Annotated in this window: 109 protein-coding genes and 1 riboswitch (2 of these 110 cut by a window edge); of the genes, 49 read left to right on the top strand and 60 right to left on the bottom strand. The window is 65.7% G+C overall.

Translation table 11 applies throughout. The annotated features are described in order from the left end of the window. Both CTR55_RS21585 and CTR55_RS21580 read right to left on the bottom strand, forming a co-directional pair. Positions 1-438 carry the start of an FUSC family protein gene (locus CTR55_RS21585; protein WP_296289196.1) on the bottom strand. Its footprint begins 1,764 nt before the window's first position, so 438 of the gene's 2,202 nt are visible here — the first part of the coding sequence; it begins with the start codon at positions 436-438; the stop codon falls past the left edge of the window. Between the two features lies 1 nt (position 439). Then, the gene (locus CTR55_RS21580) at positions 440-1,933 is read right to left on the bottom strand and encodes an efflux transporter outer membrane subunit (RefSeq protein WP_296289379.1); all 1,494 of its coding nucleotides are present in this window, start codon (positions 1,931-1,933) and stop codon (positions 440-442) included. Between the two features lie 310 nt (positions 1,934-2,243). On the opposite strand from CTR55_RS21580, the gene CTR55_RS21575 reads away from it, so the two are divergent. From CTR55_RS21575 to CTR55_RS21565, 3 genes are all read left to right on the top strand, one after another. After that, entirely contained in the window at positions 2,244-3,179 is a 936-nt protein-coding gene (locus CTR55_RS21575) for a LysR family transcriptional regulator (protein ID WP_296289194.1), read from the top strand. Positions 3,180-3,475: 296 nt separating this feature from the next. Further along, positions 3,476-4,450 (top strand): D-glycerate dehydrogenase, encoded by a 975-nt coding sequence (locus CTR55_RS21570; protein WP_296289192.1) that lies wholly within the window; start codon positions 3,476-3,478, stop codon positions 4,448-4,450. Between the two features lie 96 nt (positions 4,451-4,546). After that, a complete protein-coding gene (locus CTR55_RS21565; RefSeq protein WP_296289191.1) occupies positions 4,547-5,236 on the top strand; it encodes an alpha/beta hydrolase in 690 nt (229 codons plus the stop codon). Positions 5,237-5,285: 49 nt separating this feature from the next. Here the strand turns inward: CTR55_RS21565 and CTR55_RS21560 are convergent, their stop codons facing one another. Next, positions 5,286-6,185 (bottom strand): DMT family transporter, encoded by a 900-nt coding sequence (locus CTR55_RS21560; protein ID WP_296289189.1) that lies wholly within the window; start codon positions 6,183-6,185, stop codon positions 5,286-5,288. A gap of 136 nt (positions 6,186-6,321) precedes the next feature. Between CTR55_RS21560 and CTR55_RS21555 the strand changes: the two genes are divergently transcribed. Further along, on the top strand, positions 6,322-7,197 hold the full coding sequence (locus CTR55_RS21555) for an AraC family transcriptional regulator (RefSeq protein ID WP_296289187.1): 876 nt from the start codon (positions 6,322-6,324) through the stop codon (positions 7,195-7,197). A 290-nt stretch (positions 7,198-7,487) separates the two neighbouring features. Here the strand turns inward: CTR55_RS21555 and CTR55_RS21550 are convergent, their stop codons facing one another. The 5 genes from CTR55_RS21550 to CTR55_RS21530 all read right to left on the bottom strand — a co-directional run bounded on the left by CTR55_RS21550 (position 7,488) and on the right by CTR55_RS21530 (position 12,031). Continuing rightward, on the bottom strand, positions 7,488-7,811 hold the full coding sequence (locus CTR55_RS21550) for a DUF3325 domain-containing protein (RefSeq protein WP_296289186.1): 324 nt from the start codon (positions 7,809-7,811) through the stop codon (positions 7,488-7,490). Then, positions 7,811-9,334, bottom strand: a complete 1,524-nt coding sequence (locus CTR55_RS21545; RefSeq protein ID WP_296289184.1) for a PepSY-associated TM helix domain-containing protein — start codon at positions 9,332-9,334, stop codon at positions 7,811-7,813. The genes CTR55_RS21550 and CTR55_RS21545 overlap by 1 nt, the downstream gene beginning before the upstream one ends. Then, positions 9,331-9,618 (bottom strand): DUF3649 domain-containing protein, encoded by a 288-nt coding sequence (locus CTR55_RS21540; protein ID WP_296289182.1) that lies wholly within the window; start codon positions 9,616-9,618, stop codon positions 9,331-9,333. Before CTR55_RS21540 ends, CTR55_RS21545 begins: the two co-directional genes overlap by 4 nt. A 131-nt stretch (positions 9,619-9,749) precedes the next feature. Then, positions 9,750-10,337: a hypothetical protein gene (locus CTR55_RS21535; RefSeq protein ID WP_296289180.1), complete on the bottom strand. Its 588-nt coding sequence runs from the start codon at positions 10,335-10,337 to the stop codon at positions 9,750-9,752. Between the two features lie 296 nt (positions 10,338-10,633). Further along, complete coding sequence (locus tag CTR55_RS21530; RefSeq protein ID WP_296289178.1) at positions 10,634-12,031, bottom strand: PLP-dependent aminotransferase family protein; 1,398 nt, start codon at positions 12,029-12,031, stop codon at positions 10,634-10,636. Positions 12,032-12,169: 138 nt separating this feature from the next. On the opposite strand from CTR55_RS21530, the gene CTR55_RS21525 reads away from it, so the two are divergent. Further along, complete coding sequence (locus CTR55_RS21525; RefSeq protein ID WP_296289176.1) at positions 12,170-13,057, top strand: DMT family transporter; 888 nt, start codon at positions 12,170-12,172, stop codon at positions 13,055-13,057. Positions 13,058-13,498: 441 nt separating this feature from the next. Then, complete coding sequence (locus CTR55_RS21520; protein WP_296289377.1) at positions 13,499-15,529, top strand: DEAD/DEAH box helicase; 2,031 nt, start codon at positions 13,499-13,501, stop codon at positions 15,527-15,529. A gap of 439 nt (positions 15,530-15,968) precedes the next feature. Here CTR55_RS21520 and CTR55_RS21515 read toward each other — a convergent pair whose 3' ends face one another. The 5 genes from CTR55_RS21515 to CTR55_RS21495 all read right to left on the bottom strand — a co-directional run bounded on the left by CTR55_RS21515 (position 15,969) and on the right by CTR55_RS21495 (position 20,198). Beyond that, entirely contained in the window at positions 15,969-16,337 is a 369-nt protein-coding gene (locus CTR55_RS21515; protein WP_296289174.1) for a YceK/YidQ family lipoprotein, read from the bottom strand. Between the two features lie 27 nt (positions 16,338-16,364). Next, complete coding sequence (locus CTR55_RS21510) at positions 16,365-17,498, bottom strand: ABC transporter permease (protein WP_296289172.1); 1,134 nt, start codon at positions 17,496-17,498, stop codon at positions 16,365-16,367. Positions 17,499-17,507: 9 nt separating this feature from the next. Continuing rightward, a complete protein-coding gene (locus CTR55_RS21505; RefSeq protein ID WP_296289170.1) occupies positions 17,508-18,680 on the bottom strand; it encodes an ABC transporter permease in 1,173 nt (390 codons plus the stop codon). Further along, positions 18,662-19,633 carry an efflux RND transporter periplasmic adaptor subunit gene (locus CTR55_RS21500; RefSeq protein ID WP_296289168.1) on the bottom strand — a complete coding sequence of 324 codons (972 nt, stop codon included), beginning with the start codon at positions 19,631-19,633 and terminating at the stop codon, positions 18,662-18,664. Before CTR55_RS21500 ends, CTR55_RS21505 begins: the two co-directional genes overlap by 19 nt. Positions 19,634-19,718: 85 nt before the next feature. Next, positions 19,719-20,198, bottom strand: coding sequence for a phosphate-starvation-inducible protein PsiE (locus CTR55_RS21495; protein ID WP_296289166.1), 480 nt, complete (start codon positions 20,196-20,198; stop codon positions 19,719-19,721). 168 nt (positions 20,199-20,366) lie between these two features. On the opposite strand from CTR55_RS21495, the gene CTR55_RS21490 reads away from it, so the two are divergent. After that, the gene (locus CTR55_RS21490) at positions 20,367-20,648 is read left to right on the top strand and encodes a DUF3509 domain-containing protein (protein WP_296289165.1); all 282 of its coding nucleotides are present in this window, start codon (positions 20,367-20,369) and stop codon (positions 20,646-20,648) included. A 268-nt stretch (positions 20,649-20,916) separates the two neighbouring features. Then, complete coding sequence (locus CTR55_RS21485; RefSeq protein WP_296289163.1) at positions 20,917-21,183, top strand: YebG family protein; 267 nt, start codon at positions 20,917-20,919, stop codon at positions 21,181-21,183. Between the two features lie 238 nt (positions 21,184-21,421). Here the strand turns inward: CTR55_RS21485 and CTR55_RS21480 are convergent, their stop codons facing one another. Then, on the bottom strand, positions 21,422-22,456 hold the full coding sequence (locus CTR55_RS21480; RefSeq protein ID WP_296289162.1) for a Glu/Leu/Phe/Val dehydrogenase dimerization domain-containing protein: 1,035 nt from the start codon (positions 22,454-22,456) through the stop codon (positions 21,422-21,424). Positions 22,457-22,610: 154 nt separating this feature from the next. Between CTR55_RS21480 and CTR55_RS21475 the strand changes: the two genes are divergently transcribed. Then, entirely contained in the window at positions 22,611-23,420 is an 810-nt protein-coding gene (locus CTR55_RS21475) for a transglutaminase family protein (protein ID WP_296289160.1), read from the top strand. A gap of 15 nt (positions 23,421-23,435) precedes the next feature. On the opposite strand, the gene CTR55_RS21470 is transcribed toward CTR55_RS21475, so the two are convergent. The 3 genes from CTR55_RS21470 to CTR55_RS21460 all read right to left on the bottom strand — a co-directional run bounded on the left by CTR55_RS21470 (position 23,436) and on the right by CTR55_RS21460 (position 29,378). Further along, entirely contained in the window at positions 23,436-25,979 is a 2,544-nt protein-coding gene (locus tag CTR55_RS21470; RefSeq protein WP_296289158.1) for a LuxR C-terminal-related transcriptional regulator, read from the bottom strand. A gap of 194 nt (positions 25,980-26,173) precedes the next feature. Next, the gene (locus CTR55_RS21465) at positions 26,174-27,544 is read right to left on the bottom strand and encodes a DUF1329 domain-containing protein (RefSeq protein ID WP_296289156.1); all 1,371 of its coding nucleotides are present in this window, start codon (positions 27,542-27,544) and stop codon (positions 26,174-26,176) included. 22 nt (positions 27,545-27,566) lie between these two features. Further along, complete coding sequence (locus CTR55_RS21460) at positions 27,567-29,378, bottom strand: DUF1302 domain-containing protein (protein WP_296289154.1); 1,812 nt, start codon at positions 29,376-29,378, stop codon at positions 27,567-27,569. A 240-nt stretch (positions 29,379-29,618) separates the two neighbouring features. Here CTR55_RS21460 and CTR55_RS21455 point away from each other — a divergent pair, with 240 nt between their 5' ends. The 3 genes from CTR55_RS21455 to CTR55_RS21445 all read left to right on the top strand — a co-directional run bounded on the left by CTR55_RS21455 (position 29,619) and on the right by CTR55_RS21445 (position 32,390). Further along, on the top strand, positions 29,619-30,434 hold the full coding sequence (locus tag CTR55_RS21455) for a nuclear transport factor 2 family protein (RefSeq protein WP_296289152.1): 816 nt from the start codon (positions 29,619-29,621) through the stop codon (positions 30,432-30,434). Positions 30,435-30,547: 113 nt separating this feature from the next. Next, positions 30,548-31,969, top strand: coding sequence for an FAD-binding oxidoreductase (locus CTR55_RS21450; RefSeq protein ID WP_296289149.1), 1,422 nt, complete (start codon positions 30,548-30,550; stop codon positions 31,967-31,969). 73 nt (positions 31,970-32,042) lie between these two features. After that, positions 32,043-32,390: a cupin domain-containing protein gene (locus CTR55_RS21445; RefSeq protein ID WP_296289148.1), complete on the top strand. Its 348-nt coding sequence runs from the start codon at positions 32,043-32,045 to the stop codon at positions 32,388-32,390. A gap of 214 nt (positions 32,391-32,604) precedes the next feature. On the opposite strand, the gene CTR55_RS21440 is transcribed toward CTR55_RS21445, so the two are convergent. From CTR55_RS21440 to CTR55_RS21420, 5 genes are all read right to left on the bottom strand, one after another. Further along, a complete protein-coding gene (locus tag CTR55_RS21440) occupies positions 32,605-33,372 on the bottom strand; it encodes a crotonase/enoyl-CoA hydratase family protein (protein WP_296289146.1) in 768 nt (255 codons plus the stop codon). A gap of 124 nt (positions 33,373-33,496) precedes the next feature. Continuing rightward, on the bottom strand, positions 33,497-34,408 hold the full coding sequence (locus CTR55_RS21435) for an SDR family oxidoreductase (protein WP_296289144.1): 912 nt from the start codon (positions 34,406-34,408) through the stop codon (positions 33,497-33,499). Between the two features lie 112 nt (positions 34,409-34,520). Continuing rightward, positions 34,521-34,814: a hypothetical protein gene (locus CTR55_RS21430; RefSeq protein WP_296289142.1), complete on the bottom strand. Its 294-nt coding sequence runs from the start codon at positions 34,812-34,814 to the stop codon at positions 34,521-34,523. A gap of 99 nt (positions 34,815-34,913) precedes the next feature. Beyond that, on the bottom strand, positions 34,914-35,792 hold the full coding sequence (locus tag CTR55_RS21425) for an alpha/beta hydrolase (protein WP_296289141.1): 879 nt from the start codon (positions 35,790-35,792) through the stop codon (positions 34,914-34,916). Further along, on the bottom strand, positions 35,792-36,574 hold the full coding sequence (locus CTR55_RS21420) for a class II aldolase/adducin family protein (protein WP_296289139.1): 783 nt from the start codon (positions 36,572-36,574) through the stop codon (positions 35,792-35,794). The genes CTR55_RS21425 and CTR55_RS21420 overlap by 1 nt, the downstream gene beginning before the upstream one ends. Positions 36,575-37,014: 440 nt before the next feature. Between CTR55_RS21420 and CTR55_RS21415 the strand changes: the two genes are divergently transcribed. Beyond that, positions 37,015-37,710, top strand: coding sequence for a WbqC family protein (locus CTR55_RS21415; RefSeq protein ID WP_296289138.1), 696 nt, complete (start codon positions 37,015-37,017; stop codon positions 37,708-37,710). Between the two features lie 6 nt (positions 37,711-37,716). Here CTR55_RS21415 and CTR55_RS21410 read toward each other — a convergent pair whose 3' ends face one another. Both CTR55_RS21410 and CTR55_RS21405 read right to left on the bottom strand, forming a co-directional pair. Continuing rightward, a complete protein-coding gene (locus tag CTR55_RS21410) occupies positions 37,717-38,403 on the bottom strand; it encodes an LrgB family protein (protein ID WP_064979867.1) in 687 nt (228 codons plus the stop codon). Then, entirely contained in the window at positions 38,390-38,767 is a 378-nt protein-coding gene (locus tag CTR55_RS21405) for a CidA/LrgA family protein (protein WP_296289135.1), read from the bottom strand. The genes CTR55_RS21410 and CTR55_RS21405 overlap by 14 nt, the downstream gene beginning before the upstream one ends. Before the next feature lie 113 nt (positions 38,768-38,880). Between CTR55_RS21405 and CTR55_RS21400 the strand changes: the two genes are divergently transcribed. Continuing rightward, positions 38,881-39,768: a LysR family transcriptional regulator gene (locus CTR55_RS21400; protein WP_296289133.1), complete on the top strand. Its 888-nt coding sequence runs from the start codon at positions 38,881-38,883 to the stop codon at positions 39,766-39,768. 178 nt (positions 39,769-39,946) lie between these two features. On the opposite strand, the gene CTR55_RS21395 is transcribed toward CTR55_RS21400, so the two are convergent. Further along, positions 39,947-40,417, bottom strand: a complete 471-nt coding sequence (locus tag CTR55_RS21395; RefSeq protein WP_296289131.1) for a cupin domain-containing protein — start codon at positions 40,415-40,417, stop codon at positions 39,947-39,949. Continuing rightward, a complete protein-coding gene (locus CTR55_RS21390) occupies positions 40,417-40,872 on the bottom strand; it encodes a flavodoxin (RefSeq protein ID WP_296289129.1) in 456 nt (151 codons plus the stop codon). Before CTR55_RS21390 ends, CTR55_RS21395 begins: the two co-directional genes overlap by 1 nt. A gap of 145 nt (positions 40,873-41,017) precedes the next feature. Between CTR55_RS21390 and folM the strand changes: the two genes are divergently transcribed. The 5 genes from folM to CTR55_RS21365 all read left to right on the top strand — a co-directional run bounded on the left by folM (position 41,018) and on the right by CTR55_RS21365 (position 43,498). Further along, positions 41,018-41,743 carry a dihydromonapterin reductase gene (folM, locus tag CTR55_RS21385; RefSeq protein WP_296289128.1) on the top strand — a complete coding sequence of 242 codons (726 nt, stop codon included), beginning with the start codon at positions 41,018-41,020 and terminating at the stop codon, positions 41,741-41,743. A 32-nt stretch (positions 41,744-41,775) separates the two neighbouring features. Continuing rightward, positions 41,776-42,336 carry a GTP cyclohydrolase I FolE gene (gene folE / locus CTR55_RS21380; RefSeq protein ID WP_296289127.1) on the top strand — a complete coding sequence of 187 codons (561 nt, stop codon included), beginning with the start codon at positions 41,776-41,778 and terminating at the stop codon, positions 42,334-42,336. 1 nt (position 42,337) lies between these two features. Beyond that, the gene (gene folX, locus CTR55_RS21375; RefSeq protein WP_296289125.1) at positions 42,338-42,709 is read left to right on the top strand and encodes a dihydroneopterin triphosphate 2'-epimerase; all 372 of its coding nucleotides are present in this window, start codon (positions 42,338-42,340) and stop codon (positions 42,707-42,709) included. Positions 42,710-42,835: 126 nt separating this feature from the next. Then, the gene (locus CTR55_RS21370; protein WP_296289123.1) at positions 42,836-43,147 is read left to right on the top strand and encodes a DUF1244 domain-containing protein; all 312 of its coding nucleotides are present in this window, start codon (positions 42,836-42,838) and stop codon (positions 43,145-43,147) included. A 12-nt stretch (positions 43,148-43,159) separates the two neighbouring features. Beyond that, the gene (locus CTR55_RS21365) at positions 43,160-43,498 is read left to right on the top strand and encodes a HopJ type III effector protein (protein ID WP_296289121.1); all 339 of its coding nucleotides are present in this window, start codon (positions 43,160-43,162) and stop codon (positions 43,496-43,498) included. Positions 43,499-43,658: 160 nt separating this feature from the next. On the opposite strand, the gene CTR55_RS21360 is transcribed toward CTR55_RS21365, so the two are convergent. Together CTR55_RS21360 and trxB are read right to left on the bottom strand one after the other, a co-directional pair. Further along, positions 43,659-44,123: a Bro-N domain-containing protein gene (locus CTR55_RS21360; protein ID WP_296289120.1), complete on the bottom strand. Its 465-nt coding sequence runs from the start codon at positions 44,121-44,123 to the stop codon at positions 43,659-43,661. Positions 44,124-44,865: 742 nt separating this feature from the next. Further along, positions 44,866-45,810: a thioredoxin-disulfide reductase gene (trxB, locus tag CTR55_RS21355; RefSeq protein WP_296289119.1), complete on the bottom strand. Its 945-nt coding sequence runs from the start codon at positions 45,808-45,810 to the stop codon at positions 44,866-44,868. A 420-nt stretch (positions 45,811-46,230) separates the two neighbouring features. Here trxB and CTR55_RS21350 point away from each other — a divergent pair, with 420 nt between their 5' ends. From CTR55_RS21350 to CTR55_RS21335, 4 genes are all read left to right on the top strand, one after another. After that, complete coding sequence (locus CTR55_RS21350; RefSeq protein WP_296289117.1) at positions 46,231-48,162, top strand: diguanylate cyclase; 1,932 nt, start codon at positions 46,231-46,233, stop codon at positions 48,160-48,162. Between the two features lie 99 nt (positions 48,163-48,261). Beyond that, positions 48,262-49,002, top strand: coding sequence for a sulfate transporter CysZ (cysZ, locus tag CTR55_RS21345; protein WP_296289115.1), 741 nt, complete (start codon positions 48,262-48,264; stop codon positions 49,000-49,002). A 98-nt stretch (positions 49,003-49,100) separates the two neighbouring features. Then, positions 49,101-49,400, top strand: a complete 300-nt coding sequence (locus tag CTR55_RS21340) for a hypothetical protein (protein ID WP_296289114.1) — start codon at positions 49,101-49,103, stop codon at positions 49,398-49,400. A gap of 66 nt (positions 49,401-49,466) precedes the next feature. Continuing rightward, positions 49,467-50,663, top strand: coding sequence for a glycosyltransferase family 1 protein (locus CTR55_RS21335; RefSeq protein ID WP_296289113.1), 1,197 nt, complete (start codon positions 49,467-49,469; stop codon positions 50,661-50,663). 3 nt (positions 50,664-50,666) lie between these two features. Here the strand turns inward: CTR55_RS21335 and CTR55_RS21330 are convergent, their stop codons facing one another. The 4 genes from CTR55_RS21330 to CTR55_RS21315 all read right to left on the bottom strand — a co-directional run bounded on the left by CTR55_RS21330 (position 50,667) and on the right by CTR55_RS21315 (position 55,008). After that, positions 50,667-51,626 (bottom strand): DegV family protein, encoded by a 960-nt coding sequence (locus tag CTR55_RS21330; RefSeq protein ID WP_296289112.1) that lies wholly within the window; start codon positions 51,624-51,626, stop codon positions 50,667-50,669. A gap of 642 nt (positions 51,627-52,268) precedes the next feature. Next, positions 52,269-53,381 (bottom strand): NADH:flavin oxidoreductase, encoded by a 1,113-nt coding sequence (locus tag CTR55_RS21325; protein WP_296289110.1) that lies wholly within the window; start codon positions 53,379-53,381, stop codon positions 52,269-52,271. Between the two features lie 71 nt (positions 53,382-53,452). Beyond that, positions 53,453-54,043 (bottom strand): TetR/AcrR family transcriptional regulator, encoded by a 591-nt coding sequence (locus CTR55_RS21320; RefSeq protein ID WP_296289109.1) that lies wholly within the window; start codon positions 54,041-54,043, stop codon positions 53,453-53,455. Positions 54,044-54,117: 74 nt separating this feature from the next. Beyond that, positions 54,118-55,008 (bottom strand): LysR substrate-binding domain-containing protein, encoded by an 891-nt coding sequence (locus CTR55_RS21315; RefSeq protein WP_296289107.1) that lies wholly within the window; start codon positions 55,006-55,008, stop codon positions 54,118-54,120. 107 nt (positions 55,009-55,115) lie between these two features. Here CTR55_RS21315 and CTR55_RS21310 point away from each other — a divergent pair, with 107 nt between their 5' ends. Both CTR55_RS21310 and CTR55_RS21305 read left to right on the top strand, forming a co-directional pair. Then, positions 55,116-55,421, top strand: coding sequence for a carboxymuconolactone decarboxylase family protein (locus CTR55_RS21310; RefSeq protein ID WP_296289105.1), 306 nt, complete (start codon positions 55,116-55,118; stop codon positions 55,419-55,421). 4 nt (positions 55,422-55,425) lie between these two features. Further along, on the top strand, positions 55,426-55,833 hold the full coding sequence (locus tag CTR55_RS21305) for a tautomerase family protein (protein ID WP_296289104.1): 408 nt from the start codon (positions 55,426-55,428) through the stop codon (positions 55,831-55,833). On the opposite strand, the gene CTR55_RS21300 is transcribed toward CTR55_RS21305, so the two are convergent. The 3 genes from CTR55_RS21300 to CTR55_RS21290 form a co-directional block, all read right to left on the bottom strand. Further along, complete coding sequence (locus tag CTR55_RS21300) at positions 55,820-56,560, bottom strand: nitroreductase family protein (protein WP_296289103.1); 741 nt, start codon at positions 56,558-56,560, stop codon at positions 55,820-55,822. The genes CTR55_RS21305 and CTR55_RS21300 overlap by 14 nt on opposite strands. A gap of 112 nt (positions 56,561-56,672) precedes the next feature. Continuing rightward, positions 56,673-57,158: a glutathione peroxidase gene (locus CTR55_RS21295; protein ID WP_296289102.1), complete on the bottom strand. Its 486-nt coding sequence runs from the start codon at positions 57,156-57,158 to the stop codon at positions 56,673-56,675. A 217-nt stretch (positions 57,159-57,375) separates the two neighbouring features. After that, positions 57,376-57,861, bottom strand: coding sequence for a peptidylprolyl isomerase (locus CTR55_RS21290; protein ID WP_017519102.1), 486 nt, complete (start codon positions 57,859-57,861; stop codon positions 57,376-57,378). Here CTR55_RS21290 and CTR55_RS21285 point away from each other — a divergent pair. From CTR55_RS21285 to CTR55_RS21270, 4 genes are all read left to right on the top strand, one after another. Beyond that, positions 57,830-58,162 carry a DUF3565 domain-containing protein gene (locus CTR55_RS21285; RefSeq protein ID WP_296289100.1) on the top strand — a complete coding sequence of 111 codons (333 nt, stop codon included), beginning with the start codon at positions 57,830-57,832 and terminating at the stop codon, positions 58,160-58,162. The genes CTR55_RS21290 and CTR55_RS21285 overlap by 32 nt on opposite strands. Positions 58,163-58,164: 2 nt before the next feature. Beyond that, positions 58,165-59,355 (top strand): acetate kinase, encoded by a 1,191-nt coding sequence (locus tag CTR55_RS21280; protein WP_296289098.1) that lies wholly within the window; start codon positions 58,165-58,167, stop codon positions 59,353-59,355. 61 nt (positions 59,356-59,416) lie between these two features. Continuing rightward, positions 59,417-61,543 (top strand): phosphate acetyltransferase, encoded by a 2,127-nt coding sequence (pta, locus tag CTR55_RS21275; protein WP_296289097.1) that lies wholly within the window; start codon positions 59,417-59,419, stop codon positions 61,541-61,543. 82 nt (positions 61,544-61,625) lie between these two features. Continuing rightward, complete coding sequence (locus tag CTR55_RS21270; protein WP_296289096.1) at positions 61,626-62,537, top strand: acyltransferase; 912 nt, start codon at positions 61,626-61,628, stop codon at positions 62,535-62,537. A gap of 152 nt (positions 62,538-62,689) precedes the next feature. Here the strand turns inward: CTR55_RS21270 and CTR55_RS21265 are convergent, their stop codons facing one another. The 3 genes from CTR55_RS21265 to CTR55_RS21255 form a co-directional block, all read right to left on the bottom strand. After that, a complete protein-coding gene (locus CTR55_RS21265; protein ID WP_296289094.1) occupies positions 62,690-63,403 on the bottom strand; it encodes an OmpA family protein in 714 nt (237 codons plus the stop codon). Between the two features lie 85 nt (positions 63,404-63,488). Beyond that, entirely contained in the window at positions 63,489-64,130 is a 642-nt protein-coding gene (locus tag CTR55_RS21260; RefSeq protein ID WP_296289093.1) for an MBL fold metallo-hydrolase, read from the bottom strand. A gap of 72 nt (positions 64,131-64,202) precedes the next feature. Then, a complete protein-coding gene (locus CTR55_RS21255) occupies positions 64,203-65,222 on the bottom strand; it encodes an AraC family transcriptional regulator (protein ID WP_296289091.1) in 1,020 nt (339 codons plus the stop codon). Positions 65,223-65,343: 121 nt separating this feature from the next. Here CTR55_RS21255 and CTR55_RS21250 point away from each other — a divergent pair, with 121 nt between their 5' ends. Beyond that, on the top strand, positions 65,344-66,183 hold the full coding sequence (locus CTR55_RS21250; protein WP_296289376.1) for a metal-dependent hydrolase: 840 nt from the start codon (positions 65,344-65,346) through the stop codon (positions 66,181-66,183). A gap of 216 nt (positions 66,184-66,399) precedes the next feature. On the opposite strand, the gene CTR55_RS21245 is transcribed toward CTR55_RS21250, so the two are convergent. After that, positions 66,400-67,338: an alpha/beta hydrolase gene (locus CTR55_RS21245; protein WP_296289089.1), complete on the bottom strand. Its 939-nt coding sequence runs from the start codon at positions 67,336-67,338 to the stop codon at positions 66,400-66,402. A gap of 163 nt (positions 67,339-67,501) precedes the next feature. Between CTR55_RS21245 and CTR55_RS21240 the strand changes: the two genes are divergently transcribed. Further along, complete coding sequence (locus CTR55_RS21240) at positions 67,502-68,374, top strand: hypothetical protein (protein WP_296289088.1); 873 nt, start codon at positions 67,502-67,504, stop codon at positions 68,372-68,374. 208 nt (positions 68,375-68,582) lie between these two features. On the opposite strand, the gene CTR55_RS21235 is transcribed toward CTR55_RS21240, so the two are convergent. The 4 genes from CTR55_RS21235 to CTR55_RS21220 form a co-directional block, all read right to left on the bottom strand. Next, on the bottom strand, positions 68,583-71,306 hold the full coding sequence (locus tag CTR55_RS21235) for a LuxR C-terminal-related transcriptional regulator (protein WP_296289087.1): 2,724 nt from the start codon (positions 71,304-71,306) through the stop codon (positions 68,583-68,585). Positions 71,307-71,540: 234 nt separating this feature from the next. Then, positions 71,541-72,908: a DUF1329 domain-containing protein gene (locus CTR55_RS21230; protein WP_296289085.1), complete on the bottom strand. Its 1,368-nt coding sequence runs from the start codon at positions 72,906-72,908 to the stop codon at positions 71,541-71,543. Between the two features lie 168 nt (positions 72,909-73,076). Further along, positions 73,077-74,999, bottom strand: coding sequence for a DUF1302 domain-containing protein (locus CTR55_RS21225; protein ID WP_296289083.1), 1,923 nt, complete (start codon positions 74,997-74,999; stop codon positions 73,077-73,079). Between the two features lie 207 nt (positions 75,000-75,206). Then, a complete protein-coding gene (locus tag CTR55_RS21220) occupies positions 75,207-76,889 on the bottom strand; it encodes a fatty acid--CoA ligase (RefSeq protein WP_296289081.1) in 1,683 nt (560 codons plus the stop codon). Between the two features lie 210 nt (positions 76,890-77,099). On the opposite strand from CTR55_RS21220, the gene CTR55_RS21215 reads away from it, so the two are divergent. From CTR55_RS21215 to CTR55_RS21200, 4 genes are all read left to right on the top strand, one after another. Next, on the top strand, positions 77,100-78,275 hold the full coding sequence (locus tag CTR55_RS21215; RefSeq protein ID WP_296289079.1) for an acetyl-CoA C-acyltransferase: 1,176 nt from the start codon (positions 77,100-77,102) through the stop codon (positions 78,273-78,275). 180 nt (positions 78,276-78,455) lie between these two features. Then, positions 78,456-79,208, top strand: a complete 753-nt coding sequence (locus tag CTR55_RS21210) for a gluconate 2-dehydrogenase subunit 3 family protein (protein WP_296289078.1) — start codon at positions 78,456-78,458, stop codon at positions 79,206-79,208. 4 nt (positions 79,209-79,212) lie between these two features. Continuing rightward, positions 79,213-80,991, top strand: coding sequence for a GMC family oxidoreductase (locus CTR55_RS21205; protein WP_296289076.1), 1,779 nt, complete (start codon positions 79,213-79,215; stop codon positions 80,989-80,991). Between the two features lie 11 nt (positions 80,992-81,002). Further along, positions 81,003-82,253 (top strand): cytochrome c, encoded by a 1,251-nt coding sequence (locus CTR55_RS21200; RefSeq protein WP_296289074.1) that lies wholly within the window; start codon positions 81,003-81,005, stop codon positions 82,251-82,253. 39 nt (positions 82,254-82,292) lie between these two features. Here the strand turns inward: CTR55_RS21200 and CTR55_RS21195 are convergent, their stop codons facing one another. Both CTR55_RS21195 and CTR55_RS21190 read right to left on the bottom strand, forming a co-directional pair. Continuing rightward, complete coding sequence (locus tag CTR55_RS21195) at positions 82,293-82,922, bottom strand: LysE family transporter (RefSeq protein ID WP_296289073.1); 630 nt, start codon at positions 82,920-82,922, stop codon at positions 82,293-82,295. Positions 82,923-82,951: 29 nt separating this feature from the next. Then, on the bottom strand, positions 82,952-84,448 hold the full coding sequence (locus CTR55_RS21190; RefSeq protein WP_296289071.1) for a DUF1266 domain-containing protein: 1,497 nt from the start codon (positions 84,446-84,448) through the stop codon (positions 82,952-82,954). Positions 84,449-84,668: 220 nt separating this feature from the next. Here CTR55_RS21190 and CTR55_RS21185 point away from each other — a divergent pair, with 220 nt between their 5' ends. The 6 genes from CTR55_RS21185 (at position 84,669) to CTR55_RS21160 (ending at position 90,406) form a co-directional block, all read left to right on the top strand. Then, positions 84,669-85,634, top strand: coding sequence for a 2-hydroxyacid dehydrogenase (locus CTR55_RS21185; RefSeq protein ID WP_296289070.1), 966 nt, complete (start codon positions 84,669-84,671; stop codon positions 85,632-85,634). Then, positions 85,631-86,395, top strand: a complete 765-nt coding sequence (locus CTR55_RS21180; protein WP_296289069.1) for a DUF1835 domain-containing protein — start codon at positions 85,631-85,633, stop codon at positions 86,393-86,395. Before CTR55_RS21185 ends, CTR55_RS21180 begins: the two co-directional genes overlap by 4 nt. Positions 86,396-86,448: 53 nt before the next feature. Beyond that, positions 86,449-87,450: a class I SAM-dependent methyltransferase gene (locus CTR55_RS21175; protein ID WP_296289068.1), complete on the top strand. Its 1,002-nt coding sequence runs from the start codon at positions 86,449-86,451 to the stop codon at positions 87,448-87,450. A 119-nt stretch (positions 87,451-87,569) separates the two neighbouring features. Next, positions 87,570-89,027, top strand: a complete 1,458-nt coding sequence (locus CTR55_RS21170; protein WP_296289375.1) for an amino acid permease — start codon at positions 87,570-87,572, stop codon at positions 89,025-89,027. Between the two features lie 44 nt (positions 89,028-89,071). After that, a riboswitch (yybP-ykoY riboswitch) is annotated at positions 89,072-89,277 on the top strand. Positions 89,278-89,280: 3 nt separating this feature from the next. Further along, positions 89,281-89,862: a TMEM165/GDT1 family protein gene (locus CTR55_RS21165; RefSeq protein WP_296289066.1), complete on the top strand. Its 582-nt coding sequence runs from the start codon at positions 89,281-89,283 to the stop codon at positions 89,860-89,862. 100 nt (positions 89,863-89,962) lie between these two features. Continuing rightward, a complete protein-coding gene (locus CTR55_RS21160) occupies positions 89,963-90,406 on the top strand; it encodes a ketosteroid isomerase-related protein (protein ID WP_296289064.1) in 444 nt (147 codons plus the stop codon). A gap of 170 nt (positions 90,407-90,576) precedes the next feature. On the opposite strand, the gene CTR55_RS21155 is transcribed toward CTR55_RS21160, so the two are convergent. Beyond that, complete coding sequence (locus CTR55_RS21155; RefSeq protein WP_296289062.1) at positions 90,577-91,560, bottom strand: NAD-dependent epimerase/dehydratase family protein; 984 nt, start codon at positions 91,558-91,560, stop codon at positions 90,577-90,579. A gap of 78 nt (positions 91,561-91,638) precedes the next feature. After that, entirely contained in the window at positions 91,639-92,460 is an 822-nt protein-coding gene (locus CTR55_RS21150; protein WP_296289061.1) for a M48 family metallopeptidase, read from the bottom strand. A gap of 429 nt (positions 92,461-92,889) precedes the next feature. Between CTR55_RS21150 and CTR55_RS21145 the strand changes: the two genes are divergently transcribed. Continuing rightward, positions 92,890-95,022 (top strand): methyl-accepting chemotaxis protein, encoded by a 2,133-nt coding sequence (locus CTR55_RS21145; RefSeq protein WP_296289059.1) that lies wholly within the window; start codon positions 92,890-92,892, stop codon positions 95,020-95,022. 245 nt (positions 95,023-95,267) lie between these two features. On the opposite strand, the gene CTR55_RS21140 is transcribed toward CTR55_RS21145, so the two are convergent. Genes CTR55_RS21140 through CTR55_RS21130 form a run of 3 tightly spaced genes read right to left on the bottom strand, consistent with a single transcriptional unit; the run spans position 95,268 to position 96,359 of the window. After that, positions 95,268-95,879: an SOS response-associated peptidase gene (locus CTR55_RS21140; protein WP_296289057.1), complete on the bottom strand. Its 612-nt coding sequence runs from the start codon at positions 95,877-95,879 to the stop codon at positions 95,268-95,270. Between the two features lie 31 nt (positions 95,880-95,910). Beyond that, positions 95,911-96,177: a DUF2007 domain-containing protein gene (locus tag CTR55_RS21135; protein ID WP_296289055.1), complete on the bottom strand. Its 267-nt coding sequence runs from the start codon at positions 96,175-96,177 to the stop codon at positions 95,911-95,913. Further along, complete coding sequence (locus CTR55_RS21130) at positions 96,177-96,359, bottom strand: CPXCG motif-containing cysteine-rich protein (RefSeq protein WP_296289054.1); 183 nt, start codon at positions 96,357-96,359, stop codon at positions 96,177-96,179. Before CTR55_RS21130 ends, CTR55_RS21135 begins: the two co-directional genes overlap by 1 nt. A gap of 138 nt (positions 96,360-96,497) precedes the next feature. Between CTR55_RS21130 and CTR55_RS21125 the strand changes: the two genes are divergently transcribed. Next, entirely contained in the window at positions 96,498-97,658 is a 1,161-nt protein-coding gene (locus CTR55_RS21125; RefSeq protein WP_296289052.1) for a 1-acyl-sn-glycerol-3-phosphate acyltransferase, read from the top strand. A gap of 42 nt (positions 97,659-97,700) precedes the next feature. On the opposite strand, the gene CTR55_RS21120 is transcribed toward CTR55_RS21125, so the two are convergent. Continuing rightward, entirely contained in the window at positions 97,701-97,979 is a 279-nt protein-coding gene (locus tag CTR55_RS21120; protein ID WP_296289050.1) for a hypothetical protein, read from the bottom strand. Between the two features lie 262 nt (positions 97,980-98,241). Between CTR55_RS21120 and CTR55_RS21115 the strand changes: the two genes are divergently transcribed. Next, the gene (locus CTR55_RS21115) at positions 98,242-98,448 is read left to right on the top strand and encodes a hypothetical protein (protein ID WP_296289049.1); all 207 of its coding nucleotides are present in this window, start codon (positions 98,242-98,244) and stop codon (positions 98,446-98,448) included. 66 nt (positions 98,449-98,514) lie between these two features. On the opposite strand, the gene CTR55_RS21110 is transcribed toward CTR55_RS21115, so the two are convergent. After that, complete coding sequence (locus tag CTR55_RS21110; protein ID WP_017519726.1) at positions 98,515-99,102, bottom strand: YajG family lipoprotein; 588 nt, start codon at positions 99,100-99,102, stop codon at positions 98,515-98,517. A 799-nt stretch (positions 99,103-99,901) separates the two neighbouring features. Here CTR55_RS21110 and mqo point away from each other — a divergent pair. Then, positions 99,902-101,395, top strand: a complete 1,494-nt coding sequence (gene mqo / locus CTR55_RS21105; protein ID WP_296289046.1) for a malate dehydrogenase (quinone) — start codon at positions 99,902-99,904, stop codon at positions 101,393-101,395. 78 nt (positions 101,396-101,473) lie between these two features. Here the strand turns inward: mqo and CTR55_RS21100 are convergent, their stop codons facing one another. From CTR55_RS21100 to CTR55_RS21090, 3 genes are all read right to left on the bottom strand, one after another. Further along, positions 101,474-101,875, bottom strand: a complete 402-nt coding sequence (locus tag CTR55_RS21100; RefSeq protein WP_138216031.1) for a glyoxalase/bleomycin resistance/extradiol dioxygenase family protein — start codon at positions 101,873-101,875, stop codon at positions 101,474-101,476. Positions 101,876-102,108: 233 nt separating this feature from the next. Beyond that, positions 102,109-102,396 carry a PA4642 family protein gene (locus tag CTR55_RS21095; RefSeq protein ID WP_296289042.1) on the bottom strand — a complete coding sequence of 96 codons (288 nt, stop codon included), beginning with the start codon at positions 102,394-102,396 and terminating at the stop codon, positions 102,109-102,111. A 98-nt stretch (positions 102,397-102,494) separates the two neighbouring features. Further along, positions 102,495-102,989, bottom strand: a complete 495-nt coding sequence (locus tag CTR55_RS21090; protein WP_296289040.1) for a hypothetical protein — start codon at positions 102,987-102,989, stop codon at positions 102,495-102,497. 142 nt (positions 102,990-103,131) lie between these two features. Here CTR55_RS21090 and CTR55_RS21085 point away from each other — a divergent pair, with 142 nt between their 5' ends. After that, positions 103,132-104,049 carry a LysR family transcriptional regulator gene (locus CTR55_RS21085; RefSeq protein ID WP_296289039.1) on the top strand — a complete coding sequence of 306 codons (918 nt, stop codon included), beginning with the start codon at positions 103,132-103,134 and terminating at the stop codon, positions 104,047-104,049. Here the strand turns inward: CTR55_RS21085 and CTR55_RS21080 are convergent. The 3 genes from CTR55_RS21080 to CTR55_RS21070 all read right to left on the bottom strand — a co-directional run bounded on the left by CTR55_RS21080 (position 104,033) and on the right by CTR55_RS21070 (position 106,709). Next, a complete protein-coding gene (locus tag CTR55_RS21080) occupies positions 104,033-105,457 on the bottom strand; it encodes an aldehyde dehydrogenase family protein (protein WP_296289037.1) in 1,425 nt (474 codons plus the stop codon). The two genes, CTR55_RS21085 and CTR55_RS21080, sit on opposite strands and share 17 nt — an antisense overlap. Before the next feature lie 215 nt (positions 105,458-105,672). Next, positions 105,673-106,149, bottom strand: coding sequence for a WbuC family cupin fold metalloprotein (locus tag CTR55_RS21075; protein WP_296289034.1), 477 nt, complete (start codon positions 106,147-106,149; stop codon positions 105,673-105,675). Positions 106,150-106,151: 2 nt separating this feature from the next. Next, a complete protein-coding gene (locus tag CTR55_RS21070; RefSeq protein WP_296289033.1) occupies positions 106,152-106,709 on the bottom strand; it encodes a hypoxanthine-guanine phosphoribosyltransferase in 558 nt (185 codons plus the stop codon). A 155-nt stretch (positions 106,710-106,864) separates the two neighbouring features. Between CTR55_RS21070 and upp the strand changes: the two genes are divergently transcribed. The 3 genes from upp to CTR55_RS21055 all read left to right on the top strand — a co-directional run bounded on the left by upp (position 106,865) and on the right by CTR55_RS21055 (position 109,967). After that, positions 106,865-107,503, top strand: a complete 639-nt coding sequence (upp, locus tag CTR55_RS21065) for a uracil phosphoribosyltransferase (protein WP_296289031.1) — start codon at positions 106,865-106,867, stop codon at positions 107,501-107,503. Positions 107,504-107,506: 3 nt separating this feature from the next. Beyond that, on the top strand, positions 107,507-108,808 hold the full coding sequence (locus CTR55_RS21060) for a uracil-xanthine permease family protein (RefSeq protein WP_296289030.1): 1,302 nt from the start codon (positions 107,507-107,509) through the stop codon (positions 108,806-108,808). Positions 108,809-108,968: 160 nt separating this feature from the next. Then, on the top strand, positions 108,969-109,967 hold the full coding sequence (locus CTR55_RS21055) for a lysylphosphatidylglycerol synthase transmembrane domain-containing protein (RefSeq protein WP_296289028.1): 999 nt from the start codon (positions 108,969-108,971) through the stop codon (positions 109,965-109,967). A 3-nt stretch (positions 109,968-109,970) separates the two neighbouring features. On the opposite strand, the gene CTR55_RS21050 is transcribed toward CTR55_RS21055, so the two are convergent. Continuing rightward, complete coding sequence (locus CTR55_RS21050) at positions 109,971-110,156, bottom strand: hypothetical protein (RefSeq protein WP_296289027.1); 186 nt, start codon at positions 110,154-110,156, stop codon at positions 109,971-109,973. Positions 110,157-110,242: 86 nt separating this feature from the next. Continuing rightward, positions 110,243-110,964, bottom strand: the 3' portion of a protein-coding gene (gene purU / locus CTR55_RS21045) for a formyltetrahydrofolate deformylase (protein ID WP_296289026.1). It continues 130 nt past the right edge of the window; only the last 722 of its 852 coding nucleotides appear in the window; its start codon lies off the right edge, out of view — the gene reads right to left on this strand; it ends in the stop codon at positions 110,243-110,245.

Here is a 110,964-nt window from a genome sequence, read left to right as displayed (position 1 = left end):
CAGCGTGGCGGTGTAGCCGGCGAGCACGCAGGCATACGAACGGAAGTCGCGGTAGCGCGCGGCACCCACGGTGCACAGGCCGATCCACAGTGCCGAGACCAGCAGGAACAGCTCGCGCTGCTGGGCGAAAATGGCGATCAGCGCGACCATCACGGTCAGCCCGACCACGCTGCCGAGAATCCGGTAGAAGCTCTTGGCGAACACCTGGCCGCTCTGCGGCTGCATGACGATGAACACGGTGATGGTCGCCGTGCTCGGCTGCGGCAGTTCCAGGCGCATCGCCAGCCACAGGGTCAGCAGCGCGGCGAGCAGCACCTTGGCGATATAGATCCAGGTGACGCCGTCACTGCGACCCCATTCCAGCAGCGCGCGACGCAGGGCGTCCAGCGGCGCCAGCTGGCGGGTGGCGGTGCTGCCGTTGAAGGAATCGCCCGCCATCTCAGCGCCCGCTGGCCGCGCGGACGTCGACGGTCTCGGGGACCATCTTCGCCTCTTTCGGGCCTTCCTGCTTGTCCATCAGCCCGCCGCCCAGGGCGACGACGAGGCCGGCATGGGTGGCCAGGCGTGCGGCGCGAACCTGCTGCTCCACCAGCTGCTGCTGGAACAGGCGGGTCTGCGCGTTGAGCACGTTGAGGTAGTCGGTCAGGCCGCCACGGTAAGCCTTGGCGGCGATGTCGTAGGTGCGCTGGGCCGAGGCCACGGACTTGGCGGCGAAGCCTTCCTGCAACTGCATGGAATGCATGCGGATCAACTGGTCGGAGATGCCTTTGAGGGCGTTGATCAGCGTCTGGTTGTACTGCGCCACGGCGGCGTCGTAGCCGGCGGACTCCTGGCTCAGCTGCGAGCGGCGGCGACCGCCGTCGAAGATCGGCAGGGAGATGGCCGGGCCGACGCCGTAGGTGAATTTCTCCGCGTTGAGGAATTCCAGCACGCCGCCACCAACGGCGCTGTAGCCGATGCTCGCGACCAGGTCGACGTTGGGGTAGAACTCGGCGCGGGCGACGTCCACGCCCTTGGCCTGGGCGGCGACCTTCCAGCGGCTGGCGACGACGTCCGGGCGGTGGCCGAGCAGTTCCATCGGCAGTTTGCTCGGCAGGCCCGGGCCTGCGGCAAGCTTCAGGCTCGGGCGCTGGATCGAGGTGCCGGCGCCGGGGCCTTTACCGGCCAGGGCGGCGATCTGGTTGCGGGTGAGCTGGATTTCCTCGTCCACCGCTTCGATCTTGCGTTCGGTTTCCGGCAGCGGGACCTCCGCCTGGCTGACTTCGAAATGCGTGCCGATGCCGCCGTCGAGGCGACGCTGGGCCAGGGCCAGGATGCCCTGCTGCTGCGCCAGCATGGCCTTGCCGATGTCCAGCTTGGCGTACTGCAGCGACAGCTGGATGTAGGCACGGACGATGTTGCTCTCCAGCTCCAGCTGGGCCATGCGCGCCTCGGCGGCGGTCATCTTGGCGATGTTGACGTAGCGCTCGGTGTTGCTGCGCTCGCGGCCCCAGAGGTCCAGCGAGTAGCTGAACCCCAGCGCGGCGTTGTTGTTGAAGGTGGTGCTGTCGGCCAGGTCGCCCGGCCCATAGAAGTAGTCGGTCGGCCAGCGGTGGCGGGTCAGCGAGGCGTCCACGCCGATCTGCGGCGACTCGGCGGACTCGGCAATGCCGGCCATGGCCATGGCCATGCGCACTCGCGCCTCGGCCTGGGCCAGGGTCGGGCTGCCCTCCAGCGCGGTCTGCACCCAGGCATTCAACTGCGGATCACCATAGGCGCGCCACCACTGCTCGGCCGGCCAGCCCGCTTCCTGGTTGGCGTGCGCGATGGCGGCGTCGGTGGCCAGCTCGGTGTCGCCCACCCGCTGTTCCTGCGGGGCGATGCCATGGGTGCTGATACATCCGGCGATTGTTGAAAAAATGACAAAGGAGCCGACGAACGTCAGTCCTTTCACGAGGTGACGCGACACGGTGGAGGTCCTGGAAGTGGTCTAGCTTTTCAGCGTGGGGCTTTTAAGCGTGGAGGTGCCGGCAAAGCCACTGGCGGCGATTGAATTCTAGGGATGGGGAAGGGAACGGATAAGCCGGCTGATTTGTGATTGTTTATTACCGATAATGAAACAATGTGTGTCTTCATCCATGTGACAATAGGCCGCCCCCGCTCTGCTCCGCGCATTGCCCCCCATCAAGGACATGCCGCCGGCGACGACTTATCGCTTCATTGGCGTCGCCACCCGGGACAGACGCCCCACTGACGAGGCCTCAATGGACACACTGCAGACCATGCGTGCGTTCGCCTGTGTCGCGGAAACCGGCAGTTTCACCGCCGCCGCGCAACAGTTGAACACCACCACCGCCTACGTATCCCGCGCGGTCGCCAATCTCGAATCGCACCTGCGCACCCGCCTGCTCAACCGCACCACCCGGCGCATCGCCCTCACCGAGGCCGGTCAGCGCTACCTGCTGCGCTGCGAACAGATCCTCGCCTACGTCGAGGAAGCCGAAGCCGAGGCCAGCGACGCCCACGCCCGCCCCGCCGGCCGCCTGCGCGTGCACTCGATGACCGGCATCGGCCAGCACTACGTGATCCGCGCCATCGCCAACTACCGCCAACTGCACCCGGAGGTCACTTTCGAGCTGACCATGGCCAACCGCGTGCCGGACCTGCTCGACGAAGGTTTCGACGTGGCCATCGTGGTCGCCTCGGAACTACCCGACTCGGGCCTGGTGTCCCAGCGCATCGGCGAGACCTACAGCATCCTTTGCGCCTCGCCCGACTACCTGGCCCGGCGCGGCACGCCGAAAACGCCGACGGAGCTGCTGGAGCACGACTGCCTGCGCCTGATCAGCCCAGTGTTGCCACTGGACAAGTGGCTGTTCGACGGCCCCAACGGCCAGGAAATGATCACCCTCGGGCCTTCGCCCTTCCAGGTGAACGTCGGCGACGCCATGACCGAAGCCATCGGTTCGGGCATGGGCATCAGCGCCCTGCCCGTGTATTCGGCCATCGACGGCCTGCGCGATGGTTCGCTGGTCCGCGTGCTGCCGCACTACAAGTTGCAGATCCTCAACGTCTACGCGCTGTACCCTTCGCGCCAGTACCTGGATGCGAAGATCAAGACCTGGGTCGCGTACCTGCGCGAAAACCTCCCCGGCGTGCTCCAGGCCGATGGCGCCGGCCTCGCCGATGTGGGACCCTGACGGACCTTTTCGCCGTGTTTCGCGGGCAAGCTCACTGTGTAACTCCCTACCCCGGTGTTCAGTGAGCTTGCCCGTGAACCCACCCTCCTCCCCCCGAAATCCCCCGAACCTGTAGGAGCGAGCTTGCTCGCGAACAGGCTCCCCGGCGACTTCGGCGCCAAGCGGTTCGCGAGCAAGCTCGCTCCTACAAGCACCACAGCGGTCGATAATCGCCCGGCGCGCACGCCAGCCTTGCGCCGCTCTAGCTCGGCAGTGATAGGGTTAAGCCCCCTCCGCCTCCCTGCCGTCCGAGAGCCATGAAAAAGAACGTCTTCGTCTTCAGCCGCCTTGCCCCGGAACACCTCGACCGCCTGCGCAGCCAGTTCAACGTCACCGTGCTCGACCCCAAGCTGGGCGATGTCGACGCGCAATTGGCCGCCGCTCTGCCGACCACCCACGGCATGATCGGCGTCGGCCGCCCGCTGGGCGAGAAGCAACTGGCCCAGGCCGCACAACTGGAGGTCATTTCCAGCGTCTCGGTGGGCTACGACAACTACGACCTGAACTACCTGAACCAGCGCGGCATCCCGCTGACCAACACCCCCGACGTGCTCACCGAGACCACCGCCGACCTCGGCTTCGCCCTGATCATGGCCGCCGCCCGGCGCACCGCCGAGCTGGACGCCTGGACCAAGGCCGGGCAATGGAAGCGCACCGTGGATGCCCAGCACTTCGGCGTCGACGTGCATGGCAAGAAGCTCGGCATCCTCGGCCTCGGCCGCATCGGCGCGGCCATCGCCCGCCGAGGTCGTTTCGGCTTCAACATGGACATCCTCTACCACGGCAACAGCCGCAAGCCCGAGCTGGAGCAGGAACTCGGCGCGCGCTTCTGCGGCTTCGAGGAGTTGCTCGGCGAGGCGGATTTCGTCTGCGTGGTGGTGCCGCTGGCGGAGAAGACCCGAAAGCTGATCGGCAAGCGCGAGCTGGAGCTGATGAAACCCACCGGCATTCTGGTCAACATCGCCCGTGGTCAGGTGATCGATGAGGCCGCACTGGTAGAAGCACTGCAGGAGAAACGCATTCTCGCTGCCGGCCTGGACGTCTACGAGAAGGAACCGCTGGCCGAATCGCCGCTGTTCGCCCTGCCCAACGCCGTGACCCTGCCGCACATCGGCTCGGCCACCCATGAAACCCGCCAGGCCATGGCCGAGTGCGCGCTGGACAACTTCGAAGCCGCCCTGCGTGGCGAGCGGCCGAAGAACCTGGTCAATCCGCCGGTGTGGAAGGGCTGATCCCCACCACTCATCCGGCTGCCGCGTCGCGCCGCACAGCGCACCTATCCTTATTACGCCTGCCCGGCCGGGCAGGCGTCCCTTGAGGAGCAGCCTATGAGCGAATTGCCCACCATCGTCCTGGTCCACGGCTTCTGGGGTGGCGCCGCGCACTGGAGCAAGGTCATCGTCGAGCTGACGCGGCTGGGCCACACCGGCCTGCACGCAGTGGAGCTGCCACTGACCTCGCTGGCCAACGACGTCGAACGCACGACGAAAATGATCGCGCAGCAGAAGGGCCCCGTCCTGCTGGTCGGCCATTCCTACGGCGGCGCGGTGATCAGCCAGGCCGGCAGCCATCCACAGGTCGCCGGGCTGGTCTATATCGCGGCCTTCGCCCCGGATGCCGGGGAAAGCCCCGGCGACATCACTCAGGAGCACCTGCCCGAAGCCGCGCCCAATCTGGAACCCGACAGCGACGGTTACCTGTGGATAAAGGCCGACAAGTTCCACGAAAGCTTCTGCCAGGACCTGAGCGCCGACGAGGCACTGGTGATGACGGTGACCCAGAAGGCGCCGCTGGCCAGCACCTTCGGCGACACGGTCAGCAGCCCGGCGTGGAAGAACAGACCGTCGTGGTACCAACTGTCCAGCGCGGACCGGATGATCGCGCCCGCCAACCAGCAGCGCATGGCCGCGCGGATGAACCCGCGGAAGGTGGTGACGCTGGATTGCAGCCATGCCTCGCTGGCATCGCGGGCCGGTGAAGTGTCTGCACTGATCGACGAGGCCGCCCGATCGCTCTGATCGGGCCTCAAACGCAAAAGGCTGGAGACTCTCCAGCCGTTCGCGCTGCTCACGCCCGTGCCGGTTGCGGCGTCATCTTCGACTTCGGCTTGCGGAACACCAGTACGTTGCCCGCCATCACCAGCGCCAGGCCGGCCAGCGCCGGCAGCGTCCATTGATAGCCCTCGGCATAGGCCGAGACGTTAAGCGCCACCACCGGGAACAGCACGGTGCAGTAGGCCGCGCGCTCCGGCCCCATGCGCCCGACCAGCGTCAGGTAGGCGGTGAAACCGATCACCGAGCCGGGAATCGCCAGGTACAGCAGCGACCAGACGTACTGCGCACTGCTGTCGAAGGTCAGCGGCACGCCCCGCACCAGGCAGATCACCAGCAGGATCAGCGATCCGTAAAGCATGCCCCAGGCGTTGGTCGACAGCGGCCGCAGCCCAGCTTTCTGTTGCAGGCTGGAGAGCAGGTTGCCCGCCGAGAAACACAGCGTGCCCAGCAGCGCCAATCCCAGCCCGTAGAAGGTTTCCGGCGTCGCCTGGTGCCCGGACAGCTCCGGCCAGAACAGCAAAGCCAGCCCCGCCAGACCGAACGCCCCGCCGCCCAGCACATTGGGAGCGATGCGCTGGCCGAAGAAAACTCGCGAGTTCAGCGCGTTCCACAGCGTCGCGGTGGAGAACACCACGGCGACCAGTCCGCTGGGGATCCATTGGCTGGCGGTGTAGAAGCACAGGAAGTTCACGCAGAACAGGCACAAACCCTGGGCAAAGCAGATCGCCTGGCCGCGCCGGCCCAGCGGCTGCAAACGCCGCGAAACCAGCAGCAATGCGAACAGCACCAGCGCCGCCAGGCTGAAGCGGTAGGCGATGGACAGCGGAATGGCGACCACGCCGACCTGCAGCTTGATGGCGATCCAGGTGGTGCCCCAGATGAGCACAGTGAGCAGGTAGAGCGAGAGGTTCATGGCGATCTCCGGATTACACGCCAATCAGTCTCCTGCCCTGCCCCGCCGGCGGCTTGCAGATTCTTGCGCTTATTGCGACAACCGGGCTGGCAAGGCGCGCCCGCGCGGGTAGAGTGGAGGCAATTGAGGAACACCCATGTCAGCCATTTCGCAGCTCGAAGTCTTCCAGTCGATGAATGCCTCGCCCAATGCCCGCCTGGAGCGTTGCGCGGAGCTGGGCGACGGGCTGTCCGCGGCGATCTGGCGCAACAGCCACGACGCCCGCGACTACCACGCCCCCAGCCACCACACGCTGTCCTGCTACCTGAACGATGGCACCGGCACCTTCCGCCGTGGCGCGCCCGGCACCACCGGCGCGCCGGACAAGCTCTGCGTGATGCCGGCAGGCTCCGAATCGGCCTGGATCGTCAACGGCGACATCCGCCTGGCGCACCTCTACATCGACCAGGAACAGTTCGCCCTGGGCTGCATCCGCCTGCTGGACCGCGAGCCACGGGAATTGCAGCTGCACGAACGGACCTTCCTCGACGACCCGCAACAGGCCGCACGCTTCCGCCAGCTGGTGAAGCTGGACTGGCACGAGCCGGGCGAGCGCATCCGCACCAGCACGCTGGCCCATGACCTGATCGATCATCTGCTGCTGAACCAGGTGGGCCTGCGCGAAGGGCTCCGCCTGAAAGGTGGTTTGGCTCCGGCAATGCGTCGACGAGTGGCCGACTACATCGAGCAGCGCCTGGACCAGCCCCTATCACTGGGCGAGTTGGCGATGCAGACGGCGCTGTCGGAATACCACTTCGCGCGGATGTTCCGCGAAAGCTTCGGCATGCCGCCGCACCAGTACGTACTGGCCCGCCGCGTGGCCCTGGCGCAACGCCTATTGCGTGACACCCGCCAGCCGCTCAGTCAGGTTGCGCTGGCCTGCGGCTTCTCCAGCGCCAGCCACTTCGCCAACCGTTTCCGTTCGGTGGTCGGCGGCACGCCGGGGGAATATCGGCAGGCGTTCGAGGAATAGGGATTGAACCGCGTACCTGCCGGTACACGGTTCGCGAGCATGGCCCACTCCTGAAGTTTTCCCGCGGAAATTCCGCGCACGCAGAAGCAACTCAGAAACACCCAGGCCAGCTACATCGATGGCAAGCCCCGCACCAAAACAACGACGAAGCACGAACGTAGGATGGCGTGGAGCGCAGCGATACCCATCGATTCCAGCGCACACACAGCATGGGTATCGCAAACTCCACCCATCCTACAAAGCAGTTTTCCTTTAGCCGCAGCAGACTGCGGTTCGCTCCTACAAGGGTGTCAGCCGAGTACGGCGAGCACGCCGCCGATCACCGGCATCGCCGCCGCCGTCGGCAACGCCCAGCGCGGCCGCCAGGCCAGCAGCAGGACCAGCACGGCACCGCCGATCATCAGCAGGCACGCCCAATAGACGATGCCCAGTTCGATGCCCACGCGGTGGATCGAATAGGCCAGCGCCAGCGCACCATCGACCAGCGCCACGAGCCGCAACAGTCGCACACGGGACTCGGACGGCGCGTTGCCGAACAGGTCGCGGTGATGACGCGAAAGCGACAGGCAGACCGCCGCCAGCGCCAGCAGGTTGAGGCCGAATACCAGCAGCATCAGGCGTACTCCTCGTTACGGACCCGACGTGCGCGAGCGGGCTCGGCACGTTTCTGCCCCAGACGCCAGCCGAGGAAGGCGCAGAGCCCGCCGATCAGCAGCAGGCCCAGGTCGATGCCGACCATCAGCCAGTCGCCATTGGCGAGGTGAGTCGTCACGCGGCCCGGCTCGGGGCCGAACAGGCTCAGCACCGGCAGCAGCAACGCCAGCGCCGCCAGAGCGGCGAACTGCTCGCGGGCCATGGCGCGGCTGCCGCGACGCCACAAGGCGTGAGCCAGAGCCAGCAACCAGATCACCACGAAGGCGGTGGCTTCCCAACGGGTTCGTTGGAGCAACTCGGCGGGCAGCAGGCGCGAAGCCGCCAGCAGGCCGAGCGAGGCAATCGGCAAACCGCCACAGACCGCGCCATTGAGTGTGCGCACCAGCGCCACACCACGATGGCCGCGTGCTTCACGTTTGCTGACCCAGACCTGCAGGCCGCCGAACACCATTACGCAGCCCACCAGGCCGAGAACGAAATACATCACCCGCAGCAGGTCGTTGCCGAACTGCGCCATGTGCAGGCCAGTCAGCCAGGCGTAGGTCTTGTAGCCGGGTTTGTAGGGCTTCTGCACATGCAGCAGCGCGCCGGTGCCGGAGTCGAAGGACACGGTGCGCTGGTCGTTGACCATGCTCTTGTCCACCGCCCGGCGCACCTGCACCATCGCCGCCGCATCGTTGGGATGCTCGATGTTGATCCAGCCCACCTGGCCCTCGCCACCCCAGGCCTCGCGGGCCTTGAGAATCATGTTGTCGATGGACTTCGGCGCCTTGGCCGGCTTCCCCAGCTCCTCGCGATCGAAGGCGCCCTGCACGTCATGGAAGAAGTGCTCCATGTCGTTCTGGTAGGCGACCTTGATGCCGGCGGTCATATAGAAGGTGATGAAAATCGCCAGGCCCGTGTAGGCCATCAGCAGGTGGAACGGCAGCCCGAGCACACCCAGCACGTTGTGTGCATCCAGCCAGGCGCGTTGCTTGGCCGCCTTCGGGCGCAGGGTGAAGAAGTCCTTGAAGATGCGCCGATGGACGATCACCCCACTGACCAGCGCCACCAGCATGAACACCCCGGCCACACCGACCACATAGAGGCCGAGCATGCCGCCGTGCAGTTCGTAGTGCAGCTCCAGGAAGAAGTTGCCACCGACGGTCCTGGGCAGCACCTCGCCACTCTGGGCATCCACCAGGAAGGACTGGAACTCGCTGAAGTCTGCCGGCTCCCAACCCGCCGTCCAGTAAGGCATGCGCTCGGTGGGCGGGTGCATCCAGTAGCCGTGGGCCTTGGGCGCGCGCTCGACGATCAGCTCGCGCACCTGGTCGGCACTCACGTTCACCTGCTCCAGCTTGTGCAACTGCGGAGTCATCCAGCGGGTGAGCTCCCTGTCGAACACCGCAACAGTGCCGGAGAACAGCACGACAAAGAGAATCCAGCTGACCAGCAGCCCGCTCCAGGTGTGCAGGCCGGACATCGATTGACGCAGGCTCATGGGCGCACTCCGTAAGTGGCCGGCAGGAAGGCCGCCACACCCAGCACAACACTCAGTGCTACCGGCAACCAGACGGCGCGCCACGGGCTCTTCGCGCCGAAGGCATAAATGATCGCCGCGACCCAGACGATGAAGCAGGCAAGGCTCGACAGCGAGACGCGGTCCGGCCGCGACATCGGCAGGTAGACGCTGAGGAAAGCGGTGGCGGTGTAGGCCAGGGCATAGCCCCCCACCACAGCACTGAGAATACGGGCGGTGACGGCACCGGCTTGGGCTGTGCTCATGCGTCGGCTCTCGGATGGAGCGGTCGCGGGGAAACGCACATCGGACAGAATCCTGCGAGGCGGCCCAGGCGATGCCCAGGCGCGCGATTGAAAAGCGTAATTATATGATATTGGTTCTCAATTAAAAGAACTCAGCAGCGCCGTTTGTGAGTATCTGTGTCGGAAATCCGCTGTACGGCATAGGTCGCGGACACGTCCATCGCACGCAGCAGGCTGTTCATCATCATGTCAGCCTCGGCCGTGAGACGCGGTGGCGGCTGCTCCTGGAGGATGCGAGAGGCGCCGGGGGCCAGTTCGACAGCGGCCACCACCGAGCCCTTGCCGAACAGGTAGTCGTAGATCAGCAGGTAGTCCGTCCCCGGCAAGTCCTTGTGCTCCGCGACCCGCCGCAGCACGTTGATCGCACCGACTATCCAGTCCCGGCTTTCGGTGAACTCCAGCACGCCCAGGCTCCAGGTCTGAGTGCTGTCGTCGTAATGATTCCAGGCCGGCGAGCGCTGGTGCCGGCTCCAACCCGCTACCCAGCCCGCCGCAGTCGTGCCCTGCCCCAGCTCGCAAAGTTCGCTCCACGTCAGACCACCGCGTCGCAGGGGATTACTGTCCAGCCACTTTTCCAGATCCACGAAACACGCGGCGGAACTGGCTTCCTGATAGAGGAACGCTTCAAGCCTCGGGCGGCTGATGGTGACCTTCAGGTACAACTGGCACGGCTCGGCCATAGGATTTCCCCCTTATGCTGGTCCAACGATTCACCTCGGATCGCGCGCCGCGACCCGAGTTGCTGAATCGATAATCCTAGAGGTTCGCCCTGTTAGCGGTTCGCCCTACCTTTTCGACCGTGAGGTGGTATTTCTCGGATTGCGTTGTACAACCGTTCAACTTTCCGCAGGCTTTTCGGCCGCTTCAAGGCTTATTGCTCACCCCGCCCTCACCTTCTGCCAGTGCCAGGAGAGGGAAGTACACAGAATTCGCGTGAAGAAAAAGAACGCTCGACCGGCTCTGAGCGCTATTTCTGTCAGCGCCCGCGTGCTTGCCCCATGGCCCGCTCCAGCCCTTGGAACACGCGCGGCGACAGGCACTGGGCGACGTTGAAGCGCAGGTAGCCGGTGGCGCTCTGGCTCAAGCTGAACACGTTGCCCGGCGCCAGCACCAGGTTGTCCGCCAACGCCGCGCGGGACACCTCGGCGGCGTCCAGCCCGCCCGGCAGCTTGGCCCAGACGAAGAGGCCGCCACGCGGCTCCAGCCAGGGCTGGATATCCAGCGCACGCAGGCGCAGCAGCGTCTCGCCCATGGCGTCGGCGAGTCGCCCGCGCAGGCTGTCCAGGTGACGACGGTAGCTGCCCTTGCGCAGCAGTTCGTAGAGCATCTCGGCGCTGAACGGGCTGTTGCCGAAACTGGTGGCCAGCTTCAGGTCCACCAACCGTTCGCACCATTGCGGCTGGGTGGCGATGTAGCCGCAGCGCACCGAGGCCGACAGAGTCTTGGAGAAGCTGCCGACCTGGATCACCCGCTCCAGCCCGTCGAAGGCCGACAGTCGCGGTGCGCTCTCGTGCTCGAAGTCGCCAAAAATGTCGTCTTCGACGATCAGCAGGTCATGGGCCTCGGCCAGCTTCAACAGGCGGTGGGCAACCAGCGGCGAGAGCACCGCGCCGGTGGGGTTATGGAAGGCCGAGTTGGTGATGTACAGGCGCGGTCGGTGCTGCTCCAGCAGACTCGCCATGGCCACGATGTCCGGCCCGGTAGGCGTGTAGGGCACGCCGACGACCTGCACGCGGTGCGCACGCAGCAGCGCCTGGAAGTTGAAGTAACCGGGGTCGTCCACCAGCACGCAGTCGCCCGGTTCCAGCAGGAAGCGGCAGACCAGGTCGATGGCCTGGGTGCCATTGTCGGTGAGCACCACCTGCTGCGGGCCGACTGGCACGCCGTAGTCCGCCAGCCGCCGCGCCAGCTGTTCACGCAACCCGGAATGACCGTACGGGCGGCCATACTCCAGCAGCCCCGACTGCGGTTCGCGGGCGATCTGCCGCAAGGCACGGCGCAGTTCATCCTCTGGCAGCCAGGACGGCGGTAGCCAGCCGCAGCCCGGCTTGAGCGAAGTGTCCGCGGCTTCCAGCGACTGCCGGGATATCCACAGCGGATCGATGCTGCGGTCCAGCGCTGGGCCGACGTCCGCCAGCGACAGCGGCGGCGCATGGCCGGCGACGTAGAAACCGGAGCCCCGGCGGGCGGCGATCACGCCATCGGCAGCCAGCCGGTCATAGGCTTCCACGACAGTGGTCTTGGACACCTCCAGCTGTTCGGCCAACTGGCGAATCGATGGCAGCCGTTCACCCGGCACCAGCGCCCGCGCGGCCAGGCGCTCGCGTACGTGGTGCATGACCGAATCGACCCGCGTGCTCTTTGGCCTGCCCATATTGCCCTCGACTGCTCCGGGATAATTTGTACCGGGATAATTTACGGACAGTTTGTGCAAATTGTACCTTTCTGTCACTGGCCGCCCGGCAGCTCCGCGCGCATCCTCGAAGCTCGCTCCCCTGCTGGATGCCCCACCATGAACAACACCCACACTCTCGCCACGAACAGCAACGTCGGCGGCTGGCTCAGCGGCTTCCTCGGCGTCGTCATCTTCAGCGGTTCACTGCCAGCGACACGGGTGGCGGTGGCCGACTTCGACCCGACGTTCCTCACCCTCGCCCGCGCCAGCATCGCCGGCCTGCTGGCAGCGGCGATCCTCCTGCTGCTGCGGCAGAAGCTGCCGGCGCGCCAGGACCTGATCCCGCTGCTGGTGGTCGCCGGCGGTGTGGTGGTGGGCTTCCCGCTGCTCACCGCGCTGGCGCTCCAGCACGTCAACTCCGCCCACGCCATCGTTTTCGTCGGCCTGCTGCCACTGGCCACTGCGCTGTTCGGCGTGGTCCGTGCCGGCGAACAGCCGCGCCCGGCATTCTGGATCTGTTCAGGCCTGGGCAGCGCCGTGGTGGCCGGCTTCGCCCTGTCGCAAAGCGGCGCAGGCAATTTCACCGGCGACCTGCTGATGCTCGCGGCCGTCACCGTCTGCGGCCTGGGCTACGCCGAGGGCGGCCGCATCGCACGCCACCTGGGCAGTTGGCAGGTGATCTGCTGGGTGCTGGTGCTGTCCCTGCCGCTGATGCTGCCGCTGGCCTGGTATACCCAGCCGGAGACCTTCAGTGGCGCCAGTTGGCCGGCCTGGCTGAGCCTGGGCTACGTGTCGCTGTTCAGCATGCTGATCGGCTTCTTCTTCTGGTACCACGGCCTGGCCACCGGCGGCATCGCCGCGGTCGGCCAGTTGCAACTGCTGCAGCCGTTCTTCGGCCTGGCGCTGGCCGGCCTGCTGCTGCACGAGCAGATCAGCCCGTTGATGGCCGGCGCCACCGTCGCTGTGGTTTTGTGCGTCGCCGGGGCAAAACGCTTCGCCCGCTGACCGCCGGCTTCCTTCCGCGTCCCGCCCGAAAAGAATCGCGGTATCATCGGGCGTTTGCGTACTCGGCTGGACTGCCGGAAGGACACTCGGATGAAGCCACCCACCGAATCTCCACTGCCTGCCGTGGAGCGCGACGAACTCGCGCCACGGCCACGGCTGACCCTGGGCAGCCATGTGCACAGCGGCTTCGACCTGCGCAGCGGGCGCATGCAGAACATTTCCCGGCACCGCGCCGCCCTGGCGTTCCTGTATGGCGAGATGCCGGTCTCGGGCAGCGTCACCCCGCGCGCGGGCCGCGAGATCCGGGTGTTCCGCGATGACCAGATCGTCCGTGTCAGCCGCGAACTGGAACAGGAGCACGGCTGGCGCCTGGATCTGCGCGAGCTCGGCTTCAAGCCGGCAATGCGGCGCAGCGATGCGCTGGAGGACAGCGCCGGGGAAATGTTCGAGCTACCCGACGACAGCGCCTGGCAGGACTTCATGCGCGAGGGCCTGCCCCGGCTGCGCGAGCAAGGCTGGGAAATCGACATCCGCCCCGAATTCGTCTTCGACCTCACGCCGGTGGAAAACTGGTACGCCGAGATCGAGGAAACCGACGACCGCCAGTGGTTCGACCTGGAGCTGGGCATCGAGGTGGAAGGCCGGCGCATCAGCCTGCTGCCGGCGCTGATCGAGCTGATCCGGCGCATGCCGGCGCTGCTCGACCCGGTCGCCCTCGCCCGCCACCCCGACGACGAACAACTGGTGCTGCGCCTGGATGCCGGGCGCAACCCGATCCACACCTGGCAGACCGCCTCGGACCGACCGCTGCGCGTGTCGCTGCCATTCGGCAAGCTCAAGCCGCTGCTGGGCACGCTCTCCGAGTTCTACATCGGCGAGCAGTTGCCGGTGCGCCGCTTGCGCATGGGCGCGCCGGACGCCGCGCGCCTGACTGAGCTGGAAGAGCTGCCGCTGACCTGGCAGGGCGGCGAACAGTTGCGCGAGATCGCCCACCGCCTGCGCGACTACCGCGCCCAGCCGGCGCAGATTCCCACTGGGCTCAACGCCGAGCTGCGCGCCTATCAGCATGAAGGCCTGAGCTGGATGCAGACCCTGCGCGAAGTCGGTGCCAGCGGCATCCTCGCCGACGACATGGGCCTGGGCAAGACGCTGCAATCCCTTGCCCATGTGCTGCTGGAAAAACAGGCCGGTCGCCTGACCAGTCCGGCGCTGGTGATCATGCCCACCAGCCTGATCCCCAACTGGCTGGACGAAGCCGAACGCTTCACCCCCGAGCTGCGCGTGCTCGCACTCCATGGCACGGGCCGGCGCAAGGCGTTCGCGAAGATCACCGAGCACGACCTGATCCTCACCACCTACGCCCTGCTGCCGCGCGATGCCGAGAAGCTCGGCCAGCACGAGTATCACCTGCTGATCCTCGACGAGGCGCAGAACATCAAGAACGCCACCACCAAGGCGGCCCAGGCCGCGCGGCATCTGCGCGCGCGCCATCGGCTGTGCCTGACCGGCACGCCACTGGAGAATCACCTGGGTGAGCTGTGGTCGCTGTTCCACTTCCTGCTGCCGGGTTGGCTGGGCGATGCACGGCAGTTTGCCGTGGATTACCGCACGCCCATCGAACGCCACGGCGACCAGGGCCGGCTGGCGCACCTGGCCGCGCGCATCCGCCCGTTTCTGCTACGTCGCACCAAGGAGCAGGTGGCCTCGGAGTTGCCGCCCAAGAGCGAGTTCATCCAGCACATCGAACTCAGCGAAGCGCAGCGCGACCTCTACGAAACCGTGCGCCTGGCGCTGGACCGCAAGGTGCGCGACGAGATCGCCCGTCGTGGCCTGGCCCGTAGCCGCATCATCATCCTCGAGGCGCTGCTCAAGCTGCGCCAGGTCTGCTGCGACATCCGCCTGGTGAACAAGGAAGCGCCGCCGCCCACCGGCAAATCGGCGCGCGCGGTCACCTCGGGCAAGCTGGTCTATCTGCTGGACATGCTCGAAGAACTGCTCGCCGAAGGTCGTCGCGTGCTGGTGTTCTCGCAGTTCACCTCGATGCTCGCGCTGATCGGCGAGGCCCTGGCCGAGCGCAACCTGGAGTATGCCCTGCTGACCGGCGACACTCGCGACCGCCGCGCGCCGGTGAAGGATTTCCAGGAAGGCCGCGTGCCGCTGTTCCTGATCAGCCTGAAGGCCGGCGGTGTAGGGCTCAACCTGACCGCCGCCGACACCGTGATCCATTACGACCCCTGGTGGAACCCGGCCGCCGAGAACCAGGCCAGCGACCGCGCCTACCGCATCGGCCAGGACAAGCCGGTGTTCGTCTACAAGCTGATCGCCCGTGGCACGGTGGAGGAAAAGATCCAGCTGCTGCAGCGAGACAAGGCCGCCCTGGCCGCCGGCATCCTCGAAGGCTCCGCCACCGACTGGCAGTTGGACGACGCGGATATCGATGCGCTGTTCGCGCCGTTGCCCAAGGCGGTCTGAACCTCCGCGTTCCCCTGTAGGAGCAAGCCTGCTCGCGATCGCCCGTATGGCGCGCTCCTACAGTGAAGAATCTCCTGACAGCACGAAGGGGAAGTCCACTACATCACTGTTCCCCGATCTATAGGAATCTACTCCCACGCCGCCGCAACGAGCCCGGCCCCGGCAGAGGCAGACGCCCCGGGTGAACCAGAGCTCTTGCCGGCGTATGCAAGTCGACCCAATGACCCCGCTCGTCCCCTTACGAGTCGGGGTCATTGTCTTTGCGTCGATGCCTCAGCGCATTCCCCAGCCATGGCGCAGCGCGGAACGGGTGGTGAGAGGTGAGCGCGCCGGGTCTGCCTGCCAATGCCGCTGACCGCAGCGGTGACCAGCGCGACCTTGCCTTGCACTGCATTCATCAGGAGCTCCCGGAGAAGTTGCAGCTCTCACGTTGGCCGGCTCAATCGTGGGTCAACTCGATACTGCCGTCGCGTTGCTGCCGATAGATCGTATAAGGCAGCGCTAGCGTATCGGTGACGCCGGAAAGTGCCATGTCCAGTACAGCCAGAATCGGCATCCCGAATTTATTGTTGGATGGCGTGGGCGGTGGCTTGTAGCCGGCTTCATCGGAGCTTGCGGGAGGCTCTCCGTAGAATTGACAGATGTCCCAGACCACGCCGCCATAGACACGAGGAATGGCCTGGCAATAAGTCCCTTTCAGCCTCAAGTCGCTGGCATCTGCGACGTTGCCACTACGCAAGGTGTGGTAGGTGCCGCAACCACTGAGCAGGCCCGCCAAAAGCAGCGGCCAGACCTTGTGAATCTTCATGTCGAAATTCCCTCTCAACCATCCTGTTTACCAGCCCTTGAGCTGATCCCAGCGCCAGTTGCGGTACTGGTAGATCAGTGTACCCAGCAATCCATAGGCCGCCGCCATGGCGAAAAGGATAAGAATCCGGTCAGCCACGGCGGAAAGTGGCAGGTTCATCTGGTTCATCTCCACCACCGCGCGGATCGCCCAGGTGGACGGTATCGCGTCGGCCAGCAGTTGCACCCACTGCGGCATGGCCTGGGGTGGCCAGGTGAAACCGGCCATGTAGAACAGCGGCAGGGTGATGAAGGTCATGGTCAGGTAGACCGCTTCCTCCGACGGTAGCAGCTCGGCGATGAATTCGCTCATGGCGATCACCGCCAGCAGGAAGGGCAGCACCAGCCCCATCAGCATGAAGAACGAGGCCGTCTGCCGGTAGCCCATGATCCACGGCCAGATCACGTAGAACAGCATCGCCAGCACCGTCCAGATCAGCAGTTGCGCGGCGTAACGGCCGAAGCGCGTGGAGGTTGGCTGGCGCAGAGAGCGCGGGGTGCCGCCACGCAGGTTGAGGTTCACCCGTGTGCAGGACAGCAAAAGACTGTGCTGCAGGATCAGTGTCACCAGCCCCGGCAGGACGATGGCGGCGAAGCTGGTGCCGGGGTTGAACAGGTCGGTGAGCTGCCCCACGGCCGGTTGCAGCAGCACGTTCGCCTGCACCTCGGAGAAGCCGCCGCGCATCAGTCGCTCGCGGTTGTAGCGCAGAGACAGCTCGCTGTAGGTGGCACCGATGTCCTGCTGGATCTGCCCGTTGGCCATGCGGTTGGTGGCGTCGCCGAAGATCGGCACGGTCACCGGCTCGCCACGCAGCACGCGCTTCTCGAAGTCCAGCGGGATCACCACGATGGCGAACAGCTTGCGCCAGGCCAGGTCATGCTGCGCCTCGGGCAACTGGTCGTAGCCGAGTGTGGCGATCTTCGGCGTCGCATCCAGTTGGCGTATCAGCTCGCGGGATACCGAACTGTGGTCCATGTCGATCACGGCCACCGGCAGGTCGTCCATGGTGCGGTGGGCGTAGGGCAAGGTGGTGAGCGCCACGGACAGCACCATCAGCAGCCACAGCGGCTTGCCGAGCATGTTGCCCAGGGATTCACGGAAGACCGTCCAGAAATTCTCCACGGCAGCTCCTTACGCCGGGCTCAGGTCGAGGCGCCGGCGCAGGCGCATCTTGGCGATCATGTAGGCAATCAGCGGGTAGAGCAGCAGCTTGCAGCAGGTGTAGAGCCCGGACTCGGCCGGCGCCTTGCGCAGGAACTGGTCGAACAGGCCGTGCAGCGTATGGGTCAGCGGCTCGGCTTCGGCGATGATCCGGGCGATCTGCGGCATCGCCAGTTCCGGCAGCAGCACGCCGGAATAGGTCTGCGCTACGCCGATCAGCAGGCCGATCAGCGAATAGGCGCTGAAGCGGTCGGCGGTAAAGATGAACAGCATCAGCCCGACGCTCTGCGCCGCCGCCACGTAGCACACGGTGATCGCCAGCATCCACCAGGTGTTGCCGTTGATGCGCGCACCATTGAGCTCCACCAGCAGGAACAGCTCGACCATCAGCAGGGTGCTGAACAGCAGCGTGTAAGGCGCCAGCTTGCCGAGAAGACGCACACCCAGGGCCTGGGCGCGCAGGATGTGCGGTGAGGAGGCGCGTAGCTCCGGCGCCTCGCGGGCGAGTACATGCACGGTGGCAACGATGACGAACAATTGCAGCAGATGGACGATGGCGGCGAACTGCTGGAAGTAGATGTAGTTGCCGCTGGCGTTGAACAGGCTCTCATAGGCCACGCTGATGCTCGCCAGCGCTGGCACGGCGCGGTCCATGCCAGTGGCCAGGCGCGGGCGCAGCTCGGCGTTGACCGAACTCATCAGGCCGCTGAAATCCTGGGTCGAGTAGAAGCCGGCGGAATAGAACAGCGAGTTGTAGTACAGCTCGGCGACGGGTTGGCGGCCGGACAACGCGTCCGCCTCGAAGTCCCGCGGGATGTAGAGCAGCGCGTAGTCATCGGCCATGCGCAGGCGGCGCAGGCCTTCCTGCAAGCCATCACCGAGCACTTCGACCTTGGCGTGAGAGCCGGCGTCCAGTTCACGGACGATGCGCCTCGACAGGCTGCTGTGGTCGGCATCGACCACCGCCACCGGCATGTCCAGCAGCGTTCCCGCCCGGTACACACCGCTGATCACCACGAACAGCAGCAGCGGCCAGAGCCAGCCGAGCCAGTGGATGGTCCAGCTGCGCAGCGCGACCCGCGTTTCGCTGCCGAAGGCCTGGGCGAAACGCAGCAGGTTGCGTCTTACTGCTGCCACTGCCACAGCGCGCTCATGCCGGGACGCAGGCCCTGCACCGGCTGGTCCGGATACAGGCGCACCTCGAAGGTCTTCAGGTCAAAGTCGCCGGTAGCACGGGTGGCGCGTTTGGTGGCGAAATCGCCCAGCGGCGCGATGTAGCTGACCCTGGCCTTCACCTCCGCCCCCTTGAGGGCCGGCACCTGGATGGCCACTTCGTCCCCCTTCTTCACGTCGGCAAGAATGTCTTCACGCAGGTTGAACACGAAGTAACTGTCGGACAGCCGCACCAGCGTCAGTAGCGGGCTGTAGGCATTCACCAGTTCGCCCTGCTCCGCCGGGATCGGCCCGACTTCGCCATCCACCGGCGCCACCACGTTCAGCTCATCGGTCTGCGCCTGCAATTCGAGGATCTGCGCATCCGCCCGGCGTACTGCCGCTTCCAGCGCGCGGCGGCGTTCTTCGCGGTCGCCCTGGTTGCCCTGGTCGAGATTGGCCTGGGCCTCGGCGACGCGGTTGCGCGCCACATCGCGGCCGCGCCGCGAAAGGTCCAGCTGCGCCTGAGAAACGAAGCCGCGACCGGCCAGTTCCTCGTTGCGCTGGTACTCCAGGTCCGCGTTGCGCAGCTCCGCCTGGGCCTGAGACAGGCTGGCCTGCAGGGCACGCAGGGTTTCCTCGCGGGTGCCATGGAGAGATTCGTCGAGGTTGGCCTGCACCTGGTTGCGCGCGGCGCGCAGGGAGTCGAGCTGGGCCTGCAGCTCGGGGCTGCTGAGGGAGATCAGCACCTGGCCCTGCTTCACGTCGTCGCCGCGGCGCACATGCAGCACTTCGACCCGGCCCTTGGCCTTGGAGGCGACGATGACGTTGGTGGCATCCACCTCACCCTGCAGCAACAGCGGCTGGGTGTGCAGGCGCAGGTACAGGGTGACGGCGATGATCACCAGAATCAGCAGGGGGGCGAACAGCTTCCATCCCTTCATGGGGTCGTCTTCTCAGGCGGCGGATGCACCGATGGTAGTGCATCCGCCAGCCAAGCGGCGGCCCTGGATCGAAGCTGTGGAGCGGTCAGCGTTCGTCGTCGCTGATCAGATCACGCTCGCCGCCGCGCTGTGGCGAACTCGGCGAGGGGAAGCGCGAAGAGGCATAACGCACCACCAGGATCGCCAGAGCCAGCAGCAACAGCGCCACCGAGACCAGGATGATGCCGTCGTCGGGCACATGGTTGTGCTGGATATCGGCGATCATCAGGCGGGTCAGCGCGGTCATCGCCACGTAGATCAGGAAGCGCACCGGCATGTGGTTGGTCTTGAAGTAGATACCGACCATGGCGCCCAGTTCGAGGTAGATGAACAACAGCAGGATGTCGTCGATGCTCGCGTGGCCCTTGCCGACCATCTCGCCGAAGGCCACTGCCGCCGACCAGAACACCGTGCCGCCGATGGCGAACAGCGCCAGGTAATGGAAACCCTCCACCAGCAGGTTGCCCAGGGATTCGGCACAGTTGTGCATCCGCTCGCTCAGGCGCTCGGCCCAGTTCTGTTTCATTCGTCGGTTCTCCGCAATACAAGGCTTGGTTGGCGTGAAGCCTGCAAGTGCTACGCCATTGATCTTGGGCAGTCATGACACAAACGGGCTGCGCGAATATGACTGCGAACTTTTTCGGCAGGCCCCGAGTCCATTCAGGGCACGCCACAAAACAGGCAGGAACGAGTGATGGAAAGTCCCTTTCAGAAGCTGACCGACGCCTTCCAGGAACAGTACCGCGTCAACTTCAGCCTTGAACGGCCCGACGGCAGCATCGTCCTTACCCTCTCCACCGAGGCAGGCGTGGCCGCGCGCCGGCTGATCCGCAGCGCCCAGCTGCAGGACCCGGAACAGCTGCAACGCTTCATCCAGAGCATCCGCTTCGGTATCGCCATCGAGCAAGGCGGCACGGCGCCGCAGCTACTGGCTGCCATGACGCGCGGCGAAAACGGCCTGCCGATCGCGTCCTGACACTTCAATCCGCAAGAGTTTCTTCCTACCGAGCCATCTGACTGACGATTCCTTGCGCCAGTCACGCGGCCTCGCGCGCGCGCCAACAGGGCGCGCGCACCGCTTTGGGCCGACACCGATAATGGCCCGAGACAGGCACGCCCTTCCCTCGCGTCTACGCTGCTGGCAAGGATTCGCACAGCAGCAGTAGCATTGCGCAATCACTTTACTGTATAAATACACAGTGATTTCGAACTCCCCAATCAAAGAGAAGGCTCAGAGGTGATGAATGGCCGTCGAAGTGGTGTACCGCAGCAGCCGCGATCCGGAGCGCCTGTTCATGGATAAGGCAGAAGCCGACCGGCACGACAAGATGCTGGAGCTGGCGGAGTCGCTGGCTGACGTGCTGCAGAAGGCGGTGCCTTCGCTCAAGGAGGATCAACTCGAGGAGATCGGCATCTTCATGGCCAAGAACCGCGACGCCTTCGCCCGCGCCTTCAAGAACCAGCCCGATGCGCTGAACGAGATCTTCAGCGAGGCGGCGGCTGAGGAATAAGCCATCACGCGCGGGGCTGCATTGCAGGAGCAACGGTGTGCTTCTGGATAGTCCGAGCGATTGCATCCCCTCACCCCAACCCTCTCCCTCAGGAGCGGGGCGCGCAGTCAGGGTTGGGGGGAGTGCAGACTCTGGCGCGAAACTTCAGGTAGGAACGCACTTTGCCTACGATTGGCCATGTGCCGGGCGGTTCGCGAGCAAGAACCAGGCGTCCCCTTCGCTCCTGCAGCACCGCCTCTCAGTGCCCCGAATATTCCCCATAGAGAATCCTTTCCGCCAGCTTGTCAGCAACCCGCGCCGGAGACAGGTGATCGGCCTGGGCGTGGGCGTAAACCTCGGTCAGGCGCTCGGCGATGCGCGACAGGTGCGCGGTGATGGTCGGCAGCGACTCCCCCTGATGCTGCAAGGCGACGTAGACCAGTCCGCCGGAATTGATCACATAGTCCGGCGCATAGAGGATGCCCCGCCCTTCCAGTTCGTCCGCAACCTCCGGATGGGCCAGCTGGTTATTGGCCGCTCCCGCCACGGCGGCGCAGCGCAGGTGGCCGACTACCTGTGACGTCAACACACCGCCCAACCCGCAGGGCGCGAGGATGTCGCATGGCGTGGTGAGCAGCGCCTCGTTGGGCACCGGTCGGGCGCCCAATTGCTCGACAGCCAGTTGCACCTTGCCCGCATCGATATCGCTGACCAGCAACTCCGCACCCGCTGCCGACAGATGCTCGGCCAGTGCATAGCCTACGTTGCCCAACCCCTGGATCGCCACGCGCAGGCCATCGAGATCGTCGCTGCCCAGGCGCGCCTGGGCGCTGGCGCGGATACCGGCAAAAACGCCCAGCGCGGTATGCGGCGAAGGATCGCCGCCGCTGGTGGTGCTGGTGACATGCCGGGTGAATTGGGCGATGCAGTCCATGTCGGCACTGGAGGTGCCGCTATCCACCGCCGTGATGTAGGCCCCGCCGAGGGAATCGATCACACGACCAAAGGCTTCGAAGAGCTCGCCGCGATTGCTGACATGTGCCGGGCGCAGGATCACCGCCTTGCCGCCGCCCTGGCGCAGGCCGGCCAGCGCGGCCTTGTAGCTCATGCCCTGGGCCAGCCGCGCGGCATCGCGCAGCGCGGCGTCGTGGCTGGGGTACGGCAGGTAGCGGCAACCACCCAACGCCGGCCCCAGCCGCGAATTGTGGATGGCGATGATGGCCTTGAGTCCCGTGGCCGGGTCCTGAGCGAGATGCAGCGACTCGAGCCGGGTGGCTTCCATCATGTCGAACATGGCGGCGCTCCCTTGCTATGGGGGGACGGCTGTCCGAAAGCGGACCCTTTCAGTATAGGCAGTGCCTGTCACCTCACCTTCACGGGCGACGACCGAGCCACTGGACGAGAGACCGACGCTCCGGGTAAAACCGCAGGGTCAGCCGGAGAACACCATGGACCCGCGTCAAGCCTGCCTTGCCTGTCTTGCCCAGGACCCTCCCGCCCTGTTCGAGGCGGCCCTGTGGATCGCCGCCGAGCACGAACCGCAGCTGCCGCCGGAACAGGCGCAGCGGTTGTTCGACTCACTCGCGCACCAGGTCGCGGTGGCGTTGCCGCTGGGCATCGGCGATGCCGAACGTGCGCAGTTCCTGCTGCGCCGGTTGAGCGAGCTGGGCTTCGCCGAGGACGACGAGTACCCGCTGCACCCGCGCGCGGCCTTGCTTTCGCAGGTATTGCAACGTCGCCATGGCCAACCGCTGTCGCTGGCACTGATCGCCCTGGAGATGGCGCGGCGCAATGACATTACCCTGGTCGGCGTGAACTTCCCCGGACGCTTCCTGCTGCGCGTGCCCGGCGCCGACCATCTGCTCGACCCCGCCACCGGCCGTCGCCTGTATACCCGCGACTGCCGTGACCTGCTGGCGCGCCAAATGGGCACGAACATCGAGCTGTCGGCCGAACACCTGCGCACAGCCAGCGCCGCCGAGATGCTCCAGCGCCTGTCGCGCAACCTGCGCCAATTGCACCTGACCACCGGGGAGCCGCTGGCCGCCCTGAAGGATGCCCAGCGCGTACTGGAATTAGGCCCGCCCAGCGCCAGCGACCACCTCGCTCGCGCCGACCTCTATCACACGCTGGATTGCCCGCAGGCGGAGCGCTACGACCTGGAACGGGCCATGCTGCTCAGCGATGACGCCGCCGAACAGATGCGCCTGGCCCAGCGGCTGAGCGAGATCAGCGTGCCGCCCAAGGCGCTGCACTAAGGCTGCAGTCGAGCCTCAGACCTTCAGCAGGCCCAGTTCCTTCGCCCGCGCCACGGCCTGGGTGCGCCGTTCCACGCCGAGCTTGCCGTTGATCCGGCGGGCGTGGGTTTTCACCGTGTGCAGGGAGATGTACAGCCGCTCACCGATTTCCAGGTTCGAGCAGCCCCGGGCTATCAGCTCCAGCACCGAGAGTTCGCGCAGGCTCAGCAGGTTGTGCGGGGCCATCTCGCCGGCGCTGGGGCGCAGGCCGAACAGGCCGGGCTGCCGACGCTGGGTATCGCGCAGGGTGGAAAGCAGGCCGAATCGCTGGGCCAGGGCGACGCCTTCGTCCAGCGCGCTGCGTGCTTCGTCCAGGCTGCCGGCGATGAAATGCGCTTCCGCCAGCGCCAGCCAGACATCGCAGGCCAGGGTGTTGCGGCCCTGGCGCAGCAAGTCCGGGAGCATCGCCAGCAGACGCCGCAGAGCGGCGTCGACATCGCCGTCGTAGAGTTCGGCCAGCGCCAGGTGGTGCTCGACCCGCAGAATCTGGTCCGGCGCCGCTGCCGGCGGGCTGAGGTGGTCGGCGCGGTAGCGCGAGGCGACCCGCTGCAGGACTTCCCGCGCCGGCCCCGCCCGGTTCTGCCGCAGGTTCAACGCGCCGCTGGCCAGCAGCAGCGGGCCGCGATAGATAGGTTCCGGAACATGCTGCAGCTGCATCAATCGCTCGACTTCCAGCAGGCGACTGAAAGCGCCGTCGGTGTCGCCATCCAGCGCGTCCAGCCAGGCCATGCCGGTGAAGCCGTAGATCGAGCTGGGATCGTGGCTGCGGCGGGTTTCGTTGAGGCCGGCGATGAACAGCTCGCGGGCTTCCTCATCACGCCCCTGGCGCAGGCACAGCCAGCCACGGCGCAGGGCGACGCGTCCGGCCATGGCGTTGCAGGTGATGCTCATCTCGTCGAGGTATTCCTGCACCCGTGCCAGCAACGCATCGGCGCGTTGCAGTTCGCCGCGCTGTTCCAGCCACTGCGCGCGGTCCAGTTCCAGCAGCGCTTCGAAGGTGGTGCTGCCTTGCAGCCGAGCGCGCCGCAGCGCTTCACGGTTGATCAGCCGGGCCTCGGCCAGGCGCCCTTCGGCCTGGGCCTGCTGGGTCAGGGCGGAGAGGCAAATCAGGGTCTGTGACCAGGCCTCCTCCGGCAGGTGCTGTAAGGCTTCGCGCAACTGCTCGCGTGAGCCGGGCAGCCCGCGCGCATGGATAAGCATGCCGTTGAGCCCCTGCCACTGGGCGACCAGCGCGCGCTGGCGGTGTTCGCCAGGCATCGGCAGGAAGCGGTCGAAGCCGGTCAGCAAGGCCTCCACGTCGTCCAGGCGGCCGACAAAGAGCAGGGTCCAGGCGTTGAGGATGAGCAGGCGCGGAGTGCTGCACAGCAGCTCCTCAGGCAGAGATTCGCGCAGTTGCAGCACACGTTCGACGTTGCGGCCGTGCAGCAGCTGCTCCTCGGTCAGACGCTGCAGCAGGCTGGCGGAAACATCCGGCTGCTCGGCATACAGGGAGTGCTCGAAGGCCGAATGGATTTCCCCGCACTGGGTGAACCACTGGCAGGCGCGCCGGTGCAGGGTCGCCGCCGGCCAGCGCGACAGGCTGGCCAACGCCCGGGCAATCATGGGCGCCACCTGGAACCAGTGCAGGGTATTGTCCACCGGTTCGATCAGCGCGCCCCAGGCCTGCAGGCCGTCCAGCCCGAGGCCGGGCTCGTCGAACAGGTAGTCGCACAGTTCGCGGTTGAAGCGGGCGATCTGCGCCAGGCCGCAAAGGGTTTCCGCCAGCTCCGCCGGCAGGCTCGCGAGGACTTCGCGTTGCAGGTAGTCCTGCAGCAGGCCGTTGCCGGTCTCGGCCATCTGCGTGGCGCAGGGCGCAAGGGAGTCGTTGCCCAGGCTGAGCAGGCGCAGGCGGACGCCGGCAAACCAGCCCTGAGTGGCATCCTGCAATGCCTGGCGCTGGGCCTGGGGCCATTCCAGGCCGGCGGTCTGCAAGTAGGCGTCCAGCTCGCACTGGGTCAGCGCCAGCGTACTGGCGCCCAGCTCGAGCAATTCACCTTCGAGCAGCAGGCGGGTGAGGTTGCAGGCCGGGCGACGGCGGCTGGCCAGCCACCAGCCGATCTGCGGCGAGGCCACGGCGAGCAGGCGGTCGAAACAGTCATCCAGAGCGGGATCGGGCGCGCGTGGATAGTCGTCGAGCATCAGCCAGACCGGCTCGCTGGCGTTTTCCAGCCAGGCCGCCAGGGCCGTCTCACCGGACCAGGGCACACCGAGCGCCTCGCCCAGGCGTTCGCAGAACTGCTCGGGCGCAAGCGCCCGGCCACCCAGGCCCAGCCAGACCACCCGAGTACCCATCGGTGCGAGGCGTGCACACTCGCTCATCAGCACCGTCTTGCCACAACCAGGCGGCGCCACCAGCAGACGCAGGCGGCATTCGGTGGCGCTCAGGCTGGCATGCAGCCGTTCGCGAGGCAGGTGTTGGCGGGGCAGGCGAGGCAGCGCCGCACCGTGCTCTGTAAGACTGGGCAGGGCGATTGTCGACATGGGCTTCTTCCGGCCATTTGCAGGCCAGACTATGCCGCTGGGCGGAGCGGGCAAAGGACCATCAACCAGATTCATGGTGCGGTATAGCGCAGGTCGCCTCCAGGCCCGGAGTAGAGGCTGCGCACCGTGCCGACGGCGAAAAAAAGAAACCCGGCATCCACATGGGATGCCGGGGCCAAGGAGCGGGGTATTACTTAGCGGACGCCGGTGTTGCGCAGCGCTGCCGGGGTGAAGTCGGCCATGCTGGCCTTCTGGCCGAACTGGTAGCCGCGCTTCTCTTCGTTGTTCAGGCCGAAGGTCACGTAGCGGCCGGCGAGGATGTCATACAGCGATTCGGCGGCGTAGCCGGTGGCGAGCTCGGTGTAGAAGGTCATCTCGTGGCCTTCGCCGACGCGCCACAGCTGGCCGCGACCGTCATACAGCTCGGACACGGCGATCTGCCAGCTGTCCTCGTCGAGATAGAAGTGGCGCTGGCCATAGATATTGCGCTCGCCGGACTTCAGGGTGCCCACCACTTCCCACACGCGGTGCAGTTCGTAACGGGTCAGGTCCTGGTTGATGTGGCCCGGCTTGACGATGTCGTCGTACTTGAGGGTCGGCGAGTTCAGGCGGTAGCTGTTGTACGGGATGTACATCTCGCGCTTGCCCGCCAGTTTCCAGTCGTAACGGTCCGGTGCTCCGGAGAACATGTCGTAGTTGTCCGAGGTGCGCAGGCCGTCCGAGGCGGTGCCCGGACCGTCGTACGCCACCTGCGGAGCACGGCGCACGCGGCGCTGGCCGGCGTTGTAGATCCACGCCAGGCGCGGCTCCTTCACCTGGTCCAGGGTCTCGTGCACCAGCAGGACGTTACCGGCCAGGCGCGCCGGGGCCGTTACCTGCTGCTTGAAGTAGGTGAGGATGTTGCCGGTCTTGCCGACATCCTGGTCCCCCATGTTCTGCGGCACCGCGATCGATTCCTCGAAGCGGATCGGCGTGTAGCTGCCGTTGGTCTGCGGCACGACCTGCACCACCGAGCGGGAGATGTTGCCGCCGTGGTAACGGGTCAGGTGGTTCCACAGCGCCTGCACACCGTTCTGGGGCAGCGGGAAGGCGTAGTAGCGGCTCTTCTCGAAGTTCTCCAGGCCGTTGCCGTCGTTGATCGGCTGGACGAACTCGGCGCTGCGCTTGATGGCGGCGTAGATGTCGTCGGGCAGCGCGAAGGTGCGGTGGGTCTTGTACACCGGGATCTTGTAGGTATCCGGGTAACGCTTGAACATCGCCAACTGGCCGGCGGAGAGCTTGTCCTTGTACTGGTCGGCATTCTGCGCGGTGATGGTGAACAGCGGTTTCTCGTCAGCGAACGGGTCGGAGAGGAAGCCCTTGGCGTCCAGCTTGCCGGCGGTGCGGGAGATGCCGCCGGTCCAGGCCGGGATGCTGCCGTCGGCGTTGCCTTCCTTCTGCGAGCCCATGGGCGTCAGGCTGCTGCCCAGCTTGGCCACTTCGTCGGCGGACACCGCCGCCATCACGCCGCAGGACAGCAGGCTCAGGGCCAGCGCGCCGCATTGGAGGATTCTTGTCGTTCTCATGTCGATTCCTTGAGCAGGCAGGTCAGAAGTTCACGCCGAAGCTGAGTGCAACGAAGTCACGGTCGACGATGGTGTTGTAATCGCCGCCAAAGAAGTTCGTGTAGTTCAGGCTCGCGGTGTAGGTGTTCTGGTAGTCCGCATCGATGCCGACGCTGGCGGCCTTGCTGCCTTCGTTGAAGACCGGGCCGTAGCCGTGCACGTCCTGGGACCAGGCCAGGTTCGGCTTGAGGTTCACCCCGGCGAAGACGTTGTTGTAGTCCCAGATGGCGCGGGCGCGGTAACCCCAGGAGGACGAGGTGTAGAAGCCGCCACTGCCGTATTCGTTGCGGGCCGTGGCGTTCTCCGGCACCCCGTAGACCGAGTCGCGGCCATAGCGCTCGCCGACTTCGTCGGTCATGCCGCCGACGTAGGTCATGCCGATTTCGCCCACCAGGGTCAGGCGGTCTGCGCCCATGGTCTGGTCGAAGAAGTGGGTGAAGGTGGTCTGTGCCTGGGTCACTTCCTTGCGCACGTAGCCGTGGCTGATCTGGTTGGCCTGGGCCAGCGCACCGGCTGCGCCGCCGCTGGTGAATCCGCCAACCACGGTGGTGGCCAGCAGCGGAGTCATGTCGGTGGTGTTGAGCTGCAGCGGCATGTTCGGCCGGTAGCTGATCTCGCCGTTCCATGCGGTGCCGGTGGGCAGGGTGGTGGCGAAGCTCAGGCCGTACAGGCGGATGTCTTCCGGGTACTCCAGGAAGTAACTGCCACGCCCCAGCAGCAGCGGTTGGGCAAGCGCCGCACCACCGGGAACAGTGAGTGCACGCAGGACGTTGCCGATGTCGGCGGTACCGGCGTTCTTCATGCTCACGATGGGTGTGCGGCTGTGGTAGTTCATGGCGTACAGCCCGTACTCCACATCCGAACCCAGCCAGCGCAGGGCCAGGCCCCACTGGCCGGAGTCGCGGGCATCGCGGTCGGCGGCACGCGGCACCATCAGGCCCTCGGGGGTAACGGTCACGCCCAGGGAGTTGAGCAGCGCCTTGGTCGCCGGCGCATTCAGCGAATTGACCGTGGCCGGATCGAGGATGTTGTAGTTGGTATTGCAGCCGTCGGCGGCGACGTCGGTGGTGGAGAAGAAGGTGCCGCAGTTGTCCAGCACCGTCTGGTCCCATTCGAGCTGGTAGAAGCCTTCCACGGACAGCGCGTCGGTGACGCTCTGCGACAGGTAGAGCATGTTTACCGGGATCAGGCCTTCCTTGATTTCCGAACCGGGACGGCGGAAGGCGGAGACGTCGATGGGGTTGACGGTATTGATGCTGTTGCCGATGAAGGTGCTTTCACCCCAGCTCACCACCTGCTTGCCCAGGCGCACGGTGCCTGGCATGTCGGCGACGGAATAGTTGTAGTAGCCGAAAGCGTCCAGCAGCTGCGCCCCGGAAGACTTGGCGCCTTCCTTGCGGCCGCTGTCGGACAGCTCCTTGAAGGCCACGCTCTCGTCCTTCAGGCGGAAGTCATACCAGTACTTGCCACGGGTGAAGACGCCGAAGTCCCCGTACTTCAGCTCCAGGTCGTGGATGCCCTTGAAGATCTTCGAGAAGGTGTGGCCCTTGCGGAAGTTCTGCCGGCCATCGTCGTTGGTCTGGGTCATGCCGTGGCCACCGTTGGCGGCCCCGATCAGATCCTCTTTCGGACTCTGGGTACTCCAGCTGGCCCCCACGGACAGGCTGGAATCGAACTGTCCTTCGATCTCCCCGATGTTGAAATTGATTGCCTGTGCCTGGGTGGCGCATCCCAGGGCGACAGCAGCGGCGAGAAGTTGCGGTTGGAAGAATCCGCGCCTTGTTTTTGTTGTCATGCGGCTCTCCTGACGGTGTCTAGGTGGCACCACCCTACTGAGCGACCTGACGGGGAGTAAGCGCTCCAAGGTGGTATTTGGCGTGTCGCCCGAAAGAGTGAATCCCCCCTCTGGCACGGGCCATTGCGCGCGACATTGGCGTAGGCGATGACGGATCATCGAAATGGTGGATGGTGCACAGTGCCTGTAAGTGCTTTGCCACTACCCGAGAGGCTCGCTCTGGGGCATTCTTAGCCCCCTATGCAAGCCATCGACCAACACCCCACCGACAGCCACCTCACCGAGCAGACCCGCGAGGTGGTGCTGCGCTACCACCAGTGCTGGAAGCACCGCGACCTCGAAGCGGTGCTCGCGCTGTATCACCCGCAGGTGCAGTACAACGACTTCTTCCAGAACCGCACCCTGGGCTACACCGACCTGCGCGACTACGTGCAGAGCACCATGCCCAGCCGCCCGGAAGAGTTCCTCGACCACATCGACCGCATCCGCGTGGACGGCGACACCGCGTTCATCCAGTACCGCATCGCGGTGACCCTGAGCGGCCGGCTGGCGACCTTCCACTCCAGCGAAGCCATCACCGTGCGCGACGGCCTGATCTGGCGCATCAACGAATACGCCTCGGTGGTGCGCGAAGGCGGCGAAAGCCGCCCACAGGCCACGGACCCGCGCCCGGCCACCAGCCGCCTGGGCCTTTCGCCACGCCAGCTCAGCCAGTTGGCCAGCGACCTGGAGGACTACTTCAGCAGGAGCCAGCCGTACCTGGCAGCGGACCTGGACCTGACCCAGGTAGCCACCGCCACCGGCTACACGCGCAACCAGATTTCCTACCTGCTCAACCAGGTGATGGGGCTGAGCTTCTACCAGTACGTCAACCAGACGCGCCTGAGCCACCTGCTCAGCCAGCTGCATCCGCCGCTGCCTTCGCGCATCGATGAGCTGGCCTTCTCCGCCGGCTTCAACTCGCTCTCGGCCTTCTACCGCTGCTTCCGCCAGCAGACCGGCCAGTCCCCCCGCGAGTACCTGAAGCGCCTGCGCGAGGAGCAGGAAGAGGCCTGACCCGCCCTTGCCGGCGGGTACGCGAGCAATCCTCGCGTACCCGCGCGCACGACAGAAACCCGCGCCAAATCTAGGCTTGCCGACATTCCCCCTTCTTCCTTTTGGAGTCGTCTATGTCGGCATGGCGTCATATCAGTCTGTGGATGAACCAGCTGGACGATGATCTCGTCCCGCGGCCGTCCCTGCAGGGCACCCTGGACGTCGATGTGGCCATCGCCGGCGCCGGTTACACCGGCCTGTGGACCGCCTATTACCTGAAGCTGCGCGCACCGCAGCTGAAGATCGCCATCGTCGAGGCCGAGACTGCCGGCTTCGGCGCCTCGGGCCGCAATGGCGGCTGGCTGATGGGCAATATGCTCGGCGAAGACCGCCTGCTCGCCGGCCTGTCGCCCGAGCAACGCCGCGCCTCCTATGACCTGCTGCACGACATCCCCGACGAAGTGGCCCGCGTGCTCGACCGCGAAGGCATCGATTGCGACTACCGCAAGGCCGGCGTGCTCTACACCGCCGCGCGCTACCCGGAGCAGGAAACCCGCCTGCGCGAGTACCTCGCCCACCTGCACGCCGAAGGCCTGACCGAAGACGACTACCGCTGGCTGAGCAAGAGCGAGCTGGCCGAACAACTGCGCATTCCCAGCGCGCTGGGCGCCATCCACACCCCACACTGCGCCACCATCGACCCGGCCAAGCTGGTGCGTGGCCTGGCCCGCGCCGTGGAGCGCCAGGGCACGCCGATTTTCGAAAAGAGCCGCGTCACCCACTGGGCGCCCGGCCTGCTGTGCACCGACCAGGGCGAGCTGAAGGCTAACTGGGTGGTGCCGGCCATCGAAGGCTACGCCGCCGACCTGCCGCCGCTGGGCAACTACCAGTTACCGGTACAGAGCCTGCTGGTGGCCACCGAGCCGCTGCCGGAGTCGGTGTGGGCGGAAATCGGCCTGGACAAGGGCCAGGCCTTCAGCGAATTCAGCCGCCAGGTCACCTACGGCCAGCGCACCCCGGACAACCGCCTGGCCTTCGGCGCCCGTGGCGGCTATCGCTTCGGCGGCAAGCTGCGCAACGATTTCAGCCTGACCGAAGATGAAGTCGGCCTGCGCCGCTACCTGTTCGGCGAACTGTTCCCGCAATTGAAAGACGTGCGCATCACCCACACCTGGGGCGGCAACCTCGGCATGTCGCGGCGTTTCCACCCGCACATGCTGATCGACCGTCGCAATGGCATCGCCCTCGCTGGCGGCTACGGCGGCGAAGGCGTCGGCGCCACCAACCTGGGCGGCCGCACCCTGGCCGACCTGATTCTCGGCCAGGACACGCCGCTCACCCGCCAGCCCTGGGTCATCAACGACCGCAGCGTGCAGGACGGCCTGCGCGGCTGGGAACCCGAGCCCTGCCGCTGGCTCGGCTACAACGCCATCATCCGCAGCTTCGTGCACGAGGACGATGTGCTGGCCAACCCCCATAGCGCGCCCTGGCGTCGCCGGCTGGCCGAGAAAGTCGCCGCCAGCATGGAAAACCTGATGACCTGGAAGGTCGGCTAAGCCGCCGACCGGCTTGCGAACAGCCAGCTCCCGAACAGTCAGCCCCGAATAGAAAGCCCACTGGAGTCCCCGTATGAAACTGACCCACCTGAAGAACACCCTGCACGCTGAACTCGGTGAAGCCAACCCGGTGGCCGTGCCCCTGGGCGAGCCGATCTCCGAGACCCGCGTGGAATCCATCGAGCGCACCGACCGCGTGGAAACCGGCATCTGGGAATGCACCCCGGGCCGCTGGCGCCGCCAGATCGTCGAGCAGGAGTTCTGCCACTTCATCTCCGGCCGCGGCACCTTCACCCCGGACGGCGGCGAGACGATCGCCTTCCAGGCCGGCGACGCCTTCCTGCTGCCGCAGAACAGCCTGGGCATCTGGGACATCCAGGAAACCGTGCGCAAGACCTACGTGATCATCGAGCGCGATTGATCTGTCTGTAGGTGTGATGGGTTAGCCCGGTGCTCGGGCTTTTCCCTCTCCCTGGCCCTGGCTGCGCGCCCCGCTCCGAAGGGAGAGGGAGAGCAGTCCGTACAGGTGGATCGGCGGTGTCTAACCTGTAGGAGCGAGCTTGCTCGCGAACCGGATTCACCGGCGACATCGATGCTGGGCGGGTTCGCGAGCAAGCTCGCTCCTACACACCGAATCAGAACTCCCCGTGCCGCCCGTCCCCACCGGCAAAGCGCTTCGCCCCCTCCACCGTCTCGCCGCTTTCGATCACCGTCATCCCGCCCTGGAATTCGTTGGCCAGCGCCACGTCGAACGACAGGTTCCACTGCGCGAACACACTGTCACGGTCGGCCAGCATGCAACGCTGCGGGAACTCGGCGATCTCCCGCGCCAGCTCCTCGGCTGACTCCAGCGCCTGCCCACTGGGCACCACGCGGTTGGCCAGGCCCATGGCGAAAGCTTCCTGTGCCCCCACCGGGCGGCCGGTGAGGATCAGGTCCAGCGCCCGGCCCTGGCCGACGATGCGCGGCAAACGCACGGTGCCACCATCGATCAGCGGCACGCCGAAGCGTCGGCAGAACACCCCGCACACTGCGTCCTCGGCCATCACCCGCAGATCCGCCAGCAGCGCCAACTCCAGGCCGCCAGCCACGGCATAGCCCTCGATGGCGGCGATCAGTGGTTTGGACAGCTGCATGCGGCTCGGCCCCATGGGCGCGTCGCCTTCCATTTCCAGGCGATTGCGGCGCTCGCCATCTTCGGCCACCGCCGCCAGATCAGCGCCCGCGCAGAAGGTCCCGCCAGCACCGGTGAGCACCGCGACGCGGGCCTCCTCGTCCTGCTCGAAGTCACGCAGGGCGTCGGCCAGCGCCTGGGCGGTGGGCAGGTCCACGGCGTTACGCACCGCAGGGCGGGCGATGACCAGGGTGGTCACCGGGCCGTTCTTCTGGATTATCACGCTCATGGCGAACTCCTCAGACACCGAAGCAGAAAAGCAAAGGGCCGGCTTCAAGCCGGCCCTTTCACCTTACTGCGTTCGCCGCCGTGGAACAGCCCCGCTGGCCGTTCCGCCGGTCAGGCTGGCCGGATCAACCGGCGTATTTCTGCAGGTTAGCCATCATCTCGCGCAGCGCTTCGACGTTGTCCTTGGGGTGCGCAGCGTTCTCGAAGTCGCAGATCTGCGCGAAATTGGCCGCCACATCCTCGACGTCGAAGCCCTTGTGCGGGTCGAAGCCCACGCCCAGGCTGCGCTCCCAGCGCACCTTGCCGATCCAGCCGCCGCCCACTTCGAACAGGCCGGAGGTTTCCTGGCAGGCTTCGCTACCCAGGTACACCACCAGCGGGCTGACCAGCTCGGGCTTGAGCGCCTCGAACACCTGTGGCGGGATCAGGCCTTCGGTCATGCGGGTGCCGCCGGTGGGGGCGATGGCGTTGACGAAGATGTTGTTCTTGCGGCCCTCGATGGCCAGGTTGCGGGTCAGGCCGTAGAGGCCCAGCTTGGCCATGCCGTAGTTGCTCTGGCCGAAGTTGCCGTAGATGCCGGAGGTGGACGAGGTGAAGATCACCCGGCCGTAGCCCTGCTCGCGCATGAACGGCCAGGCGGCGCGGGTCACCTTGTAGGCGCCTTCGACGTGGACCTTGTAGACCAGGTCCCAGTCGGAGTCTTCCATCTTGTGGAAGGTCTTGTCGCGCAGGATGCCGGCGTTGTTCACCACCACGTCGATGCGGCCGAATTCTTCCACGGCCTGGCGGACGATTTTCTCGCCGTCGGTGACCGAGTCGTGGTTGGCGATGGCAGTGCCGCCGGCTTCGCGGATCTCCGCGACCACACGGTCGGCAGCCGAGGCGTTGGCGCCTTCGCCATGGGTGCTGCCGCCCAGGTCGTTCACCACCACCTTGGCGCCGTGCTTGGCAAACAGCAGGGCGTGGGCGCGGCCGATACCGCCACCGGCTCCGGTAACGATCACGACTTTTCCGTCGAAACGCAGGGCATCACTCATGATTGGGGCTCCAGGCAGGATGGTTTTTCCCGGAGTGTCCGGCAGTCACGATCCGGTCACAACCAAGACGACCGTGGCTGAATGGTGCCCGATAAGGCCGGGGGATGATCCGTCAGCGCATCGGCAGGTTCAGCTCCGAGCGCGGGCCGAGCTTGAACAGCCACCAGTCGTACTCGCTCCAGAACAGCAGCAGGCCCAGAGCCGGCAGCAGTGCCAGCGCGCCCAGGGCGGCGGGCACCCAGTCGTGGGTCAGCCAGGCGTAATAGCCACCCGCGGCGCAGATGCCGACCAGCACCAGCAGCAGCGGCACCGCCACGAAGATGAAATCCCGGCGCAGGTGCAGCAGGCCCCGGTACAGCAGCGAACCTTGCGGCTGGCGAACGGGGATGATGGATCTGAGTGGCATGGCAGCGGCCTCCGGCTGGACAAAGCCGGGGAAGCTACCGCTGCCGCTCAGGGACGATCTATCAGTCAGTTCCGAATCTACAGAAGGATCGCTCCGTACCTATGGAACCCGTTCCTGACGGAACGCCAGATAGTGCTGTAGCACCGGTTCCGGTGCCTCGACTTGCGGGTAATGGCCGATGCCAGGTAGCTCGACGGTGTCCGGCTGCGGGATCAGCTCCCGATAACGAACCACCATGTGCGCGCCGGAAATCGGGTCTTCCGGCCCGTCGATCAGCCGCAGCGGCACCGCCGTGCGCTGCATCGCGCCGACCCAGCGCTCGCGGTGCTGGCGACGGTCGAGGATGTAATGGATCAGCCGGTGCATGACGCGCGGCCCGTCGTTGTGGCAGATCAACTCCCAGAAGGTGTCCAGCTCCGCGGCGGATGGCTGGGTATCGGGGCCGAACACCTTGGCGAAGTTCTGCGCCAGGCGCTTGCGATCGAACAGCCGGCCGAACAACGCCCCGAACGGGCCCAGCAGGAGCTTCTGCGAGAGCACCGCGCGGTGGGTCTCGGGGAACAGCCCGCCATTGAGAAAGACCAGCGACGCCAGGTCGAAACCGCCCTCCTCGTGCCGTGCCAGCAGCTCCTGACCGACGCTGTTGCCATAGTCGTGCACCAGCAGGTGAACTGGCTCGCGCACGCCCAGGTGCTCCAGCAGCGCCTGTTGCAGGTCGGCCTGTTCGAGGATGCGATAGTCATGGCCCTTGGGTTTGGCGGAGTCGCCGAAGCCAAGCATGTCGCAGGCGATCAGCCGGTAGCGCTCGGCCAGCGGCTGCCAGAGGTAGTGCCAGTCCCAGGAGGCGGTGGGGAATCCGTGAACCAGCAGCAGCGGAGCGCCGCTGCCGGCGCTCCAGTAGCGAATGGCATGCCCTCGGAAAGTGAAGTCGCTGCCCTGCGCGCGCCAGTCGCGCAGGGCGATGCCGGCCAGCGCCATCAACCGCGGTAGCCGGGGTTCTGCAGGTCCAGCTTGCGCAGCAGCGCCGGCCACGCCAGCGCGCCGCCCATACCCTGCTTGCTCTTGGTCACGGCTGCGGCCATGGCGCGGGCGCCATCGAGGATCTGCTGCGGAATCAAGATCAGCTCGGCGCCGCCGCCCTGGGCCAGCACCTGAATCTCGCAGGCGCGCTGCAGGGTGAACATCATCAGGAAGGTGTCGGCGATGCTTCCCGAGCAGGTCAGCAGGCCGTGGTTGGGCAGGATCATGAAGTTGGCCTCGCCCAGGTCCGCCTGCAGGCGCGCCTTCTCGTCATGGTTCAACGCTACGCCCTCGTAGCCGTGGTACGCGAGGCTGGAGAGGACGAACAGCGACTGCTGGGAAATCGGCAGCAGGCCCTGTTTCTGCGCGGACACGGCTATGCCGGCTGCGGTGTGGGTGTGCAGCACGCACTCGACGTCGTGGCGCACCTCGTGGATGGCGCTGTGGATGGTGTAGCCCGCCGGGTTGATGTCGTAGGGGCTGTCCATCAGTTTCTTGCCCGACAGGTCCACCTTCACCAGGCTCGACGCGGTGATCTCGTGGAACATCATGCCGAAGGGGTTGATCAGGAAGTCCTCGGTGCCGGGGACCTTGGCCGAGATGTGGGTGAAGATCAGGTCGTCCCAGCCTTGCAGGGCAATCAGCCGGTAGCAGGCGGCGAGGTCGACGCGGGTCTGCCATTCGGCGGCGGAAACCTGGTCCTTGACGTTCACGGTGGGCATCGGGTGAGCGGCGTGCATGGTCGGTAGCCTCTTCGTTGTTGTTGTTCGATGGCGCAGTCTAGTCAGCGTGGCGACGCAGCGACTGTCACGGAACTGACAGTTGCCTCTGTCAGCGTCTGGCGAATGTTCCGCCATAAGCGCGGGCCGACCATTCGCCTTGCGCGGCGCTTTTCCTTACCTATAGTGGGCTCAGTTGCCTACAGCCGCACCGCTTGCCGCCGCTGCCGCAGCAAATCCCTCTAAAAGCGCCATCCAGACCCTCCGAACCCCCACCGGCAGGTCAGGACTGGCGGAAGCGTGCCCGATTTACTTCCCTGCCCCGGCGCCCTTCCCGGCGTCTCCGAGCCACCTGGAAACATTTCGCAATATCTTTCGTAATACTATTGAGCAGTACCTGGGAGTCGGGAGGAGACTCCAGTTCGGCCTACGAGGCAGCCGACGTGAAACGAACCGCCATAATGCAGCCCTACTTCTTTCCGTATCTGGGCTACTTCAGCCTGATCAAGCACACCGACCTGTTCGTCCTGTTCGACACCGTGCAGTACATCCACCACGGCTGGATCGAACGCAACCGCATCCTCAAGCAGCAGGACGGCTGGCTGTACATCCGCGTGCCGCGGATCAAGCATCACCGCGAGACGCTGATCAAGGACGTGCGCCTGGACAACCGCCAGGACTGGCGGCGCAGCCTGTTCTCGCAGCTCGACGTGTACCGCAAGGTTGCGCCCTATTACCGCGACGTGCGGGAGATGATCGCCGCTTCGCTGGACCATCCGTTCGAGGACATCGTCTCGCTGAACAAGACCACCCTGGAGGCCACCTGCGCCTACCTGGGCTTCCCAAGAACGATGCCGGTGCTTTCGCACATGGAGCTGCCGATGGAGCGGCCGACCGCGCCGGACGAATGGGCACTGAATATCTGCAAGGCACTGGGCGGCGTGGAGGAGTATTGGAACCCGCCGGGCGGGCAGAGCTTCTTCGATCGGGGCAAGTACGAGGCGGCCGGGCTGACGCTGCGCTTCCAGGAGCCAAAGCTCGTGCCCTACGAACAGAAGCGCCCGAGCTTCGAGGCGGGTTTGTCGATCATCGACGTGATGATGTTCAACTCCCCCGCCGACACCTCGCGCATGCTCGATGCGTATGACCTGAGCTGATCGCCCCTACAGGCACCACGCCAGAACCGGCGCCATCAGCAGATTGAACAGCCCGGTCAGGACCATCAGCAGGCCAGCCGCCGAACCCTCCTCACCGCCGAACTCGTAGGCCCGACTAGTGCCCGCACCGTGGGCACCAACGCCCAGCAGCGCGCCACGGGCCAGGGCAGAGCGCAGGTGCAGCATCTTCATCAGTACGCCGCCGATCAGCGCGCCGAACACCCCGGTGATCATCACGAAGGCCGCCGTCAGCGCCGGCACGCCGCCCAGGTCGTGGGACATTTCCATGGCGAACGGCGTGGTGATCGAACGCGGGATCAGCGACAGGGTCACCTGGCCGTCCAGCGCCAGCGCATGGGCCAGCGCCCAGGAACTGCCGATGGCCATGGTCGAACCCGCCAGCATGCCGGTCAGCAATGCCGGCCAGTGGCGGGCCAGCAAGGCGCGCTGCTGCCAGATCGGAATGGCGAAGGCCACGGTGGCCGGGCCGAGCAGCGCCACCAGCCAGCTGGTATCACGGGCATAGTCGGCGTAGCGGGCCTGCATGGGAATCGCCAGGGCGAACAGCAGCACCGGCACGAACACGATGGGCGACAGCCAATACTGCTGGAAGCGGCGGTAGAGGGTACGGCTGAGCAAATACCCGCCAAGGGTGACGGCCAACCAGAACAGGGCTTGCTTATCGAGGCTCATGGCGCGATCTCCAGCGGCACATCCATTCCACTGCCAGGGCGGTGGATAGCATCACCATCACGGTGCTGGCCGTGATCACCAGCAGAATCTTCCAGCCCTCGCTGCGCAGCAGCGGGCCATAGTCCAGCAGGCTCATCAGGGCGGGGATGAAGAACAGCAGCATCTCCGCAAGCAGCAGGCCGGCGCCGCCCTGCAGCAGGGTCGGGCGGATCACTCCGCAGGCGAACAGCGCCAGCAGCAGCGCCAGCCCGATCACCCCGCCCGGCAACGGCAGGCCAGTGAGCGTGGCGATCCAGCCGCCGACCCACCAGAAGGCGGCGAGAAAAGCGAGTTCGAAAATCAGGCGGGCGGCGCGGCGAAACATGGCGGCGATCTCGATGCGTTGGGCGGGTGAAGAAATCGGTGGGGAATGGCGCAAAGCCTACGCCCGCGCCTATCATCCCCAAAGCGAATAGATCGAATCGGAGCCATTCCAGAATGGAATTCAAACAACTGCGCACCTTCGCCGAAGTCGTGCGCCACGGTAGTTTCACCCAGGCGGCGGTACACCTGAACGCCAGCCAGTCGGCGGTGAGCAAGCAGGTCGCGCAGCTGGAGCAGAGCCTGCGCGTGCAACTGCTGGAGCGCAGCGGCCCGCACATCCGCCTGACCGCCGCCGGCGAAGTGGTGCTGCGCCGCGCCGAAGACATGCTGCGCCTGCGCCGCGAGCTGCACACCGAGCTGGACGACCTCACCCAGCTGCACCGCGGCGAATTGCGCCTGGGCCTGCCGCTGCTGGGTGCCGACGCGCTGTTCGCCGGGCGCTTCGCGGAGTACCGACGGCGCTACCCGAACATCGACGTGCACCTGATCGAAGGCGGCAGCAAGACCATGGAAGAGATGGTCTACAGCGGCGAACTGGAGCTGGGCGGCGGCCTCACCCCGGATGCCCCCGGCTTCGACTGGCAACCCTTCTGCAACGAACCGCTGGATGTGCTGCTGCCCGCTGCGCACCCGCTGGCCGGGCGCGAAAGCCTGGAGCTGACGGAGCTGTCCGACACCCCTTTCCTGCTCTACCAGCAGAGCTTCACCCTCAACGACCGCCTGCAGCGCGCCTGCCGCGAGGCCGGCTTCGAGCCGAAGGAAGGCGGCCGCAGCGGCCAGGCGGACTTCCTCGGCGCGCTGGTCGCTGCCGGACAGGGTGCAGTGCTATTGCCGCGCGTGGTGGCGCTGGCGCTGGAGCGACCGGGGTTGGTCCGGGTGCTGCTGAGCCAGCCGGACCTGCGCTGGGACATCAGCTTCATCTGGCGGCGCGATGCCTACCTGTCGAATGCGGCGAAAGCGTGGCTGGCGTTGATGGTCGAGATGCCGTTGCATCCCGAATGAGGCAAGTTCGCGAGCAAGCTCGCTCCTACGAAAAACCACGCGCCGCTTCGATGCTAATCCGGCGTGCTCCAGTAGGGCGCATAACGCGCCAGCGTTATCCGCCGCGAGGCAACCGGCGGATAACCCGTTCCGGGTTATCCGCCCTACGGTTTGCGGAAAGCCACATGTGCGATGTGCTTCAGAGCAGTTCAGGAAACTCCGCGACCAGTCGCTGCCAATCCCGCTGCGCCTGACTGTCATCCGCCAGCAGCTTGAAACCGGCGAACTCGAAGGCCGGCGACACGCTGCAACCCACCAGCACGTAATCCCCCAGGCAACGCGCGGCCTGCCAGGCGTGGGTGGGTACGGCCCGTTGCGGCAGGCTGCCTTCGCCCACCGCACCAAGGATTTCGCGGCGCACGACAGCGTCCGGCCGCTCGGCGATCAGCAGCTCCAGCGAGCTGCCTTCATGGAAGTGCCAGAGTTCATCGGCATCCACACAATGCCAGCGACTGACGATGCCCGCCGGCAGCAGAAAGAGGATGGCCGATGATTGCGACCGGCCATCGGCGCCCACCCGGCTCGACTCGAACACCCGGCGATAGAAGCCACCCTCGGGGTGCGGGGCGAGTTGCAGCGTGTCGATCAAGTAGCGGGCGCGGGGATGCATCAGGCCTTCAGCGCGGCAATGAACTCGGCCAGCCAGGGCTCGGAGTCAGTCTCCTGGTCCACCGTCTCGCTGCCGTCCAGGCGCAGCATCGGCACCACTTCCTGCACGCCCAGTTCGACGAACAGCTCGCGCACCTGCTCGCCGCCGCCACAGTAGGTATCGCCGTAGCTGGAGTCGCCCAGCGCCAGTACGCCGCCAGGGCGGCCGCGCCACTCGGCGGGCAGGCGGTCGCGGATGGCGTGGAAGATCGGCTGGAAGCTGTCCGGCAGCTCGCCCATACCGGTGGTGGCGGTCACCACCAGGAAGGCTTCGGGAGCGAACTCGACCATGGCGTCCAGGGTGGCACGCGGGTCGTACCAGGCTTCGAAGCCGGCGGCTTCGAGCAGGCGCTTGGCGTGACGCGCGACTTCTTCGGCGGTGCCGTAGACCGAACCGGACAGAATGGCGACTTTCATGTTCACTCCCACGAAGGCAAGACAAGGCCGCCCATTATGCCCCATCCGTGCCGCACCGCGCCGGGGCTGGTATAGTTTTGCCCTACCCGGCCGCTAGGACATTGTCCGCCGCGGCGCTTCCCCAGTGGATTTTCGCGAGGCGCGCATGGGCCAGACCCCAGCCCCCATCCTGATCACCGGCGCCAGCCAGCGCATCGGCCTGCACTGCGCGAAACGCCTGCTGCTCGAAGGCCAGCCGGTCATCGTCACCTACCGCCAGGAAAAACCCGGCATCGCCGAACTGCGCGAACTGGGTGCCATCTGCCTGCACGCCGAACTGGCCGATGAGGCCGGCATCCTCGCCTTCATCGATGAGCTGAATTCCCACACCAAGCGCCTGCGCGCGATCATCCACAACGCTTCGGCGTGGATCGGCGACAAGCCCGGCGAAGAAGCCCAGGCCTTCGAATCGCTGTTCCGCCTGCACATGCTCGCGCCCTACCTGATCAACCTGCGCTGCGCGCCGCTGCTCGAGCGCGACGCCGTCGAACGCGGCGCCCCGGCGGACATCATTCACCTCTCCGACGACGTCGCCCGCAAGGGCAGCGCCAACCGCATCGCCTACTGCGCCAGCAAGGCCGGCCTGGACAACCTCACCCTGTCCTTCGCCGCCAGCCTCGCCCCGCGCATCAAGGTCAACGGCATCGCGCCGGCACTGATCCTGTTCAACGAAGGCGACGACGACGCCTACCGCGCCCGCACCCTGGCGAAATCCGCCATGGGCATCGAGCCGGGCCCGGACGTGATCTACCAGAGCGTGCGCTACCTGCTCGACAGCCCCTACGTGACCGGCACTACCCTCACCGTCAACGGCGGCCGGCACCTCAAATGACCCGCCCCGCGCGGGCCAGAGGAACTCCCACCATGATCGAAGACCTGTCTCAGCACTACCGTGAGATTCTCCTGGGCCTGGGCGAAGACCCAACCCGCGAAGGCCTGCTGGACACGCCCAAGCGCGCGGCCAAGGCCATGCAGTACCTCTGCCACGGCTATGGACAGACGCTGGACGAGATCGTCAACGGCGCACTGTTCGCCTCGGACAATGACGAAATGGTCATCGTCAAGGACATCGAACTCTACTCGCTGTGTGAACATCACCTGCTGCCCTTCATCGGCAAGGCCCATGTGGCGTACATTCCCACCGGCAAGGTGCTGGGCCTGTCGAAGGTGGCGCGCATCGTCGACATGTTCGCGCGCCGCCTGCAGATCCAGGAAAGCCTGACCCGGCAGATTGCCGAGGCAGTCCAGCAGGTCACCAGCGCCGCCGGCGTAGCGGTGGTGATCGAGGCGCAGCACATGTGCATGATGATGCGCGGGGTAGAGAAGCAGAACTCGGTGATGAACACCTCGGTGATGCTCGGCGCCTTCCGCGCGTCCACCAATACCCGCCAGGAATTCCTGCAACTGATCGGACGGAGCAAGTGAAATGACGCAATTGCAGCCGGGCATGGCGCGAATCCGGGTCAAGGACCTGCGCGTGCGCACCTACATCGGCATCAAGGAAGAGGAAATCCTCAACAAGCAGGATGTGCTGATCAACCTCACCATCCTCTATCCCGCCGCCGACGCGGTGCAGGTCAACGACATCGACCACGCGCTGAACTACCGCACCATCACCAAGGCAATCATCGCCCACGTCGAGGAGAACCGTTTCGCCCTGCTGGAGCGCCTGACCCAGGAGCTGCTCGACCTGGTCATGGCCAACCCGGCCGTGCACTACGCCGAGGTGGAAGTGGACAAGCCCCACGCCCTGCGCTTCGCCGAATCGGTGTCGATCGCCCTGGCGGCCGAGCGCTGAACCTCGCAGAACCAGCTGCACGCCCGTGCCAGTCGGCCAACGGGCGTTGCTGGCAGATCGCCCGCCTCTTAGAATCTCGCCAGCCCCGCCATGCGCCTCTGATGCGCCCTTGTTGAGAGACCTGCCATGACCGAGCCGATGAACCTGACCGACGAGCAGCGCACCGCACTGGAAGCCGCTGCGTTCCGCACCCTGGTGCAGCACCTGCGTACCCGCAAGGACGTGCAGAACATCGATCTGATGAATCTTGCCGGGTTCTGCCGCAATTGCCTGTCCAAATGGTACAAGGCGGCGGCGGACGATATGGGCCTGGCTGTCAGCCCGGAACAGGCCCGCGAAGATATCTACGGCATGCCTTACGCCGAATGGAAGGCCAAGTACCAGACGGAAGCCTCGCCCGAGCAACAGGCGGCCTTCGATAACGCGAAGAAACACTAAGAGTTTGCCTTGATGACCCTCACAGATTTCCGCTCGCGCCTGCGCAGCGAACAGCACCTGTTCACCGACACCCTGGCCTACATCGCCGAGCACTACAGCTATACCCCCAGCGCCTTCAGCAACGGCAGCGTGGAAAATCCCGCCGGGCAGAACGAAGGTTCCTGCAAGACCCTGGGGTTCGCCATCCTCGAAGGCCTGAGCCAGGAAGAGTCGCTGCTGGCGTTCGGCGAGCACTACCGCGCCGTGCGCGAGAACCCCGAAGGCACCGACCACGCCAATATCCGTGCGCTGCAGAGCACCGGTCTGGCCGGCGTCAACTTCGAGCGCCAGCCGCTGTCGCGTCGCGGCTGAGGTTCGTGCTCGATGAAAAAGCCCCGCTGATGCGGGGCTTTTTCTTGGGTGTGCCGGACTCCACGCTGATTTTGCGGCTTTGAATCGTTGACACCCATAGGGCGAATAACCCGGAACGGGTTATCCGCCCTACAGGTCAGCACCGTCGTCTGCGATGGCCTCAGGCTTCCGGCCGATCCAGCCGGCCTATCACCGGCAAATCATCGAACGGCACCCACAACCGCCCATGCCACTCCAGCACGCCCAGATGCTGATCGGCCCAGCTCAGTTGGCGCTCCCTCGGCAGCAAAACCGGATGCTCTGCGCTGCGCAGCGCCGGCACCACCTGACGATTGAGCCAGTGACGAATGCTGCGATTCTCCGGATGGAAGTGGAAGATCAGCGCGGCATAGGCACCGGACTCGCTGACCAGCAGGGACTGTTCGTAGTCGCCACAGCTGTCGCGTATCCAGCAGCTCTGCAGCTGATCGGCATCGAGGCTGTTGTGCAGGCGCTCGTCCAGCGGGCGGTTGATCAGCCGCCCCAGGTCGCTCACGCAGAACCAGGGCTCGTCGTCGAGCAGGAAGGCGCGCAACTGGCGGCGGTGGCGGATGAAGGTGGTGGGGATGAGAATTTCGTTATCCATGGCGGACCTCCGTGGGGAGGAGGACTGACTTGATAGCCGCAGAGATATTTCGAAGCATGGAAAGTCTCCAAGTAACTGTTCATTTTCACCCCCTGTTCAGTAGGGGTGGTCGGGTACCTGAACACCGCACTTGGAACGGCCCGCAGCTTTTCCCTTTCAGGTCTTGTATGACTGCGCGTTACCCGGCCATAGCAAAGCTACGGACCAGCAAAGACCGCAAAATCTGTCGGGAGCGGCGCGCCGCCAAGTTCAGTGTGTTCAGCACCGGACGCAACGTTACTGAGTGGACCTAACCGCTGTTTAGCCCTCCCGAGACCGTTCGGGATGATACGGAAATGTCACACGCAAGATTGCGGTACCAGTTCATAGGAACGCGCGTCTGACACAGGCAAAAGCCCAACGACGCAACTCCCAGTATCTGTAGGAGCGAGCTTGCTCGCGAACCGCCCCCTGCCACTACCCCCGGCAAACACCTTCGTAGGATGGCGTGGAGCGCAGCGATACCCATCGATTCCGATGCACCGACAGCATGGGTATCGCAAGCTCCACCCGCCCTACATTCGTGGCTCTGCATGGCCTCGGCGCAGGCGGAAATCCCGAACGAAGGCCAGATGGGGCACGCCACAACCTGTAGGAGCGCGCCACGCGCGCGAACCGCCGGCGTCCGGCAGAAAACACCAGACTCCGGACAGAAAAAGGCCCCGCAAGCGGGGCCCCTTCCTGCACGCGGCTCTTCGGGCCGTTACAGGGAATCCAGATAACGCTCCACATCCAGCGCGGCCATGCAGCCGGCGCCAGCGGAGGTGATGGCCTGGCGGTAGACGTGGTCAGCCACGTCGCCGGCAGCGAACACGCCGGGAATGTTGGTCGCGGTGGCATTGCCCTCGCGGCCGCCATTGACCACCAGATAGCCGTCCTTCAGCGCCAGCTGGCCTTCGAACAGCGCGGTATTGGGCGTGTGGCCGATGGCGACGAACAGGCCGTCCACCGCAAGCTCCGAGGCTTCACCATCGTTGTGGCGCAGGCGCACACCGGTGACGCCCATGTCGTCGCCCAGCACTTCTTCCACCTGGGCATTCACCCGCAGCTCGATCTTGCCCTCGGCGACGCGCGCACGCAGCTTGTCCTGCAGGATCTTCTCGGCGCGGAAGCTGTCGCGGCGGTGGACCAGGGTCACCTTGCTGGCGATGTTGGCCAGGTACAGGGCCTCTTCCACGGCGGTGTTTCCACCGCCGACCACCGCCACTTCGCGGTTGCGGTAGAAGAAACCGTCGCAGGTGGCGCAGGCGGACACGCCCTTGCCCATGAATGTCTCTTCGGAAGGCAGGCCCAGGTAACGCGCGCTGGCGCCGGTGGCGATGATCAGCGCGTCAGCGCTGTAGGTGCCGCTGTCGCCCTTGAGCACGAAAGGCTTGCCGGCCAGGTCCACGCCATGGATATGGTCGAAGACGATGTCGGTCTCGAAGCGCTCGGCATGTTCCTGCATGCGTTGCATCAACGCAGGGCCGGTGAGGCCATGGGGGTCACCCGGCCAGTTGTCGACTTCGGTGGTGGTGGTCAGTTGGCCGCCGGCCTGCATCCCGGTGATCAAGAGCGGCTTGAGGTTGGCGCGGGCGGCGTAGACCGCGGCGCTGTAACCCGCAGGGCCAGAACCCAGAATGATGACGCGCGCGTGACGATCGGACATGACAGCCTCCAGTGCTTGGTAAAAGCGTCGGGCAAAAGAAAAGGGAGCTGCCAAAGCACCAGGGGGAAGGTTGGGAGGGCGGCAGCTCCACTGAAAGGTTTCTTGCGCGGACCACATGGCCCGGAGACCGTGGGCAATGCGGCGTGACCTGAGTCACGTTTCACATTGTCCTGCAGATCGCCGGGAAACCCTTGAGATAAGTCAGGGATTTCCGCAGTCGCCCTCGGCTCCTTGAGATAAGTCAGGGAGTGTCGGGTTGACCCTCGAACTCGTTCGATACCAGATGGCGCGCAGCTTACCGCCGCCGCCGCGCCCTGCTGAAATGCCCAATATCAATCCCCTCCATAGGCTGCCCCTATGCAGAGGGCGCCCACTGCCTGGATGGCTAGACTCAAGAAACCAAAGGTCACCCGTACCACCATGAACCTTCGTGCCCGCCTGCTATGGCTGTGCCTGCCCCTGTTCGTTGCGAGCCTCGCCGGGGTCTGGCTGCTGTCGGACTTGATCCTGCTTGACCGCTTCGACCGCGGGGATCGCCAGCGCCTGGCCGACGAGGTGCGCATCGTCCACAACCGCGTTGCCTACGAAAAACAGCGCAACCTCGATATCGTCCACAGCTACGCCTGGTGGGACGCCAGCTACCAGTTCATGCGCCTGCCGCAGGCGCGCTTCGTCGAAGACAACCTCGATCAGGACCTGCTGGGCATCCTCGGCTTCGACTATGTCCTCTACGTGGACCGCAGCGGGCACATCGTCGCCCAGCAGTGGAAGCTCGACGAACTTTCCCAGCGCTTCCCCGGCCAGCAAGTGCCGGACGCCGATCAGTTGCGCCAGGGCATCCTGCGTACCGCGATAGAACTGGGCGCGCTGAAGGTCGATGGCGACCCGCGCCACAGCCTGGACCAGTTGCTGCAGATCGAAGGCGTGCCCCAGTTGCTGCTCAGCTATCCCATCAGCAACACCTCTGGTACCGCCGAACCGGCTGGCGTGGTTCTAGCCGGCGTGCTGCTCGACAGCGCGCGCATGTCCAACCTGCAGACCCAGATGGGCGCGAGCCTGCGCCTGGTGCAGGACCCGGTGCTGGACAAGGACTGGCGCACCCTGAACATCCCCACCGGCCGCGGTGCCACCTTACTCAGCCCACGGCGCCTGCTGGACGAGAACAGCCAGCAGATGTCGCTGCTCTACCTCGACTCACGGGGCAAACCTCAGCTGCGCCTGGAACTGACCAGCCCCAGGCCGCTTTATCAGCAGGGGCAGCAGTCCGTGCGACTGTTCCTCTACCTGACCCTGGCCCTGCTCGGCGGCGCCACCCTGCTCGCCTATGTGGCCCTGGAATTCCGCATCATCCGCCGTGTCACCACCATGAACCGCGAAGTCGCGGTCATCGGCCAGGACGACACGCCCTCGCGCCTGAGCCAACAAGGGGCGGACGAACTCGGCCAACTGGCCAGCGAGATGAACTCCATGCTCGACCGCCTGGAGCAGAGCGAAGCGCGCGACCAGGCCATTCTCGACGCGATCCGCGACGGCTACTTCGAGATGGACCCCAACGGCATCATCCGCACGGTCAACCCGGCGCTGTGCAGGATGCTCGGCTACAGCGCCGAACAGCTGAGCGGCCAGCACTTCAGCCTCCTGCTGCAGGACGAAGACCTGCTCCGCGCCCGGGGCCTCTCTCAGCAGGTCCGTGACGACGAACAGGAGACCACCTTCTCCGCGCCCTTCAAGCGCCGCGACGGCCGGCTGGTCAGTTGCGAAACGCGGCTCTCGGCGATCCACGATACCCAGGGCGAGTTCCAGGGCTTCCGCGGCATCCTGCGCGACATCAGCGACCAGGTGGCCTACCAGAAGCAACTGATCGACCTGGCCTACCGCGACACCCTCACCGGCCTGGGCAACCGCAAGGCCTTCAACGAGCAGCTACCGCGAGCCATCGCGCACTGTAACCGGGTTGCGCTGCTGTATATCGACCTGGACCGCTTCAAGCAGGTCAATGACCACTTCGGCCACGCCACCGGTGACGCCCTCCTCCGTACCGTTGGCGAGCGCATGCGCGGCAGCCTGCGCCAACCGGACCAGGCCTTCCGCCTGGGCGGCGACGAGTTCGCCGTGCTGCTGGAAAACGCCGAACCCGAACAGGCCGAAGCACTCGGCACGCGCCTGCTGGCGGTGCTCGGCGCCGACTATCACCTGGGTGGCCAGGTCATCGACTTCGTCACCCCCAGCATCGGTATCGCCTTCTACCCTCAGGATGCCGGCGACGCCGACGCCCTCACCCGCGCCGCCGACATCGCCATGTACCAGGCCAAGCAGGAACGCAACCGCTGCTATCGCTTTACGACCGTCTGAGGCACACCGGTTGAACTCACACACCCGGCAAAACAGACGGCTCGCCGGCCGTTCACCGGGTCTGCTAAGGTCGCCTACGGTTCAACCCTGGAGATGCCAATGTCCACCCTGAGCGGCCCGCAATACCTCAGCGAAGGCCTGAAACTGATGATGCGCCCCGGCCTGCGGCTGTTCGTCCTGCTGCCCCTGAGCATCAACATCCTGTTGTTCGTCGGTCTGATCGGCTTCGCCATCAACCAGTTCAGCCACTGGGTAGACTGGCTGATGCCGAGCCTGCCGGACTGGCTGGACTTCCTGCAGTTCATCCTCTGGCCGCTGTTCGTCGTGCTGGTGCTGCTGATCGTGTTCTTCACCTTCACCATGCTCGCCAACATCATTGCCGCGCCGTTCAACGGCTTCCTTGCGGAAAAGGTCGAAGTGGTGGTGCGCGGCACCGACGATTTCCCCGAATTCAGCTGGAGCGAGCTGATGGCCATGGTCCCGCGCACCATCGGCCGCGAACTGCGCAAGCTCGGCTACTTCCTGCCGCGCGCCATCGCGCTGTTCATCCTCAGCCTGATTCCCGGCCTGAACCTGATCGCCGCACCGCTGTGGCTGATTTTCGGCGTGTGGATGATGGCCGTGCAGTACATCGACTACCCGGCGGACAACCACAAGCTGGGCTGGAACGAGATGCTCGCCTGGCTGCGCAGCAAGCGCTGGGCCTGCATGGGCTTTGGCGGGATCACCTATCTCGCGCTGCTGATCCCGGTGGTCAACCTGGTCGCCATGCCCGCCGCCGTGGCGGGCGCGGTGCTGTTCTGGGTACGTGAAGGTGGTGACAAGGCGCTGGTGAAGTAATTACCTGCGCCGTACGAAACTTCTTGTTTGATCGGAGAGTGCTGACCGCTGTCGGGGAAAAACCTCCAATGGTGTTTTCCCCTGACGCGGTGACTCCCATGCGCTCACTCCTGCCGCTTCTGCTCGCCCTTCCGCTCAGTACCGTCCTGGCGGACGACTACGACGGCCGTTTCCGCAGCACCGTACCGCCGCAGCCGGCTGCGCCAAAGGAACTACCGAGCGAGCCGGCCTTCCGCATCACTCCGGACAGTGCGCTGATGCGCCCGCAGAACGAGCGAAAGCTCGACAGTGGCAACCCCCTGCTCGACTCCGACGAGCGCCGGGAGCGCGACAACTGCTGGCGCATCAACCAGCGTATACGCGACCAGGGCAAGTTCCCCTCCTTCGGCTGCGACTGAGCCGCTGTCACCTATCGATCATCGCACTGTCATCGGCGCGCCACCGCGCGCCGCGACACTGCGAGCATGACCTCGACTCCCCTGCGCATCGCGCTGATCAGCGAAACCTTTCCGCCGGAAATCAACGGCGTTGCCAATACCCTGGGCCGTCTGTCCGCGGGGCTGTTGCGTCTGGGGCACCAGATCCAGGTGGTGCGGCCGCGCCAGCAGGGTGACGAAGGCAGCCACAGTGACAGTGCGCTGGTACTGACCCGCGGTTGGCCACTACCGGGCTACCCCGGCCTGCAATGGGGCCAGTCGTGCCTGCACAAGCTGCTGCGCCACTGGAAACGCGCCCGCCCCGACGTGCTCTACATCGCCACCGAAGGCCCGCTCGGCCTCGCCGCCCTGCGCGCTGCCCGGCGGCTGCGGATTCCGGTGATCAGCGGCTTCCACACCAACTTCCAGCAGTACAGCGCGCACTACGGCTTCGGCCCGCTGATGCGCCTGGTGACGCTGTACCTGCGCTGGTTCCACAACCGCACCCAGCAGACCCTGGTGCCCAGCGCCAGCCAGTCGGTGGAGCTGCAACGGCGCGGCTTCGAGCGCCTGGCGCAGCTCTCGCGCGGCGTCGACAGCCAGTTGTTCAACCCGGCCCGACGCGACGAAGCGTTGCGCCGCGAATGGGGCCTGGGCCAGCGGGACATCGCGGTGCTGCACGTCGGTCGACTGGCGGCGGAGAAGAACCTGTCGCTGCTGGGCAGCAGCTTCCGTGCGCTGTGCGCGGCGCACCCACAGCTCAAGTTGCGCCTGGTGATAGTCGGTGATGGCCCGCAGCGCGCGCGTCTGCAGAAGGAGCTGCCCGAAGCGCAGTTCTGCGGCCTGCAGCGCGGCGAGGAACTGGCCCGGCATTACGCCAGCGGCGACCTGTTCCTGTTCCCCAGCCTGTCGGAAACCTTCGGCAACGTGGTGCTGGAAGCGCTGGCCTCAGGGCTGGCGGTGGTGGCTTTCGACCAGGCAGCGGCTGGCCAGCACATTCGCCACGGACACAACGGCGTGCTCGGCGTGCCGGGCGAAGAGCAGAGCTTCTTCGAAGCGGCGAGCTGGTTGCTGGGCGACCCGGAGCGGTTGCGCCGGGTGCGCCTCAACGCACGCCACCACGCCATCCATCAGGCGTGGGACACGGTGGTCGAGCGCTTCGAAGGCTACCTGCAGGAAGCCTGCCGCGCGGCCCTGCCGGGGAAGAACCCCGGCGACCTCGGCCAGCCTGAAGTACACAAGTAGCAGTCAGGCGAAGGGCTTGGGCTCGGCCGCAAAGGACAGGCTCATGGCGCCCGCCCCGAGGTTGATACCGCCAGTGGGGCTGAGCATCGCCAGGTGCACCGCCACACCCTTGGCCTGGCAGGCCGCTTCCAGGGCGGCAAAACCGGGCAGGTCACGCAGGGCGGAAGGATCGCCGGCATAACTCAGGCACATCTGTGGCGCCAGCAACTCGCCCGACTCGACCCGCGCACGGGCGAAGTTGAGCAAGCGTTCGGCGGATTTCTCGTAGTTCGGCGACACCGAAACCGGCTTGTCCTCGCCTTGCACCAGGCTCAGCACCGGCTTCATGTCGAGCATCGAGCCCAGGCCGAGGAAAGCACCGCGCAGGCGGTCGCCGATGCTGCTGCGGTCGCCCTTCTGGAAGCCTCGGCGGCGGATGTGCCCCAGGTCGCTGGCGACCAGGAAGGTGTTCATCTGCTGGCTGAGCTGCTCCAGGCGGGTACGCACGGCGTTGGGATGCTGGTCTTCCGCGAGCAAACGCACGCCTTCGGCGGCCAGCACGGCGAGGCCGGCGAATACCGTCTGGCTATCGATCACCCGCAGCGCGAACGGCCCGGCGATGCCGGCGGCGGTGCGGCGCTCCTTGTAGCTCTGCAACAGGCTGAAGGAAGCCTGGGTGGCATGCTCGAAGATCGGGCTGCGCTGGCTGGTCACGGTCAGGCAGATCACATAGTCGAAATCGGTGACCAACTGCTCCAGGAACCAGTCATGGGTCTGCGCCGGCGTCAGCGGTTCGCTGCCGTCCTCGGGGCCGACCTTGGGCAGGTCCTGGGAATAGAACTTGAGGGTAGTGTCGGGATTGCGATCATCGACGATGCGGCGCTCGCCCACGCGGATACCGATGGGCAGCACGCGAATGTTGTTGGCAGCAAGGAATTCCGGGGGAAGGTCACAGGTTGCATCGACCACCAAGCCGATCCGCATGTCTTACTCCTACGGCCGTATCCCGGCCTATTGTTGTGTGAACGCGTTCATACTTTGCCCGTTTCGGACTGGGAAGTCAGCATACGGAAAGGTGGGTCTCGGAAAAGATTTGTAAACGCCTAGGACGGTGCTTTCAGACCATTCAGGTGATCAATACTCCGCCATAAACGGAACGCCATTTGCAGGAGCGAGCTTGCTCGCGAGCATCGTCCGCAGCGGGGCCGGTTCGTGAGCAAGCTCGCTCCTACAAAGAGCCGGCGGGCGTCGGACTCACCTGTGGGAAAACGTAGGGCGCATAACCTGGAACAGGTTATCCGCCGGTAGGGGAATGGCGGATAACGCTGGCGCGTTATGCGCCCTACCCAAGTGATCAGCCCGGTGCGGGCGGATAGCGCGTGGGTGGGGGAAGTCTCCTACGGTCTGACGGGCAGAAGCGAAGCTTGTCCCTCCACCCCCGACAGGTTCCTACCCTAACGCCATACAAGAGCTGGCCCCGCGCAGGCGTTGACCTGTAGGAGCGAGCTTGCTCGCGAACAGGGGCCGCGCAGAGCTGTGCGGGTTCGCGAGCAAGCTCGCTCCTACGAAGAGCAAAAAAGCCCCTGGCACCGATGGCGCCAGGGGCTTTTCACATCCGCTGGCGAATCAGGCCAGCGACATCAGCGCATCCCGGCTGAACGGTTTGATGTCGGCCAGGCGACCGTCACGCACTTTCAGCGCCCAGTCCGGGTCGACCAGCAGGGCGCGGCCGACGGCCACCAGGTCGAACTCTTCCTTGTTCAGGCGCTCCAGCAGCCCGTCGATGCCCGACGGTTGGGCGACTTCCTCGGTGTTGCCGAAGAAGGCCAGGAACTCGCTGCCATCCAGGCCGACGTTACCGACGGTGATGGTCGGCTTGCCGGTGAGCTGGCGGGTCCAGCCTGCCAGGTTGAGGTCGGAGCCCTCGAATTCCGCAATCCAGAAGCGGCGGGTCGAGCAGTGGAAGATATCCACACCGGCATCCGACAGCGGCTTGAGGAAGGCTTCCAGTTCTTCAGGGGTCTGCACCAGGCGGGCGCTGTAGTCCTGCTGCTTCCACTGGGAGAAGCGGAAGATGATCGGGTAGTCGGGGCCCACGGCCGCACGCACGGCCTGGATCAGCTCGATGGCGAAGCGCGAACGGTTGGCCAGGCTGCCGCCGTATTCGTCGGTACGCTTGTTGCTGCCGTCCCAGAAGAACTGGTCGATCAGGTAGCCGTGGGCACCGTGGATTTCCACGCCGTCCATGCCGATGGACTTGGCGTCGACGGCGGCCTGGGCGAAGGCGGCGATGACTTCCTGGATGTCTTCCCTGGTCATCTCATGGACCAGCACGGTGCCGTCCTTTTCCTTGCCGCTGGGGCCATAGCCCGGAACGCTGGCGTCCGGCTCGGTGCCCAGGCGGCGCACGGCGCCGACGTGCCACAGCTGCGGGACGATCTTGCCGCCTTCGGCGTGCACGGCGTCGACAACCTGCTTCCAGCCCGCCAGGGCGTCTTCACCGTAGAAGCGCGGTACGTTCGGGTAGCCGTTGGCGGCCTTGTGGTTGACCGTGGTGCCTTCGGTGACGATCAGGCCGACGCCGGCAGCAGCGCGGCGACGGTAGTACTCGACCACCTGGGCGTGGGGCACGCCGCCCGGCGTGAAGTTGCGGGTCATCGGCGCCATCACGATGCGCGTGGGCAGTTCCAGGCCGCCCAGGCGGAAGGGCGAGAACAGGGTGTCTACGGATGCGGTCATTGAAGTCTCCAGGACGACCAGGCGACCGGTCGTCTCGCTTTTCTATGAAGGTTGGGGATGACTCAGGCAGATCAGGCCTGAAGCAGGTGCTCCAGGCGTTCGATAAAGCGTTCCACGGGCTTGAGCGAGGCGCTGACTTTCATCCGCGCCAGCACGCCCTGCCAGGCGTTGCCGATGAACTCGGCGAGGGATTCGACATTCTCCGCCGCCGGCAACTCACCGACACGCTGGGCATCGGCCAGGCAGTCGCGCAGGGTGTCGATGGACTGCTGGAGGATGCCGTCCACCCGCTCGGCGATAGGCGGCGACAGCTCGGCCATCTCGAAGCTCAGGCTGCCGATGAAGCAGTGGTATTCGAGCTTCTCCTGGCGGGCAAAGTGCGCCAGCAGTTCGCGGTAGTAGGTGAGGATGCGCGCACGCGGGCCCAGCGCCGGGTTGCCCAGCGCCTCGGCGTAACGGGCCAGGCGCGGGGCATAGAGGTGCTCCAGCGCCTGCAGGGCGAAGTCTTCCTTGCTCTCGAAGTAGTGATAGAAGGAGCCCTTGGGGATGCCGGCGGCCTGGACGATGTCCTGCACGCCGGTGCCGTGGTAGCCGCTGCGGGTCATCGCCAGGGAGCCCTTGGCGAGGATCAGGTCGCGTTTGTCGAGTCGAATGCTGTTCATGGGCGCAAGAATATGACCGGTCGTCTCGCTCTTGCCAGCACCATTGATCGCAGTGATTTTCCCTCAGAAGTGGCTCAGCGAATCGCCGGGTTCTCCAGCAGCTCCGCCACGCCTTCCTGCAGCAGTTCGCGCAGGCGTTCCACCAGCGCTTCCGGCTCGGCCTCGCTGCGGTGCAGGCACAGGCCCAGCGGCGCCATCGCTGGCAGCCCGGCGCGCTCGGCGTCCAGCCGTTCGACGCTGGCCGGCAGGCCGATCGGCGTGCGCAGGCCGACGCCCAGCCCCGCGCCGACCGCCGCCCAGATGCCGGACAACCCGGCGCTGGTGAACGCCACGCGCCAGGCGATACCGGCCCGATCCAGCGCCTCGGTCGCCGCGCTGCGTAGCAGGCACGGCGCCTCCAGCATCACCAGCGGCAATGGCTCCGCGCCAGGAAACGGGCGTGCGTCCGGCGCGCCGATCCAGCATTGCGCCACCGCGCCGATGCGCTCCATGTGCGGCGTGCGCTCACCGGTTTCCCAGGCCAGCGCCAGGTCCAGCTCGCCATTGCGCACCCCTTCGATGAGCGGCTGATTGCGCGCCGTGCGAACTTCGATGCGCACCTTGGGGTGCGCGCGGGCAAAGCGCGCCAGCACAGCAGGCAGCAGGGTTTCGCCGAAGTCTTCCTGCAGGCCGAGGCGCACCCGGCCTTCCAGCGAGCCGCCGCGCAAGGCGCCCGCCGCTTCGTCATTCAATTCCAACAGCCGGCGCGCGTAAGCCAGCAGCGTCTCGCCCGCCTCGGTCAGCGCCATGCCGCGCCCTTCGCGGCGCAATACCGGCGTGCCGGCCTGCTCCTCCAGCTTCTTCAACTGCGCACTGACGGCGGAGGTGGAGCGACCCAGGCGATCCGCCGCGCGGGCGAAGCTGCCCAGTTCGATGCCGGTGACGAAGGTGCGCAGCACGTCCAGGTCGAAGTTGATACGAGCCATGGCGACAATCCTGATTAATCGAACTATCGGTCAAATATTTCCCGATTTTCCGAATTAACTTGCCGGGCTAGCCTGAGCTCGTCAAGCCACAGAAGAGGACCGGCAGCATGCCCACTCCACCGCAAGTCACCCCAACCTTGCGAAGCCAGGCGCCAAAGTTGGCACAGATCACCGAGCAGGTTCTGTTCGGCGATATCTGGCAGCGCCCGCAACTGAGTCCGCGCGAGCGTAGCCTGGCGACGGTCGCATCACTGGTGGTGCTCGGGCGCCTGGAGCAGCTGCCGTTTCATCTTCAGTTGGCCCGCGACAACGGCCTGACCCGCGAGGAGCTGGTCGAACTGATCACCCATCTGGCTTTCTATGGCGGCTGGCCGACGGCCGCCTCCGCTCTCCACTGTCTCGAAGAGGAATGACGCCATGCCTACCGTCCGCATCTCCCTGCGCAAGGGCAAGCAACCCGAGTATCTGCGCGAACTCGCCGACACCGTGTACGACGCCATGCACGAGGCCTTCAACGTGCCGGAGGGCGATCAGTTCGTGATGATCCATCAGCATGAGGCGGAAGAATTCGTCTTCAACCGCCACTACCTGGGCGGCCCGCGCAGCGACGACTTCGTGCTGATCGCCATCACCATCGGCCGCCCGCGGGACTCGCAGACCAGGCAGGCGTTCTACCGCCGGCTGAACGCTCTGCTGGGCGAGCGCCTGGGACTAGCCAGTGAGGATGTGATGGTGCAGATCACCACCAGCGAGGCGGACGACTGGTCCTTCGGCGGCGGGCGCATGGGCGTGCTGACGCGGCCCGATGCGCTCAGTGCCAGCTGACCCGCTGCTCCAGCGGGAAACGCAGGCGCGAGTTGTAGACGCCGTTGTCGGCAGCCCGCCCCACCGCCAGCAGCATGATCGGCACCGCGCGGCGGGGGATCTGCAGCACCCTGCGCAATCGCACCTCGTCGAAGCCTTCCATGGGGCAAGTGGCGTAGCCGTGGCTCTGCAGGGCGAGCATCAGGTTCTGCGCCGCCAGCGCGGTTGACTTCACCGCCCACAGGCGCATTTCGGCATGGCTGTTGGGCTGGCGCATCAGCGCACGACGGCGGCCGACAACTGCATAGAGGGCACGCTTGAACAGCCCACGCAGGCCGAACGCCCCCTGGTTGTACTGGAGCAGGGCGGTGCGCTGGTAGAAGTCGCGCACCTTCTCCGGCACTTGCGGCTCGGGCCACTGATCGAGGACCGCCGCGCAGGACTCGCGCCAGGTATCCGGCCGCGCCAGCACGGCGATCAGCACCGGCGCGGTGCGCGCCGCGTTCTGCCCCAGGCACACCGGCGCCAGTCGGCGACGCAACTCGGCATCGCAGATCACCTGGAAGCTCCACGGCTGCAGGTTGCAGGCATTGGGTGCCAGCACGGCCTGCTCCAGGCAGTCGCGCAGCACAGCGTCCGGCACCGGTTCATCGAGGAAACGACGCACCGCGCGGCGCTGTTCGATCAGGGCGCGCAAGGCATCGGGCGTGGCGGGCAGGCAGGCGGACTCGGCGGCGAAACGGCTCATGGCAGGCTCCGGAACAGGTCGCCCGATTAAGCCGTCACGCGGTGCGCGGAACAAGACGAAGGGGAGAAATGCCGGCGGGATTGGCGCATGCGCCCTCTCCCGCCGGTGAGGATCAGGCGCCGAGCGCCTTTTCGATCGCCTGGACCAGCGCCGGATCATCCGGCGTGGTGCGCGGGCTGAAGCGAGCCAGCACGCGGCCATCCGGGCCGAGGAGGAACTTCTCGAAGTTCCAGGTGATGTCGCCGGGGAACTCGGCGCCCTCGCCCGCCAACAGGCGGTACAGCGGATGACGTTCGGAGCCGTTGACTTCCAGCTTGCCCGACATGGGGAAGCTGACCCCGTAGTTCAGTGAGCAGAACGACTGGATCTCGGCTTCGCTGCCAGGCTCCTGCCCGGCAAACTGGTTGCACGGCAGGCCCAGTACCACGAACCCTTGATCCTTGTATTGCTGGTAGAGATGTTCCAGAGCCGCGTACTGCGGAGTCAGGCCGCATTTCGAGGCGACGTTGACCACCAGCACGACCTTGCCCTTGAGCGGGGCCAGCGGCAAATCCTGGCCGTCGAGACCCTGCAGCGTCAGATCGTGAAAAGCGCTCATTGCTTGCTCCTTGAAGAAGTAGGCACGAAGTGCCCGCGCGGGCAGCGGACAATTCGTCCGTGATGCCGCGCAATCCCAGTCGATGCGGGAAAAATGCCCTGGCCTTGTTGCAGTGAATCAGACCGCATGAGAAAGGCGCCCGAAGGCGCCTTTCCCGTTTGAGCGTAGCAGCTCAATGATGGCTTCACCCGGTCGGTGGCCGACCGGGTAACCGCTATCAGTGGTGGTGACCACCTTCGCCATGGACGTGGCCATGGGCGACTTCTTCGGCGGAAGCGTCGCGGATGTCGACCACTTTCACCTTGAAGTTCAGGCGCTGACCGGCCAGCGGGTGGTTGCCGTCGACGATCACGTCATCGCCTTCGATGTCGCGAATGGTGACGATCTGCATGCCGCCGTCCGGAGCGGAAGCATGGAACTGCATGCCGACTTCCAGCTCGTCCACGCCTTCGAACATTTCGCGGGTCAGGGTGGCGACCAGCTCGGCGCTGTACTCGCCGTAGGCATCGGCCGGCTCGACGGTCACGTCCAGCTCGTCACCGACCTGCTTGCCTTCCAGGGCCTTTTCCAGGCCGCCGATGATGTTGTGGGCACCGTGCAGGTAGACCAGCGGAGCGCCGCCGGCGGAGCTGTCGATGACCTCACCCGCGTCGTTGGTCAGGGTATAGTCGATGGAAACCGCCTTGTTGGCCGCGATCTGCATGGTTCGAAACCTATCCGATATAGAAGTTGAGCGCGTCAGTTTACGCGGCGACGCCCCTGAATGCGACCCGAAGACGGACGGACGGGATCACACGGGCCCGCCGCGCCTGCTTGACTTTCATCAGGACGAAGACGGCCACTGGGTGGCAGTCTTGTCCTGCGGCCATACCCAGCACCTGCGCCACCAGCCGCCCTGGCAGTCGCGGCCCTGGGTGCTGGACCCGCAGCAGCGCAAGGCGCAGATCGGCCGCGAGTTCCCCTGCGGCTGGTGCGCCAAGCAAACCGACAGCAACAAGGAGTAGGCATGCCGGCTCGCAATATCCTGGTGATCAACTGCGGTAGTTCGTCGATCAAGTTCGCTCTGGTTCGAGAGGGGCGCGACGATTTCATCCTCCACGGCCTGGCCGAACGCCTCGGTTCGAATGGCGCCAGCCTGCGCTGGCAGGGCGAAACCGACGCCCAGCCGCAGACCCTGGAGCTGCCCGGCGGCGACCACAAGGCCGCCCTCGCCCGCCTGCTGCCGCTGGTGGCCCAGGCCGCGCAGGGTGAGCTGCACGCCATCGGCCACCGCGTGGTGCACGGCGGCGAGCGCTTCACCCAGGCCTCGCGCCTGACCGATGAAGTGCTCAGCGCGATTCGCGAAACCTCGCCCCTGGCGCCGCTGCACAACCCGGCCAACCTGGTGGGTATCGACGCCGCCATGGCGCTGTACCCGGACCTGCCGCACATCGCCGTGTTCGACACCGCCTTCCACCAGAGCCTGCCCGAGCGCGCCTTCCGCTACGCCATCCCCGAGCCGCTGTACCGCGAGCAGCACGTACGCCGCTACGGCTTCCACGGCACCAGCCACCGCTATGTCAGCCACCAGGCCGCCGAAATGAGCGGGCTGGCGGTGGGCGACAGCTACTGGCTGTCCGCGCACCTGGGCAACGGCAGCTCCACCTGCGCCATCGCCAACGGCCAGAGTCGCGACACCAGCATGGGTCTGACCCCGCTGGAGGGCCTGATGATGGGCACCCGCAGCGGCGACGTCGATCCGAACCTGCACAGCCACCTGGCGCGCACCCTGGGCTGGAGCCTGGAAAAGATCGACCACATGCTCAACCACGACAGCGGCCTGCTCGGCCTGTCGGGGTTGTCCAACGACATGCGCACCCTGGAGCACGCCCGCGAGCAGGGCCACGCCAATGCGGCGCTGGCCATCGAAGTATTCTGTTACCGATTGGCCAAATCGCTGGCCTCGCTGACCTGTGCGCTGCCGCGCCTGGACGGCATCATCTTCACCGGCGGCATCGGCGAGAACTCCGCGCTGGTACGCAACCTCACGGTGAAGCACCTGCATGTGCTCAACCTCGAACTCGATGGCGAAGCCAACGCCCGCTGCGTGCGCGGTGTCGGCGGCCCGATCCACCTGCCCGGCCACCCCCGCGTGCTGGTGATCCCCACCAACGAGGAGAAGCAGATCGCACTCGACACCCTGGCGGTCCTCGACTGAAGATTCAACGGTTGCGCCCCACAAGGGCGCAGACCACTCCCGCACGGCTTAAGGAGCCCGGATGCACACCTTCTTCCTCGCACCGACCGGATTCGGTGTCGGCCTGACGTCCACCAGCCTGGGCCTGATCCGCGCCCTGCAACGCGCCGGCCTGAAAGTCGGCTTCTTCAAGCCCATCGCCCAGCCCCACGCCGGCGACGATGGCCCGGAGCGCTCCAGCGAGCTGGTCGCGCGCACCCACGGCCTCAACGCGCCCACCCCGCTGTCACTGTCCAAGGTCGAGCGCATGCTCGGCGACGGCCTGCTCGACGAGCTGCTCGAAGATATCGTCGGCATGTACAACAGCGTGGCCGTGGACAAGGACGTGATGATCGTCGAGGGCATGGTGCCGACCAAGCACGCCAGCTATGCCGCGCGCATCAACGCGCACCTGGCGCGCAGCGTGGACGCCGAGGTGATCCTGGTTTCCGCGCCGGACAACGAGACGGAGAGCGAACTGTCCGACCGCATCGAGATCCTTGCCCAGCTGTTTGGCGGCCCGCGCGACCCGCACCTGGCCGGCCTGATCGTGAACAAGGTGCGTGGCGGCGAGCACGAGGACATGCCGCGTGACGCCGAAGAAGCCGCACGGCTGTTCGGCCAACGCCTGAAGGAACATTCCCCGCTGCTGCGTGACGGCGACGTGCGCCTGCTCGGCTGCATTCCCTGGCAGGACGAGATGAATGCCCCGCGCACCCGCGACGTGGCCGACCTGCTCAATGCCAGCGTGCTCAACGCCGGCGACTACGAACAACGCCGTGTGCAGAAGATCATCCTCTGCGCGCCCTCGGCACCGAACACCGTGCACCTGCTCAAGCCCGGCGTGCTGGTGGTGGTGCCGGGCGACCGCGACGACATCATCCTTGCCGCCTGCCTCGCCGCCATGAACGGCGTGCCGCTGGCCGGGCTGCTGCTGTGCTCGGGCCTGACCCCGGACGCGCGGATCATGGAGCTGTGCCGCAGTGCGCTGCAGAGCGGCCTGCCGGTGCTGACGGTGAAGACCGGCTCGTTCGACACCGCCGGCGACCTGTCGCGGATGAACAAGGAAATCCCGGTGGACGACCGCGAGCGCGCCGAGCGCGTCACCGAGTTCGTCGCCGAACACATTGACTTCGAGTGGCTCAAGGACCGCTGCGGCGCGCCCCACGAGCTGCGCCTGTCGCCACCGGTGTTCCGCTACCAGCTGACCCAGCGCGCCAACCGCGCCGGCAAGCGCATCGTCCTGCCCGAAGGCAGCGAGCCGCGCACCGTGCAGGCCGCCGCCATCTGCCACGCCCGCGGCATCGCCCGCTGCGTGCTGCTGGCCAAGCCCGATGACGTACAGGCCGTGGCGCAGATGCTGGGCATCGTGCTGCCCGAAGACCTGGAGATCGTCGACCCGGACCTGGTGCGCAGCCGCTACGTCGAACCCATGGTCGAACTGCGCAAGGGCAAGAGCCTGAACGCGCCGATGGCCGAGCAGCAACTGGAAGACAACGTGGTGCTGGGCACCGTGATGCTCGCCCTGGACGAAGTGGACGGCCTGGTTTCCGGCGCCATCCACACCACCGCCAACACCATCCGCCCCGCCCTGCAACTGATCAAGACCGCGCCCGGCTACAACCTGGTGTCCTCGGTGTTCTTCATGCTGCTGCCCGACCAGGTGGTGGTCTACGGCGACTGCGCGGTGAATCCCGATCCTTCGGCCAGTGACCTGGCGGAGATCGCCCTGCAGAGTGCCGCCTCCGCGCAGGCCTTCGGTATCACCCCGCGGGTGGCGATGATCAGCTACTCCACCGGCGACTCCGGAACCGGCGCAGATGTCGAGAAAGTACGCGAAGCTACGCGCATCGCGCAGGAAAAACGCCCCGATCTGTTGATTGACGGCCCCTTGCAGTATGATGCCGCCGCCATCGGCAGCGTGGGTCGCCTGAAGGCCCCGCAAAGCCAGGTGGCCGGACGCGCCAACGTATTCGTGTTCCCTGATCTGAACACCGGGAACACCACCTACAAGGCGGTCCAGCGCAGCGCCGACTGCGTCAGCATCGGGCCGATGCTGCAGGGCCTGCGCAAACCGGTGAACGACCTGTCGCGCGGCGCGCTGGTGGACGACATCGTCTACACCATCGCACTGACGGCGATCCAGGCGGACAGCGGCAAGGACGGCTGATAACCCAAGGCACGAGGGATGTGCCCACGAACGCATCACGCGCCCGGCTGACCGGGCGCCTACGTACAAGGACCATTCCTCGATGTTGAGTTTCCTTCCGCACACGCTGCGCGGCATCCTCGCCACCCTGATCCTGGTGGTGAGCACCCTGTGCTGGTGCATCCCGCTGCTGGGCATGTCGATCATCAAGCTACTGCTGCCGTTCAGCGCCGCCCAGTTGGCGCTCAGCAAGATCATGAGCGTGATCGCCGAAAGCTGGATCACCTGCAACAAGGGCTGGATGAACCTGGTGGGCAAGACCCGCTGGAACGTGGAGGGCCTGCAGGGCCTGCACTACGACCACTCCTACCTGGTGACCAGCAACCACCAGAGCTGGGTAGACATCCTCGTCCTGCAGTACCAGCTCAACCGCCGCATTCCGCTGCTGCGCTTCTTCCTCAAGCAGGAGCTGATCTGGGTCCCGGTGATCGGCCTGTGCTGGTGGGCGCTCGATTTCCCCTTCATGAAGCGCTACACCAAGGCGTACCTGGCCAAGCACCCGGAAAAGAAAGGCAAGGACCTGGAAACCACCCGCAAGGCGTGCGCCAAGTTCAGCCGCATTCCGGTGTCCATCTTCAACTTCCTCGAAGGCACCCGCTTCACCCCGGCCAAGCACGACGAGCAGCAGTCCCCCTTCCCGCATCTGCTCAAGCCCAAGGCAGGCGGCATCGCCTTCGTCCTCGACGCGATGGGCGAGCAGCTGCGCACCCTGGTGAATGTCACCATTCATTACCCCGATGGCCGCCCGACCTTCTGGTGCCTGCTGTCCGGCCGCCTGCGTTCGGTGGTGGTGCGCTTCGAGGAGCTAGAAATCCCCCGCCAGTTCATCGGCAAGAGTTACGACCAGGACGAGGGCTACCGCGCCGAGTTCCAGCTGTGGGTGAACCAGCTGTGGGAGCGCAAGGACCAGTTGCTGGCCCAGTTGCACCGCGAATTCCCTGCCGCCAAGGCCTGACCTTTTTGTAGGAGCGAGCTTGCTCGCGAACCGCATGGCACCGAGCGGCGCCGGTTCGCGAGCAAGCTCGCTCCTACAGTTTCAGCCAAGCGCCCCACGAGGTGCAGCAACGAAAAAGCCCGCCAATCGGCGGGCTTTTTCATGGGCGCTGCTTACTGCTGGTACTGCTGTGTCTGCGCGTTCGGCAGGGCTTTCAGGTTCACTTCCACGCGGCGATTCTGCGCGCGGCCGTTGGCATCGGCGTTGGAGGCAACCGGCTGGTCCGGGCCCATGCCACGGGTGCTCACGCGGGAGCCGTCGACGCCCTGGGAGGTCAGGTAACCCGCCACCGACTGCGCACGGCGCTGGGACAGGTCCATGTTGTGCTGGCGGCTGCCGGTGCTGTCGGTATAGCCGACGATCTCGATGCTGTTCTGGTTGAACTCCTTGAAGGAGTTGGCCAGGTTGTTCAGCGGGGTGTAGAAGGACGGCGCGATGTTCGCCGAATCGGTGGCGAAGGTGATGTTACCCGGCATGATCAGCTTGATGTCATCGCCCTGGCGCTCGACCTGCACACCGGTGCCCTGCATCTGCTGGCGCAGCTTGGCTTCCTGCTTGTCGGCGTAGTAACCGTAGCCGGCGGCGGCGGCACCAATGGCGGCGGCGCCGATCATCGCGCCCTTGCCACGGTTGTCGTGGTTGATCGCGGCACCGGCGACGGCGCCGGCCAGTGCACCCAGCGCGCCGTACTTGGCGGTCTTGCTCATGCCACCCTCGGCCGGCGGGGCCTGGGTGTTGGGGTCATAGGGGTTCTGGGAGGCGCAACCGGCCATGAGGGCAAAGGCGGTGGCAGCCGCAACCATGGACAGACTACGTGCGGTGAACATGTCGGATGACTCCTCGAAATAGCGAAACACCCATTAGCGGGCGGCAGGTTAGAGCGTAGGTCGTGCAAATAATTCCGTAACAACCTTAAGCGCGGATGAAGGGATTTTCCCGCATCTCGTCACCCAGGCAGGTGTCCGGGCCGTGGCCCGTGACCACGGTCGCCTCTTCGTCCAGCGAGTACAGGCGATCGCGGATCGAACGTTCGATGGTGGCGTAGTCGCCGCCCCACAAGTCGGTGCGGCCGATGCTGCGGCGAAACAGCGTGTCACCGGCGATCAGCAGCTTGTCCCTGGGGAACCAGAAGCTCATCGAGCCCGGCGTGTGTCCCGGCGTGTGCAGCGCCACGCCGCAGCCGCAGGCCAGTTCCTCGTCGTCGGCCAGCCACTGGTCCGGCGAGGGTACCGGAGTATAAGGGACGCCGAACATGCGGCACTGCATCTCCAAGTTATCCCAGAGGAACTGGTCGTCCTTGTGCAGGTGCAGGGTCGCGCCGGTCTTCTCCTTCATCTGCCCGGAAGCGAGGAAGTGGTCCAGGTGCGCGTGGGTGTGGATGATGCTGACCACCTTCAGCCCCAACGCATCGAGGCGCTGCAGGATGAGCTCGTGGTCGCCGCCCGGATCGACGACGATGGCCTTCTTCGTCAGCGGGTCGCCGATAATGGTGCAGTTGCACTGCAAGGGGCCGACGGGGAAGGTTTCGCGGATCAGGGCAGGCTGTTCGCTCATCGAAGACTCGCTCGGTTACGGAAGAACACGGCGAACATTTTCGCCGATTCCGCCCTGCCCTGGCGAGTCGGCTCAATCCTCGTGACGGTAGTCCGTGGGCAGCTTGCCGGTCCACTTGCGGAACGCCCGGCGGAAGTTCGACGGGTCGTTGAAGCCCAGCAGCAGCGCGATTTCGTAGAGCGGCAGGTGGGTCGTGGTGAGGTATTGCAGGGCCAGACGCTTGCGCACGTCGTCGAGCACTTCCTGGTAGGTGGTACCCAGGTTCGAAAGATGTCGACGTAGGCTGCGGCCGCTGGTGTGCAGGTCGGCGGCCACGCTCTCCAGGTCGGGGAACTCGCCGGGGCGCGCCAGCAGCAGGCGGCGGATGCGGGTCAGCAGGCCTTCCTGCACGTCCAGCGTGGCCAGCAGCGCCTCGCACTGCTGCTCGCACATCTGCACCGTGGCCGGGTTGGCCAGCGCCATGGGCCGTGCCAGGTACTCGCTGGGCAGGCCGATGAAGTGGAACGGCTGATCGAATAGCACCTCGCCGCCAAACACCTCGGCATAGCGCTCGGCATAGACGGGCTCGTCGTAGGCAAAGCCGACACTGACACCCTGCAAGGGCTCGCCCACCAGGAAGCGGGCGATGGTGTGCAGGCTGGTCATCAGGCCTTCGGCGGCGAAGCGACTGGTGGGGCCGAGGGGAATCGACTCGCTGGCACGCAGGTAGGACACGCCATCGTCTTCGACCATTTCCAGGTCATAGGCCAGGCCGAGCACGCGGTAATACTTCAGGGCGAAGGCGATGGCGCGTCCGAGGTTGGCGCTGGACAGCACCGCATAGCCGAGGATGCCGTGGGTGGAGACGTTCAGCCGCTGCCCCAGCAGCAGGCCGAAGGCCGGCTCGTTGCAATGCAGCAGAGCAGTGCTGGAGAGCTGATGGAAGTCGATGAAGGACAGGCGGCCATTGGGGCTCTGCAGCACCTCGGGGCGCACGCGGGCCAACTCGAACAGGCGCGTGCGGGGCACGCCCAGCTCTTCGGCGAGATCGAGGAGCGCCTGCGCATAGGCGACGGGCACCAGTTCGGCGGTGAAGTTGAGCGGCTGTTTCATCGTTTTTCTTATGGTGACCGCTGGCCGGATATGACCGGAAAGTTGGCAGACAATAACCTTGTGACGCTTTCCCTACAAGCCCAGAGTAATGACCATGGACAACCACAACAATGGAGCCGCCATGGCCAGCACCACCCCCGCAGGACTGGAGATCAAGCCCCGGCACATGGACTTTGATCTGCCCGATCCGCTGCCGCGTCACTGGCACGGCGGAGACGCCTTCAAGTCCCATCTGTTCGATGCCATGTCGGTGCTCTTCCCCGACGGCGAACGCTTCTTCATCGACTCGGTGCGGCAGTTCCGCGACCAGATCAGCGACCCGGTGCTCAAGGAGCAGATCCGTGGCTTCATCGGCCAGGAAGGTCACCACAGCCGTGAGCACCTGACCTACAGCCAGCGCCTGCGCGACCAGGGCTACGATGTCACCGCCATCGAAAAACGCGCCCAGGCGCGCATCCGCTTCACCCAGAAGAAATTCCCGGCCAAGCGCCAGCTGGCAGCGACCGCCGCGCTGGAGCACATCACCGCGATCATGGCCAACGGTCTGCTGACCGACCCGCGCACCATGCAAGGCGCCGACCCGGTGATGCAGCGCCTGTGGCGCTGGCACGCGCTGGAGGAGACCGAGCACAAGGCCGTAGCCTTCGACGTTTACAACCAGGTCTGCGGTAACCGCAAGCTGTTGCGCCGGGCGATGCGTATGTCGACCTTCTTCTTCGTCCTGGATACCTTCCGTGGGCTGGTGCACATGCTCAAGGTGGACGGCCTGCTGTGGAACTGGCGGGTCTGGCGCGACGGTCTCAAGTGGACCTGGGGCAAGCACGGCGTATTCCGCCCGCTGCTGCGCGAGTACCTGGACTTCTTCAAGTCCGACTTCCACCCCTGGCAGCACAACAACCTCGATGTGCTGTACGAGGTGCGCAAGGAGTACGACGCGCAGCCGCTGGCACACGCCGGCTGACCCCTCCTCTGCTCGGAACACCGCCCCGCCCTGTCGGGGCGGTTTCGTTTCCGAGCGAAGCCCCATGTAGGAGCGAGCTTGCTCGCGAACCGCTCGGGCACCTTGGTTTCAGGCCCAGCAAAGAGCTTCGCGAGCAAGCTCGCTCCTACGAAAAACGTTTCGGCAGAACGAGAAAGCCCGGCACATTGGCCGGGCTTTTCATCGAGCGATCAAGATTCAGGCATGCAGGAAACGCAGCGCATCCGCCGCCGATTCCTCGGGGATTTCTTCCATCGGGATATGCCCCACGCCTGGATAGACCTTCACCTCGATCCCTGGCACGTCGCGCTGCCACATCGGCACATGGCGCGGCGAGATCCAGCGGTCGCGCTCGCCCCACATCAGCATCGTCGGCACTTTCAAGGCGGCGACGCGATTCGGGGTGGTGGGCAGTTCCTCGCGGTTGGCCTTCACCAGCACGCGGAAGATGTCGATCATCGCGCGGCGGTTACCCGGTCGACGGCTGATGTCGTAGTAGCGGTCGATCACCCCCGGCTTGATCTTGCGCGCATCGCCGTAGACTTCCTTGATGCCCTGCGCCACCAGCGCACGCGGCATCCACATCGGCATCATGATGCCGGCGCCGGGCAGCACCGCACTGGCGATCATCAGCGGGACTTTCTGCATGTAGTAGCCGGCCGGGTCGATCAGGATCAGCCGCTCGACGCGGTGGGCATTGGCCAGCGCGTAGTTCCAGGCGATATAGCCGCCCAGGGAGTTACCGGCGATGGACACGTGCTTGAGGTCGAGGCGATCGAGGAACATACCGAACGCCCTCACCAGGCGCTCGCCGTCGTACTCGCGGTCCTGGCCGCCGCCGGTGAGGCCGAAGCCGGGCACGTCGAGGCGGATGATGCGGAAGTGCCGGGACAGCTCGGTGACCCAGCCGTCCCAGGTGTGCAGCGAAGCCATCACGCCGTGAACGAGTACCAGCACCGGCTTGTCCGGGCTGCCTTCGTCGCGGTAATGGACATCGAAGCCGTCGACGTGAATGAACTTCGAGCCGGACTCGGCCGAAGCGTAGCGTGCCTTCAGCGCGGCCAATGGCAGGGGGCCGAAGCCATAGCGGGCCAGGCCCTCGGCCAACGGCGGTTGCAGAGACAGGGTGGCGGTCATGGACGAGTGACTCCCGTGCTTGTTGTTCTCGAACAGTGATCACACCACAGCGCCTGCGCCGACGCGCCCAACCTAGGTAGTGTCGAGGCTCGCCACGGGATGACGCCGGCGTTACACCTCGCTAACCTAGCCCGACCCGCCCTCGTGCAAGGAAAGCCCGTTCGTGCCGATCCTCATTCGCCGTTCGCTGTGGCCGCTGGCCGCGCTGTTGCTGCTCCTGTGCCGCCCTGCCCTGTCCGCCGACCTGTATTACCTGGGCCAGAAGATTCCCGACATCCAGCGCACCTGGACCAGCGCCGACTATCAGGTGCTGATCGACGCGCTGAAGAAGATCGACGAGACCCAGGTCAACGGCCTGCCCCGGCGCAGCGGCGAGTTCACCGGGCCGATCTATCAGCGCATGGTCAGCGAGGAGAACTTCCGCCCGCAGCTGAACATCTACGCCCCGCTGGAGCTGCGGCAGAACGAGGCGCGCGAGGTGCTGTTCAAGCTCAAGGAGCTGATGCGCCTGTACTTCAACTTCCGCGCCGCCAAGCAGCCGTATGGCGCCGAGGCGCTGGGCCTGATGAGTTACTCGCTGCGCGAACAGGCGATCCTGTTCAACCTGACGGTGGAATTCTGGATGACCCTGGCGCAGAGCGAGCAGCGCAACCCGGTGCGCCTGCAGGGCATGCAGGAAGCCAAGGCCGCCGCCTCGATGCTCACCAGCAGCGCGCTGGACTACCTCGGCCTCACCGCCCAGTTCGACCGCCAGGACCTGGTGCTCTACAGCGCCGAACTGGCCAAGCAGTTGCCCGAGCTCTTCATCCACCTGCCGCCGGAAGTGCGCGTGCAACTGTTGATGCGCGTGGATGAACTGGCGCAGAAACATGCCTACCCGGAAGTGCGCGAGAACATGCGCGACCTGTTGCCGGTGCTGCAGGCGATCCAGGCGGATGTGCAGCAGCAACTGGCCGCTCCGGCGAAGGGGCAACCGGCGCCCAAGGGACTGGATTTGAGTGCGCCGGCGGAGGTGGAGAAGAAGAAGGGGATGTGAGGCTGGTGCCAGCGGATCGCTATTCAGATAGATGAAGATCAGCCCAGCATCGGAGCCTACGGCTCGGCCCCCTCACCCCAGCCCTCTCCCAGAGGGAGAGGGGGCCGTCCGCCCCGGCTGATGCCTTGGCCACTCCCTGCTCCGATCAGTCCCCTCTCCCATTGGGAGAGGGTTAGGGTGAGGGGAAGCCCAGGCAGAGGAATCGCCCCTAACGCAACAACCCCAGCTCCTTCGCCCGCGCCACCGCCTGGGTGCGGCGCTCCACGCCGAGCTTGTCATTGATGTGGCGGGCGTGGCTCTTCACGGTGTGCAGGGAGATGAACAGGCGCTCGCTGATTTCCTGGTTGGAGCAGCCCTGGGCGATCAGCTCCAGCACCGCCAGCTCGCGCCCGCTGAGGCAGTCGGTGAGCGCCGCCCCACGTTCCGGTAACGCCGGCAAACGTTCGCGCAAGGCCTCGATGGCCGGCGAAGTAGCCCGCACAGCCAGTTGTTCGCGCAACCATTCCGGATGCTGCAACAGCACTTCATGCAGAGGAACCAGCAGCCCGACGGCCAGGCCACTCAGGCACTCGCCCAGCTCGAAGGAGGCCTCACGCTCGCGACCCTCCTGCAGCAGCAGGGCGACCAGTTGGCCCTGGGCAAAGCGCGCCTGCAACTGCGCCCCACCTTGCAGGGCGCCGCTGGCCACAGCGCGCAACCGGGCCTCGGCCTCGGCCATGCGGCCTTCGCGCCGCTCCAGCTGGGACTGCAGCATCTCCACGTTGCGCGGCAGCTGCGGCGAACATTCCGGCGGGGTAGCCGGCTCGTCGCCGGTGTAGGTGTCACGCAGGCGCTCCAGCCAGACAGTGGCCAGCTCGACCTGGCCCTGGCCGAGCCAGAGTTCGCATTTGATCAGGGTGATAGCCGACAGGTAGTAGACCGGCGGCACGTCCCACACATGCATCATCCGCTCGACCTCGGCGAGGTGGGCGAAAGCGCGAGCGTAGTTGCCCAGCCGCCCTTCCAGGCTGGCCAGCACGCAGAAACCGATCACCAGGCTGATGTCGCGGCAGGCGCGGGCTTCCTCGATGCCGGCCTTGAGGCATTTGCGCGCCTCGTCCGGCTGCAGCGCCAGGCTGCGCAGGTAGCCCTGGTAGAGCATCAGCCGGCCACGCACGGCGTAACGACGCTGGGATGACAGGCTGGACAGCCGCGCCACCCCTTGCCGCACCTCGTCTTCGGCGCGCAGCACTTCGCCACGCGCTTGCAGAACGCGGGCGCGGTCGTAATGCACCATGGCTTCGAACAGCGGGTTGCCGAAGCGTTGCGCCAACTCCAGCGCCTCTCGGTTCAAGCTACGAGCTCGCCACAGGTCGTCGCGCACAATGGCCAGGTTGCTCAGGGTCGACAGGCACAGCAGGCGCGGGCCGAAGCGCTCCGGGCCAAGGCCGTGCATGGCTTCCTCGCAGTGCCGCTCGGCCGCGTCGATCTCGCCGCGGCCGCGGGCGATCACACCCTCCAGGGCCTGCCATTGGGCGAGCAGGTCACGCTGGGTAGTGGCATCGGCGGCGGGCAGGAAGCGCGACAGCTGCGCGGCCAGTTCCTCGGCCGCATCCAGCTGGCAGGCCAGCGCCAGCGCCCAGCTGTACAGCACGATCAGGCGCGGTGTGCTGGCCAGCAGGCTGTCGGGCAGGTCCATCTTCCAGCGCAGCAGCGTGGCGACGTTCTGCTCGGCCAGCAGTTGTTCCTCGGAAAGACTTTGCACCAGGCTCGCCGCCACTTCCGGGTGGCCGGCGCGCAGGGCCTGCTCCACCGCGTCATCGAACAGGCCCTGGGCACTGAACCAGCGGCAGGCGCGCAGGTGCAGCGCCGCCGCCGAAGGCCCGGAGCCTGGCAGCGGGCGCGCCAGCAGCAGGTCGGAAAACAGGTGGTGATAGCGGAACCACTGGCCCTGCTCGTCCAGCGGCACGAGGAACACCTGATGCTGCTGCAGGTGGCGCAGGATGGAGGCGCTGTCGTGCGCGTCACGCAGCGCATCGCAGAGTTCGGCGGAGAAGCGTTCGAAGCGCGCAGTCTGGGCCAGGAATATCTGGACCTCCGGAGACTGCTTGTCGATCACCTCTTCCAGGAGATAGTCGCGGATCAGCTCCTCGGCGCCATGCACCGACAGGTCCGGCACGTTGGCCGCCAGTTCGTCGCCATGGGCCAGCAACCACAGGCGCAGCCCGGCGATCCAACCTTCGCTGCGCTCGACCAGGTTGTCCAGGGCGTTGTCGTCCAGTTGCGCGCCGTTGGCCGAGACCAGCTGCGCGGTTTCCTCGACGGTCAGGCGCAGGTCCTGCTCGGTGAATTCCAATAGCTGCCGCGACAGGCGCAGGCGCGCGAGGTGCCAGTCCGGACGCTGGCGGCTGGTGACCAGCACGACCAGGCCAGCGGGCTGGTGATTGAGGAGGAACTGCAGGCAGCGGTCGAGCACCGCGCCCTGGGCCAGGTGGTAGTCGTCGAGCACCAGCAGCAGCGGGCGTTCGGCGGACAAGCTGTCCACCAGCTCATCGAGCAGGTCGTCGAGCCAGGCTTCGAAGGCGAAGGGCTGGTGGCGCTGGCGCATCTTCAGCAGGGCCAGGGCTTCATCACCGAGCGTGGGGAAATGCAGGCGCAAGCCATCGAGCAGGCGTTCAAGGAAACGCCCCGGATCGCTGTCCCTGGCACTGAGCCCCAGCCACAGACTGCGCCAGTGGCCTTCCAGGGTCTGGCAGAACTCGATGGCGAGGGAACTCTTGCCGAACCCCGCCGGCGCAGACACCAGGATCAGCCGTCCCTCCAGCCCTGCTGCCATCCGCTCGCACAAGCGCGAACGGGCGACATGGCCATGCGGCAGCGGCGGCCGGAAGAACCGGTTGCCCGCAGTGGGGGGAATATCGGTCAGTCTTGGCAGAGTCGAGAAGTCGGTCATTGGCCTGGCTCTTGCTCTAGCTCTTATCGCTATGTCGACGGGGATCACACTGTGGACGGAGCCTAGCCCCTCGCGGGCGGGATTTGAAGCCGATTTTGTTACCTTTGCTCACAAGATGACTGGAAGGCATCCGACATTCCGACCTCCATTCATCTGACAGATGATTCCCCATAAAAAAACCGGCCCGAAGGCCGGTCTTTTCTCACCGCGGAACCACCCGTGGGGATCGGGGGATCAGCGCACGCCTTCCTGGCGAAGCGCTGCCGGGGTGAAGTCGCTTTCCGAAGCACTGTAGTTGAAGTCGTAGGCGGATTTCTCCTCGTTCTTCAGACCCAGCACCAGGTAGCGGCCGGACAGCAGGTCATACAGGGTTTCCGCGGTGTACCACGGTACCTGGTAGTTGTAGTAGTACTGGTTGAAGGCCTCGGCCACGCGCCACAGGGTGCCACGACCGTCGTAGTGGTCGATTTCCACGGCCTGCCAGGTGTCCTCGTCGATGAAGAAGTCACGCTTGGCGTAGATGTGGCGCTCGCCCGGTTTCAGGGTGGCGGTCACATGCCACACGCGGTGCAGCTCGTAGCGGCTCAGGTCCTGGTTCAGGTGGCCGGGCTTGATGATGTCCGCATACTTGAGCTTCGGATCATCCATCTTGTAGTTGTTGTACGGGATGTACAGCTCCTGCTTGCCCACCAGTTTCCAGTCGTAGCGGTCCGGCGCACCGTTGTACATGTCCAGGTTGTCGGAGGTACGCAGGCCGTCGGCGGCGGTACCCGGGCCATCGTAGGACACCTGCGGGGCGCGGCGTACGCGGCGCTGACCGGCGTTGTAGAGCCACGCCAGGCGCGGTTCCTTCACCTGGTCGAGGGTCTCGTGCACCAGCAGCACGTTACCGGCCAGGCGTGCCGGGGCGGTGACGCGTTGCTTGAAGTAGAACAGCACGTTGCTCGGCTTGCTGGCGTCGTAGTCCTTCAGGTCGGTACGGAAGACGAACTCGTCCTGGAAGTACACCAGCGAGTAGGAACCGTTGACCTGCGGGGTGGCCTGAGTCACCAGACGGCGCACATGGCCGCCGCGGTAGCGGGTGATGTGGTTCCAGATGACTTCCAGGCCGTCCTTCGGAATCGGGAAGGGGTTGGCCACCTGGAAGTTCTCCAGGCCGTTGCCGCCCTGCAGCAGCTTGGTGCTGGTGGCGTTCTTCTTGGTCGCCTCCAGCACGTTATCCGGCACGGTGGCGGTGCGGTGCGTGGTGTACACCGGCATCTTGTAGGTGTCGGGGTAGCGCTTGAACATCGCCTGCTGGCCGGGGGTCAGCTTGGCCTTGTACTGGTCCATGTTCTGCGCGGTGATGGTGAACAGCGGCTTCTCGCTGGCGAACGGGTCGCTGAGGAAGCCCTTGCTGTCAGCAGTGCCGGCATTCTTGGGCAGGCCACCGGTCCAGGCCGGAATGGTACCGTCGGCGTTGCCGGCCTTTTCCGCGCCCATCGGGGTCAGGGTGGAGCCGAGCTTGGCCGCTTCGTCGGCAGAGACGGCCGCCATCACCTGGGAGGCGATGAGGCTGAGCGCCAGGGCGCCCGTGTGCAGCAGGATCTTTGTTGTTCTCATTCGTTTATTGTCCTCGTTGAGTCTTTGCCCACCGCGTTGGCCACTCCTGCAGGGATGCCCCTGAATGAATGGATCGCGGGTCTTGTCTGCTGCCCCGCGCGGCCGGGCTACCCGGCCGCGTGGATGGCCCGCCGCGGGAGCGGGCCGGTTACCGGTTGAACGGCCGGCTTAGAAAGTCACCCCGAAGCTCAAGCTGACGAAGTCGCGGTCATCGACGGTGGTGTACTTGCCGTCGAAGTAGTTGGTGTAGGCAAGGCTGGCGGTGTAGGTGTTCAGGTAATCGGCATCGACCCCCAGGCTGACTGCCTTGCGGCCTTCCTCGAAGTTGCCGCCAGGGCCGGGGGAGTAGCCGTCCACGTCGTGGGACCAGGCCACGTTGGGCTTGAGGTTCACCCCGGCGAACACGTCGTTGTAGTCCCAGATCGCGCGGGCGCGGTAGCCCCACGAGTCGGCGGTGGTGAAGCCCTCGCTTTCGCAGTTGCGGCTGACGTTGTTGGCGTTGGCGGTGCCCAGGGTGGAGATGTTGAGCGCCTCGCAAGTCGGGCGGCCGTTAAGGCTGCCGTTCAGCGGGCCGGGGCCGAAGACCGGGTCACGGCCGTAGCGCGCCTTGTTCTGGCTTTCCAGGCCGCCGACGTGGGTCCAGCCCACTTCGCCCACCAGGGTCAGACGCTCGGCGCCCATGACCTGATCGAAGAAGTGGGTGAAGGTGGTCTGCAGCTGGGTGACTTCCTTGCGGCGGTAGCCATGCAGGTCCTCGCCGGCGTTGCCGTTGAGCACCGAGGCGTTGTTGTAGACATGGTTGCCGCCGATGGAGACCGGGTCCAGGCCGGAATACAGGATGTCGGTGGTGTTCAGCTGTACCGGAGCGTTCGGCCGGTAGCTGATCTCGCCCTGCCAGGCAGTGCCGGTGGGCAGCGTGGTGGAGAAGCTCAGGCCATACAGGCGGATGTCTTCGGGGTACTCGATGAAGTAGCTGGAGTTGCCCGCCATCGCCGCCGCGCCGGCCTGGGCCGCCAGAGACGGGCTGATCGCCGCGATGTTGGTGATCAACTGGTTGATCTGGGTGACCTTGGAGGCGTCGGCGCCACGGCCGCTGAAGATCGGCAGGCGGCTGTGATAGTTCATGTAGTAGCCGCCGAACTCGGTGTTCAGGCTGTCGGCGAAGTACTTCAGGGAGAAGCCGTACTGGCCGCTGTCGCGGGCGTCACGGTCCGGACCGCGCCGCACCACGATGCCTTCATCCCACGGCGACGGCGTCAGGGCCAGGCTCGGGCCAAGCAGGGAGTTCAGGGTGTTGATCGAGCCCTGGTTGTTGGTCAGCACCGCCAGGTTCTGGGTGCAGCCGTCAGCCACTACGTCGGGCTGGGAGAAGAAGGTGCCGCAGTTGTCGACTGCGGTCTGGTCCCATTCGAGCTGGTAAAAGCCTTCGGCGGAGAGGTTCTCGGTGAGGTTCTGCGACAGATAGAACATGTTCACCGGCACCAGCGCTTCCTTGATCTCGGAGCCCGGGCGGCGGAAGGCGGTCACGTCGAACGGGTTGATCACGCTGATACCGTTCTGGATGAAGGTGCTCTCGCCCCAGTTCACCACCTGCTTGCCCAGGCGCACGGTGCCCGGCAGATCGGCGATGTTGTAGTTGTGGTAGATGAAGGCGTCGAGAATTTCACCACCGGAGGCCTGGGCGGCTTCCTTGCGATTGTGATCGCTGAGCGGTTTGAACTCGGTGTTCTCGTCCTTCTGTTCGAAGTCGTACCAGTACTTGCCGCGCACGAAGACGCCGGTGTCGCCGTACTTGAGTTCGAGGTCGTGGATGCCCTTGAAGATCTTCGAGAAGGTCTTGCCGGCCTTGTAGTTCAGGTGGCCATCGTCGGAGGTCTGGGACAGGCCCTTGCCGCCGTTGTTCACGCCGATGAGATTGCTGTTCGGATTCTCGGTCGACCAGCTGGCCCCCACGGACAGCGTCGAGTCGAACGAACCTTCGATTTCCCCGATGTTGAAGCTGACAGCGGAAGCGGGAGCCGCCAGTGAAGAAGCCAGGCTGACGGCCAGCGGTAACCGCGCCAGGCGCCAGATATGTTGCATGGTTTTCATCGACGCTACTCCATGTGTTTTTTGTTATGAGTAGTGGCGACTATATCCAGCGTCCTAAGGTGCTAGATCGCTCGAAAGTGTGATTTGTCTTACAAAGGCCCTGACTAGACGCTTGCGCAGGCCCTGAGCCGGCGTCACCACTGGGCTGCGCCGTGCCAAGCGCTTGCTTGGCACGGCGCCCGAAAACCGTGACTGGCCGGTCGTCGGTCACACCGTGGAGAGGAAGGCGCTGCCGGCCTCCTGCCATTGGGCGATGTCTACCCGGATACGCTTCTTGTCGAGCTTGCCGACGCTGGTCTTGGGAACTTCAGTAACAACGGCGATCTGCGAGGGAATCGCCCACTTGTTGATGTTGCCCTGCTCGACGAAAGGCTTGAGGTGCTCGCGCAGCCCCTTGGCGTCCAGCGCCAGGCCATCGCGCAGCACCAGCAGGGCGAACGGCCGTTCGCCCCACTGCGGATCGGGCACGCCGACCACCGCCACCTCGCGCACCGCCGGGTGGCGGCTGATGAGGTCTTCCAGCTCCAGCGACGACAGCCACTCGCCGCCAGTCTTGATCACGTCCTTGATACGGTCGCGGATGTCGATGAAACCCATGCCGTCCAGGGTCGCCACGTCGCCGGTGTGCATCCAGCCGCCCGCCCAGAGCTCCTCGCCCTTTTCCGGCTCACGGAAGTAGCCCTGGGTCAGCCAGGGCGCGCGCAGCACCAGTTCGCCCTGGGACTCACCGTCCGCCGGGTGGAACTGGCCGTGTTCGTCCATGATCGCCGCCTCCACCAGCGGCACCGGCACGCCAGCCTTGATGCGGTAGGTAGTGCGCTCGTCCTCGCTGCCGGCGCGCAGCTCCTGGTTGAGGTAGCCACAGGAAATCAGCGGGCAGGTCTCGGACATGCCATAGGCGGCGGTGAGCTGGATGCCGCGCGCCTTGGCGGCGTCATACAGCGCATGGTTCAGCGCACTGCCGCCGATGATGATCTTCAGCCCGCCGAAGTCGTGGTCCTTGGCGCCGGCGGCGTTGAGCATCATCTGCAGAATGGTCGGCACGCAGTGGGAGAAGGTCACCTTCTCCTCGCGGATCAGCTTGCACAGCAGCTCCGGCTCGTAACGGCCGGGATACACCTGCTTGACCCCGAGCATGGTCGCCACGTACGGCACACCCCAGGCGTGGACGTGGAACATCGGGGTGATCGGCATGTAGACGTCGTCGGTGCCCATCAGGCGGATGCTGTCCAGGCTGCCGATGGTCGCGGCCATGGCCAGGGTGTGCAGCACCAATTGGCGGTGGGTGAAGTACACACCCTTGGGGTTACCGGTGGTGCCGGTGGTGTAGAAGGTGGTCGCCACCGAATTCTCGTCGAAGTCGGGAAAGGCGTAGCGCGGGCTGGCGGCGGCCAGCAGAGTCTCGTACTCGCCGACGCAGTTGGGCAGTGTGCAACTCTTGTCCGCCCCGTCGGTGATCAGCAGGGTCTTTTCCACCGTGGTCAATTGCCCGGCGATGCCCTGGTAAAGCGCGGCGAACTCGCTGTTGACCAGCACGAAGCGGTCGTCCGCGTGGTTCATGGTGTAGAGGATCTGGTCCGGCGAGAGGCGGATATTGATGGTGTGCAGCACCGCGCCGATCATCGGGATGGCGAACATGCACTCCAGGTAGCGGTGGCTGTCCCAGTCCATCACCGCCACGGTGTCACCGGCCTTCACGCCGGCCTCGGTGAGCACGTTGGCCAGCCGCGCGACGCGCTCGTTGAAGGTGGCATAGCTGTAACGCACGCTGTCGCGGTAGACGATCTCCCTGCCCTTTTCGTAACGGCTGCCTGACAGCAGCAGGCTCTTGATCAACAACGGGTACTGGTAGGCGTTCTGCGCGGCAGGGATGACACGGGTCTTCAGCATGGGGTACGCACTCTCAAGGCTGGATTTCGAGTTGAGTCTCATCAGGATGGGACCGACTCTAGAGGCCTCCGAGTGTCCATTCATCAGTCAAAAGAGTGATTTGCCGATGACTCTTTGGCCTTATCCAGTCACGCGGTAGAATCCTGACGCCCGGTCGTTCACGACCGATACCCGATAGCGCATCACAACAAGAGCGAAGAGGTTAGTTTCATGTCCGAGATCGTCATCGTCAGCGGCGCCCGTACTCCCATGGGCGGCTTCCAGGGCAGCCTGTCCGGCGTTCCCGCCGTGGAGCTGGGCGCCGTCGCCATCCGCGAAGCCATTGCCCGTGCCGGTATCCAGCCCGAGGACGTGCAGGAAGTGATCATGGGCAACGTGCTGCCCGCCGGCCTGAAACAGGGCCCGGCCCGCCAGGCGGCGCTGAACGCCGGCCTGCCCGCCGCCACCGGCTGCACCACCATCAACAAGCTCTGCGGCTCGGGCATGAAGGCCGTGATGCTGGCCCATGACCTGCTCAAGGCCGGCAGCAACAGCGTGATGGTCGCCGGCGGCATGGAAAGCATGTCCAACGCTCCCTACGTGATCGAGAAAGCCCGCACCGGCCTGCGCATGGGCCACGGCGAGATCAAGGACCACATGTTCCTCGACGGCCTGGAAGACGCCCGCACCGGCCGCCTGATGGGCTCCTTCGCCCAGGAAACCGCCGACCAGTACGGCGTCACCCGCGAGGAGATGGACGCCTACGCCATCGAGTCGCTCAAGCGCGCCCAGGCCGCCATCAAGGACGGTTCGCTGGCCTCGGAAATCGTCCCGGTCACCGTCACCACCCGCAAGGGCGAGACCGTGGTGAAGGACGACGAGCAGCCGCTCACCGCCAACCTGGACAAGATCCCCGGCCTGCGCCCGGCCTTCCGCAAGGACGGCACCATCACCGCGGCCAACGCCAGCTCCATCTCCGACGGCGCCTCCGCGCTGGTCCTGATGACCGCTGAAGAAGCCGCCCGCCGTGGCCTGAAGCCGCTGGCGAAGATCGTCGCCCACGCCACCCAGAGCCAGGATCCGGCCGAGTTCACCCTGGCCCCGATCGGCGCCATGACCAACCTGTTCAAGAAAGCGGGCTGGAGCAAGGACGACGTCGATCTGTTCGAGATCAACGAAGCCTTCGCCATGGTCACCATGCTCGCCATGCGCGAACACGGCCTGGACCACGCCAAGGTCAACGTCTACGGCGGCGCCTGCGCCCAGGGCCACCCGGTCGGCTCCACCGGCTCGCGGATCATCGTCACCCTGATCAACGCCCTGCAACGCAAGGGCGGCAAGCGCGGCGTAGCCTCGCTGTGCATCGGCGGCGGCGAAGCCACTGCGGTAGCGATCGAACTGGTCTGATCCTCGACCCGTTCAGGAAAAGGGGCGCCTCGGGGCGCCCCTTTTTGCTTTGGGCCGAATGCGCCGGTTCGTCACCTGAAAGCCCGGAAAATTCCCTACGTCACTTCCGAACCTGGGGGGCAAGGCCCGTACGCCAGGCTCTCTAGCATGGGCTCTCTCTTCTTTTGAGAGCGTCTTCCCATGCCCCACGACTTCAACGATGACGAGCCTGCTCGTCGTCGCTTCCTGAAAAGCACCCTCACCCTCATCCCCGCCGTGACCCTGCTGGGCGGCGCCAGCCTGATCGTCGACAGCGCCGCCGCCGAGGCTACTCCCGGCGCGGCGAGCAATCCCCAGCCTGCCGGCGGCGGCAGCTACGTACCGCTGTACTTCACCGAGGTGGAATGGCTGTTCCTGCTGGCGGCCTGCGACCGTTTGATTCCCAGCGACGACAACGGCCCCGGTGCGGTTGCCGAAGGCGTGCCGGAGTTCATCGACCGGCAGATGGAAACCCTCTACGGCCACGGCGGCCTCTGGTACCTGAAGGGCCCCGCGCTGCCGGCAGCGCCGGAACTGGGCTTCCAGAGCCTGCTGGCGCCCCGCGACATCTATCGCAAGGGCATCGCTGCTCTCAACGCTCACTGCCAGCAGCAGTTCTCCGGCAAGCACTTCCACGAACTCGAAGCGGCCCAGCAGGAAACCCTGTTCGGCCAGCTGGAGAAAGGCGAACTGGCGCTGGGCGACGACTGCCCCGGCCCGATGTTCTTCCAGCAACTGCTGCAGAACACCCGCGAAGGCTGGCTCAGCGACCCCATCCATGGCGGCAACAAGACCATGGCGTCGTGGAGGCTGATCGGCTTCCCCGGCGCCCGCGCCGACTTCACCGACTGGGCCTCGCGCCCCAACGTCCCCTACCCCCAAGGCCCGGTGAACATCGCCGGGCGCAGGAGCTGAGCCCATGAGCGCACTGAAGATGGCACCCGTCGACGCCGTGGTCATCGGGATGGGCTGGACCGGCTCGATCATGTCCCGCGAACTCACCGAAGCCGGCCTCAAGGTGGTCGCGCTGGAGCGCGGGGAAATGCGCAACACGGCCCCCGACTTCGCCTACCCGCGCATGGCCGACGAACTGACCTACGGTATCCGCTACAAGCTGTTCCAGAACCTCGCGAAAGAGTCCCTCACCATCCGCCACACTCCCGGCGACCAGGCCGTGCCCTATCGCCGGCTGGGCGCCTTCCTGCCCGGCAACGGCGTGGGCGGCGCCGGCGTGCACTGGAACGGCCAGCACTGGCGCATGCAGCCCTATGACCTGCAGTTGCGCAGCAACACCCTGGAGCGCCACGGCGCCAATGCCATTCCCGAAGGCATGACGATCCAGGACTGGGGGATCACCTACGACGAACTCGAGCCCTGGTTCGATCACTTCGAGAAGGTCTGCGGCACCGCCGGCCAGGCCGGTAACCTGCGCGGCCAGAAGATCGCCGGCGGCAACCCGTTCGAGGCGCCACGGCAGAATCCCTACCCCACTGCGCCGATGAAGACGCTGTATGCCGGCGAACTGCTGACCCAGGCCGGCAAGGAGCTGGGCCTGAGCGCCTTCTCCTGCCCCGCGTCCAACTGCACCGAGCCCTACACCAACCCCTACGGCGTGCAGATGGGCCCCTGCAACTACTGCGGCTACTGCGAGCGCTTCGGCTGCTTCAACTACTCCAAGGCCTCGCCGCAATCGACCATTCTCCCGGTGCTGCTCTCCCAGCCGAATTTCGAGCTGCGCACCCAGTCCAAGGTCATCCGCATCAACACCGACTCCATTGGGCGCAAGGCCACCGGCGTCACCTACATCGACGCCCAGGGTCGTGAGGTCGAGCAACCGGCGGACCTGGTGATCCTCAGCGCCTTCCAGTTACACAACGTGCGCCTGCTGCTGCTCTCGAAGATCGGCAAGCCCTACGACCCCATCAGCGGCACCGGTGTGGTCGGCAAGAACTACGCCTACCAGACCAACTCCGCGGTGAACCTGTTCTTCGATCAGGACAAGCACTTCAACCCCTTCGTCGGCGCCGGCTCCGGCTTCACCTGCCTGGACGACTTCAACAACGAGGCCTTCTTCAGCCAGCCCAACGGCTTCGTCGGCGGCGCTTACCTGTCCTCCTCCACCAGCGGCGGGCGGCCGATCCAGCAGATGGTCCTGCCGGACACCGCACCGGCCTGGGGCAGCGGCTGGAAGCAGGCGATCAAGGACAACTACAACCACAACATGGGCCTGCATGCCGAAGGCTCGAGCATGGCCTACCGCGACTGCTACCTCGACCTGGACCCCCGCTACACCGACGAACACGGCCTGCCGATGCTGCGCATGACCTTCGACTGGAAGCAGAACGACATTCTGCAGGCGCAGTTCATGGTCCAGCGCATGGAGGAAATCGCCCGCGTGCTCAACCCCAGGCATAGCATCGCCAGCGGCCCCAAGCCGGGGTCGCGGTTCGACTGGCGCGTCTACCAGAGCACCCATACCACCGGTGGCGCGATCATGGGCGAGCACGCCGGGCAGAGCGTGGTGAACAAGTACCTGCAGAGCTGGGACGTGCCGAACCTGTTCGTCCTGGGCGCCAGCGCCTTCCCGCAGAACATGGCCTACAACCCCACCGGCATCGTCGGCGCGCTGGCTTACTGGGCGGCCAACGCCATCCGCCAGCACTACCTGAAGAACCCCGGCCCGCTGGTATCCGCCTGAGGAGAGACGCCATGAAATCCGTACTGCTTTCGCTGGCCCTCCTGCTGGCCATGGAATCGGCCCAGGCCGACGCTGCCGAAGACCTCGACGCCGCCATCGCGCGCGGCCGCTATCTTTCCCAACTGGGCGACTGCGCGGCCTGCCATACCGTCAACCCGAAGCGTCCCTTCGCCGGCGGCCTGGCGCTGCAATCGCCACTGGGCGCGATGTACTCCACCAACATCACCCCCGATAGTCGCAACGGCATCGGCAGCTACTCGCTGGAACAGTTCGGCGATGCCCTGCGCAAGGGCATCGCCGCTGACGGGCGGCACCTCTACCCGGCGATGCCCTATCCCTCCTTCTCACGGCTGACTGACCAGGACGTCAGCGACCTCTACGCCTACTTCAAGCACGGCGTACTGGCCGACCCCACCGAGAACCGCGCCGCGGCGATTTCCTGGCCACTGAACATGCGCTGGCCGCTGGGTATCTGGAACGCCCTGTTCACCGAGGCCAAACCCTACCAGCCAGTGGCCGCCCAGACCGCCGAGTGGAATCGTGGCGCCTACCTGGTACAGGGCCTGGGTCATTGCGGCACCTGCCATACGCCGCGTGGCATCGCCTTCCAGGAAAAGGCCCTGGACCAGACCGGAGCGGACTACCTCAGCGGCGCCAAGCTGGCCGGCTGGTACGCCGCCGACCTCGCCGGCGTCACCGACAGCAGCCTGCAGGGCTGGTCCGAAGCCGATCTGGTGGAGTTCCTCAAGGCCGGGCGCAATCCCCATACCGCTGCCTTCGGGCCGATGGGCGAAGCGGTGGCGCACAGCACCCAGCACTTCGACGATGCAGACCTCAAGGCCGTGGCGGTCTACCTGAAGTCGCTCTCCGTCGGGCGCGAGGTCGCCAGCGTGGGCAACGACACCACCACTGCGAACCTGGTCGAAGGCAAACCGACGAGCGTCGGCGAGGAGCTTTACCTGGACAACTGCGCCGCCTGCCACCGCAGCGATGGTCGTGGCTACCGGAGCACCTTCCCGCGCCTGGCGGGCAACTCGGCGGTGGTAGGCGCCAGCCCCGACTCGCTGATCCGCATTATCCTCGACGGCTCCAGCATGCCGATCACCCAGCGCGCGCCCACGGGACTGAGCATGCCGGCGTTCGGTTGGCGGCTGAGCGATGGCCAGGTGGCGGAACTGACCAGCTTCCTGCGCTCCGCCTGGGGTTACCGGGCTGCGCCGGTAAGCGCCGATGCGGTGGCGCGCATCCGGGCCTTGAAGTAAGCCATCCTGGGCGCCGCAAGGCGCCCTCTTTCCGCCGGATCAGCGCAGTTCGGTAAAGGCCAGCTTGATCCCCAGCCCCACCAGCACCACGCCCATCATCCGATCGAACCAGTGGCCCATGCGGGCGAAACCGGCCCGCACGCGTTGCTGGCTGAACAGCAACGCCACCAGGCAGAACCAGGCAGCAGTGGCACAAGCCAGGTACACGCCGTAGCCGGCCTGCACCAGCAAAGGCGTATGCGGGTTGATCACCACGGTGAACAGCGAGAGGAAGAACAGCGTGGCCTTGGGGTTCAGGCCATTGGTGATGAAACCGGCGACATAGGCGCCGCGCGCGCTGCGAGCGACCGGTGCGGCAACGGACTCGGCCGCCGCCGGGTCGGCCGGGCGCGCCCGCAACGCCTTGATGCCGATGTACAGCAGATAGGCCGCCGCCAGCCATTTCAGCGCATTGAACAGCACGATGGACTGCGACACGATCAGGCCGATGCCCAGCAGCGAGTAGGTCACGTGCAGGAAGATCGCACTGCCCACGCCCAAAGCCGTCCAGGTACCAGCACGACGACCGTGGGCCACGCTCTCGCGCACCACCACGGCGAAATCCGGGCCGGGGCTGGCCACCGCCAGCAGGTGAATGAACGCCACCGTGAGAAATTCCGCCCAGTACATCGCGCCTCCGAACCTTGGTCGAGAAAGCCCTAGGTTCTATACGAATCGCCAGGGGCTCGACAAGCGACGGGCGCCACAGGGTGGAGGATCGGCAACAACGCCAGCGGGCAAGCCTGCCAGGGCGAAGGGAACTCGGCGAACGGGGTGATGCCGTCGAGCAGTTCCATGCCGCTGCGGATCAGGCGCTTGCCGGCCTCCCAATCCTCGTTGGCCAAGGCATGACCGAGGCTCACCGAGATCAGGTACTGCTCCCAGCAATCGAACGCCGCGCGGGCTTGCCGGGCCATGTGACGCAGGGCATTCCACAGATGGTCCTCGTCGAGCAGCCCGGCGCTGTATGCCAGCCGCGCACCAAAGGCCGCACGCTCCAGGTCATAGGCCAGCAGCGTACGACACTCGTCGATCGACTCCGGATCGTGCCCGGCCTTGAGCAACGCCCGGCGGGCCTGGTCGAAGCGCACACGGCGCACCACCGGCCCAGCGGCCTGCTCGGGATCGCCGGCAGCACCGCCAAACCGCTCCAGCATCGCGTCCAACTTCCCTCGGCTACCGTCATTGAGCAGCCAGTCCAGGCGCTGGACGACCTGATCACGGTCGGTTGCGCGCCAGTGTTCGGCCAGCCAGAGCCGATTCAGCTCGTGCTCATGGGGGGCGAGCGCCAGCGTATCCGCACGTGCGCCACCACTGGTGGCGATCAGCGCCCCGAAGGCGAGCAAGGTTTGCCGGGAGGGAAGGCCCGTCATCTCGATGACGTGCTCCCACTGCAGGACTACCTCGGCCACGCGGATGCCGGCCAGCGGATACTTCTGCCACAGGCCCGCCGAGGCTTCGGCGCCCTTCCCACTGCCGACAAGCTCCTTGAAGGCGCGGATGGCCAGCGCAGTCTGCTGCCCATCGCGCAGCAGGGTGGCCTGCCCGAGCACGAAGGAAGCTGCGTAGGCCTGCCAGTCGGCGAAGGTGCGGATCGCCGCCTCGGCAACCCAGGCCAGGGCCAGCCAGGCCTCGGCTTCAGTGAGATATCCACAGGCATGGCAGCGTCTGGCCAGCCAGGCGATGCATTCATACTCGTGGGCCGCCATGGACAGCTCGCCAGGCAACACCAGGCCAGCCTTGAGCCAGGCCTGTTTGGCCCGTTGCCAGCGCAGCCGTTGCTCGCCATCGAAGGCGCTGGATTCGTTGCGCTGCAGGCGCTTGAAATCGCCGTCGAGCTGTTGCCCGTGGGCTTCGAGCAGCATGCCCTGCAGGGTGCTGCGGGCCGTGCGGGCGTCGCGGATACCCCAGCACTCGGCCAACTCGTCCACCAGCGGCGTAGCGCCTTCTGAAGGCTCACGGAGCAGCGAGCTCGACACCGGCCCATTACCGGCCGCCATCAGCAAGCCGAAGCACAGCAAGGGCTCCGGGCCAGCCGAGACGACCGACCTGCGTCGCCGTGCCCGCGGGCCGTGAATGCGCACGTCGCCACGCAACCCCACGCGCATGCCAAGCGCCCGGATGGCCGTGAGGCCGGAGAGAATCCAACCGATCATCGCAAGTCACCTCAAGGTTTTCGATGAGGGCACTCTACGAAGCCGGCTCGGCACGGCAGATGAGGGAAACCCGAAACGTCTGTCAGACTTTTCACGCAAACATCTACCATCAGTGCAGGCATCCCAGGCCGAGTGCTCGCGGGAAGCCAGGGTTGTCCACGGCGACGGTTCTGCCGAGAATCCCCTTCATTCCGCCCTTCCGCCCAAGGTGTCATCGCCCATGAATCCTGCTCGCGCCGTCTTCCTCGACCATGCCTCCCTCGACCTCGGTGACCTCGACCTCACGCCGCTGCGCGCGCCGTTTGGCGAACTGGTCCTGCACGGGCGCAGCGATACGCAGCAGGTCGCCGAGCGACTGCAGGGCGCACAGGTGGCAATCAGCAACAAGGTGCGCATCGGCGCCGAGGTGTTCGAACAGTGCCCGGATCTCAAGCTGATCCTGGTGGCCGCCACCGGCACCAACAATGTCGACCTCGACGCCGCGCGCCAGCACGGCGTGACCGTAAGCAACTGCCAGGGCTACGGCACCCCGTCGGTGGCCCAGCACACGCTGATGCTGCTGCTTGCCCTGGCCACCCGACTGCCGGATTACCAGGCGGCAATCCGCGCCGGGCGCTGGCAGCAGGCGCCGCAGTTCTGCCTGCTGGACTTCCCCATCGTCGAGCTGGAGGGCAAGACCCTCGGCCTGCTCGGCCACGGCGAACTGGGCGGCGCGGTGGCGAAGCTCGCCGAAGCCTTCGGCATGCGTGTGCTGCTCGGCGCCCTGCCCGGCCGCCCCGCCCGCGCCGACCGCCTGGCGCTGGATGAACTGCTGCCGCAAGTGGATGCCCTGACCCTGCACTGCCCACTGACCGACGCCACGCGCCACCTGATCGGCCAGCGCCAACTGGACCTGATGAAACCCGGCGCCTTCCTGATCAACACCGCTCGCGGTGGGCTGGTCGACGAGCAGGCGCTGGCCGACACCCTGCGCCGCGGTCACTTGGGTGGCGCAGCCTTCGACGTGCTCAGCGTCGAGCCGCCCAAGGACGGCAACCCGCTGTTGGCCGGCGACATCCCGCGCTTCATCCTTACCCCGCACAGCGCCTGGGGCAGCCGCGAGGCCCGGCAGCGCATCGTCGGCCAGTTGAGCGAGAACGCCGCCGGTTTCTTCGCCGGCGAGCCGCGCCGGGTGGTGGCGCCATGAGCCTGCATCTGGTTTGCGGCGACGGTGCCGCCGATGCCCTGCGCCGGGCGGTGGAAGCGGGCGTACTGACCGAGAAGAAAATCCGCGTGATGCCCGACGACCTGGCCGTCGGCCCGTTGGACGATGTGGACAACCCGCCCTGCCGGCAACGTGCCGCGTTCTGGCATGAGTTGGGCGGTGAGGCCCTGCGCGACCGGGAAATCGCCATCGAGATGGCCACCGAGGTGAACTGGCTGCACGGTCCGGATGTCAGCACCGTCACCCTCTGGCATGGCGACAGCGCCAGCGAGCAACTGCTGCTGCGGCGCGTCTGCGCCCTGCTGCCGGCCAACGTCGCCTTGCGCAGCGTCGGCGCCGGCAGTGGCCAATGCCGCTGCGAGGACCGCCACGCCATCGCCATGCTCAAACCCGTCGAACTGGCCAATGCCCTGGCCGCCAGCCACGAGCTGGACGCCGCCGAGCGCCAGCGTCTGGGCGAAGACTGGCAGCGCGCGCTGGCCGACAACGCCGAACTGCGCCTGTGGCTGGACGGTCAACTGAGCGGAACCGGCTACACGCACATCGACCACATCCTGCTGGACAGCGTCAGCACGTCCTGGCGCCCAGTGCAGTCGGTGATCGGCCCGACCATGGCCTATGTCGACGGCCTGTTCGTCAGCGACCTGCTGGCCGCCTGGCGCCTGCGCGAACAAGTCGCGGCCGGGGTGCTGGAACTGCGTGGCGACGACTTCTGGAAGAACGCCGAGGTGCGGCTCGCCTAGGCTCGGCCACGGCAGCCCTGCTAAACTCGCGCCCTTTTTTGTCAGGAGGCCGCATGTCCAACGCCCCCACCAGTGAAGTGCTGCTGCGCCAGATCGAGCGCTTCCAGGGCCGCGTCCTGCTCGCCGGCCTGCCCGCCGACGCCCTGCTCGGCGACCTCCCGCAGGCCCAGGGCTGGAGCTGGCACGCAGGCATTGCCCGCCAGCTCGAAGCCCGCTATCCCGGCCGCTGCCAGTTCGGCGTCACACCACCCGAGGGCAGCTTCGACGCCGCCGTGCTGTTCCTGCCCAAGTCCCGCGAACTGACCGATTACCTGCTCGCCGCGCTGGCCAGCTGCGTACCGGGCGGCGAGCTGTACCTGGTCGGCGAGAAACGCGCTGGCGTCGAACGCGCCAGCAAGCAGCTCGGTGAGTTCGGTCGCGCCAGCAAGCTGGACAGCGCCCGCCACTGCCAGCTGTGGCACACGCACATCGACGGCGCGCCGGCTGTGCCCGACCTGCATGCCCTCGCGCAACACTATGAACTGCCGCTGGCCGACGGCCCGCTGCAGGTCATCACCCTGCCCGGCGTATTCAGCCATGGCCGCCTGGACCGTGGCAGCGCGCTGCTGCTGGAACACCTGGACAAGCTGCCAACCGGCCACGTGCTGGACTTCGGCTGCGGCGCCGGCGTACTCGGTGCCACCCTCAAGCGCCGTTATCCACTGAGCCGCCTGACCCTGCTGGACGTCGATGCCTTCGCCGTCGAGAGCAGCCGTCTGACCCTGGCCGCCAATGGCCTCGAAGGCGAAGTGATCGCCGGCGACGGCATCGATGCCGCGCCGGAAGACCTCGCCGCCATCGTCAGTAACCCGCCCTTCCACCAGGGCGTGCACACCAGCTACGCCGCCACCGAACACCTGCTGCGCGAGTCGGCCCGCCATCTGGCGTCCGGCGGCGAGCTGCGCCTGGTGGCCAACAGCTTCCTGAAGTACCCGCCGCTGATCGAACAGCACCTGGGCCCCTGTCGCACTCTGGCCGAGGCCGACGGCTTCCGAATCTACAGCGCCCGGCGCTGATCCAAGGCTCGCACTACACTCCACGCAGCCCGCTGGATCGGCGCATCGCCGCTCGCCCTGAAATATCGAGGACACCCGTGAACCGAAGAATTAGAGATGACGTCGAACTGACTTTCGCCATGGGGCCGAAGGAGAAGCCGCAGCATCTGAAGCGCTCCCTCAAGCCGCGTCACCTGAACATGATCGCCATCGGCGGCTCCATCGGCACCGGCCTGTTCGTCGCCTCCGGCAGCACCATCGCCACCGCAGGCCCCGGCGGCGCGCTGCTGGCCTATGCGCTGATCGGGTTGATGGTGTTCTTCCTCATGACCAGCCTCGGCGAGCTGGCGGCGTACATCCCCGATTCCGGCTCGTTCTGCACTTATGGCAGCCGTTTCATCGACGATGGCTTCGGTTTCGCCATGGGATGGAACTACTGGTACAACTGGGCGGTGACCATCGCCGCCGAGCTGGTGGCGGCGCAGCTGGTGATGAAGTTCTGGTTCCCGGAAGTCTCCGGCATGTACTGGAGCGCCGGCTTCCTCGGCATCATGTTCATGCTCAACTTCTTCTCGGTGAAGGGTTTTGGCGAGAGCGAATTCTGGTTCGCGCTGATCAAGGTGGTGGCCGTGGTGATCTTCATCGGCATCGGCCTGGCCAGCATCATCGGCATCATGCACGGCATCGACAGCCCCGGTTTCAGCAATTTCACCACCGGTGACGCGCCCTTCGTCGGCGGCCTGCAGGCGATGATCGGGGTGGCGATGATCGCCGGCTTCTCGTTCCAGGGCACCGAGTTGATCGGCGTCGCCGCGGGCGAGTCGGAGAACCCGCAGAAGTCCATTCCCATCGCCATCCGCCAGGTGTTCTGGCGAATCCTGATGTTCTACATCCTGTCGATCTTCGTCATCGGCATGCTGATCCCCTACACCGATCCGAACCTGCTCAAGACCGACAGCAGCGACATCAGCACCTCGCCCTTTACCCTGCTGTTCGAGCGCGCGGGCCTGGCCGCCGCGGCTGGCGTGATGAACGCGGTGATCCTCTCGGCGATCCTCTCGGCCGGCAATTCGGGCATGTACGCGTCCACCCGGATGCTCTACACCATGGCCACCCAGGGCAAGGCGCCGCGTCTGTTCACCCAGGTGTCCGAGAGCGGCGTGCCACGCTACGCCCTCTACGCCACCACGCTGATCGGCGCGCTGTGCTTCCTCACCAGCTTCATCGGCGACAAGACCGTCTACACCTGGCTGCTCAACGCCTCGGGCATGTGCGGCTTCATCGTCTGGCTGGGCATCGCCGTGTCGCACTACCGCTTCCGAAAGGGCTTCGTCCTGCAGGGCGGCAACCTCAGCGACCTGCCCTACCGTGCCAAGTGGTTCCCCTTCGGCCCGCTGTTCGCCTTCGTCCTCTGCCTGGTCATCACCCTGGGGCAGAACTACCAGGCCTTCGTCGGCGAGCAGGTGGACTGGGCCGGGCTGGTCGCCACCTACATCACCATCCCGCTGTTCCTGGTGATCTGGCTGGGCTACCGCTTCAAGAACGGCACCCGCTTCATCCGCTACGAGGACATGGACATTCGCCCCACGCGCGATTGATCCGACGCGCAGGCTTGCCCAACCTCCGGGACTTGGGCAGAATGCGCCCCGTCCTAGGGGAGTAGTCTCCCGCGAGCGCCCTGCTCGCCCGGTACGCGTCAACACACTTGGTCCGCAGACCATGGCGCGTACGATCCAGGCCTGCAGCGTTCAGGCCGGGGTTTGACAAGACCTATGACACGAGCAACCTGACCCGGGGCGGGCAGGTGGCGCGTGTCATGGTGATTAGTCGACCCGCCCCTTAGGAAATCCGATGGAATCCCTCTTCGTCCCCACCCTGATCGTTGCCCTCGCGGAAATCGGCGACAAGACGCAACTGCTCGCCCTCGTCCTGGCCGCGCGCTTCCGCAAGCCCTGGCCGATCATCGCCGGGATCATCGCCGCCACCCTGGCCAACCACTTCGCCGCTGGCGCCGTCGGCAGCTGGGTCGCCAGCTTCTTCTCCGAAGCCACCCTGAGCTGGGTGCTGGCCGTGTGCTTCCTGGCCGTCGCCGGCTGGACCCTGATTCCGGACAAGCTGGATGACGACGAAGAAGGCTCGCTGAAGAAATTCGGCCCGTTCCTCACCACCCTGATCGCTTTCTTCCTTGCCGAAATGGGTGACAAGACCCAGGTCGCGACCGTCATGCTGGCCGCGCAGTACCCGCATTTCTGGCTGGTGGTCATCGGCACCACCCTGGGCATGCTGATCGCCAACGTACCGGTGGTACTGGCCGGCAACTTCGCCGCCGAACGCCTGCCGCTGAACCTGATCCGCCGCCTGGCCGCCGCCGCCTTTGCCGTCCTCGGCCTGGCTGCGATCTGGCACGCACTGAAACTCTCCGGAGTGCTCTGACCGGCCACTTTTCGTCGGGAGGCTGGCGCGCCGGCCAATGCCTGTGTGTCGCCCGCGATACACAGTGGCGTTTCCGCCTCCCACGACAAAGGATGTCGCCATGCCGGAAAAAGACCTGAAGAAAGTCGCCCGCCACCACATTGACCTGGCCTGGAACAAGGGACACCTGGCGCTGGTCGAGCAACTGCACAGCCCGGACTTCATCTACAAGAGCGCCTTCACCGCCCAGCCGCTGGACAACGCCGGCTACCGGGCGCTGGTGGAGGAGATCCGCAGTGGCATGGAAGACCTGGAAGTGGCGGTGGAGGAATGCATCCGCGAGGGCAACAAGGTCTTCACCTGGAGCACGCTGATGGGCAGCATCGCCCGCCCGGTGCTGGGTTATCCGGTCAGCGACCGCATCGTCAGTATCTCGGCCATGGGCTTCTGGGTGTTCAACAGCCAGCACCAGGTGCAGGAGTTGTGCACGCTGTTCGACATGGAAAGCTTCCGCGCACAGATGGGCCTGCCCAACCGGCCCCTTGCCGAGAAGGCGTTGCCCTGACTCCGCACCTATGAACGAGAAAGCCCGGCATCCGCCGGGCTTTTTTATCCGCTACCACCTTACGCACAACGACATACAGCTCTTGTAGGAGCGAGCTTGCTCGCGAACCCGCACAGCTCCGCGCGGCCCCTGTTCGCGAGCTTGCTCGCTCCTACAAGGGCACACCGAGATCAGAGGTAGTCGTTGGCGTGGAACCAGGAAATGGCCCGCTCCAGCGTATCCTGCAACGGCACATGCGATTCGAAGCCCAGCTCCTCACGCGCCTTGCGGCCGTCGAGGAACTGCCCGCCAGCCATGACCTCGATGGCGGTGTCGTCCAGCAGCGGCATCTTGCCGGTCAGGCGGTAGCGCCAGCGGCCCAGGGTCGCCAGCGCGCGGGCACGGTGCAGCGGCATGGGCGTCGGCGACGGCTTGCCCAGCAAACGGGCGATAGTGGAGGTCAGCTCCGCCATCTCGATGTTGTGCCCGGTGAGCAGGTATCGCTCGCCTACCCGCCCGCGCTCCAGGGCCTTGAGCAAACCTCGCCCGGCCTCGGAAGCATCGATGACGTTCCGCCGGCCCGGCACGTAATGCAGCATCTCGTCCCGGCCGATGGCGGTGATCAGGCGCCCGGTGGTCGGGCCGATGTCCAACTCGCCCAGCACCATGCCGGGAATCCCGATGACCACCGGCAACCCGCCACGGGCCTGCTCGCGGGCCTGTTCGTCCAGCGCCCATTTGCACATCACGTAGGCGCTCTTGCCGGTGGGCAACCCCTCGTAGAACAACCCTTCGTGCCCCGGCAGCCCCTGCGGGTGCAGGGGCATGGCAAAGGCCGAGCCGACGTAGAGGATGCGCGGCACTTTCGCCTGCAGGCAGGCGGCATAGAAATGGTTGGTCAGGTCCAGCGCGCTGGCGACTTCCTCCTGCCAGCGACGCGGACGCACCGGGTAATAACCGGCACTGAAGATCACCGCGTCCAGCCCGCTCAGCGCGCGGGCCATACCCTGGTGATCGAAGAGTTCGGCTACCCGGCACTCAGGCTCGAGGTAGGCCAGGCGCTGGATCTGCGACGAGGGTCGGTGGATCAGCACCAACTGGTGGCCGGCCGCCTTGATCGCGCGGGCGGCATGGTGGCCCAGGAGCCCGGTGGCTCCGAGTACAGCGATTTTCACGGGTGCTCCCTGTTCACTGGATCGGGCTGCGCAACCTTACGCCGCCCTTGGCCGTTCGAGAGAATCACGAACCACTGTTCAACGGTTTTTTGCCTGCTCGTAGAGCGGCATGACCTTCGGGATGGCAGCCTGCAGGTTGGCCATCCGCGTACTGTCCGCCGGGTGAGTGCTGAGGATTTCCGGCGGAGCTTCACCGTTCGACGCCTGTCCCATCTTCTGCCACAGGGTCATCGCGGCGTTGGGGTTATAACCGGCTCGCGCCGCCAATTCCAGGCCTATCAGGTCAGCCTCGTTCTCGTTCTGCCGGCTGTTGGGCAGGGTCAGGCTGTATTCGACCACCTGGTGGGCGAGGTCCACGCTATTCTGCCCCAGCCCCAGCAATGCGCCACCGATGCCCAAGCCCATCTGCTCGGCATAGGCGCGGGACATGGCCTCGCGGCCGTGCTCGCGCAGGGCGTGGGCGATCTCGTGGCCCATCACCGCGGCCAGTTCGTCGTCGCTCAGCTTCAGCTTATCGATCAGCCCGGTGTAGACGATGATCTTGCCGCCGGGGCCGCAGTTGGCGTTGAGCTCGTCGCTCTGGATCACGTTGACTTCCCACTGCCACGACGGCGCGTCCGGGCGGAAGGCGCCGGTCTGCGGAATCAGCCGGGCGGCGATGGCCTTCACACGCTTGGCATCGTTGCTGCTGGCATCCAGCTTGCCGGCCTTGGAGGCTTCTCCCAGGGTCTGCTGGTAGGACTGCGCGTACATCTGATCGACCTGCGCGCTGGACAGCATGCTGAACATGGTCTGCTTGCGCTCGACGCCGACGACGCCGCCGCTGGTGGTGTTCACCTGCTGGCAGGCGGTCAGCATCAGCACGGCGGCCAGGCCGGCGATACGGAAAACTCTGGGCATGTTGCTCTCCCGAAACAATGCAATCTCCCACGGACAGCGCGCATGGTAGGCCCACCTCCGATGCCCGGCAACTGGCAGGAAACAACCGGCGCAGCAGTGACTTAGGAGTCCGGATGGCTCATCCGAAGGTGCCATGGGGCGCGTGTCGTGGCGTACAAGGTGCGCGGCATGGCGCCTGCGATCCACACCCGCGAGAAAGCCACAGCGGGCGCCGACATTTGCCCTGCGAACAGGGCAGTCGAAACGCTCGTTGCGGCCGGGTAATTTCACTTTGACATCACATGCTAGACCTCCCGGTCAGCGCCGACAATCCTGCGACAAGTGGCGAACAGCCGCGTTACAAGCCATTACAACGGCCGCCTAAGGAAAGTCCCCGGTCCTGCCGATACAGATAGACACGCAGACCTCTGGCGCATTCCGGGTACCCGCATGAAATTCAAGTCGATCCAGTTTTCCGTGGTGGCGCTGGCCGGGGCCAGCGTTCTGGCGGTGGTGGCCGCGCTGGTGCTGTACGCACTGTTCGCTGGCGCGCGGACCCAGGCACTGGTGCAGGAACGCACCCAGGCGCTACTCGAACAGGTGATCAATGAGCGCCTGGTGGCCCTCGCTCGCGGGCAGGTCAGCCAGATCCAGCGCGAACTGGAATACCCGCTCACCGTTGCCCGCGGCCTGGCCAACACCAACGCCCTGCTCGATGAGACCGACGCCAATGGCCAGCCGTTGCTGGGCATCGGCCGCGCCGGCATGTCCAACCTGCTGCGCCAGACCGTGGCACAGAACCCCAAGCTGCTCGACGCCTTCGCCGGCTGGGAACCCAATGCCTTCGCCGGCAACGACAGTCAGTACTCCGGCCTGCCCGGCTACGACGCCAGCGGCCGCTTCATGCCCTGGTGGTACCGCAAGGACGGCGGCCTGACCGTCGAAGCCATGGGCGACACCCTGGAAAGCCAGAAGATGCAGCCCACCGGCGTACGCGAAGGCGAGTACTACCTGTGCCCGAAAGAAAAGCACCAGCCCTGCATCATCGACCCGGCGCCCTACGAGATGGGCGGCAAGATGGTGCTGATGTCCTCGTTCAACGTCCCGATCATGGTCAAGGGCCAGTTCAAGGGCACCGTTGGCGTGGACCTGTCGCTGGACTTCATCCAGGACCTGCTCAAGACCGCCGACAGCCAGTTGTATGACGGCGCCGGCGAGATGGCGCTGATCTCCACCAACGGCCGCCTGGTCGCCTACACCAAGGACCCGGCCAAGCTCGGCGAATCCGTCAGCAGCGTGCTGGACGCCAATGAAGTGGCCAATCTGGCCAAGCTCACCCTCGACCAGCCGCTGACCTCGGTGGACCAGGAGCACGGCCACATCGAGCTGTTCCTGCCCTTCACCATCGCCGATTCCGGCGCGCGCTGGACCCTGATGCTGCAACTGCCGCAGGAAGCGGTGCTGGGCGACCTGAGCAAACTGCAAAGCGACCTGAAATCCCAGCGCGACAGCGACACCCTGGGCATGGCCCTGGTGGGCCTGTTGATCGCTGGCATCGGGCTGGCCGTGATCTGGCTGGTCGGCCACGGCATTGCCCGCCCGCTGCGCCAGTTGGTCGGCATGCTCGACGACATCGCCCAGGGCGAAGGCGACCTGACTCGTCGCCTGTCCAGCGACCGGGGCGACGAACTGGGCTCCATCGCCAAGGGCTTCAACACCTTCCTCGGCAAACTGCAGGGCATGATCGGCCAGGTGGTGACCTCGGTGCAGCACGTCAGTGATTCCTCCGAACACACCGCCGACATTGCCATCCGCACCAATCAGGGCGTGCAGAAGCAGCTGGCGGAAATAGAACTGGTGGCCACCGCCGTCCACGAGATGACCGCCACCGCCCAGGACGTGGCGCGCAATGCCACCCACGCGGCCGAAGCGGCCAACCATGCCGACCAGGCCGCGCACCACGGCAAGCGCATCGTCGAGAGCAGTTCCACGGCGATCCAGGCGCTGGCCAGCGAGATCGGCCGCGCGGTAGGCGTGGTGCAATCGCTGGCTCGCGACAGCGAGAACATCAACGCGATCCTGGTGGCCATCCGCGGCATCGCCGAGCAGACCAACCTGCTGGCGCTCAACGCCGCCATCGAGGCCGCCCGTGCCGGTGAACAGGGCCGGGGCTTTGCGGTGGTCGCCGACGAAGTGCGCAACCTGGCGCAGAAGACCCAGCAGGCCACCCAGGAAATCCAGACGATGATCCAGCAGTTGCAGCATGGCACCCGCGAAGTGGTGCAGGTGATGCAGCAAAGCCAGGACAAGACCGAGGACAGCGTGCGCCATGCTGGTGAAGCGGCCCAGGCGCTGGAGTCGATCACCCAGGCGGTGTCGGTGATCAACGACATGAACACCCAGATCGCCAGCGCCGCCGAGGAGCAGAGCGCGGTGGCCGAGGACATCAACCGCAACGTCGCCAACATCGGCATGGTGGCCAACCAGGTCGCTGGTGGCGCCGACGAGGCGTCCCAGGCCAGCGCCGAACTGACCAAGCTGGCCGAGCAGCAGCGTCGGCTGGTGAATCAGTTCAAGGTGTAAAGCTTGCAGACTCGCACAACGGTCTCAATCGGCCCCGTGACGCCATAAGTGTCGTAGGAGCAACTGTCTTCTTCTGAAAGTCCGTGCCTGGGATTTCCCTCTCCCTAACCCTCTCCCTTCAGGGAGAGGGCGAGGTCTGGCACGGGGTTTCAGGTAGGAGCGGACTCCGTCCGCGATGGTCCCCAGCTCGCGCGGAAGCATCGCGGATGAATCCGCTCCTACGGGAAAGGCACTGCACTGCACCCTCAGGCCGGCGTCAGGCACTCCGGCCCGTTACAGGTGGGGTCGTTGACGAAGTTCGCCAGCACCTGCTCGCGCAATCTCGCCAGGGGTAATTGCAGCAACTCACGCAGGCGCGCCGGGTCCGTCTCGTTCGACAGCCACTGTGCCTGCTCCTGGGCATCGAGAATCAGCGGCCGGCGTAGGTCGCCCGCCGCCTGGGTCAGCATCGCCACGCTGTAGTAGGTGTGGCCTTCCACTGGGTACGCCTCCCACACCCCCGCGAAGCAGATCAGCCCGCCGCCGGAAATCCAGTGCGGCCGCTTGCGCATGCCGCGCCATTCGTAGAAGCCGTTGGCCGGCAGCAGGCAGCGGCGCTGGGCGAAGGCGTCGCGGAACATTGGCTGTTCGACGATGGTTTCGGTACGGGCGTGGGCCGGAGTGCGCGACAGGTCCTTCAGCCAGGCCGGCGTCAGGCCCCAGCGAGCGAGGTCAGCGCGGCGCGCGCCGTTCTCCTCGCGCAGGATCAGCACACGGGCGCCAGGTGCGACGTTCCACTGCGGCTGCAGGTCTGCCGGGAAGCCGGTGTTGTCGGCAAGCTCGCGGTTCCAGCGGAACAGGGCGTAGCGGCTGGTCATGGGGACTCGTTGGGGGGCGTGTTGGAGAGAGTCAGCAAAGCAGGACGCCAGGGCCACCTTCGTGATCGTCGACGGCGCCCGGCAGCGGTTGCGCGGCATTGTACGCGGCGATCAGCTCCCGCGCCCGCCCGGCCACCTCATCCTCCACCCACAGGTGCAACAATCCCATGCCCGGCAGTTCGCCAATGCCGCCGACCAGGTGGCGCCCGCCCAGGTGCGACGAAATGCCCTCGTTGGCCAGCATGCCGCCCAACAGCTCGGCTTCGATCAGGTCGGCGGGTGCGTAGATTCGCTGCATCAATCGTCCTCGCGCAGGGCTTCCAGGGTCCAGTCCACGCCGTCGGTGTGGAGCTGAAACAGGATCGGCCGGCAACACACCGGGCAATCTTCATAGTAGCTCTGGTCGCCGCCGGAGAGGTCGAGCGAGGCCTCGGCCGGCTCGCCGCAATAGGGGCAGGAATAGGCCTGACTTTCGAGCATCACTGGTTCCTCCGTGACTTCCGTTTATAATCGCGCGGTCTTTTTGGGTGCCCGCCTGGCCGGTGAGTCGGCGGCATACCCTTGCGGACCGTCTACTTCGCGGCCCGACCCGTGATACCCCCAGAATTCATAGAGAGCATGATGGGCGAGTTCGAAGCCATCCGACCGTACAACGACGCCGAAGTCCCGGCTGTCCTGCAGCGCCTGCTGAGCGATGACGCCTTCCTCGGCGCGCTGGCGCGTTACCGTTTCCCGCGACTGTCCGGCCCGTTCGGCTGGCTGCTCAGACCTCTTATAGCCCATCGGCTGGCCCGCGAAGTCACGGGCATTCGCAGCGTCGGCGAACTGCAGGACAAGGTCGAGCCCTACGTTGACCGGACCATCGAGCACGCCACTGACGGCGTCACCTACTCGGGCGTCGAGCGCCTGAAGCCCGGTCGTGCCTACCTGTTCATCGCCAACCACCGCGACATCGTGGTCGACCCGGCCTTCTGCAACTACGCGATCTTCCACGCCAAGCTGCCGACGCCGCGCATCGCCATCGGTGACAACCTGCTGCAGAAGCCCTTCGTCAGCGACCTGATGCGCCTGAACAAGAGCTTCATCGTGCACCGCTCGATCAGCGGCCGCCGCGAGAAGCTGGCGGCGTACCAGAACCTTTCGGCCTACATCAATCACTCGATCTGCCAGGACGTCCAGTCGATCTGGATCGCCCAGGCCGAAGGCCGCGCCAAGGATGGAGACGACCGCACCGATTCGGCGATCCTCAAGATGTTCCACATGAGCCGCAAGCACGAGCCGTTTGCCGAGGTGATCCGCGAGCTGCACCTGATTCCGGTCTCGATCAGCTACGAGTACGACCCCTGCGACGCCGCCAAGGCCCGCGAGTTGTACACCCGCGCCACCACGGGCGAGTACACGAAGGCGCCGGGCGAGGACGACCGCAGCATCGTGCAGGGCATCACCGGCTACAAGGGTCGGGTGCACATCAATTTCGGCGAGGAGATCACCGGCGACTTCGCCGACGCCAAGCAGCTCGCCGCCGAGCTGGACCGGCAGATCCTCGGTAACTACCGGTTGTTCCCGGTGCACTACCTCGCCTACGAGGCTTCCGAGCTGCGCGATGCCGCGCTGAACGTGCCGCGCGCCGAGAGCCTGTTCAAGGCCGAAGAACTGCAGCGCGCGCGCACCGAATGGGAGCGCCGCCTGGGCGAATGCCCCGCGGAGCAGCGCGGCCACCTGATACTGCAATACGCCAACCCGGTGCTGAACCAGTACCGGCTCAAGCAGCAGGCATGAAAAAGGCGCCCTCGGGCGCCTTTTTCGTTTCTCGGCTACGGCTCAGAGCTGAGTGCTGTACCAGCTCACCGTCACCGCCAGCGCCATGCAGGCGAAACCGAAACGGTAGAAGAAGCGGTTCATCCGCGCGGTCGGCTCGACGCTGTCCAGCGGCACCGGCTCGACTTCGCTCTCGGCGACCAGGCGCGCCAGGGCGAGGCGTTCGCGGCGACGGGTGGCCAGCAGCAGCCAGCCTCCAGCCAGGGCGAAGAACAGGGCCAGGTCATTCACGATACGACCGGGATGGGCCTGGAAAAGACTCCAGAGCGCCTGCAGCGACATCACAACCTCCGCTTCAGAACTGCACGCCATCAACTTCGAAGCAAAGCGGGGTCAGTCTGGACGAACGGGCATGGCCCGTCATGGATGAGAAACAATCGACCGGCATTTTATCCGCTGGCCCGCCATCGCAGCCAGCGCGCAACGCTTATTTACGACGAGCGTAAGAATGATCGAGAAACGGTCTAAGACCTCTCCTGCGCCCTGGCACGTTGCTGGCTTGAACGAATTCTGCCAATCCGGTCTTTCGCCAAGGAGATTCGCCATGCTCGACATCGTCCCCCACGAAAACGCCTACTTGATCGAACACCTGGAAGAAATCGAAGCCGTGGTCGTCGAACTCTCGTTCAACGTCCAGGACGACCACTGGCTGGTCTACACCCAGGCCTGCGGCCACGAGCACCTGGACCTGCCGGAAACCCACGAGCGCATGCGTTCGTTCGAGGTCGACCCGTACCGCCAGGCGGCCTGATCACCCGGTCAGCGCCCATGAAAAAGCCCGCCTTCCGGCGGGCTTTTTCATATCCCTACGCGTCGATCAGCGCTGGTTCAGCGTCTGGCCGATGGTCGGGTCCTTGAATACGCGGGTCAGCGCATCGCTGAGCACTTCGCTCACCAGCTTGGTATTGGTCGCCTGGTTGGGCGCCATGCCGAAACGCTGGTTGGTGGAAGCGCCGTAGCGGCCGCTGTAGCGACGCGTGCCGCTCTGCACGTCGGCGCGGAAGGTCGCGCCGATGTCGGCCTCGGTGACATACATGCCTTCCTTGGGCGACTGGTACTTCAGCTCGGCCAGGGTCAGGGTCAGTTGCGGCGCGTTATAGGCGTTGGCCGACGGGGTGAAGCCCAGCAGGCGCACGGCGGTTTCAGCCTGTAGTTGCAGCTTGGGGATCACGTCCTCGCTGCGCACGGTCAATTGGCTGGTTTCCGAATACAGGCCGCCACGGGTCCCCAGCGCGGTGCTCGGACGACCGTCGACGACTTTCACCACCACCGGTTGGCCTTGGCCAACGGCAGCGACCGGCCCCTTGAATTCGGGGGTCGGGTTGAGTTGTTGCGGGCTGAGCGCGCAGCCGGTCAAGGTCAGGCTGGCGGCAGCGATAAAGCCGAGCAACAGGCGAGGCAGCATGCTCATCTCTCCATGGGGTAAGCGATGGCCGGCAGTATACCGGCGGGCAGCGCGGTCAGATAGCGCTTGGCCATTGGACGCGGAACCCGTTCTCAGGGTTCCCTGAGCGCGCGTCGATCAGCCGCCTTGACCCGCCTCCGAGCGAGACGCACCGGGTCGGGAGGAAAAGGTAAATCAAGAGGTACCTCCTAGGAAAAAAGTCTAAGGTGCAGGGCTTTTTTTCTGTTTCGCCGTTATAATCGCCCCCCGATTATAAGGACGCCTCCTGGTCGGGCCCCGCACGATGCCGACACACCGTGTCTCGCCTCTGCCACCCCTCAAAGAGAGTCGCCACTCGCCTCGGTCACTGGCCGTCGCGCTTAGTACGTTCGTTGCGCAGAACTTGGCATGGATGCAGCCGCCCCCTCCGCACGGAGGCCGGACCGGCCCGCGACGACGATCCCCTTTGAGCTTCACGTCTCCAAAAGAGCGTGATCGAAGGTTTTTCACTACTTCACGAGAGTGTGGCGAGCAATGAAGAGTTTTGCGTTGGTAGCACCATTGACGTCTGACCCCGCAGCACTGAATCGCTTTTTCGGCACCGGAAGCCGCGCATAAGCGCCACTTTTGGATGCACTTGCGGATGAACTGTCTGTCCGTGGATTGCCGAGAAGGTGCACATTTCTCCTCCTCCGATCCCGGCCCGAGACATTCGCGAAAGGTCACTGCGACCTGAGAAGAATTCGGACTGGCGGCTTTCCCGCATCGAGCGCGAAGCCCCTGTCACAACTGGCTGCTGATAGTTTCTGGAGACGCGTTAATGGCGCAGAACGATTACGAATCGATGGACGTGCTGCTGGTCGGCGCCGGCATCATGAGCGCAACCCTGGCTGTCCTGCTCAAGGAGGTCGATCCGGGCGTCAAGCTCGAGATCGTCGAACTGCAGGAATCCGGAGCCATCGAGAGTTCCAATCCGTGGAACAACGCCGGCACCGGTCACGCCGGCCTCTGCGAGCTGAACTACACCCCGCAGGCGGCCGATGGCTCGATCGACATCAAGAAAGCGGTGAACATCAACGCCCAGTTCGAGGTGTCCAAGCAGTTCTGGGCCTACCTCACCGGGAAGGACGCTTTCGGCGCGCCGCGCAACTTCATCAACCCTGTTCCGCACATGAGCTTCGTGCGTGGCAAGGACATTCCGTTCCTGAAGAAGCGCCATGAGATGCTCAGCCAGCATCACGCCTTCACTTCGATGGAATACACCGAGGACCGCGCGAAGATCGCCGACTGGGCCCCGCTGACCATTCCCGGCCGTCCGGCCGACGAGCAGGTCGCCATGACCCGCGTGGAAAGCGGCACCGACGTCAACTTCGGCGCCCTGACCAACCAACTGCTGGGCTACCTCTCCAGCCGCGAAGGCAGCGAAGTTCGCTACTTCCAGAAAGTGGTGGGCCTGGCGCGCAGCGGCGACGGTTGGCTGGTAGACATCAAGAACACCCAGACCGGCGATGCGCGCAAGATCAAGGCGAAGTTCGTCTTCCTCGGCGCCGGCGGCGGCGCGCTGCCGCTGCTGCAGATGTCCGGCATCCCGGAAAGCAAAGGCTTCGGCGGCTTCCCGGTGAGCGGCCAGTGGCTGCGTTGCGACAACCCCGAAGTGGTCAAGCACCACCAGGCCAAGGTCTACAGCCAGGCCGAAGTGGGCGCCCCGCCGATGTCCGTGCCGCACCTGGACACCCGCGTCGTAGAAGGCAAGACCTCCCTGCTGTTCGGCCCCTACGCCGGCTTCTCCACCAAGTTCCTGCGCCACGGTTCGTTCCTCGACCTGCCGCTCTCGGTGCGCACCAGCAACCTGCTGCCGATGCTCGCCGTGGCCCGCGACAACATGGACCTCACCCGCTACCTGGTGAAGGAAGTCATGCAGTCCATGGACCAGCGCATCGAAGCCCTGCGCAAGTTCTACCCGGAACTGAACCCGGCCGACTGGCGCCTCGAAACCGCCGGCCAGCGCGTGCAGATCATCAAGAAGGACCCGAAGAAAGGCGGCATCCTGCAGTTTGGCACCGAACTGGTGGCATCCCAGGATGGCAGCATCGCCGCCCTGCTCGGCGCATCGCCCGGCGCTTCGGTGACCGTCTCGATCATGCTGGGCCTGCTGGAGCGCTGCTTCCCCGAGCGTTACCAGTCGGCTGAGTGGACGGCGCGGCTCAAGGAAATCTTCCCGGCCCGCGAGAAGCAGCTGGAAACCGACGCCGCGGTCTACCGCGAAATCAACCAGATGACCGCCGACCGCCTGCAGATCGTCGCTGCGTCCTGAGTGCTGCACTCATGAAAAAGCCCGCCATCCGGCGGGCTTTTTCGTTTTCGCTGTCCCGTTTTCGTTTTAGCAGCAGGCTCAGTGGCAGCTGACCATCCAACCGACGCCGAAACGGTCGGTGAGCATGCCAAAGCGCTGCGCCCAGAAGGTTTTCTCCAGCGGCATCTCGACTCGCCCCTCCTCCGCCAGGGCGGCGAACGCCTGCTCCGCCGCCACCACGCTGCGCAACGTCAGGTGCAACGAAAAACCATTGAAAGCGGCGTTGTGCTCGCCACGCCCATCGGACAGGAAGACTTCCGTTTCGCCGATCTGCAGGCTGGCGTGCATCACCTTGTCCAGCCAGCCATCGGGTACCGGCGAAGGGCCGGGTGCCTCTTCGTAGCGCATCAACGCCCCCAGTTGAGCACCCACTGCGTGTTGGTAGAAGGCAATGGCCTCATCGGCACGACCATGGAAAAACAGATAGGGCTGTACTTGCACGGCTTCGTCCTCGCCTTGTCGTTATCGTTCTGAGGGAAAGTCTAGGCGGGGATTTGGTGAGGTGTCCGGCGAGTCTGTTCGTAGGATCGGTGGAGCGCAGCGATACCCATGCGATCTGCGGCTCGGAAGTGATGGGTATCGCTGCGCTCCACGCCATCCTGCTTCGAGTTCCCCTACCGAATTCGCGAACGAAAAAGCCCGCGCAAGGCGGGCTTTTCAGCGCATCGACAGGATCAGCCGCGAGCGGCCTTGATCACTTCGATGTAGGGCTCGGCCTGGCGCTGGTCCTGGATCAGGGCGATGAAGTCCTGGCCCCGAGCATCCTTGGCGGACAGGTCGTAGCCAGCCTCGACGAAGAAGCTGACGAAGCGCTCGAAGTCGTCGACACGCAGGCCGCGGTAGGCCTTGACCAGCTTGTGCAGGGACGACGGGGTGTCGTCGGCCGGTTCCACGTCGAGGAACAGCTTGATGGCGTCGTCGTTGATCTCTTCGCCAATCACCTGCTTCTTGTCTTTACGCATCGCTCGCTTCTCTCTACGGCTGTCTCGGGGATCGCGGCCGGCAACGGCTCAGGCCGGGCACCACGGGTCGGGCAGTTTAACCCTGCGCCGGGCGCGGCTCAACGCGCACGCACCGCGCCGGTATGCAAGTCAGCCCAGATATGGCCGTTGCCGTAGGTGAGGAACTGCACGTAAACGGTGCCGTTGCGCAGCAGGTCGAGCAGCTGTGGATAAGCCGCCTGCGGGTAATACAGGCTGAGCACGCGGGTCTTCTCGTCGTAGGCCGGCTTCTTCAGGCTCTTGCCCTCGGCGTCGAAGCTGATCACCACCTGGCTGATCTGCGCACCTTTGTTCAGCGGCTTGCCCTTGAGACGCAACAACGACGGCGTGGTAATCGGGATCGGCTGCTGGTTGGACTGCCGCTGGTTGCCCAGCACCACGCTGTATTCGGTGACCTGCAGCAGTTGCTGCTGCTCCGGCTCGCCCTGGCGCAGGCCGGCGTCGTCCGGTGGCAGGAACTGGCTGTGCATCGGCGCGGCAACGGCCATCCCGGACAGACCAAGAGGAAGGCAGAACAACAGCGCCAGCACGGCGCCCGGCATGCGAACGGACATCATCACCTCCGCGGGACAGGGCCGGGCACTCTAGCACGGGCCCGAAGCGACACGACAGGCGCAGATGGCAAGCCCGGCGATACATTGATAGCCTTCAAAGCAACAGTCTTCATACATCGCATCTAACGAATCGAAAGCCGCCATGCTGCACAACGTCTCCGACCTCGACCTGCGCCTGCTGCGCATCTTCGCCTGCGTGGTGCGCTGTGGCGGATTCTCCGCCGCGCAAGGCGAGTTGGGCATGGGCCAGTCGACCATCAGCACGCATATCGCCAGCCTGGAGACGCGCCTGGGCTACCGCCTGTGCGAACGCGGCAAGAGTGGTTTCCGCCTGACCGAGAAAGGCGAGCGGGTGCTGGATTACGCGCAGAGCCTGTTCGCCGCGCTGGGCGACTTTCGCGATCAGGTGCAGTCCCTGGCTGGGCGCCTCGTCGGCGAACTGCATCTGGGCCTGGCCGACAACATCGCCACCCTTCCCGACGCACGCATCCACCAGACTTTGGCGCGCTTCAACCGCCGCGACCAGGACGTGCGCCTGCATTTCCTCATCGAATCCTCCAGCGAACTGGAGCGCCTGGTGCTCGGCGGCCGCCTGCACCTGGCCATCGCCTGCTTCAGCCGGCGCCTGCCGAACCTGCGCTACGAGCCGCTGTACCACGAGCGAGTAGCCGTGTTCTGCGGGCGCGAGCATCCGTTGTTCGACAAGCCAGTGAAGGACGCCGGAGAACTGGAAAGCTGCGACTGGATTCAGCACGGCTATGCAGTGGCCGACGTACAGCTCCCAGCCGACCCACAACGCAGCACGGCCTTCGCCCAGCACATGGAAGCGGTGCTCCACGCCGTGCGCGCGGGCACTCACCTGGGCTATTTGCCAACCCACTACGCCGAACGCTGGGTCGAACAGGGCGAGATGCGCGCGCTGCTGCCGGACAGCCTCGGCTACGGCATCACCCACAGCCTGGTGGTGCGCGACGAGCCGGGGCACAACGAAGCACTCCAGGCGCTGGTCGAGGACCTGCGCCTGGAGCATGGGGTGTCGCCGATCAGCGCGGCGCGGTGATGTGCTTGATGTCGAAGAACGCCGACAGGCCCCACGGCCCCAGCTCGCGGCCGATGCCGCTGCGCTTGCCGCCACCCCAGGAAGTCTGCGGGAACACCACTTGCGGCGAGTTCAGCCAGACGTTGCCAGCCTCCAGGTTCTCGGCAACGCGCTGGGCGCGGTCCAGGTCGGCGCTGCACACGGTGGCGGCCAGGGCGAAATCGCTGTCGTTGGCCTGACCCAGGGCGTCCGCTTCATCGGCGAAGGTGCGCACACAGAGCACCGGGCCGAAGATTTCCTCGCGCCACAGGCGGCTGCTCGCCGGAACGTCGGTGTACACGGTCGGCTGGATGAACCAGCCCTCGGCCGCTTCACCGCCGGTCAGGCAGGCCAGGCCTTCGTCGCGGGCCACCGCGAAGTAGTCAAGCACCTTGCGGTACTGCGCTTCGCTGGTCATCGGGCCCATGTCGGTCTCGCCGAGCAGCGAATCGCCGACGCGCAGGCCTTCCACCGCAACCTTCAGCTTCGCCAGCAGCGGCTGGGCGATAGATTCCTGCACCAGCAGCCGCGAGGTAGCGGAGCACATCTGTCCAGCGTTCCAGTAGACGCCGGCGATGATCCACTGCACAGCTTCGTCCAGGTCGCAGTCCTCGAACACCAGGATCGGCGACTTGCCGCCCAGCTCCAGGCCCACCGGCAGGGTGCGCGCGGCAGCGGCTTCCATGACCTTGCGCCCGACGAGGTTGCTGCCGGTGAAGGACAGCTTGGCGATACCCGGATGGCTGCACAGCGCGGCGCCAGCATCAGCCAGGCCCGGCACCAGGTTCAGCACGCCGGCCGGCAGGCCGATGGCGTCGGCGATCTCGCCCAGCACCAGTTCGATCAGCGGGGTGATCTCCGAGGGCTTGAGCACCACGGTGCAGCCCGCCGCCAAGGCCGGCGCGACTTTCCAGGCGCTGGTCACCAGCGGGAAGTTCCACGGCACGATCAGACCGACCACACCGATGGGCTCGAAGCGGGTCTGCGAGCGGTAGCCGGCGTCCGGCAGGGCCACCTCGGCGTTCTGCCGGGCATCCAGTTGATCGGCCAGTTCGGCGTAGTAGGCGAAGGTGGCGATGGCGTCGCCGATATCGATTTCCGCTTCCAGGCGCGGCTTGCCGCTGGCCTGCATCTGCAGGGTGATCAGCGCTTCGCTGCGGGCTTCGAGCTGCTCGGCGAAGGCGCGCAGGTAACCGGCGCGCTGGGCGGCGCTGGTCAGCTTCCAGTCGGCGAAGGCGCGCTGGGCGGCAGCGACGGCGCGCTCCACGTCGGCTGAACCGGCGCAGGCGACTTCCGGCAGAGCTTCGCGGGTGGCGGGAGCGATCGGGCGCAGGACGGCGCCGCTGTCGGCGGGCTGCCATTGGCCATCGATATACAGGAGACGGGACATGCGAACCTCAGGCGATTGTCTGGTGAGGGTCGCAGGATAGATGGGGCATGCATCGCTAAAAATGCGAGTCAGCACATGCATGCATTGATCGATATCGATGCATGCCCTGGCGTAGGAGCGGACTCCGTCCGCGATCGGTTAACCGCCGCTCCGTTGGGCTACAGCGTTGGGCGAAGCTATCGCGGACAGAGTCCGCTCCTACGCGCGTGCAGAATTCAGAGTGGGAATTGAGAACGCATCCAGGCCAGGTACTCGGCCGCGCCCGGTTCGCCCTCGCGCGGCGCCCATTGCCCGCGCTCGTCCTCGCCCAGCGGTACGAAGGGGCCGGCCTTGGCCTCGAACATGATGCTGTCCGGCTCCAGCGCCACCATGGCGTGGAAGGTTCCCGGCGGCAGGTCCGCGCCGACGCATTCACCGCCCGCACGCAGAACGCGGGTAGTCAGCAGTTCACCAGCGTCGGAGAAAATCAGCAGGCCCAGCGCGCCCTTCACCACCAGCAGGCTTTCGGCCTTGTCCGGGTGGCGATGGCAATGCGGTGGAATGTAGCTGTCGGGCTGCAGCGCATTGAGCAGGCGATGGCAAGGCTCGGTCTGCTCATGGAAGTTGTGGTTCTGCCGGCGCCGGGGGCTGGCCGCGGCACGGGCCGCGACCTCGTCGAACAACACACTGTCGAGAAAACGCGGCCCGCTCATCGTCAGAGGCCTTTGACGGCGAAGATGCCAGCGGCGTTGCGCCAGTAGCCCTTGTAGTCCATGCCGTAGCCGAAGATGTAGCGGTCGATGCAGGACAGGCCCACGTAGTCGGCCTTCAGGTCCGGACGGGCCTTGCGGTCGTGGTCCTTGTCGATCAGCACGGCAGTGTGCACGCGCTTGGCGCCAGCGTGCTTGCAGAAGTCGAGGATCGCCGAGAGGGTGTGCCCTTCGTCGAGGATGTCGTCGATGATCAGCACTTCGCGGTCGATGAAGGAGATTTCCGGCTTGGCCTTCCAGAACAGCTCGCCACCGGTGGTCTCGTTGCGGTAACGGGTCGCATGCAGGTAGGAGGCTTCCAGCGGGAAATTCAGCAGCGGGAGCAGCTTGCCGGAGAAGATCAGGCCGCCGTTCATCACACAGAACACCACCGGGTTGGTCTCGGCCAGCGAGCCGTTGATGGCCTCGGCCACACGGGCAATGGCGGCCTCTACCTCGGCGTTGGTGTACAGGCAGTCGGCTTCGGCCATGACTTGGCGGATGTGCGCGAGATCGACGGACATGGGGGTTCTCCCGTGAAAAAGTGCGCAAAGGTACCTATCGGCGTGCCATGGAGCAAGGGTCAGCGGACGAATGTCGCCGACAATCGTGGCCCAAGATAGCTAGGATGCATTACGCTACCGCAATTTTTTTGCCAGCCCGTCCGGAGAACCCGTCCATGCCCGTACTCGAGATTCGCCATCCCCTGATCCGCCACAAGATCGGTCTGATGCGCCGTCACGATATCAGTACCAAGAATTTCCGCGAGCTGGCCCAGGAAGTGGGCTCCCTGCTGACCTATGAGGCGACCAAGGACCTGCCGCTGGAGAACTACGAGATCGAAGGCTGGGCCGGCCCCGTGCAGGTGGAAAAGATCGCCGGCAAGAAGATCACCGTGGTGCCGATCCTGCGCGCCGGCATCGGCATGCTCGAAGGCGTGCTCAGCCTGATTCCGGGCGCCAAGGTCAGTGCCGTGGGCGTGGCGCGCAACGAGGAAACCCTCGAAGCGCACACCTACCTGGAAAAGCTCGCGCCGGACATCGCCGAGCGCCGCTCGCTGATCATCGACCCGATGCTGGCTACCGGCGGCTCCATGGTCGCCACCATCAACCTGCTCAAGAAAGCCGGCAGCAAGGACATCCGCGCCATGGTGCTGGTGGCCGCTCCCGAAGGGATCAAGGCGGTCAACGATGCGCATCCGGACGTGCTCATCTATACCGCTTCCATCGACCAGTGCCTGAACGAGAACGGCTACATCATGCCGGGCCTGGGCGATGCCGGTGACAAGATCTTCGGCACCAAGCAGAAGGAAACCTGATTCATGGCCGATGAATTCAACGAACCCCTGTGGCGCCAGATCATCTCTGGCGCGCAGATGCTCTTCGTGGCTTTCGGCGCCCTGGTGCTGATGCCGCTGATCACCGGCCTGGACCCGAACGTCGCGCTCTTCACCGCCGGCTTCGGCACCCTGATGTTCCAGATCGTCACCGGCCGCCAGGTCCCGGTGTTCCTGGCGTCGAGCTTCGCCTTCATCACCCCGATCATCCTCGCCAAGGGCCAGTTCGGCCTGGCGGCGACCATGGGCGGCGTGGTGGCAGCGGGCTTCGTCTACACCTTCCTGGGCCTGGCGGTGAAGGTCAAAGGCACCGGTTTCATCGATCGCCTGCTACCGCCGGTGGTGATCGGCCCGGTGATCATTTCCATCGGCCTGGCCATGGCGCCGATCGCCGCCAACATGGCCATGGGCAAGGGCGGTGACGGCGCCGAGCTGATTCCCTACAAGACCGCCATGTTCATTTCCATGCCGGCGCTGTTGACCACGCTGATCGTCGCGGTATTCGGCAAGGGCATGCTGCGTCTGGTTCCGATCATCGCCGGCGTGCTGGTGGGCTACGGCCTGGCCTTCGCCTTCGGCGTGGTCGATGTCGCCAAGATCGTCGCTGCGCCCTGGCTGGAGCTGCCGAAGTTCACCGCACCGGAATTCAACTGGCAGGCCATCCTGTTCATCGTTCCGGTGGCGCTGGCCCCGGCCATCGAGCACATCGGCGGGGTTATCGCCGTGGGTGGCGTGACCGGCAAGAACTACCTGAAGACCCCCGGCCTGCACCGCACCCTGCTCGGCGACGGCATCGCCACTTCCGCCGCCGGCATGTTCGGCGGCCCGCCGAACACCACCTACGCGGAAGTGACCGGCGCGGTGATGCTGACCAAGAACTACAACCCGAAGATCATGACCTGGGCGGCGATCTTCGCCATCAGCCTGGCCTTCGTCGGCAAGTTCGGCGCCATCCTGCAGAGCATCCCGGTGCCGGTCATGGGCGGCATCCTCTGCCTGCTGTTCGGCACCATCGCCTCGGTGGGCATGAACACCCTGATCCGCCACAAGGTGGACCTGTCCCAGGCGCGCAACCTGTGCATCGTCTCGGTCACCCTGGTGTTCGGCATCGGCGGCGTGCTGATCGGCACCGGCACCGGCCCGGACGACTTCGGCCTGAAGGGCATCGCCCTGTGCGCCATCGTCGCCATCCTGCTCAACCTGATCCTTCCGGGCGAGGAAGGCTGGGAGAACAAGGCGCTGGAGCAAGGCGCCGACGACTCCCCGGCCGAGAAGCCCGCCGAGTGAAGTTGGGGCGCCGTCTCGCGGCGGCGCCCTGCCCACGCAAAGTCAGGCGAACGCTACCTGCCGAACAGGGTCCACTCCGCATGACAGCTCGATCCCGACAGGAGGCGCGCTCTATCCGCTTCGCCTCGATGACTCCGCTGCTCCTTGCGCAGGTACGCCCGTGAGCCGTGCCGCGTGGCTGTTGCTCGGTCTGATCGGCGCCTCGCTGATCCCCCTGGCCCTCGGCGGCCGAGAGATGCTCGACCACGTCCTGGCCTTCCCGCTCGACAAGCTGCTGATCATGTTCGGCATGATCTGCCTGTGCTGGCTGATCAACGCGCAGAAGCTGCGGGTGCTGCTCAACGGCCGTGCCGGCGAGATCGGCAAGGTGCGCTCGGTGGGCATCATCATGGCCTCGGAGTTCGCCTTCTACGCCACCCCCGGCGGCACAGGCGGCCCGCTGACGCTGATGGCCCTGCTTGCGCGCCACGGCATGCGCCCGGCGCACAGCAGCGCGATCTTTGCCGTGGACCAGTTGAGCGACCTGCTGTTCTTCCTCTGCGCACTGGCGGCGGTGCTGGTGTGGGCGCTGTCGCACAGCGTCAGCCCGAACCTGGAAACGTCGTTGATCACCAGCGGCGTACTAGTGGGCGGCATCTTCTTCGGGGTGCTGCTGCTGGCGCGCTTCCAGCGCCGGGTAATCAAGGCCAACGGCCGCCTGTTCCAGCGCCTGGGGATGAAGCCGCGCACGCGCCTGCACTGGGCGCGCAAATGCCTGCACTTCCGCGACACCCTGGTGAGCTGCCTGCGCCAGCCCAAGCGCCGGCTGCTGCTGATCTTCTTCTTCACCTGCTGCCACTGGGTGCTGCGCTTCTCGGTGCTCTACATCACCCTCAAGGCGCTGGGCGTAGACCTGCACTGGGCCTGGGCCTTCCTGATCCAGCTGCTGTCGCTGGCGGCAGGCCTGGCCACACTGCTACCGGGTGGAGCGGGTGGTACGGAGCTGACCAGCGCCGCGCTGCTCGCCCCGCTGGTGGGCAAATCCACAGCGGCCGCGGCCATCCTGATCTGGCGCGTGGTGACCTACTACTTCTACCTGGTGATGGGCGCGCCGGTGTTCGCCCTGATGGCGGGCCGGCCGTTGCTGCGCAAGCTGATGGGGCTGCGGGAAAGCGCCTGAGGATCAGTCGCTGGCAGGCTTGTCGTCTTCGGAGGGCGTCTTGGGCTTGAGCGAATCCCAGAGCTCGGCGGCGCCGGGAAACTCGGTGCCATCCTCTTCGCTCAACGCTTCGGGGTCGTAACGACTGGTGCAGCCTTCGCCCAGTGTGGGCGGCGGGGTGGCGGTGCCGGGGTTCTTCGGGTCACTCATGTTGACCATCTCCGTTGAGCGCAGCGCCCGCCGTCAGAGGACGGCGGAGCATGCGGAGTACCCAGTTTGGAACGAGACCGGGTGGATCAGTCGAATACCACGGTCTTGTTGTCGTGCACCAGCACGCGGTCTTCCAGGTGGTAGCGCAGGCCGCGGGCCAGCACCAGCTTCTCCACGTCCTTGCCCAGACGCACCAGGTCTTCGATGTTGTCGCGGTGGCTGATGCGCACCACGTCCTGCTCGATGATCGGGCCGGCGTCCAGTTCTTCGGTCACATAGTGGCAGGTCGCACCGATCAGCTTCACACCGCGCAGCGAAGCCTGGTGGTACGGCTTGGCGCCGATGAACGAGGGCAGGAAGCTGTGGTGGATGTTGATCACCTGGTGGCGATACTTCTGGCACAGGTCCGGCGGGATGATCTGCATGTAACGCGCCAGTACCACGTTATCGGCCTTGTGCTCGTCGATCAGGCGCGAGACCTGCTCGAAGGCAGGCTGCTTGTTCTTCGGGTCCACCGGGACATGGAAGTACGGAATGCCGTGCCACTCCACCATGCTGCGCAGGTCATCGTGGTTGGCGATCACGCAGGGGATCTCGCAATCCAGCTCGCCACTGTGCCAGCGGTGCAGCAGGTCGGCCAGGCAGTGCGACTCGCGACTGGCCATCAGTACGACGCGCTTCTTCACCGAAGAATCAGTGACCCGCCATTCCATGGAGAACTCGCGGGCGATCGGCGCGAAGGCCTGGCGGAAACCGTCGATGTCGAATGGCAGGGAGTCGGCACGAATCTCATGCCGCATGAAGAACC

It is taken from the genome of Pseudomonas sp. (genome assembly GCF_002796985.1).
In the GTDB taxonomy this organism is placed as follows: domain Bacteria; phylum Pseudomonadota; class Gammaproteobacteria; order Pseudomonadales; family Pseudomonadaceae; genus Pseudomonas.
This window is presented reverse-complemented; position numbering and strand designations above follow the sequence as displayed.

Bases quoted from the DNA above. Each gene is read 5' to 3' on its own strand.
- CTR55_RS21265 (WP_296289094.1), bottom strand. From the start codon at position 63,403: ATGTTCACCGCACGTAGTCTGTCCATGGTTGCGGCTGCCACCGCCTTT.
- CTR55_RS21390 (WP_296289129.1), bottom strand. From the start codon at position 40,872: ATGAAAGTCGCCATTCTGTCCGGTTCGGTCTACGGCACCGCCGAAGAA.
- CTR55_RS21455 (WP_296289152.1), top strand. From the start codon at position 29,619: ATGCAAGCCATCGACCAACACCCCACCGACAGCCACCTCACCGAGCAG.
- CTR55_RS21090 (WP_296289040.1), bottom strand. From the start codon at position 102,989: ATGTCCGTTCGCATGCCGGGCGCCGTGCTGGCGCTGTTGTTCTGCCTT.
- CTR55_RS21420 (WP_296289139.1), bottom strand. From the start codon at position 36,574: ATGCACGCCGCTCACCCGATGCCCACCGTGAACGTCAAGGACCAGGTT.
- folE (WP_296289127.1), top strand. From the start codon at position 41,776: ATGATCGAAGACCTGTCTCAGCACTACCGTGAGATTCTCCTGGGCCTG.
- CTR55_RS21570 (WP_296289192.1), top strand. From the start codon at position 3,476: ATGAAAAAGAACGTCTTCGTCTTCAGCCGCCTTGCCCCGGAACACCTC.
- CTR55_RS21310 (WP_296289105.1), top strand. From the start codon at position 55,116: ATGCCCACTCCACCGCAAGTCACCCCAACCTTGCGAAGCCAGGCGCCA.
- CTR55_RS21460 (WP_296289154.1), bottom strand. From the start codon at position 29,378: ATGACAACAAAAACAAGGCGCGGATTCTTCCAACCGCAACTTCTCGCC.
- CTR55_RS21525 (WP_296289176.1), top strand. From the start codon at position 12,170: ATGAACAACACCCACACTCTCGCCACGAACAGCAACGTCGGCGGCTGG.
- CTR55_RS21560 (WP_296289189.1), bottom strand. From the start codon at position 6,185: ATGAACCTCTCGCTCTACCTGCTCACTGTGCTCATCTGGGGCACCACC.
- CTR55_RS21280 (WP_296289098.1), top strand. From the start codon at position 58,165: ATGCCGGCTCGCAATATCCTGGTGATCAACTGCGGTAGTTCGTCGATC.
- CTR55_RS21315 (WP_296289107.1), bottom strand. From the start codon at position 55,008: ATGGCTCGTATCAACTTCGACCTGGACGTGCTGCGCACCTTCGTCACC.
- CTR55_RS21225 (WP_296289083.1), bottom strand. From the start codon at position 74,999: ATGAAAACCATGCAACATATCTGGCGCCTGGCGCGGTTACCGCTGGCC.
- CTR55_RS21250 (WP_296289376.1), top strand. From the start codon at position 65,344: ATGGCCAGCACCACCCCCGCAGGACTGGAGATCAAGCCCCGGCACATG.
- CTR55_RS21540 (WP_296289182.1), bottom strand. From the start codon at position 9,618: ATGAGCACAGCCCAAGCCGGTGCCGTCACCGCCCGTATTCTCAGTGCT.
- CTR55_RS21050 (WP_296289027.1), bottom strand. From the start codon at position 110,156: ATGAGTGACCCGAAGAACCCCGGCACCGCCACCCCGCCGCCCACACTG.
- CTR55_RS21340 (WP_296289114.1), top strand. From the start codon at position 49,101: ATGCGCTCACTCCTGCCGCTTCTGCTCGCCCTTCCGCTCAGTACCGTC.
- CTR55_RS21300 (WP_296289103.1), bottom strand. From the start codon at position 56,560: ATGAGCCGTTTCGCCGCCGAGTCCGCCTGCCTGCCCGCCACGCCCGAT.
- CTR55_RS21395 (WP_296289131.1), bottom strand. From the start codon at position 40,417: ATGCATCCCCGCGCCCGCTACTTGATCGACACGCTGCAACTCGCCCCG.
- CTR55_RS21325 (WP_296289110.1), bottom strand. From the start codon at position 53,381: ATGACCGCATCCGTAGACACCCTGTTCTCGCCCTTCCGCCTGGGCGGC.
- CTR55_RS21120 (WP_296289050.1), bottom strand. From the start codon at position 97,979: ATGTCGCTGCAGGCGCTCTGGAGTCTTTTCCAGGCCCATCCCGGTCGT.
- CTR55_RS21245 (WP_296289089.1), bottom strand. From the start codon at position 67,338: ATGACCGCCACCCTGTCTCTGCAACCGCCGTTGGCCGAGGGCCTGGCC.
- CTR55_RS21235 (WP_296289087.1), bottom strand. From the start codon at position 71,306: ATGACCGACTTCTCGACTCTGCCAAGACTGACCGATATTCCCCCCACT.
- CTR55_RS21305 (WP_296289104.1), top strand. From the start codon at position 55,426: ATGCCTACCGTCCGCATCTCCCTGCGCAAGGGCAAGCAACCCGAGTAT.
- cysZ (WP_296289115.1), top strand. From the start codon at position 48,262: ATGTCCACCCTGAGCGGCCCGCAATACCTCAGCGAAGGCCTGAAACTG.
- CTR55_RS21115 (WP_296289049.1), top strand. From the start codon at position 98,242: ATGCTCGACATCGTCCCCCACGAAAACGCCTACTTGATCGAACACCTG.
- CTR55_RS21450 (WP_296289149.1), top strand. From the start codon at position 30,548: ATGTCGGCATGGCGTCATATCAGTCTGTGGATGAACCAGCTGGACGAT.
- CTR55_RS21185 (WP_296289070.1), top strand. From the start codon at position 84,669: ATGAATCCTGCTCGCGCCGTCTTCCTCGACCATGCCTCCCTCGACCTC.
- CTR55_RS21195 (WP_296289073.1), bottom strand. From the start codon at position 82,922: ATGTACTGGGCGGAATTTCTCACGGTGGCGTTCATTCACCTGCTGGCG.
- CTR55_RS21290 (WP_017519102.1), bottom strand. From the start codon at position 57,861: ATGCAGATCGCGGCCAACAAGGCGGTTTCCATCGACTATACCCTGACC.
- CTR55_RS21350 (WP_296289117.1), top strand. From the start codon at position 46,231: ATGAACCTTCGTGCCCGCCTGCTATGGCTGTGCCTGCCCCTGTTCGTT.
- CTR55_RS21260 (WP_296289093.1), bottom strand. From the start codon at position 64,130: ATGAGCGAACAGCCTGCCCTGATCCGCGAAACCTTCCCCGTCGGCCCC.
- CTR55_RS21555 (WP_296289187.1), top strand. From the start codon at position 6,322: ATGTCAGCCATTTCGCAGCTCGAAGTCTTCCAGTCGATGAATGCCTCG.
- CTR55_RS21140 (WP_296289057.1), bottom strand. From the start codon at position 95,879: ATGACCAGCCGCTACGCCCTGTTCCGCTGGAACCGCGAGCTTGCCGAC.
- CTR55_RS21230 (WP_296289085.1), bottom strand. From the start codon at position 72,908: ATGAGAACAACAAAGATCCTGCTGCACACGGGCGCCCTGGCGCTCAGC.
- CTR55_RS21440 (WP_296289146.1), bottom strand. From the start codon at position 33,372: ATGAGCGTGATAATCCAGAAGAACGGCCCGGTGACCACCCTGGTCATC.
- CTR55_RS21170 (WP_296289375.1), top strand. From the start codon at position 87,570: ATGGGGCCGAAGGAGAAGCCGCAGCATCTGAAGCGCTCCCTCAAGCCG.
- CTR55_RS21160 (WP_296289064.1), top strand. From the start codon at position 89,963: ATGCCGGAAAAAGACCTGAAGAAAGTCGCCCGCCACCACATTGACCTG.
- upp (WP_296289031.1), top strand. From the start codon at position 106,865: ATGCCCGTACTCGAGATTCGCCATCCCCTGATCCGCCACAAGATCGGT.
- CTR55_RS21330 (WP_296289112.1), bottom strand. From the start codon at position 51,626: ATGCGGATCGGCTTGGTGGTCGATGCAACCTGTGACCTTCCCCCGGAA.
- CTR55_RS21430 (WP_296289142.1), bottom strand. From the start codon at position 34,814: ATGCCACTCAGATCCATCATCCCCGTTCGCCAGCCGCAAGGTTCGCTG.
- CTR55_RS21075 (WP_296289034.1), bottom strand. From the start codon at position 106,149: ATGAGCGGGCCGCGTTTTCTCGACAGTGTGTTGTTCGACGAGGTCGCG.
- CTR55_RS21470 (WP_296289158.1), bottom strand. From the start codon at position 25,979: ATGTCGACAATCGCCCTGCCCAGTCTTACAGAGCACGGTGCGGCGCTG.
- folM (WP_296289128.1), top strand. From the start codon at position 41,018: ATGGGCCAGACCCCAGCCCCCATCCTGATCACCGGCGCCAGCCAGCGC.
- CTR55_RS21550 (WP_296289186.1), bottom strand. From the start codon at position 7,811: ATGCTGCTGGTATTCGGCCTCAACCTGCTGGCGCTGGCGGCGGTCTGC.
- CTR55_RS21480 (WP_296289162.1), bottom strand. From the start codon at position 22,456: ATGTTCGACATGATGGAAGCCACCCGGCTCGAGTCGCTGCATCTCGCT.
- CTR55_RS21200 (WP_296289074.1), top strand. From the start codon at position 81,003: ATGAAATCCGTACTGCTTTCGCTGGCCCTCCTGCTGGCCATGGAATCG.
- CTR55_RS21220 (WP_296289081.1), bottom strand. From the start codon at position 76,889: ATGCTGAAGACCCGTGTCATCCCTGCCGCGCAGAACGCCTACCAGTAC.
- CTR55_RS21180 (WP_296289069.1), top strand. From the start codon at position 85,631: ATGAGCCTGCATCTGGTTTGCGGCGACGGTGCCGCCGATGCCCTGCGC.
- CTR55_RS21130 (WP_296289054.1), bottom strand. From the start codon at position 96,359: ATGCTCGAAAGTCAGGCCTATTCCTGCCCCTATTGCGGCGAGCCGGCC.
- CTR55_RS21575 (WP_296289194.1), top strand. From the start codon at position 2,244: ATGGACACACTGCAGACCATGCGTGCGTTCGCCTGTGTCGCGGAAACC.
- CTR55_RS21080 (WP_296289037.1), bottom strand. From the start codon at position 105,457: ATGTCCCGTCTCCTGTATATCGATGGCCAATGGCAGCCCGCCGACAGC.
- CTR55_RS21060 (WP_296289030.1), top strand. From the start codon at position 107,507: ATGGCCGATGAATTCAACGAACCCCTGTGGCGCCAGATCATCTCTGGC.
- CTR55_RS21495 (WP_296289166.1), bottom strand. From the start codon at position 20,198: ATGAAACAGAACTGGGCCGAGCGCCTGAGCGAGCGGATGCACAACTGT.
- CTR55_RS21085 (WP_296289039.1), top strand. From the start codon at position 103,132: ATGCTGCACAACGTCTCCGACCTCGACCTGCGCCTGCTGCGCATCTTC.
- CTR55_RS21165 (WP_296289066.1), top strand. From the start codon at position 89,281: ATGGAATCCCTCTTCGTCCCCACCCTGATCGTTGCCCTCGCGGAAATC.
- CTR55_RS21335 (WP_296289113.1), top strand. From the start codon at position 49,467: ATGACCTCGACTCCCCTGCGCATCGCGCTGATCAGCGAAACCTTTCCG.
- CTR55_RS21145 (WP_296289059.1), top strand. From the start codon at position 92,890: ATGAAATTCAAGTCGATCCAGTTTTCCGTGGTGGCGCTGGCCGGGGCC.
- CTR55_RS21205 (WP_296289076.1), top strand. From the start codon at position 79,213: ATGAGCGCACTGAAGATGGCACCCGTCGACGCCGTGGTCATCGGGATG.
- CTR55_RS21270 (WP_296289096.1), top strand. From the start codon at position 61,626: ATGTTGAGTTTCCTTCCGCACACGCTGCGCGGCATCCTCGCCACCCTG.
- CTR55_RS21295 (WP_296289102.1), bottom strand. From the start codon at position 57,158: ATGAGCGCTTTTCACGATCTGACGCTGCAGGGTCTCGACGGCCAGGAT.
- mqo (WP_296289046.1), top strand. From the start codon at position 99,902: ATGGCGCAGAACGATTACGAATCGATGGACGTGCTGCTGGTCGGCGCC.
- CTR55_RS21125 (WP_296289052.1), top strand. From the start codon at position 96,498: ATGATGGGCGAGTTCGAAGCCATCCGACCGTACAACGACGCCGAAGTC.
- CTR55_RS21520 (WP_296289377.1), top strand. From the start codon at position 13,499: ATGTTCGAGCTACCCGACGACAGCGCCTGGCAGGACTTCATGCGCGAG.
- CTR55_RS21530 (WP_296289178.1), bottom strand. From the start codon at position 12,031: ATGGGCAGGCCAAAGAGCACGCGGGTCGATTCGGTCATGCACCACGTA.
- CTR55_RS21410 (WP_064979867.1), bottom strand. From the start codon at position 38,403: ATGAGCCTCGATAAGCAAGCCCTGTTCTGGTTGGCCGTCACCCTTGGC.
- CTR55_RS21515 (WP_296289174.1), bottom strand. From the start codon at position 16,337: ATGAAGATTCACAAGGTCTGGCCGCTGCTTTTGGCGGGCCTGCTCAGT.
- CTR55_RS21070 (WP_296289033.1), bottom strand. From the start codon at position 106,709: ATGTCCGTCGATCTCGCGCACATCCGCCAAGTCATGGCCGAAGCCGAC.
- CTR55_RS21175 (WP_296289068.1), top strand. From the start codon at position 86,449: ATGTCCAACGCCCCCACCAGTGAAGTGCTGCTGCGCCAGATCGAGCGC.
- CTR55_RS21095 (WP_296289042.1), bottom strand. From the start codon at position 102,396: ATGCGTAAAGACAAGAAGCAGGTGATTGGCGAAGAGATCAACGACGAC.
- CTR55_RS21255 (WP_296289091.1), bottom strand. From the start codon at position 65,222: ATGAAACAGCCGCTCAACTTCACCGCCGAACTGGTGCCCGTCGCCTAT.
- CTR55_RS21490 (WP_296289165.1), top strand. From the start codon at position 20,367: ATGGAAAGTCCCTTTCAGAAGCTGACCGACGCCTTCCAGGAACAGTAC.
- CTR55_RS21415 (WP_296289138.1), top strand. From the start codon at position 37,015: ATGCAGCCCTACTTCTTTCCGTATCTGGGCTACTTCAGCCTGATCAAG.
- CTR55_RS21110 (WP_017519726.1), bottom strand. From the start codon at position 99,102: ATGCTGCCTCGCCTGTTGCTCGGCTTTATCGCTGCCGCCAGCCTGACC.
- trxB (WP_296289119.1), bottom strand. From the start codon at position 45,810: ATGTCCGATCGTCACGCGCGCGTCATCATTCTGGGTTCTGGCCCTGCG.
- CTR55_RS21475 (WP_296289160.1), top strand. From the start codon at position 22,611: ATGGACCCGCGTCAAGCCTGCCTTGCCTGTCTTGCCCAGGACCCTCCC.
- CTR55_RS21435 (WP_296289144.1), bottom strand. From the start codon at position 34,408: ATGAGTGATGCCCTGCGTTTCGACGGAAAAGTCGTGATCGTTACCGGA.
- CTR55_RS21565 (WP_296289191.1), top strand. From the start codon at position 4,547: ATGAGCGAATTGCCCACCATCGTCCTGGTCCACGGCTTCTGGGGTGGC.
- CTR55_RS21485 (WP_296289163.1), top strand. From the start codon at position 20,917: ATGGCCGTCGAAGTGGTGTACCGCAGCAGCCGCGATCCGGAGCGCCTG.
- CTR55_RS21400 (WP_296289133.1), top strand. From the start codon at position 38,881: ATGGAATTCAAACAACTGCGCACCTTCGCCGAAGTCGTGCGCCACGGT.
- CTR55_RS21365 (WP_296289121.1), top strand. From the start codon at position 43,160: ATGACCCTCACAGATTTCCGCTCGCGCCTGCGCAGCGAACAGCACCTG.
- CTR55_RS21210 (WP_296289078.1), top strand. From the start codon at position 78,456: ATGCCCCACGACTTCAACGATGACGAGCCTGCTCGTCGTCGCTTCCTG.
- folX (WP_296289125.1), top strand. From the start codon at position 42,338: ATGACGCAATTGCAGCCGGGCATGGCGCGAATCCGGGTCAAGGACCTG.
- CTR55_RS21135 (WP_296289055.1), bottom strand. From the start codon at position 96,177: ATGCAGCGAATCTACGCACCCGCCGACCTGATCGAAGCCGAGCTGTTG.
- CTR55_RS21215 (WP_296289079.1), top strand. From the start codon at position 77,100: ATGTCCGAGATCGTCATCGTCAGCGGCGCCCGTACTCCCATGGGCGGC.
- CTR55_RS21285 (WP_296289100.1), top strand. From the start codon at position 57,830: ATGGAAACCGCCTTGTTGGCCGCGATCTGCATGGTTCGAAACCTATCC.
- CTR55_RS21465 (WP_296289156.1), bottom strand. From the start codon at position 27,544: ATGAGAACGACAAGAATCCTCCAATGCGGCGCGCTGGCCCTGAGCCTG.
- CTR55_RS21405 (WP_296289135.1), bottom strand. From the start codon at position 38,767: ATGTTTCGCCGCGCCGCCCGCCTGATTTTCGAACTCGCTTTTCTCGCC.
- CTR55_RS21320 (WP_296289109.1), bottom strand. From the start codon at position 54,043: ATGAACAGCATTCGACTCGACAAACGCGACCTGATCCTCGCCAAGGGC.
- CTR55_RS21545 (WP_296289184.1), bottom strand. From the start codon at position 9,334: ATGAGCCTGCGTCAATCGATGTCCGGCCTGCACACCTGGAGCGGGCTG.
- CTR55_RS21500 (WP_296289168.1), bottom strand. From the start codon at position 19,633: ATGAAGGGATGGAAGCTGTTCGCCCCCCTGCTGATTCTGGTGATCATC.
- CTR55_RS21425 (WP_296289141.1), bottom strand. From the start codon at position 35,792: ATGGCGCTGGCCGGCATCGCCCTGCGCGACTGGCGCGCGCAGGGCAGC.
- CTR55_RS21150 (WP_296289061.1), bottom strand. From the start codon at position 92,460: ATGCCCAGAGTTTTCCGTATCGCCGGCCTGGCCGCCGTGCTGATGCTG.
- CTR55_RS21535 (WP_296289180.1), bottom strand. From the start codon at position 10,337: ATGGCCGAGCCGTGCCAGTTGTACCTGAAGGTCACCATCAGCCGCCCG.
- CTR55_RS21445 (WP_296289148.1), top strand. From the start codon at position 32,043: ATGAAACTGACCCACCTGAAGAACACCCTGCACGCTGAACTCGGTGAA.
- pta (WP_296289097.1), top strand. From the start codon at position 59,417: ATGCACACCTTCTTCCTCGCACCGACCGGATTCGGTGTCGGCCTGACG.
- CTR55_RS21370 (WP_296289123.1), top strand. From the start codon at position 42,836: ATGACCGAGCCGATGAACCTGACCGACGAGCAGCGCACCGCACTGGAA.
- CTR55_RS21190 (WP_296289071.1), bottom strand. From the start codon at position 84,448: ATGATCGGTTGGATTCTCTCCGGCCTCACGGCCATCCGGGCGCTTGGC.
- CTR55_RS21360 (WP_296289120.1), bottom strand. From the start codon at position 44,123: ATGGATAACGAAATTCTCATCCCCACCACCTTCATCCGCCACCGCCGC.